106 protein-coding genes, 1 tRNA gene and 1 pseudogene are annotated in these 107,424 nt (G+C 61.0%); 59 read left to right on the top strand and 49 right to left on the bottom strand.

All coding sequences use genetic code 11. The features are described 5' to 3' along the window. Positions 1-395: 395 nt before the first annotated feature. The 3 genes from erpA to clcA all read right to left on the bottom strand — a co-directional run bounded on the left by erpA (position 396) and on the right by clcA (position 3,029). Positions 396-746, bottom strand: coding sequence for an iron-sulfur cluster insertion protein ErpA (gene erpA, locus AACW87_RS02710; RefSeq protein ID WP_043141728.1), 351 nt, complete (start codon positions 744-746; stop codon positions 396-398). A 90-nt stretch (positions 747-836) separates the two neighbouring features. Next, positions 837-1,532 (bottom strand): DUF6776 family protein, encoded by a 696-nt coding sequence (locus AACW87_RS02715; protein WP_103472466.1) that lies wholly within the window; start codon positions 1,530-1,532, stop codon positions 837-839. An 87-nt stretch (positions 1,533-1,619) separates the two neighbouring features. Then, positions 1,620-3,029: a H(+)/Cl(-) exchange transporter ClcA gene (gene clcA, locus AACW87_RS02720; RefSeq protein ID WP_241326483.1), complete on the bottom strand. Its 1,410-nt coding sequence runs from the start codon at positions 3,027-3,029 to the stop codon at positions 1,620-1,622. Positions 3,030-3,270: 241 nt separating this feature from the next. Here clcA and hemL point away from each other — a divergent pair, with 241 nt between their 5' ends. Continuing rightward, positions 3,271-4,557, top strand: coding sequence for a glutamate-1-semialdehyde 2,1-aminomutase (hemL, locus tag AACW87_RS02725; RefSeq protein WP_241326484.1), 1,287 nt, complete (start codon positions 3,271-3,273; stop codon positions 4,555-4,557). Positions 4,558-4,769: 212 nt separating this feature from the next. After that, positions 4,770-5,591, top strand: coding sequence for a hypothetical protein (locus AACW87_RS02730; protein WP_241326550.1), 822 nt, complete (start codon positions 4,770-4,772; stop codon positions 5,589-5,591). An 83-nt stretch (positions 5,592-5,674) separates the two neighbouring features. On the opposite strand, the gene AACW87_RS02735 is transcribed toward AACW87_RS02730, so the two are convergent. Both AACW87_RS02735 and AACW87_RS02740 read right to left on the bottom strand, forming a co-directional pair. Further along, positions 5,675-6,577, bottom strand: coding sequence for a sulfite exporter TauE/SafE family protein (locus tag AACW87_RS02735; protein ID WP_043141717.1), 903 nt, complete (start codon positions 6,575-6,577; stop codon positions 5,675-5,677). Positions 6,578-6,834: 257 nt separating this feature from the next. After that, a complete protein-coding gene (locus tag AACW87_RS02740; RefSeq protein ID WP_241326485.1) occupies positions 6,835-7,548 on the bottom strand; it encodes a phosphatase PAP2 family protein in 714 nt (237 codons plus the stop codon). Between the two features lie 204 nt (positions 7,549-7,752). Between AACW87_RS02740 and AACW87_RS02745 the strand changes: the two genes are divergently transcribed. After that, positions 7,753-8,280 (top strand): DUF2937 family protein, encoded by a 528-nt coding sequence (locus AACW87_RS02745; protein ID WP_241326486.1) that lies wholly within the window; start codon positions 7,753-7,755, stop codon positions 8,278-8,280. 78 nt (positions 8,281-8,358) lie between these two features. Here AACW87_RS02745 and AACW87_RS02750 read toward each other — a convergent pair whose 3' ends face one another. Together AACW87_RS02750 and AACW87_RS02755 are read right to left on the bottom strand one after the other, a co-directional pair. Further along, positions 8,359-9,939, bottom strand: coding sequence for a DUF3369 domain-containing protein (locus AACW87_RS02750; protein ID WP_241280821.1), 1,581 nt, complete (start codon positions 9,937-9,939; stop codon positions 8,359-8,361). 125 nt (positions 9,940-10,064) lie between these two features. Beyond that, complete coding sequence (locus AACW87_RS02755; protein WP_043141706.1) at positions 10,065-10,946, bottom strand: LysR family transcriptional regulator; 882 nt, start codon at positions 10,944-10,946, stop codon at positions 10,065-10,067. 157 nt (positions 10,947-11,103) lie between these two features. On the opposite strand from AACW87_RS02755, the gene AACW87_RS02760 reads away from it, so the two are divergent. Then, positions 11,104-11,517 (top strand): SMR family transporter, encoded by a 414-nt coding sequence (locus AACW87_RS02760; RefSeq protein WP_080741178.1) that lies wholly within the window; start codon positions 11,104-11,106, stop codon positions 11,515-11,517. Beyond that, complete coding sequence (locus AACW87_RS02765; RefSeq protein WP_042869414.1) at positions 11,505-11,825, top strand: SMR family transporter; 321 nt, start codon at positions 11,505-11,507, stop codon at positions 11,823-11,825. Before AACW87_RS02760 ends, AACW87_RS02765 begins: the two co-directional genes overlap by 13 nt. An 81-nt stretch (positions 11,826-11,906) precedes the next feature. On the opposite strand, the gene gloA2 is transcribed toward AACW87_RS02765, so the two are convergent. From gloA2 to hrpB, 3 genes are all read right to left on the bottom strand, one after another. Beyond that, a complete protein-coding gene (gene gloA2, locus AACW87_RS02770) occupies positions 11,907-12,308 on the bottom strand; it encodes an SMU1112c/YaeR family gloxylase I-like metalloprotein (RefSeq protein ID WP_043141703.1) in 402 nt (133 codons plus the stop codon). 45 nt (positions 12,309-12,353) lie between these two features. Further along, the gene (gene mrcB, locus AACW87_RS02775) at positions 12,354-14,669 is read right to left on the bottom strand and encodes a penicillin-binding protein 1B (protein WP_043141702.1); all 2,316 of its coding nucleotides are present in this window, start codon (positions 14,667-14,669) and stop codon (positions 12,354-12,356) included. A gap of 147 nt (positions 14,670-14,816) precedes the next feature. Beyond that, positions 14,817-17,276 carry an ATP-dependent helicase HrpB gene (gene hrpB, locus AACW87_RS02780; protein ID WP_241326487.1) on the bottom strand — a complete coding sequence of 820 codons (2,460 nt, stop codon included), beginning with the start codon at positions 17,274-17,276 and terminating at the stop codon, positions 14,817-14,819. Positions 17,277-17,677: 401 nt separating this feature from the next. Between hrpB and thpR the strand changes: the two genes are divergently transcribed. From thpR to AACW87_RS02830, 10 genes are all read left to right on the top strand, one after another. Then, on the top strand, positions 17,678-18,205 hold the full coding sequence (gene thpR / locus AACW87_RS02785; RefSeq protein WP_241326488.1) for an RNA 2',3'-cyclic phosphodiesterase: 528 nt from the start codon (positions 17,678-17,680) through the stop codon (positions 18,203-18,205). Positions 18,206-18,251: 46 nt separating this feature from the next. After that, the gene (sfsA, locus tag AACW87_RS02790) at positions 18,252-18,995 is read left to right on the top strand and encodes a DNA/RNA nuclease SfsA (RefSeq protein ID WP_241326489.1); all 744 of its coding nucleotides are present in this window, start codon (positions 18,252-18,254) and stop codon (positions 18,993-18,995) included. Between the two features lie 119 nt (positions 18,996-19,114). Further along, the gene (dksA, locus tag AACW87_RS02795) at positions 19,115-19,564 is read left to right on the top strand and encodes an RNA polymerase-binding protein DksA (RefSeq protein ID WP_033137830.1); all 450 of its coding nucleotides are present in this window, start codon (positions 19,115-19,117) and stop codon (positions 19,562-19,564) included. A 113-nt stretch (positions 19,565-19,677) separates the two neighbouring features. Beyond that, positions 19,678-20,613 carry a tRNA glutamyl-Q(34) synthetase GluQRS gene (gene gluQRS, locus AACW87_RS02800; protein ID WP_241326490.1) on the top strand — a complete coding sequence of 312 codons (936 nt, stop codon included), beginning with the start codon at positions 19,678-19,680 and terminating at the stop codon, positions 20,611-20,613. Between the two features lie 134 nt (positions 20,614-20,747). Beyond that, a complete protein-coding gene (gene pcnB, locus AACW87_RS02805; RefSeq protein WP_241326491.1) occupies positions 20,748-22,202 on the top strand; it encodes a polynucleotide adenylyltransferase PcnB in 1,455 nt (484 codons plus the stop codon). Beyond that, positions 22,202-22,708 carry a 2-amino-4-hydroxy-6-hydroxymethyldihydropteridine diphosphokinase gene (folK, locus tag AACW87_RS02810; RefSeq protein WP_043138779.1) on the top strand — a complete coding sequence of 169 codons (507 nt, stop codon included), beginning with the start codon at positions 22,202-22,204 and terminating at the stop codon, positions 22,706-22,708. Before pcnB ends, folK begins: the two co-directional genes overlap by 1 nt. A 63-nt stretch (positions 22,709-22,771) precedes the next feature. Next, positions 22,772-23,566, top strand: coding sequence for a 3-methyl-2-oxobutanoate hydroxymethyltransferase (gene panB, locus AACW87_RS02815; RefSeq protein ID WP_241326492.1), 795 nt, complete (start codon positions 22,772-22,774; stop codon positions 23,564-23,566). A gap of 106 nt (positions 23,567-23,672) precedes the next feature. Then, complete coding sequence (panC, locus tag AACW87_RS02820; protein WP_241326493.1) at positions 23,673-24,530, top strand: pantoate--beta-alanine ligase; 858 nt, start codon at positions 23,673-23,675, stop codon at positions 24,528-24,530. Positions 24,531-24,554: 24 nt separating this feature from the next. Continuing rightward, positions 24,555-24,905: a putative quinol monooxygenase gene (locus tag AACW87_RS02825; RefSeq protein WP_241326494.1), complete on the top strand. Its 351-nt coding sequence runs from the start codon at positions 24,555-24,557 to the stop codon at positions 24,903-24,905. 144 nt (positions 24,906-25,049) lie between these two features. Further along, positions 25,050-26,426: a cation:dicarboxylate symporter family transporter gene (locus AACW87_RS02830; protein WP_241326495.1), complete on the top strand. Its 1,377-nt coding sequence runs from the start codon at positions 25,050-25,052 to the stop codon at positions 26,424-26,426. Positions 26,427-26,510: 84 nt separating this feature from the next. Here the strand turns inward: AACW87_RS02830 and AACW87_RS02835 are convergent, their stop codons facing one another. From AACW87_RS02835 to AACW87_RS02845, 3 genes are all read right to left on the bottom strand, one after another. After that, positions 26,511-27,038: a rhodanese-like domain-containing protein gene (locus AACW87_RS02835; RefSeq protein ID WP_241326496.1), complete on the bottom strand. Its 528-nt coding sequence runs from the start codon at positions 27,036-27,038 to the stop codon at positions 26,511-26,513. Positions 27,039-27,042: 4 nt separating this feature from the next. Next, on the bottom strand, positions 27,043-27,462 hold the full coding sequence (locus tag AACW87_RS02840) for a MauE/DoxX family redox-associated membrane protein (protein ID WP_241326497.1): 420 nt from the start codon (positions 27,460-27,462) through the stop codon (positions 27,043-27,045). A 120-nt stretch (positions 27,463-27,582) separates the two neighbouring features. After that, complete coding sequence (locus AACW87_RS02845; protein ID WP_241326498.1) at positions 27,583-27,990, bottom strand: hypothetical protein; 408 nt, start codon at positions 27,988-27,990, stop codon at positions 27,583-27,585. A 245-nt stretch (positions 27,991-28,235) separates the two neighbouring features. On the opposite strand from AACW87_RS02845, the gene AACW87_RS02850 reads away from it, so the two are divergent. Next, complete coding sequence (locus tag AACW87_RS02850) at positions 28,236-30,338, top strand: hypothetical protein (RefSeq protein WP_241326499.1); 2,103 nt, start codon at positions 28,236-28,238, stop codon at positions 30,336-30,338. Positions 30,339-30,447: 109 nt separating this feature from the next. On the opposite strand, the gene AACW87_RS02855 is transcribed toward AACW87_RS02850, so the two are convergent. The 3 genes from AACW87_RS02855 to hpt all read right to left on the bottom strand — a co-directional run bounded on the left by AACW87_RS02855 (position 30,448) and on the right by hpt (position 32,778). After that, entirely contained in the window at positions 30,448-31,221 is a 774-nt protein-coding gene (locus tag AACW87_RS02855; RefSeq protein ID WP_042869444.1) for an ABC transporter permease, read from the bottom strand. Beyond that, positions 31,218-32,135 (bottom strand): ABC transporter ATP-binding protein, encoded by a 918-nt coding sequence (locus AACW87_RS02860; protein WP_042869446.1) that lies wholly within the window; start codon positions 32,133-32,135, stop codon positions 31,218-31,220. Before AACW87_RS02860 ends, AACW87_RS02855 begins: the two co-directional genes overlap by 4 nt. A 112-nt stretch (positions 32,136-32,247) precedes the next feature. Beyond that, complete coding sequence (gene hpt, locus AACW87_RS02865; protein ID WP_043138763.1) at positions 32,248-32,778, bottom strand: hypoxanthine phosphoribosyltransferase; 531 nt, start codon at positions 32,776-32,778, stop codon at positions 32,248-32,250. A 200-nt stretch (positions 32,779-32,978) separates the two neighbouring features. Between hpt and AACW87_RS02870 the strand changes: the two genes are divergently transcribed. Next, complete coding sequence (locus AACW87_RS02870) at positions 32,979-33,593, top strand: TetR/AcrR family transcriptional regulator (RefSeq protein ID WP_043138760.1); 615 nt, start codon at positions 32,979-32,981, stop codon at positions 33,591-33,593. Positions 33,594-33,713: 120 nt separating this feature from the next. Here AACW87_RS02870 and AACW87_RS02875 read toward each other — a convergent pair whose 3' ends face one another. Both AACW87_RS02875 and mpl read right to left on the bottom strand, forming a co-directional pair. After that, positions 33,714-34,325 carry a flavin prenyltransferase UbiX gene (locus AACW87_RS02875; RefSeq protein WP_098982458.1) on the bottom strand — a complete coding sequence of 204 codons (612 nt, stop codon included), beginning with the start codon at positions 34,323-34,325 and terminating at the stop codon, positions 33,714-33,716. A gap of 46 nt (positions 34,326-34,371) precedes the next feature. Next, positions 34,372-35,742: a UDP-N-acetylmuramate:L-alanyl-gamma-D-glutamyl-meso-diaminopimelate ligase gene (gene mpl, locus AACW87_RS02880; protein ID WP_098982457.1), complete on the bottom strand. Its 1,371-nt coding sequence runs from the start codon at positions 35,740-35,742 to the stop codon at positions 34,372-34,374. Positions 35,743-35,976: 234 nt separating this feature from the next. Here mpl and ppa point away from each other — a divergent pair, with 234 nt between their 5' ends. After that, positions 35,977-36,507, top strand: a complete 531-nt coding sequence (gene ppa / locus AACW87_RS02885; protein WP_042869457.1) for an inorganic diphosphatase — start codon at positions 35,977-35,979, stop codon at positions 36,505-36,507. A 24-nt stretch (positions 36,508-36,531) separates the two neighbouring features. Here ppa and AACW87_RS02890 read toward each other — a convergent pair whose 3' ends face one another. Then, positions 36,532-36,894 (bottom strand): hypothetical protein, encoded by a 363-nt coding sequence (locus AACW87_RS02890; protein ID WP_370464966.1) that lies wholly within the window; start codon positions 36,892-36,894, stop codon positions 36,532-36,534. 124 nt (positions 36,895-37,018) lie between these two features. Here AACW87_RS02890 and AACW87_RS02895 point away from each other — a divergent pair, with 124 nt between their 5' ends. The 15 genes from AACW87_RS02895 to AACW87_RS02965 all read left to right on the top strand — a co-directional run bounded on the left by AACW87_RS02895 (position 37,019) and on the right by AACW87_RS02965 (position 48,684). Next, the gene (locus AACW87_RS02895; protein ID WP_241326500.1) at positions 37,019-37,897 is read left to right on the top strand and encodes a hypothetical protein; all 879 of its coding nucleotides are present in this window, start codon (positions 37,019-37,021) and stop codon (positions 37,895-37,897) included. Between the two features lie 264 nt (positions 37,898-38,161). Beyond that, on the top strand, positions 38,162-38,704 hold the full coding sequence (locus tag AACW87_RS02900; RefSeq protein WP_241326501.1) for a YtfJ family protein: 543 nt from the start codon (positions 38,162-38,164) through the stop codon (positions 38,702-38,704). A 44-nt stretch (positions 38,705-38,748) separates the two neighbouring features. Beyond that, complete coding sequence (locus AACW87_RS02905) at positions 38,749-39,039, top strand: hypothetical protein (RefSeq protein WP_241326502.1); 291 nt, start codon at positions 38,749-38,751, stop codon at positions 39,037-39,039. A 36-nt stretch (positions 39,040-39,075) separates the two neighbouring features. Continuing rightward, on the top strand, positions 39,076-39,666 hold the full coding sequence (locus AACW87_RS02910) for a DUF2796 domain-containing protein (RefSeq protein WP_241326503.1): 591 nt from the start codon (positions 39,076-39,078) through the stop codon (positions 39,664-39,666). Between the two features lie 4 nt (positions 39,667-39,670). Next, positions 39,671-40,360, top strand: coding sequence for an ABC transporter ATP-binding protein (locus tag AACW87_RS02915; RefSeq protein WP_241326504.1), 690 nt, complete (start codon positions 39,671-39,673; stop codon positions 40,358-40,360). 76 nt (positions 40,361-40,436) lie between these two features. Continuing rightward, the gene (locus tag AACW87_RS02920; protein WP_241326505.1) at positions 40,437-41,684 is read left to right on the top strand and encodes an ABC transporter permease; all 1,248 of its coding nucleotides are present in this window, start codon (positions 40,437-40,439) and stop codon (positions 41,682-41,684) included. 25 nt (positions 41,685-41,709) lie between these two features. Further along, entirely contained in the window at positions 41,710-42,189 is a 480-nt protein-coding gene (locus tag AACW87_RS02925) for a DUF3299 domain-containing protein (protein WP_156995175.1), read from the top strand. Between the two features lie 187 nt (positions 42,190-42,376). Then, a complete protein-coding gene (locus AACW87_RS02930; protein ID WP_043138726.1) occupies positions 42,377-43,243 on the top strand; it encodes a TIGR03899 family protein in 867 nt (288 codons plus the stop codon). 273 nt (positions 43,244-43,516) lie between these two features. After that, entirely contained in the window at positions 43,517-45,145 is a 1,629-nt protein-coding gene (locus AACW87_RS02935) for a methyl-accepting chemotaxis protein (RefSeq protein WP_241326506.1), read from the top strand. A gap of 849 nt (positions 45,146-45,994) precedes the next feature. After that, positions 45,995-46,291 carry a hypothetical protein gene (locus AACW87_RS02940; RefSeq protein ID WP_241326507.1) on the top strand — a complete coding sequence of 99 codons (297 nt, stop codon included), beginning with the start codon at positions 45,995-45,997 and terminating at the stop codon, positions 46,289-46,291. Further along, positions 46,288-46,953, top strand: a complete 666-nt coding sequence (locus AACW87_RS02945; RefSeq protein ID WP_241326508.1) for a Shedu immune nuclease family protein — start codon at positions 46,288-46,290, stop codon at positions 46,951-46,953. The genes AACW87_RS02940 and AACW87_RS02945 overlap by 4 nt, the downstream gene beginning before the upstream one ends. Before the next feature lie 115 nt (positions 46,954-47,068). Further along, the gene (locus AACW87_RS02950; RefSeq protein ID WP_241326509.1) at positions 47,069-47,677 is read left to right on the top strand and encodes an ATP-binding protein; all 609 of its coding nucleotides are present in this window, start codon (positions 47,069-47,071) and stop codon (positions 47,675-47,677) included. A 179-nt stretch (positions 47,678-47,856) separates the two neighbouring features. After that, complete coding sequence (locus AACW87_RS02955) at positions 47,857-48,084, top strand: hypothetical protein (RefSeq protein WP_339385726.1); 228 nt, start codon at positions 47,857-47,859, stop codon at positions 48,082-48,084. Beyond that, entirely contained in the window at positions 48,077-48,322 is a 246-nt protein-coding gene (locus tag AACW87_RS02960; protein WP_241326511.1) for a hypothetical protein, read from the top strand. Before AACW87_RS02955 ends, AACW87_RS02960 begins: the two co-directional genes overlap by 8 nt. Further along, a complete protein-coding gene (locus AACW87_RS02965; protein WP_241326512.1) occupies positions 48,322-48,684 on the top strand; it encodes a hypothetical protein in 363 nt (120 codons plus the stop codon). Before AACW87_RS02960 ends, AACW87_RS02965 begins: the two co-directional genes overlap by 1 nt. Positions 48,685-48,866: 182 nt before the next feature. Here the strand turns inward: AACW87_RS02965 and cysC are convergent, their stop codons facing one another. The 4 genes from cysC to cysG all read right to left on the bottom strand — a co-directional run bounded on the left by cysC (position 48,867) and on the right by cysG (position 53,530). Continuing rightward, a complete protein-coding gene (gene cysC, locus AACW87_RS02970; RefSeq protein WP_241326513.1) occupies positions 48,867-49,457 on the bottom strand; it encodes an adenylyl-sulfate kinase in 591 nt (196 codons plus the stop codon). Between the two features lie 183 nt (positions 49,458-49,640). After that, positions 49,641-51,068 carry a sulfate adenylyltransferase subunit CysN gene (cysN, locus tag AACW87_RS02975; RefSeq protein WP_241326514.1) on the bottom strand — a complete coding sequence of 476 codons (1,428 nt, stop codon included), beginning with the start codon at positions 51,066-51,068 and terminating at the stop codon, positions 49,641-49,643. Between the two features lie 10 nt (positions 51,069-51,078). Continuing rightward, a complete protein-coding gene (gene cysD / locus AACW87_RS02980; protein ID WP_042869482.1) occupies positions 51,079-51,987 on the bottom strand; it encodes a sulfate adenylyltransferase subunit CysD in 909 nt (302 codons plus the stop codon). 106 nt (positions 51,988-52,093) lie between these two features. After that, on the bottom strand, positions 52,094-53,530 hold the full coding sequence (gene cysG / locus AACW87_RS02985) for a siroheme synthase CysG (protein WP_241326515.1): 1,437 nt from the start codon (positions 53,528-53,530) through the stop codon (positions 52,094-52,096). Between the two features lie 197 nt (positions 53,531-53,727). On the opposite strand from cysG, the gene AACW87_RS02990 reads away from it, so the two are divergent. Together AACW87_RS02990 and AACW87_RS02995 are read left to right on the top strand one after the other, a co-directional pair. Then, entirely contained in the window at positions 53,728-54,651 is a 924-nt protein-coding gene (locus AACW87_RS02990; protein ID WP_043138703.1) for an SPFH domain-containing protein, read from the top strand. Beyond that, the gene (locus tag AACW87_RS02995) at positions 54,648-55,103 is read left to right on the top strand and encodes an NfeD family protein (protein ID WP_042869488.1); all 456 of its coding nucleotides are present in this window, start codon (positions 54,648-54,650) and stop codon (positions 55,101-55,103) included. Before AACW87_RS02990 ends, AACW87_RS02995 begins: the two co-directional genes overlap by 4 nt. Before the next feature lie 85 nt (positions 55,104-55,188). Here AACW87_RS02995 and AACW87_RS03000 read toward each other — a convergent pair whose 3' ends face one another. Then, on the bottom strand, positions 55,189-55,599 hold the full coding sequence (locus AACW87_RS03000; protein ID WP_241326516.1) for a CBS domain-containing protein: 411 nt from the start codon (positions 55,597-55,599) through the stop codon (positions 55,189-55,191). A gap of 153 nt (positions 55,600-55,752) precedes the next feature. Between AACW87_RS03000 and AACW87_RS03005 the strand changes: the two genes are divergently transcribed. From AACW87_RS03005 to AACW87_RS03015, 3 genes are read left to right on the top strand one after another with little or no spacing between them, the layout of a single operon-like run. Beyond that, the gene (locus tag AACW87_RS03005; protein ID WP_241326517.1) at positions 55,753-57,663 is read left to right on the top strand and encodes an ABC transporter ATP-binding protein; all 1,911 of its coding nucleotides are present in this window, start codon (positions 55,753-55,755) and stop codon (positions 57,661-57,663) included. Next, the gene (locus tag AACW87_RS03010) at positions 57,656-58,117 is read left to right on the top strand and encodes a DUF2390 domain-containing protein (RefSeq protein ID WP_241326518.1); all 462 of its coding nucleotides are present in this window, start codon (positions 57,656-57,658) and stop codon (positions 58,115-58,117) included. Before AACW87_RS03005 ends, AACW87_RS03010 begins: the two co-directional genes overlap by 8 nt. Further along, on the top strand, positions 58,111-58,965 hold the full coding sequence (locus AACW87_RS03015) for a 23S rRNA (adenine(2030)-N(6))-methyltransferase RlmJ (RefSeq protein WP_241326519.1): 855 nt from the start codon (positions 58,111-58,113) through the stop codon (positions 58,963-58,965). The genes AACW87_RS03010 and AACW87_RS03015 overlap by 7 nt, the downstream gene beginning before the upstream one ends. A 104-nt stretch (positions 58,966-59,069) precedes the next feature. On the opposite strand, the pseudogene AACW87_RS03020 reads toward AACW87_RS03015, so the two are convergent. Next, positions 59,070-59,276, bottom strand: a pseudogene (locus AACW87_RS03020) (hypothetical protein). A 183-nt stretch (positions 59,277-59,459) separates the two neighbouring features. Here AACW87_RS03020 and AACW87_RS03025 point away from each other — a divergent pair. From AACW87_RS03025 to AACW87_RS03045, 5 genes are all read left to right on the top strand, one after another. Continuing rightward, a complete protein-coding gene (locus AACW87_RS03025; RefSeq protein ID WP_241326520.1) occupies positions 59,460-59,822 on the top strand; it encodes a DUF2061 domain-containing protein in 363 nt (120 codons plus the stop codon). A gap of 124 nt (positions 59,823-59,946) precedes the next feature. Continuing rightward, positions 59,947-60,546 (top strand): MliC family protein, encoded by a 600-nt coding sequence (locus AACW87_RS03030; RefSeq protein WP_241326521.1) that lies wholly within the window; start codon positions 59,947-59,949, stop codon positions 60,544-60,546. 410 nt (positions 60,547-60,956) lie between these two features. Continuing rightward, a complete protein-coding gene (locus tag AACW87_RS03035; RefSeq protein WP_241326522.1) occupies positions 60,957-61,385 on the top strand; it encodes a VOC family protein in 429 nt (142 codons plus the stop codon). A 258-nt stretch (positions 61,386-61,643) separates the two neighbouring features. Beyond that, positions 61,644-62,219, top strand: coding sequence for a hypothetical protein (locus AACW87_RS03040; protein ID WP_241326523.1), 576 nt, complete (start codon positions 61,644-61,646; stop codon positions 62,217-62,219). Between the two features lie 38 nt (positions 62,220-62,257). Continuing rightward, complete coding sequence (locus AACW87_RS03045; RefSeq protein WP_241326524.1) at positions 62,258-62,860, top strand: hypothetical protein; 603 nt, start codon at positions 62,258-62,260, stop codon at positions 62,858-62,860. Between the two features lie 352 nt (positions 62,861-63,212). Here the strand turns inward: AACW87_RS03045 and putP are convergent, their stop codons facing one another. The 10 genes from putP to AACW87_RS03095 all read right to left on the bottom strand — a co-directional run bounded on the left by putP (position 63,213) and on the right by AACW87_RS03095 (position 73,198). Beyond that, positions 63,213-64,730 carry a sodium/proline symporter PutP gene (gene putP, locus AACW87_RS03050; RefSeq protein ID WP_241326525.1) on the bottom strand — a complete coding sequence of 506 codons (1,518 nt, stop codon included), beginning with the start codon at positions 64,728-64,730 and terminating at the stop codon, positions 63,213-63,215. Between the two features lie 289 nt (positions 64,731-65,019). After that, positions 65,020-65,946 carry a L,D-transpeptidase family protein gene (locus AACW87_RS03055; protein ID WP_146047139.1) on the bottom strand — a complete coding sequence of 309 codons (927 nt, stop codon included), beginning with the start codon at positions 65,944-65,946 and terminating at the stop codon, positions 65,020-65,022. 171 nt (positions 65,947-66,117) lie between these two features. Next, positions 66,118-67,374 carry a mechanosensitive ion channel family protein gene (locus AACW87_RS03060; RefSeq protein ID WP_241280758.1) on the bottom strand — a complete coding sequence of 419 codons (1,257 nt, stop codon included), beginning with the start codon at positions 67,372-67,374 and terminating at the stop codon, positions 66,118-66,120. A gap of 134 nt (positions 67,375-67,508) precedes the next feature. Next, positions 67,509-68,708: an acetate kinase gene (locus AACW87_RS03065; RefSeq protein WP_043138665.1), complete on the bottom strand. Its 1,200-nt coding sequence runs from the start codon at positions 68,706-68,708 to the stop codon at positions 67,509-67,511. Between the two features lie 175 nt (positions 68,709-68,883). Beyond that, positions 68,884-69,354: a YhcH/YjgK/YiaL family protein gene (locus AACW87_RS03070; RefSeq protein WP_241326526.1), complete on the bottom strand. Its 471-nt coding sequence runs from the start codon at positions 69,352-69,354 to the stop codon at positions 68,884-68,886. Positions 69,355-69,657: 303 nt separating this feature from the next. Continuing rightward, positions 69,658-70,764: a 1-acyl-sn-glycerol-3-phosphate acyltransferase gene (locus AACW87_RS03075; RefSeq protein ID WP_043138660.1), complete on the bottom strand. Its 1,107-nt coding sequence runs from the start codon at positions 70,762-70,764 to the stop codon at positions 69,658-69,660. 184 nt (positions 70,765-70,948) lie between these two features. Beyond that, the gene (locus tag AACW87_RS03080; RefSeq protein ID WP_241326527.1) at positions 70,949-71,092 is read right to left on the bottom strand and encodes a hypothetical protein; all 144 of its coding nucleotides are present in this window, start codon (positions 71,090-71,092) and stop codon (positions 70,949-70,951) included. Next, positions 71,079-71,771 (bottom strand): aspartate/glutamate racemase family protein, encoded by a 693-nt coding sequence (locus AACW87_RS03085; RefSeq protein WP_241326528.1) that lies wholly within the window; start codon positions 71,769-71,771, stop codon positions 71,079-71,081. The genes AACW87_RS03080 and AACW87_RS03085 overlap by 14 nt, the downstream gene beginning before the upstream one ends. Before the next feature lie 126 nt (positions 71,772-71,897). Beyond that, positions 71,898-72,488 (bottom strand): LysE family translocator, encoded by a 591-nt coding sequence (locus AACW87_RS03090; RefSeq protein ID WP_241326529.1) that lies wholly within the window; start codon positions 72,486-72,488, stop codon positions 71,898-71,900. 113 nt (positions 72,489-72,601) lie between these two features. Further along, positions 72,602-73,198: a LysE family translocator gene (locus AACW87_RS03095; RefSeq protein ID WP_042865565.1), complete on the bottom strand. Its 597-nt coding sequence runs from the start codon at positions 73,196-73,198 to the stop codon at positions 72,602-72,604. Positions 73,199-73,314: 116 nt separating this feature from the next. Between AACW87_RS03095 and AACW87_RS03100 the strand changes: the two genes are divergently transcribed. The 5 genes from AACW87_RS03100 (at position 73,315) to AACW87_RS03120 (ending at position 79,799) form a co-directional block, all read left to right on the top strand. After that, entirely contained in the window at positions 73,315-74,691 is a 1,377-nt protein-coding gene (locus tag AACW87_RS03100) for an aminotransferase-like domain-containing protein (RefSeq protein WP_241326530.1), read from the top strand. A gap of 53 nt (positions 74,692-74,744) precedes the next feature. Next, the gene (locus AACW87_RS03105; protein ID WP_241326531.1) at positions 74,745-75,209 is read left to right on the top strand and encodes a hypothetical protein; all 465 of its coding nucleotides are present in this window, start codon (positions 74,745-74,747) and stop codon (positions 75,207-75,209) included. A 97-nt stretch (positions 75,210-75,306) separates the two neighbouring features. Then, positions 75,307-77,367 (top strand): hypothetical protein, encoded by a 2,061-nt coding sequence (locus AACW87_RS03110; protein ID WP_241326532.1) that lies wholly within the window; start codon positions 75,307-75,309, stop codon positions 77,365-77,367. Next, positions 77,337-78,062, top strand: a complete 726-nt coding sequence (locus tag AACW87_RS03115) for a DUF3142 domain-containing protein (RefSeq protein WP_241326533.1) — start codon at positions 77,337-77,339, stop codon at positions 78,060-78,062. Before AACW87_RS03110 ends, AACW87_RS03115 begins: the two co-directional genes overlap by 31 nt. Before the next feature lie 111 nt (positions 78,063-78,173). Then, a complete protein-coding gene (locus tag AACW87_RS03120; protein ID WP_241326534.1) occupies positions 78,174-79,799 on the top strand; it encodes a hypothetical protein in 1,626 nt (541 codons plus the stop codon). Between the two features lie 78 nt (positions 79,800-79,877). Here the strand turns inward: AACW87_RS03120 and AACW87_RS03125 are convergent, their stop codons facing one another. Further along, positions 79,878-81,191 carry a sodium-dependent transporter gene (locus tag AACW87_RS03125; protein WP_043557400.1) on the bottom strand — a complete coding sequence of 438 codons (1,314 nt, stop codon included), beginning with the start codon at positions 81,189-81,191 and terminating at the stop codon, positions 79,878-79,880. A gap of 479 nt (positions 81,192-81,670) precedes the next feature. Here AACW87_RS03125 and AACW87_RS03130 point away from each other — a divergent pair, with 479 nt between their 5' ends. Next, positions 81,671-82,387 carry a substrate-binding periplasmic protein gene (locus tag AACW87_RS03130; RefSeq protein ID WP_241326535.1) on the top strand — a complete coding sequence of 239 codons (717 nt, stop codon included), beginning with the start codon at positions 81,671-81,673 and terminating at the stop codon, positions 82,385-82,387. A gap of 207 nt (positions 82,388-82,594) precedes the next feature. Here the strand turns inward: AACW87_RS03130 and AACW87_RS03135 are convergent, their stop codons facing one another. Together AACW87_RS03135 and AACW87_RS03140 are read right to left on the bottom strand one after the other, a co-directional pair. Next, on the bottom strand, positions 82,595-83,908 hold the full coding sequence (locus AACW87_RS03135) for a sodium-dependent transporter (RefSeq protein ID WP_241326536.1): 1,314 nt from the start codon (positions 83,906-83,908) through the stop codon (positions 82,595-82,597). 213 nt (positions 83,909-84,121) lie between these two features. Beyond that, the gene (locus AACW87_RS03140) at positions 84,122-84,961 is read right to left on the bottom strand and encodes an isopenicillin N synthase family dioxygenase (RefSeq protein WP_241326537.1); all 840 of its coding nucleotides are present in this window, start codon (positions 84,959-84,961) and stop codon (positions 84,122-84,124) included. A 205-nt stretch (positions 84,962-85,166) separates the two neighbouring features. Between AACW87_RS03140 and AACW87_RS03145 the strand changes: the two genes are divergently transcribed. Then, positions 85,167-85,730 (top strand): DUF2799 domain-containing protein, encoded by a 564-nt coding sequence (locus tag AACW87_RS03145; protein WP_241326538.1) that lies wholly within the window; start codon positions 85,167-85,169, stop codon positions 85,728-85,730. A 48-nt stretch (positions 85,731-85,778) separates the two neighbouring features. On the opposite strand, the gene AACW87_RS03150 is transcribed toward AACW87_RS03145, so the two are convergent. After that, a complete protein-coding gene (locus AACW87_RS03150) occupies positions 85,779-86,600 on the bottom strand; it encodes a Cof-type HAD-IIB family hydrolase (RefSeq protein WP_043138624.1) in 822 nt (273 codons plus the stop codon). Positions 86,601-86,744: 144 nt separating this feature from the next. After that, positions 86,745-87,977, bottom strand: a complete 1,233-nt coding sequence (locus AACW87_RS03155; RefSeq protein WP_241326539.1) for an MFS transporter — start codon at positions 87,975-87,977, stop codon at positions 86,745-86,747. 283 nt (positions 87,978-88,260) lie between these two features. On the opposite strand from AACW87_RS03155, the gene AACW87_RS03160 reads away from it, so the two are divergent. Both AACW87_RS03160 and AACW87_RS03165 read left to right on the top strand, forming a co-directional pair. Then, positions 88,261-88,884: a helix-turn-helix transcriptional regulator gene (locus AACW87_RS03160; RefSeq protein ID WP_241326540.1), complete on the top strand. Its 624-nt coding sequence runs from the start codon at positions 88,261-88,263 to the stop codon at positions 88,882-88,884. A 308-nt stretch (positions 88,885-89,192) separates the two neighbouring features. Next, complete coding sequence (locus AACW87_RS03165; RefSeq protein WP_005318665.1) at positions 89,193-89,669, top strand: Lrp/AsnC family transcriptional regulator; 477 nt, start codon at positions 89,193-89,195, stop codon at positions 89,667-89,669. A 114-nt stretch (positions 89,670-89,783) separates the two neighbouring features. On the opposite strand, the gene AACW87_RS03170 is transcribed toward AACW87_RS03165, so the two are convergent. The 3 genes from AACW87_RS03170 to AACW87_RS03180 all read right to left on the bottom strand — a co-directional run bounded on the left by AACW87_RS03170 (position 89,784) and on the right by AACW87_RS03180 (position 90,935). Continuing rightward, complete coding sequence (locus AACW87_RS03170; protein ID WP_042865582.1) at positions 89,784-90,101, bottom strand: hypothetical protein; 318 nt, start codon at positions 90,099-90,101, stop codon at positions 89,784-89,786. 145 nt (positions 90,102-90,246) lie between these two features. Next, positions 90,247-90,474 carry a hypothetical protein gene (locus tag AACW87_RS03175; protein WP_103472523.1) on the bottom strand — a complete coding sequence of 76 codons (228 nt, stop codon included), beginning with the start codon at positions 90,472-90,474 and terminating at the stop codon, positions 90,247-90,249. 35 nt (positions 90,475-90,509) lie between these two features. Beyond that, a complete protein-coding gene (locus AACW87_RS03180; RefSeq protein WP_043138611.1) occupies positions 90,510-90,935 on the bottom strand; it encodes a MarR family winged helix-turn-helix transcriptional regulator in 426 nt (141 codons plus the stop codon). Between the two features lie 143 nt (positions 90,936-91,078). Here AACW87_RS03180 and AACW87_RS03185 point away from each other — a divergent pair, with 143 nt between their 5' ends. The 4 genes from AACW87_RS03185 (at position 91,079) to chrA (ending at position 94,423) form a co-directional block, all read left to right on the top strand. Further along, positions 91,079-91,525 (top strand): Ohr family peroxiredoxin, encoded by a 447-nt coding sequence (locus AACW87_RS03185; protein ID WP_241326541.1) that lies wholly within the window; start codon positions 91,079-91,081, stop codon positions 91,523-91,525. An 82-nt stretch (positions 91,526-91,607) separates the two neighbouring features. Continuing rightward, positions 91,608-92,612 (top strand): NADP-dependent oxidoreductase, encoded by a 1,005-nt coding sequence (locus tag AACW87_RS03190; protein WP_241326542.1) that lies wholly within the window; start codon positions 91,608-91,610, stop codon positions 92,610-92,612. A gap of 106 nt (positions 92,613-92,718) precedes the next feature. Beyond that, positions 92,719-93,162, top strand: a complete 444-nt coding sequence (locus tag AACW87_RS03195; protein WP_241326543.1) for a nucleotide triphosphate diphosphatase NUDT15 — start codon at positions 92,719-92,721, stop codon at positions 93,160-93,162. Between the two features lie 118 nt (positions 93,163-93,280). After that, on the top strand, positions 93,281-94,423 hold the full coding sequence (gene chrA / locus AACW87_RS03200; RefSeq protein WP_241326544.1) for a chromate efflux transporter: 1,143 nt from the start codon (positions 93,281-93,283) through the stop codon (positions 94,421-94,423). An 80-nt stretch (positions 94,424-94,503) separates the two neighbouring features. On the opposite strand, the gene msrB is transcribed toward chrA, so the two are convergent. The 4 genes from msrB to malQ all read right to left on the bottom strand — a co-directional run bounded on the left by msrB (position 94,504) and on the right by malQ (position 101,537). After that, positions 94,504-94,890, bottom strand: a complete 387-nt coding sequence (gene msrB / locus AACW87_RS03205) for a peptide-methionine (R)-S-oxide reductase MsrB (RefSeq protein WP_043138599.1) — start codon at positions 94,888-94,890, stop codon at positions 94,504-94,506. 56 nt (positions 94,891-94,946) lie between these two features. Further along, complete coding sequence (gene glgX, locus AACW87_RS03210) at positions 94,947-97,088, bottom strand: glycogen debranching protein GlgX (protein ID WP_241326545.1); 2,142 nt, start codon at positions 97,086-97,088, stop codon at positions 94,947-94,949. Continuing rightward, the gene (glgB, locus tag AACW87_RS03215; protein ID WP_241326546.1) at positions 97,088-99,265 is read right to left on the bottom strand and encodes a 1,4-alpha-glucan branching protein GlgB; all 2,178 of its coding nucleotides are present in this window, start codon (positions 99,263-99,265) and stop codon (positions 97,088-97,090) included. Before glgB ends, glgX begins: the two co-directional genes overlap by 1 nt. A gap of 82 nt (positions 99,266-99,347) precedes the next feature. Next, on the bottom strand, positions 99,348-101,537 hold the full coding sequence (malQ, locus tag AACW87_RS03220; RefSeq protein ID WP_241326547.1) for a 4-alpha-glucanotransferase: 2,190 nt from the start codon (positions 101,535-101,537) through the stop codon (positions 99,348-99,350). A 345-nt stretch (positions 101,538-101,882) separates the two neighbouring features. Here malQ and gap point away from each other — a divergent pair, with 345 nt between their 5' ends. Both gap and AACW87_RS03230 read left to right on the top strand, forming a co-directional pair. After that, on the top strand, positions 101,883-102,878 hold the full coding sequence (gene gap / locus AACW87_RS03225) for a type I glyceraldehyde-3-phosphate dehydrogenase (RefSeq protein WP_043138590.1): 996 nt from the start codon (positions 101,883-101,885) through the stop codon (positions 102,876-102,878). 115 nt (positions 102,879-102,993) lie between these two features. Next, positions 102,994-103,860, top strand: coding sequence for a D-hexose-6-phosphate mutarotase (locus AACW87_RS03230; RefSeq protein ID WP_241326548.1), 867 nt, complete (start codon positions 102,994-102,996; stop codon positions 103,858-103,860). Positions 103,861-103,929: 69 nt separating this feature from the next. Here AACW87_RS03230 and nadA read toward each other — a convergent pair whose 3' ends face one another. Beyond that, positions 103,930-105,003 (bottom strand): quinolinate synthase NadA, encoded by a 1,074-nt coding sequence (gene nadA / locus AACW87_RS03235; RefSeq protein WP_043138584.1) that lies wholly within the window; start codon positions 105,001-105,003, stop codon positions 103,930-103,932. A gap of 141 nt (positions 105,004-105,144) precedes the next feature. Between nadA and AACW87_RS03240 the strand changes: the two genes are divergently transcribed. Further along, positions 105,145-107,250, top strand: coding sequence for a methyl-accepting chemotaxis protein (locus tag AACW87_RS03240; RefSeq protein WP_241326549.1), 2,106 nt, complete (start codon positions 105,145-105,147; stop codon positions 107,248-107,250). Positions 107,251-107,298: 48 nt separating this feature from the next. Here the strand turns inward: AACW87_RS03240 and AACW87_RS03245 are convergent. Beyond that, positions 107,299-107,374, bottom strand: a tRNA-Val gene (locus AACW87_RS03245). Between the last annotated feature and the right edge of the window lie 50 nt (positions 107,375-107,424).

The raw sequence follows: 107,424 nt of genomic DNA on the forward strand, positions 1-107,424 counted from the left end.
TGTTGCTGCGGGAGTGGAATTCTACTCAACCGCCTTCTCGAGTCAAGCCTTATTTTCAAAGGCTTTTTCGAGGCACCGACAGGCTTGTTTGCGTTGCCGCTTGCCCTGTCGATGTGGCGCATTATAGGGAGCTGAATCTTTCTGGCAAGTAAAAACACTGTGTTTTATTGAAGAAGACGTTCAAGTGTTTAATCAACAACCAGATCGCGCAATAAGCATCCACTCATGTGCTTCAAAAGGGTGACCTCCCTCTTTTGCAGGCCAAAAACCCCGCTGTGCCTGACGACGCCTTATAAGGATGCGACGCTTTATATAGGAAGACAGATAGGGATAAAGAGAGGGATAAATAGAAAAGGGCCCTGCCGGGCCCTTTTCTATCGTGCCGTTACGGCACATCAGATGGAGAAACTGGAACCGCAGCCACAGGTTGTGGTGGCATTGGGGTTGGTCACGGTAAAGCGGGAGCCTTCCAGACCTTCGGTGTAGTCCACACTGCCGCCCACCAGGTATTGCAGGCTCATGGGATCGATCACCATGGTGACCCCACTCTTCTCAACCACTGTGTCCCCTTCATTGATTTTCTCATCGAAGGTGAAACCGTACTGGAAACCGGAGCAGCCACCGCCCGTGATGTAGACCCGCAGCTTGAGCTCGGGATTTTCTTCTTCGGTGATCAAGTTCTTCACCTTGTTGGCTGCCGCATCCGTCATCTGGATTGGCAACGGGGCTTCTGCTACTGCACTCATTACTGACCTCACAACCGTTAAATCCACAAACATGGAAACCGCGAAATTATCCAATACCCGACCATTTAGTTCAAGTATTCACCAAGCTTCTTACTGCACCGCAGGTGCCGGCGCGGGCGGAGCAACCACCAATGGTTTAATCACCTCCCCCCATTCGGCCAGCAACTCCTGGGCTGGTTGCCGACCCTCTTTGCCAATAGTGACACGCACCCGGTCCGGTACAAAGCCTTCCGGCAACTGCCAGTTGCCTTCCAGCAGCTGAAAGTAGCGCAAGGCGTAACGCCCCTCGCCCACTTTCATGCCGAGCTCACGGCTGCCGAGGGTGCTGGGCTTGTCACCCAGGCTCCCTTCTACCTTTATCTGCACCTGACCGCGAAACAGTTCGCGCTTCTTGGCTGGCTGGGTCAAGGCCAGCCGATAGTGATAGCGACCGGGAATACTGGTCTCCTGCAGGGTGAGGTTGTCGATCACCACCCCCACCTGCTCACCCGTCGGTCGCATGATACGCTCGAAGAAGGCCAGCTGCCGCTTCTGTTCCTGCACCTGGGCTTCCTGATCCTTGAGCGTCTGCTGCAGTTGTTCGAACGCGGCTCTCTGGGTAGCCAGCAGCGTCTCCTTGATGCCGAGGTCACTCTTGAGCTGGCCAATCGCCTTGCCCTGCCGCTCCAGGGTCTCTTGCTGCACCGTCAACAGGCTGCTCTGGGCCAGTTCCTGTCGATTGCCGACGAAATACCCGATCAGCGCACCCATCAGCAGCACAGCCAACAACTTCACTATCTGGGACATAAGGCCTCTTTTGTTACTGCGCCATACAGCGGCCATGCTCCCTTCACTATACGCGACTCGACCGGATTCGCGCTGACATACAAGGAGTTAACTGGCAATGGCATCGCTGTCTCCCCGCTTTTGACGCACCGCAAGCCGTAAAGTTCGCTCAAGGATCTGCGAATAGATGGGACGCCCACCCAGCCACTGAGCCACCAGGGTTGCCCCGACCGTGGTGATCATCATGGGCAGGATCAGCTGGTAGTTGTCGGTCATCTCGGTGACCAGCACGATGCCCGTGATGGGGGCCCGTACCGTGGCGGCAAACAGCGCCCCCATACCGGCGATGGCAAAGGCGCCCGGTTCTATGCCAAGCTCGGGAAATGCGGCATGAAACAGATGACCGAACACCACGCCAAACAGGGTGCCAAGGGCCAGGGTCGGGGCAAACACGCCACCGGGGGCGCCGGAGCAGAAGCAGATAAGAGTGGCCACCAGCCGCACAGAGAAAATGAGGAACAGGGTCGCCATTGCATACTCACCGCCCATCAGATGGGGGATAAGCTCTGTCCCTCCGCCGGTCACCGAGGGTGCAAACAGCGACAGCACGCCAAAAGTACCGGCGACCAGCATGCCGATGGCCACAAAGCGGTGGCGCTTGTTCTGATGCAGCGCCAGATAAGCATCCTGACAGGCCAGCACCAGCTTGTTGAAGACAAAGCCCAGCACCCCGAAGGTGGCCCCCATGAAGAGGAACAGCCAGAGCGCCTTCAGCGCCGGAGCGTCATAGTGCGGCAGGCTGATCACGGGCGCCTGGCCCTTCATGTTCTGCAGCATCAGGGTTGTCATGATGGCGGAGATCCCCACCGCCTTGATGGCCAGGAAGGAGTAGCGAAACTGGGGGCGCATCTCCTCCATCACGAACAGGATCCCCGCCAGGGGCGCATTGAAGGCGGCGGCCAACCCACCCGCAGCCCCGGCAGCCAGCAGTGCATGGCCGTGCTCCTTCGGCAGCCGGAAGATATCCGCCACCATCTTGCCCAAGTTGCCCCCGATCTGCACCGAGGGCCCCTCCCGTCCCAGCACCATGCCGGAGCTCAGGGTACAGATGCCGCCAAAAAACTTGACCGGCAACACCCGCCACCAGCGCACCGGACGCAGCTCGTCCATGGCCCCTTCGATCTCGGGAATGCCGGAGCCGCCCGCTTCCGGGGCGAAGGTGTGAGTGAGGAAGTAGCCGACAAATCCCAGCAGGGCGCTGAAGCCAAACCCGAGCAGACCGAGCTGCCACCAGGGGCGATCGGCCAGCAAGGCGAGCCGCAGCCCGGCCAGCCAGTGCACGCCCGATTCGAACAGGCCGCACACCAGACCGGCCAGAGTGCCGACCAGGGCTGCCAGCAAGAGTACCAGCAGCGGCATCTTGTCTTGCTGAACAAGCCGCAGCAAGGCAGGGCGTCGCAAGACGGAGCCTGGGGGAGAGGCGAGCGGGTCGGAGGAGGAGAGTTCTTGTTGCACCAACGTATTGCACCATTTGGAAAAACCACATTCGTCTGCAGGCAGACGCGGGGATCATCCGGCATGCCGCCCGGCTGCCCAGCACAGGGCCTTTCTGCTATAGTCGGCCCGTTTCATTTAGCACGGGGCAGGCTTGGGGCCCGGATGACGAGAGCGCAAAGCATACTCCACCGCCCCCTCACTGCCGAGCCGCAATCGGCCGCCTGCGCCTGTGTGACGACCAAAATCCCATTAAGGATGATCCATGTCAAAATCAGATCAGCTGTTTGAACAGGCCCGCCAGACCATTCCGGGTGGCGTCAACTCACCGGTCCGCGCCTTCAATGGGGTCGGCGGTACACCCCGCTTCATCGATCACGCCGATGGTGCCTACCTCTATGACGTGGATGGTCAGGCCTATGTGGATTACATCGGCTCCTGGGGCCCCATGCTGCTGGGGCACAACCACCCGGCCATCAAGGCCGCCGTCATCAAGGCGGTGGAAAAGGGGCTGAGCTACGGCGCACCGACCGAGATCGAAGTGCTGATGGCCGAGAAGGTACGCCAGATAGTGCCCTCCATGGAGCAGGTGCGTATGGTCAACTCCGGCACGGAGGCGACCATGAGCGCCATCCGTCTGGCCCGTGGCTACACAGGTCGCGACAAGATCGTCAAATTCGAAGGCTGCTACCACGGCCACGCCGACTCCCTGCTGGTCAAGGCAGGCTCAGGCGCCCTGACGCTAGGTCAGCCCAACAGCCCGGGCGTGCCGGCCGATTTCGCCAAGCACACCCTGACCTGCGTGTTCAACGATCTGGATTCGGTGCGGGAAGTTTTCAGCCAGTACGGCAGCGAGATCGCCTGCATCATAGTCGAGCCGGTGGCCGGCAACATGAACTGCATCCCGCCGGTGCCCGGCTTCCTGGAAGGGCTACGCGCCATCTGTGACGAGGCCGGCGCCCTGCTGATCCTGGACGAGGTGATGACCGGCTTCCGCGTCTCCCTGCGCGGCGCCCAGGGTTACTACAATATCGACCCTGACCTCACCACTCTCGGCAAGATCATAGGGGCCGGCATGCCGGTCGGCGCCTTCGGCGGCAAGAAGAAGGTGATGCAGTACATAGCCCCGACCGGGCCGGTTTATCAGGCAGGCACCCTCTCCGGCAACCCCGTGGCCATGGCCGCCGGCCTCGCCATGCTGGACCTGCTGCTGGAACCGGGTCTGTATGAGCAACTGAACGCCAAGACAGCCCGGGTGGCCGAGGGGCTGAAAGCCGCCGCCGCCAAGCACGGCATCCCGCTTGCCATCAACTACGTGGGCGGCATGTTCGGCTTCTTCTTCACCGACGAGGCCGAGATCACCCGCTACGAGCAGGTGACCCGTTGCGACATGGAACGTTTCAAGCGCTTCTACCATCTGATGCTGGAGGAAGGTGTCTATCTGGCGCCAAGCGCCTACGAGGCAGGCTTCCTGTCGCTGGCGCACGGTGACAAGGAGATTGAACACACCCTGGCCGCCGCCGAGCGCAGCTTTGCCAAGCTGGCGGGTTAATCCCGACCCGGTTTGATGAGAGGGCCCTTCACGGGCCCTTTTTCATTGCCCCATGACTGGCCCACCCCACGCCCTGTCACGGTTCTGGTGCAATTCCTCAGCGGCCTCCGCCTGTTTGCCACTCTCTGGTGCAACAACTCCTACCATCTTTGTCATAAAGCGGGCCCACTATTTGCACACCATCAGCAGGAGCCCACTTGACCGAGGTGTGTATGGCAGAGATGAGCCCCATCGATGTGCTGCGGCGCTATCAGGAATACGAACCCGAACTGACCCCCTTGTTGCTGGGGCTGCTCACCGCCCCCCTCGACTCGCTCAGGGGTTATCCCTTCATACTGGCCATAGGCCAGAGCCATGAGCCTGCGAGGATCCTGCCCCCCGTGCCGGCGCCGCAATCACAGCTGCGCCTGGTGGTGCAGGGTCATGGCCGGGAGCTGACGCTCTGCCTCAATCAGCTGATCGCCTGGCTGATGGGGGACAGAGAACGCCGCCGGGCCATGCCCTGGTTCAAGGCGGTGTACGTGGTGCTCAGCATGGCGCTGTTCCTAATCGTCGCCACCCTGATCTGGCATGGGCTGGAGCAGCTCTACCTGCTGCTGTGCGGGACGCAGCAGAACCGGCTCGGTGCCTTCAGCGCCATCATATTCCTGACCCTGGCGCTGGCGGTGTTCGATCTGGGCAAGACGATTCTGGAGGAGGAGGTGCTGCTGCATAAGGACATCTTCCGCCACAGCGCCATTCGCCGCACCATCACCCGCTTCATCGCCGCCATCCTGATCGCTGTCTCCATCGAGGGACTCTTGCTGCTGTTCAAGGGATCCCTCGGCCAGAGCGAGCTGCTCTGGCCTGCGGTGGGGGTGATGGGGTGTGCCGTGGGACTGCTGCTGGCACTGGGGCTTTATGTGTTTCTGGGAGCCAAGGCGGAGGCGGCACTGGTGCAGGCTAGCCTGCGACGCCCGCCAGCCGGGGTTGAGGCTGACGCAGCAACGCCCACCAGAAGACGCATCTGGTCCAGGAGATATGGGGGACGATGAAGGCCAGCGGCCACGTCAGCATCACCACCGCCTGAACCAACAAGGTGCGGCAAGCACAGCGCCGAAAAACGGCGCCGTGCAGGCTAGCCAGCGACGCCCGCCAGCCGGGGTTGGGACTGGCGCCGCGCAGCCCGCCAGGAGGCGTACATGGTCCAGGAGGTATAGATGACGATGAAGGCCACCAGCCACTTCAGCATCTCCATGTCCATGGATTTGACCAGCATGGCGGCCAGCACCACGCCAATGGGGCCGAAGATGGCCACCGCCAGCACCGCCTTGGCATCGAAGGCCCCCTTGCGGATGAAGGTGCCCGCCGAAAAGACGCTGAGCACGGCGGTGGAGCCCATCATGATGGGGAAGGCCGCCAGCGGATTCATGCCGAGCAGGTAGACCAGCGTCATGCAGGGGGCAAACAGGCCTATGCCGACGTTCATCAAGACCCCGAAGATGAAGTTGCCGAGCAGGGCAATGCCCAGCTTGTAGCCGGTCAGCCCCATGGCATCGCCACCGAGGGGGAACAGCCCCAGCAGGCCCGCGAAGATGAGCCCGGCCACCACCAACAGGGAGACAGCCATCACCAGCCGTATGGTCTGTCGATCAAACGACGCTACATGGCGTGCCCCCCAGGCCGCCCCCACAGCCGCCGCCACCATCATGCTGATGAGGGTGAGCGGATCCACCTTGACCACACCGATGAAGATGAGGGACTGGGTCACGGTCGGCAACACGCACTGACCGTTGAGGGTGCCGGGCAACAGGCGATCATCGATCAGCTTGAACTGTTTGTAACAGGCCGTCTTCACCGCGAAGCTGCCGACGCCCAGGGTATCGAGAAAATTGGCAACAAACCCGATGGCAGCCACGGGCCAGAACGGGGTGGGTTCCAGCGATCCCTGTCGCCGTTTTTGCCACCAAGCCTGAACCAGCATGAAGATGAAAGCCAGGGCACAGATGATGAATATCAGGCGCAAAAGATTAATTAACATACAGAGTTCTCCAGCAACGGGCGGCGATTCTAAGGCAGTCAAAATAAAAAATCTTGGTCGGGATCAACCATTCACCCCATGCAAACGATTATCTGGAGAAAGTCCTGGCAGGCGCGCTCGAACGGCTCTGCTAATACTTGTCTATGAGGGCCAGCAGGCCTGGGGCCATCGGTGGTAGTCATGGTCATTTCGCGACGACCACAGTCACCGATGGGAAGTAGCCAAAAAGAAGGCCGGCATGCACCGACCTTCTTTTTTTATTGCTGACCGGCCCGTTGTCCGCAATCCGTCTCGTGCAGCCACGGCAAACGGGGCGCGAGCCAGCGGATCAGCGCATCCGACAATCCCGTCAGCAGCAAGAGTGGCAGACAGAGCAGGGTCAGCGACAAGGCCCCCACATAGACGTCCGTCAGCCAGTGGGCGCCGGAGAGGATGCGGGGCGCCGAAAACAGCGGCACCATCAAGAGGGCCATCACTTTGGCCCGGCGCGGCAGATAGCGCAGGGCGAAGCCAGCGAAGATCATCAGAAACAGGGCGTGGTCGCCGGGAAAGCTGTCGCTGGAGGAGTCCTTGGTCGGGATCGCGCTGAGCTGGGTGACACGCAGCGCATCTGGCACCGTCAGAGTCGGACTCGGGCGGCTGACCGGCAGCAGATGGCCAAACTGGTTGATAGCCAAGGCCCCCAACAGCATGACGATCCCCATGGCCACCAGGCGGCGGCGACCGAGCTCATGGGAGCGGAAGAAGCCAGTCGCGAGGATCAGCCCCATGCAGGCCAGCACCGCCAGATCGAACAGGCGATTGTTGGTCACGGCCACCACATCGGCCCACAGCCGAGACTGGCCCAGCCAGCCGTTGACCAGATGGAAGACGGCGAGATCCCACTGATCCCAAAGACCATGGGCAGGCAGGACACTCCAGCTGATGGCGATCAGGCCCCCCACCAGATAACACGGCACAAACTTGTTCATGCAGACGCTCCTCTCCCCAAAAAAGCGCAGTATTTTAGAACATAAAAATCGTGACGTGAATCACATAAATGTAAGCGGGGGTAACAAGACAAGCCGCCGCGATGACCTCAGCTCGGCCCTGTCACGACCAGCCAGAGGGGGTTTCGTGTGCCATCTTGGCCTGAACCCGGCTTGCGGCTAGTATGAGGGCTCTTATTTAGCGAGATGATGAGGAATATGCGCAGCTACCTTCGCATTATGCTGTTTGCCCTGGGTTTGCTGGCGGGCGTTCAGATACCGGGTCTTATCGACCTCTACTACCAGCGGCTGGATGCGCGTCTGCAACAGGCCAACCTCAGCCTGGTGCCGTTTCAGGGCACTGCGGATCAGCACTTCAACGGCGATCTGACCGCGCTGGTCAACCACTATCGTACCAATCCCGACCCCGTGTTTGCACAGGATGCCGCCAGCCTGCAGTACCTGGTGAGCCAGCAGCAGACGCTGTTGCAGGAGAGTGCCTTCAAGGATCGCCCCTGGTATCAGCAGCTGACGCACCTGCTGCTGCGCGCCGATGCCCAGCTCTGGCAAGACACACTGCAAAATTACAGCTACCTGGTGCCGCTCAAGCAATCGGCCATCATCTGTGGCATGTCGATAGGCTTCATCGCCGCCTTGCTGGGGGATCTGCTGTTGAGCCTGCTTCTGTTGCCGTTTCGAAAGCGACAACCGAGAACACGCCATGCCCTGCGCTAGCTGTAACGCATAAACATCGCGACAGCGACAAAAGTAAAGGGGGCCTGATGGCCCCTTTTTACGCTCAGACTGACGCGTTCATACCTCGTAAGGCAGCCGTGACTGCGCCACCAGCCGATCGAGCGCCTGTACCACCTGGGGATCGAACTGGCTGCCCGAGCGGGACTGTATGTATTCCATGGTCTGCGCCAGCGACCAGGGCTCCTTGTAGGGACGCCTGCTGAGCAGGGCATCGAACACATCGACCACAGCCACTATGCGGGCCGACAGCGGGATCGCCTCCCCCGCCAGCTGCTCCGGGTAGCCCTTGCCATCGAAATGCTCGTGATGCCCACGGGCGATCTCGGCCCCCAGCGACAGATAGCTGGTGCCTTCGACCATCTCGCCCGCCTTGTAGAGGATGTTGGCGCCGATGCCCGCATGCTGCTCCATGATGAGCCGTTCATCCGGCTCGAACCGCCCCGGCTTGTGCAGTATGTGGTCAGGGGTGCCGACCTTGCCGACGTCGTGCAGTATGCTGGCCATGCCTATCATGTCGACAAAACCGGGGGTCAGCTCATCGGGGTAGGCCCCCGCCTGTTGCATCTCGGCCACTATGGCATCGGACAGCTTCTGCACCCGCAGCACGTGCTCGCCGGTATCCGAGTCGCGAAACTCCGCCAGTGCGGCCAGCGCCACCACGGTCGCCTCCTGGGCGCGCAACAGCTGGTTGTAGAGATAAAGGTTGTCGTATGCAGCCGAAATCCGCTGACAGAACACATCCAGCAGATCGCATTCGAGGGGATCGAGCGGCTGGGTCGGCGTAAAATTGAGCACAAATTCACGGCCGTTCTGGGCGGCGATATAGAGCGCATCCTGCGGGTGTTCGAAGCGGTTGCGGCGGTTGGCGAGCGCACTCATCACAGAGTCGTGCAGCGCCGGAAAGGCGCTCAATGGCACCTCATCGAGCAGGGATTCATAGTCACCAGTGGCAGCCAGGATCTCCAGCTCCTGGGTGCCCGGTCGGCGTTCGACGCAGATGGCCCCCTCCGTGCCCACATCCAGGATGGCGCTGATCTGTTTGAGCACGCCGGAGGCAAATTCCCGAAGCGAATGAAGGTGATAGAGATCCCCCGCCCCCTCCAGTATCTTGCCGAGCCCCTGCCGGCTCTTGTCGATGGCGCAGAGGGTCTCGTAGGAACGTAACGAGGCGATCACTGTGGTGTAGAGCTTCTGCACCGTCAGTTCCGTCTTGGTCTTGTAGTCGTTGATGTCGTAATCGAGGATCACCCGCTGCTCCGGGGCCTGACCGGGCTGGCCGGTGCGCAGCACTATCCGCACCAGGCTGTTGTGCATCTCGTTGCGGATCTGGTGTACCAGCCGCAGCCCCGCATCTTCCGTCTCCATCACCACATCCAGCAGGATCAGGGCGATGCGCGGGTTGGCCAGCAGCATACGGGCAGCTTCGGCACCACTGTAGGCATTGAGGAGTTCGAGGGGGCGGGATTTGTATTGAATGTTGGAAAGTGCCAGCCGGGTTGCATGATGAATATCCGGTTCATCGTCCACGATCAGTACCTGCCAGGGGTTGATCGCCTTGGTCACCACGACCTCATCATCGTCCAGCTCGATGATGTCGTCATCCAGCCAGATCTCATCCTTGTCTTGGGCACTGCTCATATCGTTCACGCCTCCAGGCGCTGCATGAGTGTATTGACAGTATGTACCATCAGGCAGCGATGGATCACAAGAAGCCGCTGCGTTCAGCCCCTCGTCAACGGCCCTGGAACGCCCGGTTTGCCTGCTTACTCGAAAGGCTCCAGATAGGCCTGAATCGCCTTCTTCAACCACGCCAGCACCTTGCCATGATAGGCGTTTTCCGACAGATAGACGCCATAATCGCGCCATTGCAGGCTGAATTTGTGTTTCAGGGTCAGCAGTTCCCCCTGCCGCAGCTGACTCTGGATCAAGGGGGAAGGGAGCACGGCCCAGCCCAGCCCGTCCAGCACAGCATCCCGCATCAACTCGAAGCTGGAGAGGCCTATGTGCTGGCCGCCGATGGGGAGCAGGCTCTTGACCGAAAATTCATCCACGTAGGAGAGGGTGACCTGGGTATGGCCGGTCAAATCCTGCTGCAACACCCGCTTCAGGCTGGCCAGCGGGTGGCTCGGCGCCACCACCATCAGGGTGCGGATTGGATTGAGCACATCTATGTTGAGACCGCTGCGCTCCTGCTCCTCTGTGATGAGGCCGAAGGCGGCATCGACAAACCCCTCCTCCACCAGGGCGGGCAGCTCGGGGGGCGAGGCCAGCACCAGCGAGATACTGGTGCCTGGAAACTGGCGGCGCAGCGCGCCCAGCAGGTCGCGCCAGACCAGCTCGGGGATGGCATCATCCCGCGCCACCCGCAGCGCCACCTCGGCACCGGAGGCATAGTGCTCGCACTTGAGCTTGAGGCTGTTGGCTGCCTGCAGCAGCCGCTTGCAGTCATCCAGCACCAGCTCGCCGATCTCGGTCAATCGGCTCTGGTTGGCCCCTCGTTCAAAAAGTTCGACGCCAAGCTCAACTTCCAGTGCCGCGATCGCCGTGCTGACCGCACTGCGGCTCTTGCCAAGCCGGCGCGCCGTGTTGGCGATGGAGCCGCTGCTGGCGGACTCGACAAAGAGTTGTATCTGATAAAGCTTCATGACCGGGGCCGATGACGGAGGATCCTATATTCACATTACCTCGCCCCTCCTCGGCAAGGCAAACCTTCAGCGTCTGAATAGTCGACGCTCAGCGATTGCTGCACCCGGTCTCACTGCGGCTATCATCTCCCTCGTCGCAGCCACAGAAGGAAATTTTATGTTATTCAGTCGCATGCTCTTAGCTCGCATGTTTTTGACGGGCGCCATCCTGACCGAGGTGGCCGGCACCTCCAGCATGGCCCTGATCCCGGAGAACGAGGCCGGATGGCTCAACTATCTGCCGATGTGGATCCTCATCTCTTTCTCATATCTGCTGCTGGCCAAAGCCGCCAAAACAATCTCCATTGGTATTGCGTTTGCACTGTGGGAAGGCTTGGGGATCGGCCTGATCACCCTGGTCTCCATCCTGTTTCTGGGTTACGACATAGGTACCCAGGAGCTGATAGGTCTGGTGCTGGCAATAGTGGGTATTGTTATGGTGACAATGGGTGAAACCCACGATGAGCCGGTTGCCCGCCCACGTGGCACGGCCAGCCTCAGCAAGATAAAGGAGGCCACATGCACCCGTTGATTATCGTGCTCGGCGCGGCCCTGCTGGATATAGGCGCCAACATGGCGATCAACCGCTCGGTGGGTTTCCGCTACAAGGGCTGGGGCTTCCTCGGCATCCTGCTGGTGCTGTGCGCCTTTACCCTGCTCTCGGAGGCCGTGAGCACCGGCAAGATCGACCTGGCGGTCGCCTATGCCACCTGGGGTGCCATCGGCATTCTCGGTACCGCGCTCGGGGGTCTGCTGCTGTTTGGCGAGCGCCTCAAGCCCATCGGCTGGGTCGGCATGGTGGTGATGGCCGTCGCGGTGGCACTGCTGACCACGGCTTAACTCTCTTTTGCTCACACAATAAAAAAGCCGCCCGGTTCGCCGGGCGGCTTTTTTGCGAATGGTTACGGGCAACCAAGCGGGTTAACGGGCCGTTTCGTACAGCTCCAGCGGCAGACCATCGGGATCGGCGAAGAAGGTGAAGCGCTTGCCGGTCAGTTCATCCACCCGCACCGGCTCCACCTCGATCTGATGGATCTGCAGATGCCGGATGACGCGGTCGAGCTCGCTGACCCGAAAGGCCAGGTGGCGCAGACCACAGGCCTCCGGCCTAGAGGGGCGCGCGGGCGGTGCCGGGAAGCTGAACAGCTCCAGCTGGCTGCCATCGGGCAGGCCCAGATCCAGCTTCCAGGATTGGCGCGCCTCGCGCAGGGTCTCGGCCAGGATGGGCAGCCCCAGCACCTGGTGATAGAAGTGGCGCGAGCGGTCATAGTCGCTGGCGATGATGGCCACATGATGGATGGCGTCAAACAACGGGAAAGTCATATGCACTCCAGTCAAACGGGCAGCCAGGGCTGCCCGTTTCGTCTATCAGTTGAAGAAGCCGCCGAACCAGTCATCCAGCGCGCTGCGCGGTGAGGAGCTGCCACAGCTCATGGGCTCGGCCAGCCCGGCCAGTTTGGCCGGCACCTGCAGGCTGCCCGGGCAGTCGCTGACCACGCGGGATCCGCTGGCACGGGAGAAGTTGGCCCAGCTCACCCCTTGCGGCATCTTCAGCGCCAGGCTGTTGACGCCGCGCTGGCTCATGTAGCCGCTAAAGAGCTGCAAGGCGCCGCTGGCCCCGGTCAGCCCGGCGGATGTGTTGTCGTCACGACCCACCCAGATGCTGACCAGCTCGTTGTTGTCCAGCCCGGCAAACCAGGAGTCGCGCAGCTCGTTGGTGGTGCCCGTCTTGGCCGCCATGGTGGCGCCAGGGAACTTGGCATTCAATGCGCGGGCCGTGCCCTGGCTCACCGTCTTGGTCATGGCGAACAGGGTCAGCCAGCTGGCCTGCTCGTCGGTGACCCGCTTGGCGGTCTGATCATGCTGATAGAGAGTGCTGCCATCGCTGTTGACCACGGCGCGGATCGCCGACAGCGGCTGGGTCAGCCCCTGGTTGGCGATGGGCAGGTACATCTGGTTCACCTCCATTGGCGACAGGGCCACGGCCCCCAACACCAGCGACGGATAGGGCTGGATCTCCTGCTCGACCCCCAGCTTGTGCAGGGTATCCACCACCTTGTCCAGCCCCACCTGCAGACCCAGATTGACGGTCGGCACGTTGAGCGAGCTGGCCAGCGCATCCATCAGCGGCACGCTCTGGCGGAACTTGCGATCGTAGTTCTGCGGCGTCCAGATCTGGCCATCCTTGCCCCGGATGCGGATCGGCTGATCTTTCAGCGGGGTCGCCAGGGTCAGGCCGTTGGAGAGGCCGGTCAGGTAGACCGCCGGCTTGACCAGGGAACCTATCTGGCGACGGGCATCCAGCGCCCGGTTGAAGCCGGCGTAGCGGGGATCCCGCCCCCCCACCAGCGCAACCACTTCGCCCTTGTGCCAGTCGGAGACCACCATGGCCGCCTCCAGCTTCTTCTTACCGCGCTGTTTCTCGATCAGCGTCAGACCCGATGCCACCGCCTGCTCGGCGGCGTGCTGGGCGATGGGATCCAGGCTGGTGAAGATCTTGAGGCCGGACTGCTTGAGCAGATCCGCGCCGAAACGGCTCTGGATCTCGCGCTTGAGCAGCCCCATGAAGGCCGGGGTACGACCATAGCTCATCTGGCCACGGGTGATGATGCCGAGCGGCTGCTTGCTGGCGAGTTCGTACTCGGCCGGTTGCAGGCTGCCGTGATCCATCAGCAGCTTGAGCACTAGGTCACGCCGGGTCTTGGCCCGCTCGGGGAAGCGCCAGGGATCGTAATAGGAAGGTCCCTTCACCAGCCCCACCAGCAACGCCACCTGATCTATGTCCAGCTCGTTGACCGGAATGCCGAAGTAGAAATAGGAGGCGAGCCCGAAACCGTACACCCCTTGCGAGAAGTTCTGCCCCAGATAGACCTCGTTGAGGTAGGCCTCCAGGATCTCGTCCTTGCTGTAGCGATAGTCGATCAGCACCGCCATGTAGGCTTCCTGCGCCTTGCGCCACAGACTGCGCTCGCGGGTCAGGAAGAAGTTCTTGGCCAGCTGCTGAGTGAGGGTACTGCCCCCCTGCACGGTGCGACCGGCCAGCACGTTGGCCGCCATGGCGCGCAGTATGGCCACCGGCGAGACGCCGCCGTGCTGATAGAAGTCGCGATCTTCGGTGGTGAGCAGAGTCACCAGCAGGCTGTCGGGTACCTCGGCGATGCGCACCAGCAGGCGATCCTCCCGATCCTCGGTATTGAGGCGATCGAGCAGCACAGGGTCCATCTGGGCGTAGCCGAGCTGGCGCTGGTTCTCCAGCGACTGGATCCCCTCCAGCCGCGCGCCGTTGAAGGTGAGGCGCAGGCCGCGGGCACCGTCGGCGCCATCGTGGAAGGCGAACGGGCGGCGAATAAGCTCGATGCGGTTGCCGTTGATCGCATACTCGCCCGGCGTGTGAGGCTGGCGCACCTGCTTGTAGCTCAGCATGTTGAGCTCACGCAGCATCTGGGTCTGGGAGAGGCGCTGGCTGGGGTAGAGCTCCAGCGGACGGCTGTAGACCATCACCGGCAGTTGCCACTTCTCGCCATCGAAGCGCTCGCGCACCTTGGTATCCAGGTAGATGCCAAACACCACCATGAAGGCGGCCACCACCAGGGAGAGCTTGAAGCCAAGCCAGAACAGCTTGCGCCAGATGGTGCGTTTGGGCGCCACCTTCTTGGGTGCGCGCTTGCGTCGTTGCGTTGCCATGAATCCTCTTTGCTATTAGTTATGTCGCCATCGCGGGCGTAGTCATTATCTCATTGGTCTTGGCGAGCGCCGCAGGCTGATTAACCGCGCAGCGCCCTAGTCAAGCGGCCGTGATCCACAGGTTCGCTCAGGCTGCGCCAATCACAGCTAGATGCCCATCTTCTTCTTGGTCACCTTGGTCGGCATCGCCTCCAGCGGGTTATCCGGCCAGTAGTGACGGGGATAACGCCCCTTCATCTCTTTTTTTACCAGCTCGTAGGAACCGGCCCAGAAGGCGGCGAGATCGGCGGTGATCTGCAGCGGCCGCTGGGCCGGCGAGAGCAGCTCCACCACCAGCGCCACCCGGCCGTCGGCCACGCAGGGGGTGGTGCCTTGCCCGAACATCTCCTGAATGCGCACCGGGATCACAGGCGCCTGACCCGGCTGATAGCGAATGCGCACCCGGCTGGCGGTCGGCGCCGTGAAGTGGCTCGGCAGCGCCTCGTCCAGCCGTTTGGGCAGCGGCCAGGGCAGGGATTGACGCAGGATGTCGTTGAGGTTGAGCCGCTTCAGCTGCTCCAGCCGGGTCATGCCGCTCAGGGCAGGCAACAACCACTCTTCCAGCCGGTCCAGCAGGCTTTCGTCGTCCATGGCGGGCCAGCCGTCATCCGGCAACCAGTCACGGGCGCAGCGCAGACGGGCCAGCAGCCCTTCGCTCTGTTCATCCCAGGGCAGCACATGCAACCCCTTGCGGCGGATCCCCTGCAGCAGGCAACGCCCCTTCTGCTCATCGGAGAGCTCGGTCAGCGGCCGCTGGCTTAGCACCAGCTCGCCGATCACCTGCTGGCGCTCGGCCCGCACCCGCTCCTCCCGTTCGTCCCAGTCAAACCACTGGCGCTCGCTCACCAGCTCCGGCAGCTGGCGCGCCAGCTCGTCCAGCTCCACCGGCTCGGCGATGAAGATGCGGCTGCCACGATCGTTTTGCCCCATCTCGATGGCGATCAGGGCCCCTTGTCCCTGGCATGGGTGACCTTCTACCAGATCGCAGCTCACCCCACCACTGAGTTGATAGCGGCTACCGCTGCGCAGCTTGCCGATCCTGTCCGGCCAGGCGAGGGCGCACAGCAGTCCCAGCCACTGCCCCTGGGCCTGACGTTGTGACGCGCCAGACCTGACACCGAGGCGCTCGAACCAGCGGGCAGCCCCCTGCCGCAGGGCGCCAAGCCGGCGGTGAAACAGCACACAGAGGCGTTCAGATCCTCGCAGATCTTCTTCCAGCAGCGCCACCAGGAAAGCGGCATCGGCGACAATCCCTGTCAGACCCTCGGCCTCCAGCGCGCGGGCCCGCAGCAGCATGCGCGCCAGCCGGGGATGAGTGCCGAAGGCCGCCATGGCACGGCCGGCGGGAGTAAGTTGTTGCTCACCTTCGGGCGTCATGGCGCCCAGGCTGACCAGCAGCCGCTGGGCACTGGCCACGGCGGCGGCGGGGGGCATGTCCAGCAGTGGCAGGCTCTCCACCCTGGCGCCCCACTGGGCGGCGTCCAGCAGCAGGCCGGTCAGCTCCTGGGTCAGTATGTCCGGCGGGCTCTGCTCGGCGAGACGCTCCTGCACCTCGCCGCTCCAGAGCCGGTAGCAGACACCGGGGCCGAGCCGGCCGGCGCGGCCCGCCCGCTGGGTGGCGGAAGCCCTGGCGATCTGGCGGGTCTCCAGCCGGGTGACGCCGCTTTTCAGATCAAAGCTGGCGCGCCGCTCCAGCCCGCTGTCGATGACCATGTGTATGCCCTCTATGGTGAGGGAGGTCTCCGCCACATTGGTTGTGAGTACCAGCTTACGGCGGCCCGCAGGCGCCGGCTCGATGGCGGCCTGCTGCGCCGCCATGTCGAGGCGCCCATAGAGCGGTGCGAGGCGCACGTCATCCGGCAGCCGTCCCTCCAGCCACTGGGCAAGCCGCTCTATCTCCCCCTGCCCCGGCAGGAACACCAGGGCGCTGCCGGCGTGACTGGCCAGCGCCTCCAGCACGACGGCGCCGACTTGCGGCTCCAGCCACTGCTGGCGATTGATGGGGCGATAGTGATAGTCGATGGGAAAACCGCGCCCCTCGGAACGGATCACCGGGGCGTCCGGCAACAGGGCCTCCAGCGCCATGCCATCCAGGGTGGCGGACATGATGAGCAGCTTGAGATCGTCCCGCAGCCCCTGCTGGCTCTCGATGGCAAAGGCCAGGGCGGTATCGGCGTGCAGGCTGCGCTCGTGGAACTCATCGAAGATGACGAGCGACACGCCCGCCAGCTCGGGAGCCTGTTGCAGCATCCGGGTCAGCACCCCCTCGGTGACGATCTCGAGTCGGGTCCGGGCACTGGTTCGACTCTCGCCCCTTACCCGCAGGCCGATGCGCTCGCCCACTTGCTCCCCCAGCTGACGAGCCAGAAAGCCGGCTATGTTGCGCGCCGCCAGACGACGGGGCTCCAGCATGATGATGCGACCGGGCAGCCGGTTCTGGCGGACCAGCTCCAGCGGCAGCAGGGTCGACTTGCCCGCGCCTGGCGGCGCCTGCAGGATCACGCTGGCATGGCTGTCGATGGCGGCAAACAGCGCCGGCAACACGGACACTATGGGGAGTTGGGACAAAGCGACGAGCACCTTCTGTGATGACCTTAAAAACGGCGCCCATTCTGCCATAGCATCCGCCACCACCGTGAGCAGATGTCGCCAGCGAGACATAACCGCCACGGCTGCCCTGGCATTCACGGCCATGTCGCCGGGATACGCTGCGGCGAGACATAACCACCACGGCTGCCCTGGCATTCACGGCCATGTCGCCGAGATACGCTGCGGCGAGACATGACCACCACGGCTGCCATAGCATTCACGGCCATGGCACCGAGATACGCTGCGGCGAGACATGACCACCACGGCTACCACAGCATTCACGGCCATGGCGCCGAGATACGCTGCGGCGAGACATGACCACCACGGCTGCCATAGAATGGGGGCCATGTCATGAGCGTAAAAAGGCACACTCCCCAGAAATGGCCAAACTCTTCTTTGCCCTGCCCCTGCACCGGCTCGCCCCCGAGCTGATCGACTGGCGTGACCAGCTCCCCTGGCCGGGCCAGCCGGTCCCCGAAGCCAACCTCCACCTGACGCTGGCCTTTCTGGGTGAAGCCGATCAGGTCACCACTGCCCGCCTGATGGCCGCCGCCGATCGGCAGCACTGTCCGCCGCTGACCATCAGGCTGGATGAGACCGGCTGGTTCAGCCGTGCCAAGGCGGCCTGGGTGGGGCCGGGTGACTGGCCGAACGAGCTGAACGTGCTGGCCAGGGCGCTGCGCCGTCACGGCGAGAAGCTGGGGCTTGGCAACGGCGAGCAGGGCTATCGTCCCCACGTCACCCTGTCGCGCAAGGCGAGCGAGGCGCCCGGCACCTTGCCGGCGCCGGATTTTTTGCTGCATGCGGATCACTTCTGCCTCTATCAATCCATTGCAACCCCGGACGGGGTTCGCTATGAGCCGCTCGCCTGCTGGCCCCTGCGCGCCAGAGAGAAGATGGTGTCGTGACAGTCGCTCGGCCTCGCTTCCTGCCTATAAAAGAGAGAACAGCACCATGATTTTCGATCCCCCCCTGCAATCCGGGCAGCTCATCTCCCGCTACAAGCGCTTCCTGACCGACGTGCTGCTCGACAATGGCGAGCAGCTCACCATCCACTGCGCCAATACCGGCGCCATGACCGGCTGCGCCGAGCCGGGCACCCGGGTCTGGTACTCCACCTCCGACAACCCCAAGCGCAAGCTGCCCCACAGCTGGGAAATCGCCGAGAGCACGGCGGGGCACTTCATCTGCGTCAACACGGCGCGCGCCAACCAGATAGCCCGCGAGCTGATCGAACAGGGGGCGCTGGCCCCGCTCGCCGGTTACGCCAGGCTGCGCACAGAAGTGAAATACGGTGAAGAGAACAGTCGCATCGACCTGCTGCTGGAGGATGACCACAGGCCCTCATGCTACATAGAGGTGAAATCCGTGACCCTGCTCGATGAGCGGGAGCAAGCCGGCATGGGCTACTTTCCCGATGCGGTAACCACCCGTGGCGCCAAGCATTTGCGTGAATTGATGGCCATGAAGGCGGCAGGGCACAGAGCCGTGCTGCTATTTATGGTTTTGCACTCTGGAATAGTGAGAATGCGCCCTGCAGCACACATAGATCCGCACTATAGTCTGCTTATTGAGCAAGCAATTGCGGCAGGGGTTGAAATTTTATGCTATCGACCCCATGTTGGGGTGCAGAGCATGGTGGCCCAAGATTTTATCCCGTTTGAATCTTGTCACCTGCTACCCGAGGGCAGCGAATAAATGTTGGGATGGGTAACATAATTGGTACGGCTTGTTTGCCTACGCGTTACCCTTCTGCTATAGATGTCGCCCTCAATTTATGGATGGCACGGGTAGCGTGCTGAATTAGGAGACAGGGCATGCCAACAGGCGAAAACAGGAAATCTCTGGGCCCCCTGGCCATTGCGGGTGTGGCGCCTTACCAGGAAAAACCGGGTGAGGAGTACATGAATGACCAACAAAAGGCACATTTTCGCAAGATCCTGGGAGCCTGGCGCAACCAACTGATGCAGGAAGTTGACCGCACCGTTGACCACATGAAGGATGAGGCAGCCAACTTTCCGGATCCCGTGGATCGCGCCGCGCAAGAAGAAGAGTTCGCTCTCGAATTGCGTACCCGCGACCGTGAACGCAAGCTGATCAAGAAGATCGAGAAGACCTTGGTGCTGCTTGAAGACGATGACTTCGGTTACTGCGAGCATTGCGGTATCGAGATCGGTATCCGTCGTCTGGAAGCCCGTCCGACAGCCGACCTCTGTGTCGACTGCAAGACACTCGCTGAAATCAAGGAAAAACAGATGGCCGGTTGATACCGACCACTGGCATAACTGAAAAAAGGGAGCTTGCGAGCTCCCTTTTTTATTGAGCTTTTGGTCTGGGCGTCCCAGAATGCAGCCTCAATGAATCGCTTGCCCTGATTGCCATGCCCGTGAATACAGTCCCGTCGCCCCAGACTCGCCCCTATACAGGTCGCTTTGCCCCCTCCCCGTCAGGCCCGCTCCATTTTGGCTCCCTGATTGCGGCGCTCGGCAGTTTCTTGCAGGCCAGGGCGCAACAGGGACGCTGGCTGGTGCGGATCGAAGACATAGATCCGCCGCGGGAGATGGCCGGTGCCGCCCCGCTCATACTGCAGACATTGGCGGCCCATGGCCTGGAGTGGGATGGGGAAGTGATGTACCAGAGCCGGCGTCATGGTCGTTATGACGAGATCATCGGGCAGCTCTATCAGGCTGGCGATCTCTACTGGTGCCGCTGTACCCGGCGCGAGATCATGGCGGGCGGCGGCTTGTACCTCGGCCACTGTCGTGAGCTTGGTCTCGGAGCCGAGGGATGCGCCGCCCGGCTGCGCCAGCACCATCCGGTCTACCATTTCGAGGATGGGTTGCAGGGCCGCATTGCGGTTCCTGCGGCGCTGGCCGAAGAGGACTTCATCATACGCCGCCGGGATGGCCTCTACGCCTATAACCTGGCGGTGGTGGTGGACGACATGGACAGCGGCATCACAGAGATAGTGCGCGGTGCCGATCTGCTGGAGCCCACGGTGCGCCAGGTTGCCCTCTACCAGACGCTGGGGGCCAGCATACCCGCCTGGGTGCACCTGCCACTGGCAGTGCTGGCGGATGGCCACAAGCTGTCGAAGCAGAACCATGCGCCGGCACTGGCGCTGGACGAGGTCAGGCCGGCCCTGTGGCAGGCGCTGCACTTTCTCGGCCAGTGCCCGCCCCCCGAGCTGATGGCGAGCCGCATTGACGAGATCATCGGCTGGGGCATTGCCCACTGGCGGCTCGACCGGGTTCCAGCCAGAGAGAAGATCAGCCTGGGACAGGGAACGCCGGGCTTTGCATTGGGTCAGGCCTGAGCGCGCTGACATGGACAACACAGTTTTTTGGTTAGCCAAGCCTGAACTTTTTGAATGAACCACATCGTTTTTCATTTGGTCAGGCCTGAGCTATGATAGGCCGCTATTTTTTGGCCTCCCGTCAATTTGAAGTCATGAAGAGGTGTACCATTTTTTCCCAGATCGCAAACTTTTGCCGCAAGGTGCTCGGCAAGGAAGACGGCGAGCAGTCGGTGAAGTCTCCCATCCCGGCCCACGTAACCGGGCAACGCCGTACCTTAAGCCGTGACCAGCACCCCATCTCGCGCAAAGAGATCAGCGAGAATGCGCTCAAGGTGCTCTATCGCCTGAACAAGGGTGGCTATGATGCCTACCTGGTCGGCGGGGGTGTCCGGGATCTGCTGCTCGGGAAGACGCCAAAGGATTTCGACATCGCTACCAACGCGACGCCGGAGCAGATCAAGGCGCTGTTCAGCAACTGCCGCCTGATCGGCCGCCGCTTCCGCCTGGCCCACATCGTCTTTGGTCGTGACGTGATCGAAGTGGCCACCTTCAGGGGTCACCACCATCAGGTCAATACCAGCAAGCATGTGTCGGCCCAGTCTGATGAAGGCATGCTGCTGCGCGACAACGTCTACGGCACCATAGAAGAGGATGCCGAGCGTCGCGATTTCACCGTCAACGCCCTCTATTACAGTGCCAGGGATTTCACCCTGCACGATTTCGAGGGTGGCATCGAGGACCTCGCCCAGCGCAAGCTGGAGCTGATCGGCGACCCCGAGACCCGCTATCGCGAGGATCCGGTGCGCATGCTGCGCGCCGTGCGTTTCGCCGCCAAGCTGGACATGACCATAAGCCCGCGCAGCGCCGCCCCCATCAAGGAGCTGGCATCCCTGCTGCAGGACATCCCCGCCGCCCGCCTGTTTGAGGAGACCCTCAAGCTGTTCCTGGCTGGCGATGGCCTGGCGACCTACAAGCTGATGCGCGAATACGGGCTGTTCCAGCCGCTGTTCCCGCAGGTGGCCGCCCTGTTCACGCCCCACGGTACCTCGCCGTTCGAGCAGTTCATCGAACTGGCGCTGCTCGATACCGACACCCGGGTGCGGGCAGACAAGCGAGTCACCCCGGCCTTCCTCTACGCCACCCTGCTGTGGGGCTGTGTCGAAGCCCGCGCCCGCGTGCTGGAAAACGAGAGCGGCCTGCCCTGGCACGACGCCTTCATGCTGGCCATCAACGAGGTGCTGGACAACCAGGTGCGGATCATCGCCGTACCGCGCAGGTTCACCACGGATGTGCGCGACATCTGGGCCCTGCAACAGCGACTGACCCGCCGTCAGGGTCGTCACCCCGAGCGGGCCATGGAGCACCCGAAATTCCGCGCCGCCTACGACTTCCTGTTGCTGCGCAACCGGGTCGAGCGCGGCCTCGGCGAGCTCGCCAGCTGGTGGGAACGCTACGTGGAGTCCAATCCGGACGTGCGCCCGCAACTGCAACGGGAAGCGACCCGGGGCGGTGAACGCGCACCTGCGACCGACGAAAAGCGCAGCGGTAACAGCAACAGCCGCAACCGTCGTCGCCCCCGTCGTCGCAAGCCGAAAGCGGCCGAGTAATGACCGAGGTCTTCGTTGCCATCGGCTCCAATCTGGCTGACCCGCTCGGCCAGGCCCGCCGCGCAGTGGTCGCACTGGCGGCGCTGCCGGAGTCCGAGTTGCAACAGGCCTCCTCGTTTTACAGCAGTCGCCCCATGGGCCCTGCGGATCAGCCGGACTACGTCAATGCCGTGGTGCGGCTGAACACCCGGCTCGGCCCCCTGGCCTTGCTGGATCAACTGCAAAAAATCGAGCTGGAACAGGGACGTGTGCGCAAGGATGAACGTTGGGGCCCCAGAACCCTGGATCTCGATCTGCTGCTCTATGGCGATCGGATCATCAGGCATGAGCGCCTCGTCGTTCCCCATTACGGCATGAAGGAGCGGGAGTTCGTGCTGCTGCCCCTTGCCGAGATTGCGCCCGCTCTGGTGCTGCCCTGCGGCACCCCGCTCGCACAACTGGTTGCCCGCTGCCCGCACAATGATCTTGCCATCATTGCCCCCGTGGCAGCACTTGGGGAACCCTGATGAGCAGAGCCATCGACGCCCTTGTGATCCTCACGGACACACGCGGCGAGTAGGAGCAACGTTATGAGCAAGATCACCACCGCCAGCCTGCTGAAGATGAAGCAGGAAGGGCAACGCATCACCGCCATCACCGCCTATGATGCCAGCTTCGCCAAGCTGTTCGACGACGAGGGCGCCCACGTGCTGCTCATCGGCGATTCGCTGGGCATGGTGTTGCAGGGGGGCCAGGACACGCTGGCGGTCAACATGGATGAGATGGTCTATCACACCCGTTGTGTGGTGCGCGGCACCACCAATGCGCTGGTGGTGACCGACATGCCGTTCATGAGCTATGCCACCCCGGATCAGACCTACCAGAACGCCGCCCGGCTGATGGCCGCCGGTGCCCGCATGGTGAAGATGGAAGGGGGCGACTGGCTGTGTGACAGCATTCGCCACCTGACTCGCAATGGCGTGCCTGTCTGTGGCCACCTCGGCCTCACCCCGCAATCCGTCCATGTGTTTGGCGGCTTCAAGGTGCAGGGGCGCGACGAGTTCCAGGCCCAGGAGATCTACCGCCAGGCGCTCTGCCTGCAGGAAGCCGGCATCCAGATGCTGGTGCTCGAGTGCGTGCCGGTCGCCCTGGCCGAGCGCATCACCAAGGCACTGCGCATCCCGGTGATCGGCATAGGTGCCGGTCCCGCCACCGATGGCCAGATCCTGGTGATGCACGATGCCTTCGGCATCACCTCGGGTTACGTGCCCAAGTTCACCAAGAACTTCCTGGCCGAAACTGGCGACATGCATGCCGCCATCCGGCTCTATGTGCAGCAGGTGAGCGAGGGCACCTTCCCCGGCCCCGAACACTGCTTCAACTGATCCGGCGGTATGGATGAGAGCGGGGGCACAGGCCCCCGTTTCGCCATCCCTTTCCCGCCGATGCAACCCGTTTCCTCTGTTTGATATTTCCGAAGGTAAACTGCCGATGTTGGTCGTTAACAATCCTGCCGCTCTGCGTGAACAGATCGGCCAATGGCGCCGTGAAGGGCGTGCCATCGCATTCGTGCCCACCATGGGCAACCTGCATCAGGGGCACCTGACCCTGGTGAAAGAGGCGCACAGCCACGCCGAGAAGGTGGTGGTCAGCATCTTCGTCAACCCCATGCAGTTCGACAAGGCAGCGGATCTCGTCAACTATCCGCGCACCCTGGAGCAGGATTGCGCCGCGCTGGAGAGCGCCGGCGTGGATCTGGTGTTCACCCCGACCCCGGAGATCATGTATCCGCAGGGGCTGGCCAGCCAGACCTTCGTCGAGGTGCCGGGTCTCTCCGGTCTGCTGGAAGGGGCGCTGCGTCCTGGCCACTTCCGCGGTGTCAGCACCGTCGTCACCAAGCTGTTCAACCTGGTGCAGCCTGACGTGGCCTGCTTCGGCCAGAAGGATTACCAGCAGCTGGCACTCATTCGCAAGATGGTGGCCGACATGGCCATGCCCATCGAGATCGTCGGCGTGCCCACGGTGCGGGCCGAGGACGGGCTGGCACTGTCGTCGCGCAACGGCTATCTGACCGCTGCCGAGCGGGCGCTGGCCCCCGAGCTGGCACGCACCATGAACTGGATCGCCGGAGAGATTGAAGCGGGGGATCACCACCTGCCCTCCCTGGTGGCGCAGGCCAGCCAGCGCCTCGACAACGCCGGTTTTCGCACCGATGCCATCGACATCGTCGATGCCGTGACCCTGGAATCCGCCACCGAGCAAAGCCAGCAACTGGTGATCCTGATGGCGGCCTATCTCGGCAAGGCCCGCCTCATCGACAACCGCGTGGTCACGCTTCAGCAAGCCTGAATCAGCCACAACCAGGAGAGTCTCATGTCCAAGAAGGTTTATTGCATCGCCCAGTTCCTGCCCAAGCCCGGTCAGGAGCAGGCCCTGTTTCAGGTGCTGCAGGCCCTCGAGCCCAATACCCTGCGCGAAGATGGCTGTCTGCAGTATCGGGTGACCCGCCACATCGCCAGTCCGTTTGCCGAAGGGGAGAGCTTCCCCATCGTCTTCAACGAGATCTGGCAAGATATGGCCAGCTTCGAGGCCCACTGCCAGCGCGCGGAAATCAAAACCTTCTTCGAACGTTACTGCCTGGCCGATGAGGGGCTGGCCGCCAAGTGGAACGTCTGTGTCTATAGCGACGAACCCGAGCAGTACGACGCCCCCGTAAAGAAGTAATTCCCCTGATTGCCAGCGGACGCCCCTTCGGGCGTCCGCTGCTTTTTCACGCCCGCGATCCGGCGTTTTTCCTTGCGACCCTGCTCGCACCCTCTGCTCTCTCTGTCCACAATCGGCCCTGACGGCCGCTACAGGTGTTTATTTATGTTTACCTTGTTTGCTTCCTTGCTCTTCTGTCTGCTCTGTTTCGCCCTGACCCGGCTGCCCGCCGGGGTGCCGCTGTCGCGCAAGGTGCTCGCCGGTCTGGTGCTGGGGGGACTGTTTGGCCTCGGTCTGCAACTGGGCTGGGGCGCCGATGATGCCGGTGTCCAGCAGACCCTGGAGTGGGTCAATATCGTCGGAGGCGGCTATGTCAGCCTGCTCAAGGTGGTGATGATGCCGCTGGTGTTCACCTCCATTCTCTCCGCCATCAACAAGCTGGAACAGGCCCAGTCTCTCGGCAAGATCAGCGCCCTGCTGATTGGCACCATGCTGACCCTGGTGATGATTGCCGGTCTGGTGGGGATGACCATCACCCACCTGAGCGGCCTCACCGCCGAGGGGTTGCTGAGCCACGGCAGCGACAGCGCCGCCCTGCAACAGAGCATGAGCACCATCGACAGCGCCCAGACCCTGCCCGCCCTGCTGCTCTCGCTGGTCCCCACCAACTTTGCCGCCGACATGGCGGGTAGCCGCACCCTCTCTGTGATCGGGGTAGTGATCTTCACCGTGCTGGCCGGAGTTGCCCTGCTGCAGATGAAGGCGGAACACCCGCAGGCCGGTGCCCGCGCCGCCGTGGCCATAGATACCCTGCAGTTGTGGGTGATGAAGATGGTGCGGGTGGTGATTGCGCTCACCCCTTATGGCGTGATGGCGCTCATCGCCCGGGTGGTGGCCCACTATCCCCTGAGCGAGATCCTCAATCTGCTCGGCTTTATTCTGGTCTGCTACGTCGCCATTCTCGCGATGTTTGCGGTGCACATGGTGATCCTGCTGCTGATCGGCCAGAACCCGCTGCACTATCTGCGGGAAGTGTGGGGCCTGCTCACCTTCGCCTTTATCTCCCGCAGCAGCGCCGCCTCCATCCCCCTCAGCATCGAGACCCAGCAGCGCCTTGGCGTGCCCAGCAGCATAGCCAACTTTGCCGCATCGTTTGGTGCCAATCTGGGTCAGAATGGCTGTGCCGGCATCTATCCGGCCATGATGGTGGCAATGATTGCCCCCATGCTCGGCATCAATCCGTTTGATCCCCTGTTCTTGCTGACCCTGCTGCCGGTGATTGCGCTCGGCTCCATCGGGGTGGCGGGCGTCGGCGGTGGTGGCACCTTCGCCGCGCTGATCGTGCTCTCCACCCTCAACTTCCCCATCGCGCTGGTGGGGGTGATGATCGCCATAGAGCCGCTGGTGGACATGGGCCGTACCGCCCTCAACGTCAATGGCTCCATCATGGCGGCTATGATCACCAAGCGCTTGCTGGGCAAACAACAGCTGGCCAAAGTGGAGACGGTGCAGACGCTGGAACAGCCGCAGGCCGCCAGCTAACCCTGTACACCACGCCATATGAGAGAAGCCCGCAATGGCGGGCTTCTACGTTTCAGCGGTTCTGCCCCTGTTGGCAGGGCGCGTTTACTCGGCCGTGACGGGGTAACCGGCGCCTTTCCAGGCGAAGATACCGCCCGGCACCCGATAGACCTGCTGATAGCCCTGGGTCACGGCCCAGGCGGCGGCGTTGTGGCTGCGGCCGCACTTGACGAAACCGCAGTAAATCACCACGGGGCGGGTCTTGTCGTCCCCCAGCAGCGCCTGGAACTGTTCAGGCGTACCGCTCCCCTCCACGATCTGGCTCCAGTTGTCGCCTGACTTGGCCTCTTTCACGAAGACGAAGTTCTTGGCCCCAGGGATGTGCTCCTTCTTGAAGGCGTCCTCATAGGGCATGGTGTCGATGATCACCAGCTCCTCCCCCTTGTCCATCCGGGTCTTCAGCTCGGCCACGGTCAACAGCTGATAACCCCCCTGCTGGACCTCCTGGGCAAGCTGCACCGCCGCCTGCTCCAGCTTGGTCTCCTGCTCGAACTGATTGTCACCGCAGCCACTCAGGGCAAAGCTCGCGGCGATCAGCGAGGCAACCAGGGTATGGGATCGCAATCTCATCATGTCACTACTCCTTGCTAACGATTGAAACGGGGCGGGAGCGTCGCAGCAGGGCGCCCGCGAGCGTCAGTAGCAGCAGATCCCGCACTATGGCTTCCGGCAGCGAGCCGAGATCGGCACGGCCCAGACAGCCACAAGCGATGTCGAGCCCGATGGCGACGCCATAGCCCAACACGGGAATAAACAGGGCCAGCAGCGCCATCACCAGCCAGAGCCCCCAGCGCCGGTTGGCGATCACCGCCAGTCCCGCGCAGAGCTCAAGCGCGATCAGCCCCCAGGCAACCGCCGGGATCAGCGACGACCAGACCAGGCCGAAGGCACCGATCTGCTCGACGAACAACGCCGGGGATGCCAGCTTGAAAGCCGCCGAGGCCACGAAGAATCCCCCAAGGGCCAGGTTGGCCAGCATGCGCAAATACGCGGGCATGGGCTACCTCTTTATAGAGAGAGCTAGATTCTAACCCTTCCCGACTGAGCCGCAATAGCTAACCCCATGGTGGGAAAGATAAATCTCATCGCCGGATACCAAGGGCCAGTAAAACGGGATTTACACCCTGATGGTTGAAGAGGGGATTTGCGGAGATATCTGGTTATCACTCTGTGGCCTGTCATGTTGATGCGCCAGCAGTTCGGCAGCCAAATCGATAGCCTGCTCCAGCAGCTCCAGCAGATTCTCGACCGTCAGGTGATCTAGCCACTCGCGGGTCCAGATCAGAGTCTCACCCTGTTCAGTCTGATCCAGTAAAAATACGGGCTCGTCACTGAGGTGCGTGAGCAGGGGCGCATTTGGCATGGCGTGGCCCGGCAGCAGCAGATAGATCACTAGATGGGACTCATCTTCCGCCAGGGTCAACACCAGCTCATCGTTGATGGCCAGGGTGGTAGCGGTTTGTCCCGTGATGGGTGCAGGTAAGCCGAGCTGGTTGTAGAGGGCAGAGATTAGTGCGTGATACATGTGTGAACCTCAAACTGGGAGAGAATGACACCCTATGTGGCAGGCCTGCAGTTGCTTATCAGTCATCGTCCTTTTTTTTTAGTCAGGGGTCGGCAAGGGATACCCAGTTGCTGAAGTTGTGAGCTAACTGACATCTTCTACGGGTTTGTCCGAATCCTAAAAAAGCGGGACCATCGCTGACAGGGCAATGGGAGAATGGCGCGTACACTGGGGGTCTTCCCCCTCTTGTCAGCAGGATCCTCGTCATGAAAATTGCTTCTCAGGATATCAATGCCACCCAGCATCAGCCGCTAGCGTCTGGCTCAACACCTCCGGCTACAACCCAACTTGGCAGCGCCAGACTGCGCTTGCTGGATACCGGCAACCGGGAGTTCGAGGATGGGATCCGTCGTGGGGCTGGTCATGTGCAGAGCCCTGAACTCAAGGCGGTCAAACAGGCGGTACGACACTATCAATCCCAGCAACCCCCTTCACTGGCAGGGCTGGAAAAGATTGAGCAGGCGCTGAAGTTCTGGATCGACTCCGGAAAAAACCGCTCTCGTCAGCAGGATCCTGTGCTGCAGAGGCTGGTGGATGACATTGCGACCCGTCGCCAGGCTATGAGTCAGGGAGGGAGAACGCTCTCTTTTCAGTTGGGATGGGTCTGTGATCCACAAGGGCGGGTCAACCAACCTATCGAGAGCAACCAACAGATCCGCCAGTGGGCCAGTGAGCTGGCCCGTTTGCAAAAAGAGGGGGCCAACGACTTGTTCCTGCAGGAGCTGCAGGGTGGGCTTGATCTGATGTTCGGGGTAAGCGAGGGAATGACGGCACGACGGCTGGAACGGGCGCCGACCCGGGAGGAGGTGGCCGACAGCCACGAATGGAAGGTGTTCTGTGGCGCGCTGCGCCAGGCGCTGCCAACGTTGGGAGAACTCAAACCTCAAGCCACCGCTGAGGAGAACGGCCGCGACATCCTGCTGACTCACAGCCAACTGCTGGAGATGAGCCACCTCAAGGAGGTACTGGCGCTCAGCCTGACCCAAAAAGTGAGCCAACAGGGGGAAATAGGCCTGCTCAGAACCGAGCTGCTGACTGCGCTGGTTGACGGACTGGATGAGCCCTATCTGGCCAGGACAGAGCAGGAGTCTGCCCTCTGGCTGGGTGAACAGAAGTCTGGAAAGCGCTATCAAACCGGGGTGCGGGCCGAGCTCAAGAGCCCGCAGACAACAACCAGTCAGGAGCTAAAACCCGGCCAGCCAGTCAACCAGAAAGCGTTCAGCGGGATGGGACTGGTCAGTGCCAGTGCGCTGGTAGAGGCCTTCGCCAAGATCGAGATCGGCAAGTGGGAGGGAAACCGCGAGACCCCGATCGGCGAGTTCTCCGCCAAAGCAACCCTGAGCCAGGAGAACAAGGCTAGTACCAAGGCTGAGCTGGTGATCGGCAAAGCGGAGGGATCGCTGGCCTTCAATCCCCCCCCCAAGATCCTGAGCGAGACTGAAGGCGAGCGCTATAAACCTGGCCCCCATGATCTGAGCCTGCTACGCATCGGTGCCAGCGCCGAGCTGGTGAGCAAACTTGGGCTATCGGTGGAGGGGAGCTGGACGATCGGCAACCTGCTCAATGCCAAGCTGGCGGGGTCTGCCGAGGTGGGGGTCAATGCCAAGCTGGAAGCTGGGGCTGCAGTGATCATGACCCCGGCGGGGCCCATGGCCAGCGTGACCGCCAGTGCATCAGCCTTTGCGGGGTTGAAAGCGGAGGGGAGTGCCCAGCTCAACCTGCTCAAGAGCCAATATGCCGATGCTTATAGCCTCTCGGCCAAGGTGCGTGCCTCTGCCAATCTGGGGATTGGTGCATCAGCCGGAGCCACCGCAGCCATAGGCCCTGCGGGTGCCAAGTTTCATACAACCCTCGGCGTAACACTGGGAGTCGGCTCCGATATTGGTTGGGAAGGAGGCGTCAACGCCATGGCTACCAAGGCCTATGCGCTGGAGCTGGCGGCCCGCGCCGTGACCAACTTTGACCAGAGCAAGGGGCAGTATCTCGATGGACTGGCGATGGCTGCAGGTACCGAGAGTCGTCTCAATGAGCTGACGCAGCGGATCGACGATCGTCTTGCTACCCTTGGTGCCGCGCTGGATGAGTTGCAACTGGCAGCCAGTGAGAATCGGATACGTCTGCAGGATAGCGTGACAGACCCCGATGTCGAAATCGGTCGCAGTGCCATGACTCAGGCCATAGATGATGTCTTCGGTCAGGATCGAACGGATGAACATGGCATCGTCACCGTCCCCGAGCGGGCGATAGAGCGTAACGACAAGCTGGAGCTCACAGCGCGTTTGCTGAAAGATCACCACATCAGAGTCTGATCTGCTGGCAAATAAAATAGATAAGGGCCCACTGATGGACCCTTATCTTATTGCTTGCAGTGAGTGCAGGGCAGCAGCGACAAATCTCAACTGAGCCTGACCAAACAATTCAGTGCCGCAGCCCGGTGCCGCGGGAGATGAGCCACCAGGCCAGTCCGTAGAGGGCCACGATGAAGCCAATGATGATGAGGTAGGCGGTGCCGAGCGGCACGTCCGAGATGCCGAGGAAGCCGTAACGGAACGCGTTCACCATGTAGATGATGGGGTTCACCTGGGAGACCCCCTGCCAGAAGGGGGGCAGCAGGCTGATGGAGTAGAAGACCCCGCCCAGGTAGGTGAGTGGCGTCAGCACGAAGGTGGGAATGATGCTGATGTCGTCGAAGGTCTTGGCAAACACGGCGTTGATGAGGCCGCCCAGCGAGAAGAGGATGGCGGTCAGCAGCACGGTGAAGCAGACGCTGAACAGGTGGTGGATCTGCAGCGGCACGAAGAACAGCGACACCAGGGTGACGATGAGGCCGACGCAGAGGCCGCGCGCCACGCCACCGCCCACGTAACCGGCGATGATGACGTAGTTGGGCACAGGCGCCACCAGCAGCTCCTCCACGTTGCGCTGGAACTTGGCACTGAAGAAGGAGGAGGCGACGTTGGAGTAGGAGTTGGTGATCACCGACATCATGATGAGGCCGGGCACGATGAACTCCATGTAGCTGAAGCCCCCCATGTCACCGATGCGCGAACCTATCAGGTTGCCGAAGATGACAAAATAGAGGCTCATGGTGATGGCGGGCGGCACCAGGGTCTGGATCCAGATCCGGGTGAAGCGGCTCACTTCCTTGGCCAGAATGCTCTTGAAGGCGATGTAATAAGTGGTCAGATTCATGCTTTTCTCCCCTCCTCGACCAGGCTGACGAACAGCTCTTCCAGTCGATTGGCCTTGTTGCGCATGCTCAGTACCTGCACCTGCTGGCCCGACAGCTGCTCGAACAGGCTGTTGAGGGACTGGCTCTTGTCCAGATCCACCTCCAGGGTGCGCTCGTCCTGCATGCGGCCGTTGAACTCGGGCACGTTCGGCACGGCGGAGCCCGGTGCCAGATCCAGCATGAAGGTCTCGCGGCTCAGCTTGCCGAGCAGCTTCTTCATGCTGGTGTTTTCAATCAGCCGACCCTTGTCGATGATGCCTATGTTGCGGCACAGCATCTCGGCCTCTTCCAGATAGTGAGTGGTGAGTATGATGGTGACCCCCTGCTCGTTGAGCTCCTTGAGGAAGGTCCACATGGAGCGGCGGATCTCGATATCCACCCCGGCGGTCGGTTCGTCCAGGATCAGCAGTCTGGGCTCGTGCATCAGGGCACGGGCTATCATCAGCCGGCGCTTCATGCCGCCGGAGAGGGTGCGGGCTGGCATGTCGCGCTTGTCCCACAGATCGAGCTGGCGCAGGTACTTCTCGGCGCGGATCTTGGCTTCGGCCCTGGGCACGCCGTAGAAACCGGCCTGATGGATGACGATCTGGCTCACCTTCTCGAACTGGCTGAAGTTGAACTCCTGCGGCACTAGGCCGAGCTGGGCCTTGGCCTGCTCCAGCTGGTTGTCTATGTCGTAGCCGAACACCTTCACCTTGCCGGCGCTCTTGTTCACCAACGAGCTGATGATGCCTATGGTGGTGGACTTGCCTGCCCCATTGGGGCCGAGCAGGGCGAAGAAATCCCCCTGCTTGACGGTCAGATCTATGCCTTTAAGGGCTTCTACGCCCCCCTGATAGGTCTTTTTCAGGCCGCTGATTTCCAGTGCGTTCATTGCAACCCCTGTGATGGCGGATCCCATCTCGATACAGAAAAGGCGGCCGGGGCCGCCTTGCAGACAAAAAATGGCGCTCGGCCACCTCGCCCGTGATATTCCTGGACCTTGCTTACTCTTGCGGTACTACCTTGCCGATGAACGGCAGGTTGCGGTACTTCTGGGCGTAGTCGATACCACAACCCACCACGAATTCGTCCGGAATGGAGAAACCGATCCAGTCCACCGGCACCTGCACCTCGCGGCGGGACGGTTTATCCAGCAGGGTGCAGATGGCGAGGGATTTAGGCTCGCGCAGTGACAGGATTTCACGCACCTTGTTGAGGGTGTAGCCGGTGTCGATGATGTCCTCGACGATCAGCACGTCCTTGCCCTTGATGTCGTCATCCAGATCTTTGAGGATGCGAACGTCACGGGTACTGCGCATGCCGGAGCCATAGCTGGAGGCGGTCATAAAATCCAGGGTGACGGGCAGCGGGGTCTGGCGGCACAGGTCGGCCAGGAAGACGCAGGAGCCACGCAGCAGGCCAATCATGACCACTTCGTCAGAACCCTGATAACGGGCGGTGATCTCTTCACCCAATTTGGCGATCCGGGCGGCCACGTCGGCCTCGGAGATCATCACCTCGACGGTGTGTTTCATCACTTACTCCCTCATGGCCAAAGGGGATTTGGCCGTTCATTAACGTCAAAACCGAGGATTCTACCATCCAAGCCGAGAGGCGTCAGGCATACGTGATGCTTTTATCGGCTTATTTTAATTGATAGAGTTAGCAGGCCCTCGGGCATTATCGGTGACAATACTATAAACACCATAATCAATAACTATTAGATGAAAAAACTATGGAACCACGCGCAGAAATAAGACGTCGAACCCGGCTTTCTCCGGAAGCTCGTCGCAATCAATTGATGGAATGTGCCATCGAGGTGTTCTCCCGTCGCGGCATAGGCCGTGCGGGTCACGCCGAGATAGCAGAACAGGCCAAAGTCTCGGTAGCTACCGTGTTCAACTATTTCAACACCCGCGAAGAGCTGGTGGATGAAGTGTTGGCCGAGATCGAACGTTTCGTTCACCAGATGCTGGAACAGGCCTATACCGGCCAGGGTCCGATCAACGACAGCATTCGCCGTCACGTGAAGCTGTTTGTCGATGCCGCCTACGATCAACCCGACCACGCCAGCATCTGGCTGGAGTGGAGTTCATCGGTGCGGGAAGAGGTCTGGCCCCGTTATGCCAAGCTGCTGGACAAGGCATTGGAGCGCATCGCGCCCCATTTGCAACGCGCCATGGATGCCGGTGAGATCCGGAGTGTGCTGTCCGCCCAGGACCTGGCCCGCTCCCTGACCGGTTTTGGTTACGTCATGATGCAGATGATCAATCAGCCACAACGCCCGTCCCGGGAAGATGTGACCGATTTTCTGTTCAAGTACGTAACGGCCCCCATCCAGGCCGCATAACCCGCCTCGTGAATGACAAGCGGCGCCGGACTGTTCAGGTCGGCGCCGCTTTTGTTTGTCCGTTTGCGGCCGGTTCAGCCTCTGTCGCGAGAGACAGCCAGCAGGGTGATGCACCACAGGTCAGGAATTGGCGTAACCCCAGCGGCTGGTCAGCGCGTGCTCGACCCCGAGGTGATCCAGGATCCGCGCCACCATGAAGTCCACCAGATCCGCGATGCTTTTCGGCTCATGATAGAAACCGGGCGCGGCCGGCATTATGGTCACGCCAAGTCTCGCCAGTTTCAGCATGTTCTCCAGATGGATGGCGGAGAAGGGGCTCTCGCGGGGCACCAGGATCAGCTGGCCGCGCTCCTTGATCACCACATCCGCCGCCCGCTCCAGCAGGTTGTCGGAGGCGCCGTTGGCGATGGCCGACACGGTTCCCATGGAGCAGGGGCAAACCACCATCTGTTTCGGCGCCGCCGACCCCGAGGCCACCGGCGAGAACCACTCCTCCTTGCCGCAGGCCACTATCTGACCCTCTTTGGCGCCGTACTGGCGACAGAGATAGGCGGATAGCTCCCTGGGTGAGCCCGGCCACTCCTGCTGCTGCTCTGTCTTGAGCACCACACGGGCGGCGGAGGAGGCCAGCAGATAGACCCGATAGTCCGCCTGCACCAGACACTCAAGCAGGCGCAGGGCGTAAGGGGCGCCGGAGGCGCCGGTCAGCGCCAGGGTGACGTGTTTATTCATGCGGGCCTCTGTGAACCTGAAAACCAAAGCGGACTCATCAAGGGCGTCATAGTTGACCGTGATAATCCTTGAGGCGAGCGATCAACTTGTCATGAATGCCGCCGAAGCCGCCGTTGCTCATGATCAGAATATGATCGCCATCGCGACACTCGGCCACCAGCCGGTTGATCAGGGTCTCCAGATCGTTGAACACCTTGGCCGGTCGGCTCATGTGAGCCGTCACCTCGCCGAGATCCCAGCCGATATTGGGCGGCTGGAAGAAGAACACCTCGTCGGCACCATCGAAGCAGCCGGCCAGCTCTTCCTTGTGCACACCCAGCTTCATGGTATTGGAGCGCGGCTCCAGCACCGCCAGGATGCGGGCCTTGCCCACCTTGGCACGCAGACCGCCGAGGGTGGTCTCGATGGCGGTCGGGTGGTGGGCAAAGTCGTCATAGATGCTGATGCCTGCCACCTCACCCTTGAGCTCCATCCGCCGCTTGGGGGACTTGAACTGGCAGAGGGCGGCTATGCCGTGCTCCACCATGACACCGGCGTGACGGGCGGCGGCGATGGCCATCAGGCCGTTGTTGACGTTGTGCTCGCCGATGCACTCCCAGTGCACCTCGCCCTGCTTCTGCCCATCCAGCCACACCTCGAAGGCGGAACCGTCGTCGGCCAGCTTGACCGCCTTCCACTTGGCATCGTCCTGACCCACCAGCTCCACCTCGCTCCAGCAGCCCATCTTGCGCACCGCGGTGAGGTTGTCATCGGCTTGCGGGAACAGCACCCGGCCGTTGCTCGGCACGGTGCGCATCAGGTGGTGGAACTGGCGCTGGATGGCGGCCAGATCAGGGAATATGTCCGCGTGATCGAATTCCAGGTTGTTCATCACCAGGGTACGCGGATGGTAGTGGACGAACTTGGAACGCTTGTCGAAGAAGGCGCAGTCATACTCGTCCGCTTCGATGACGAAGAAGGGGGCAGAGCCAAGACGGGCGGAAACCGGGAAGTTGCCCGGCACGCCACCGATGAGGAAACCCGGCTCCAGCTTGGCGTATTCGAGCACCCAGGCCAGCATGCTGGCGGTGGTGGTCTTGCCATGGGTGCCTGCCACGGCCAGCACCCAGCGATCCTGCAGCACATGCTCCAGCAGCCACTGGGGGCCTGAGATATAGGGCAGATTGCGGTCCAGCACATATTCCACGCAGGGATTGCCACGACTCATGGCATTGCCGACCACCACCAGATCCGGCGCCGGATCGAGCTGGGACGGGTCATAGCCCTCGGTCAGCTCTATGCCCTGTTGCTCGAGCTGGGTACTCATGGGGGGATAGACGTTGGCATCCGAGCCTGTGACTCGATAACCAAGCTGTTTTGCCAACACCGCCAGACCACCCATGAAGGTGCCGCAGATCCCGAGGATGTGAATGTGCATACCGCTGCCTTTTCCAGTAAAGGGAGTGCGCATTCTAGGGTCTGTTGAGGTTGGGTCGCAAGCCGCGGGCGTGACGAGACGTCAATCGACCCAGACAAGCGGGCCGCCATTTGACCGACCCGGGCAGCACGGCATCAGCCAGGGCGGTCACAGTGCCCTTGAAATATGGTCATTTGACGCGACATCGCTATAATATCGGCCTGCAAACTTGACTCCAACACTGAAGGAAACGTCATGAGCCTGAACCTGGTACCGGCTGGCAAGAGCCTGCCCGACGACATCTACGTCATCATCGAAATCCCGCAGAATGCCGACCCGATCAAATACGAAGTCGACAAGGACAGCGGTGCCATCTTCGTTGATCGCTTCATGTCGACCCCTATGTTCTACCCGTGCAACTACGGTTACGTGAACGCCACCCTGTCTCTGGATGGTGATCCGGTCGACGTTCTGGTTCCGACTCCCTACCCGCTGCTGGCCGGCTCCGTCATTCGCTGCCGCCCGGTCGGCGTGCTGAAGATGACCGACGAATCTGGCGAAGATGCCAAGATCGTGGCCGTGCCGCACTCCAAGCTGACCAAGCAGTACGACCACATCAAGGATGTGAACGATCTGCCCGAGCTGCTGCGCGCCCAGATCCAGCACTTCTTCGAGCGCTACAAAGAGCTGGAAGCGGGCAAGTGGGTCAAGGTGGAAGGTTGGGGCGACAAGGCTGCTGCCGAAGCCGAGATCGTTACCTCTGCCGAGCGTTACGCTGCCAAGTAAGCGTACCCTCGCAAAAAAGGCGCCTCAGGGCGCCTTTTCTATTGGCTGTTGCGGGCGCTGACCCGGCGTCACACCACTGGGATCCCCCTGGATATAGATGTCACGGCCATCCTGCCGATAGGGCCGGTAATAGTCGCCACCGCAGCGATAACCCCCGCCCTGCTCACTCATCAGCTCGCAGTTGACCGGCAACACCTCCAGCCACTTGATGGCCTGCTGGAAACGCAGCCACTCCTGCCATTCATGCTCCCGCGCCAGCTTGTCCCGCAGGGCAAAGGTATCCGCGCTGGACATCCCCTTGTTGACGATCACCTGGCCCGCCGCCGCAGGCAAGGCGGCCAACAGCAACAACAGCAGTGGAATTCGCTTCATGACGGTTTCCTGTATGACTTATTTCCAGAATTAAATTTAAAGTCTTATCAGACTGTTACCCAGATCATCAAAACTAAGCTCATCCAAATCCGGCTGGCTCACCTAGTTGTTTATTATCACCCCGAGCAGGATGCACATCATGAAACTGGCACAAGGTCTGTTGTTGAGTCTAGTGTTCGCATCCACGGTCGGCGCCAACGAAGTCAACCTGAGCTGGCAGTGGCAGTCTGCCGACGGCCAGCAGAAGCACCTGCAACTGAATGCAGACGAGCGCATCATGTCCGCCAGCCGCCACCAGATGACCCAGCTCGACGCCTCTCTCAACTATCCGCTGGAGACACTCTACTCCTACATAAGCCCGCGCCTTTACAACAGCATCAACCTGATCAACCAGACCAGTCCCGAAACCGCCACCAAGTTTCGCAATCTGGAACAAGCCTTCACCCTGCACGACGACAGCATGGAGTCGACCCTGTTCTGGCAGGCCTACCAGCAATATCAGGAAGATGCCTTCTACCAGATGCGGGTGGTGCCCTGCGTTCATCCAGCCAATCGCAAGCTGCCCTGTGTGCGCCCCAACTACTCCCAGCTGTTCTACCAGTTCAAGGGCGACCTCAGGCCCCTGGCGCAGCAGTTTTCCGCCAAGGATCTGGCCACCAGCGTCGGCCTGCTGCAGGAGTGGCTGAGCGCAATCCCCACGCCTCCCGAGCAGATGGATCACTTCGCCCCGCCCCTGCAGGCCTTGCAGGATAACAAGGCCGACAGCGACGAGAAGGCACTGCTGATGGCAAGCCTCTTGGCCGAGCTGGCACCGCAATACATGCTCAGCATCATATACCCCAACATCAGCATCGGCAGCGTCTCGCCAGCCTGGCTGGCCATCACGGCCGACAGCGGCCTGAAGGGCGATACCCTGATGATCGGCAATCAGCGCCACGTCTTGCTGACCGGCTCGCCCCTGCTGGCCCAGCAGATGACCATGGCCAAGATCCCGCTGATCAGCGAACCCTTGTATTGAGCCACGCCCGCCATGCCAGTTGAACCGCAACCGGTTCAACTGAAGCTCACTCCTCAAACCAGTTGATAACTAATTGATTTTTATCGACTGCGTGCCATCCTAGCCGCCTTTGCCAGCCGCTATCTGCGCTGGCGGGCGGCCCGCTCGGCTCATTCGCTAGCTTATTTAACACTTTTTAAACAGATCCGATCAGTTTAGGATGAGTTCTGCCCCATTCCCTCAAGTGAAAAATCGTTATAACATAACAAAAGGAGTGTCATCAGGATGAAACATCTCGTACTTACTCTGGCGCTACTGCCAACACTGGTCATGGCTCACAACATCAAGGAGTCTGCCCAGGTGCCGCTGGTCAACATCAGCGACAAGGGTGAGCTGGTACTGCAAGAGAAAGCGGTCAGCTACCACCCCTGGCAAAGCAAGGTACTGACTGGCAAAGTCTTTTTGATCCAGCACATCGCGGGTCGCTCCAGTGCCAAGGAGCTGAACGCCCCCATGATCGAGGCGATCAAGGCGGCCAAGCTGCCCCACGACAAGTACCAGACGGTCACCATCATCAACAGCAATGACGCCATCTGGGGTACCTCCGGTTTTGTGAAGAGCAGTGCCGAAGACAGCAAGAAAGAGTTCCCCTGGTCCGCCATGGTGCTGGATGCCAAGGGCATGGCCCGCAATGCCTGGGATCTCGCGCCGGAAAGCTCGGCCATCATACTGCTGGATAAAGAGGGCAAGGTGCTGTTTGCCAAAGATGGCCAGCTCGATGCCAACAACATTGCTACCGTGATGGGGCTCATCCAGTCCCATCTCTGAATCAGAGAGAAGGGGCGCTGATGGCGCCCCTTTCATAAGGGTCTATGGGTCGTTTCAAGCTGAAAATCTGGTTGTTGCTGCTGGGCTGGTTGTGGTTGCAACCGGCGCTGGCACAACACCCGCTGGAAGCCGACCTGCCCGGTCATAGCCACACTTGCGTCCTCTGCGCCCTCCATCTCGATGGCAAGCTGGCACTGACGCCCAACTTGCCCATCCCAGTCCCGCATGCGGTCATCGGCAAGCTAGCTGATATCGCCTTGCCCACCACCGATTCCACCTTTTCAGGCCAGTGCCGCATTCGTGCCCCGCCTCACTTTCATTGCTTCTCCCACTGAACATTTCTCTTATCAATTGTTTCAAAAGGATTAACGATGAAAGCAGTCACACTGTTACTGGCGGCAGCCGCCTTTGGCGTGCAAGCAAATCACGACGAGCATGAGAGTCACGGCCACGGTGCCCACGAGCACGGCCACGGCCACCTCAACCTGGTGCTCGATGGCAACCAGTTGATGCTCGAGCTGCAGGCTCCCGCCGCCGATCTGGTGGGCTTCGAGCACGCCGCCAAGAGCGACGAGGAGAAGGCGCAATACGCCAAGGCCATGGCTCAGCTCAAGCAAGCCGATACCCTGTTTCGCTTCGACCCGGCGGCCGGCTGCAAGCTGACCCAGCAGGAACTCAATGCGGCCAAGGAAGATCATGATCACGACCATGACCATGACCATGACCATGACCATGAAAAGGCTGGCAGCAGTCATGATGACCACCACCATGATGATGCGGGTCACGCCGATGTGGGTGCCATGTACACCTACACCTGTGAGGCTCCGACCAAGCTGACCGGACTGGAAGCCACCCTGTTCAGCGTCTATCCGAGCCTGGAAAAGCTGAGCGTGCAGGGCATACTGCCCACCGGCCAGACTGCGGCCGAGCTGACCCCATCCGCCAACAAGCTGAGCTGGTAACACCATGAAAAAAGCCGTGGTTGAGATCCGCGATCTGGCCTTCGCCTGGCCGGATCACCAGCCTGTACTCGATCTGCCAGCCCTCACCATCGGCGCGGGGGAGCGGGTGTTCATCAAGGGGCCATCGGGCTCCGGCAAGTCGACCCTGCTTGGTTTGCTTGCCGGGATCCAGACCGCCAACCACGGCACCCTGGACGTGCTGGGCCAGCCATTGGCCCGGCTCTCCGGCCGTGCCCGTGACCACTTCCGGGCGGCCAATCTGGGTTATATCTTCCAGCAGTTCAATCTGCTGCCATTTTTATCCGTGTTGGACAATGTCACCGCCGCCCTCACCTTCTCGCCCGAGAAACGGGCTCGTCTGCAGGGAAGTCCCGAGCAGGAGGCGCGCCGCCTGCTGGCGGAGCTGCAACTGCCGGCCGAGGCGCTGCACAGACCCGTCCACGCCCTCAGCATAGGCCAGCAGCAGCGGGTGGCCGCCGCGCGGGCGCTGATCGGCTCGCCACCGCTGGTGATCGCCGATGAACCCACCTCGGCCCTGGATACCGACAACCGGGCCGCCTTCATCAAGCTGTTGTTCGAGGAGTGCGACAAGCAGGGGTCGACCCTCATCTTCGTCAGTCACGATCCCTATCTCGAGCCGCTCTTTCCGCGAGTGGAGAATCTGCAACTGCTCAACCGGAGGGCCATATGCTGAATCCCAATAGCTGTGCCATCTACCCGACCAGACCCGCACCAAAGGGTGCATCCCAGCCACAACACCGGAGGCCGGTATGCTGAAGCTCGCCCTGCAAAGTCTCTGGGCCCGTCGCCTCACCGCAGGGCTGACCCTCTTGGCGGTGGCCATCAGCGTCACCCTGCTGCTCGGGGTGGAGCGGGTGCGCACCCAGGCCCGCGAGAGTTTCTCCAATACCGTCTCGGGCACGGACCTTATCGTCGGCGCCCGCTCCGGCCAGGTGAACCTGCTGCTCTACTCGGTATTTCGCATCGGCAACCCCACCAACAACGTGGGCTGGGAGGCCTATCAGGCCATCAAGACCAAACCCGGCGTCGCCTGGACCATACCCCTCTCCCTCGGTGATTCTCACAAGGGCTTTCGGGTGCTCGGCACCAATGGCGACTACTTCACCCATCTGAAGTACGGCCAGCAGCAGGCGCTGCAACTGCGGGAGGGGCGGCCGTTCGACACGCCGTTCGAGGCGGTACTCGGCGCCCAGGTGGCCGAGAGGCTCGGCTACAAGCTGGAGCAGTCCATCGTCATCGCCCACGGCGCAGGCAACACCTCCTTCAGCCAGCACGACAACCTGCCGTTCAAGGTGGTGGGGATACTGGCACCGACCGGCACCCCCATCGATCGCACCATCCACGTGCCGCTGGCCGGGATAGAGGCGATCCACCTGGGCTGGGACACGGGCAGGCACAGCAAGAACGTGACCGCCGAACAGGCGCTGGCGCAGGATCTGACCCCCAAAACCATCACCGCCTTCATGGTGGGTCTCAGCAATCGAATATTGGCGTTCCAACTGCAGCGCAGCGTCAACACCTATCGGGGCGAGCCGCTGATGGCCATACTGCCGGGGGCCGCCCTGCAGGAGCTGTGGAGCCTGATGAGCGTGGCTGAAACCGCGCTCTCTGTGATCGCCGGTTTCGTGGTGGTGGCGGGCCTCATCGGCATGCTGACCACCTTGCTGGCGGGGCTCAACGAGCGGCGCCGCGAGCTGGCCATCCTGCGCTCCCTGGGGGCAGGCCCCGCCCACCTGTTCCTGTTGCTGGCGCTGGAGGCGATGGCCCTCACCACCGCAGGCATAGCCCTCGGGGTGGCCGTGCTCTATCTGGGACAGGGGCTTGCCACCCCCTGGCTGCTCAGCCACTATGGCCTGCAATTGAGCCTGGGGCTGCCGAGCGCCTACGAATGGCAGTTGCTGGGGCTGGTATGGCTGGCGGGCATGGTGATCGGCCTGCTGCCCGCGGCCAGAGCCTACCGCTACAGCCTGAGTGATGGCATGAGCATTCGCGTCTAGCCCGCATAAAAAGAGAGAAGGACAGATGATGAAGTGGAAAATTGTGGTGCTGCTGGCCAGCCTGCTGGCGCTGCCGGCCCTGGCCGCCGATTACAAGACCATCGACTGGGACGTGCTGATCCCGCAAGGGGAGCGGCTGTTGCCACCGCCCCAGGTGAGCCACGATGGCGATTTCTCCTCGGTGCCGCAGCCGGTAGGCGGGGTTAATCAGAAGCTGGACAACCAAGACGTGCGGATCCCGGGGTTCGTGGTACCGCTGGAGGGGGATGCCAAGAAGATCACCGCCTTCCTGCTGGTGCCCTACTTCGGCGCCTGCATCCATGTGCCGCCGCCCCCCACCAACCAGGTGGTCTATGTGAGCTACCCCAAGGGCGCCCCCGTGGATGATCTCTGGGATGCCATCTGGGTGAAGGGCAAGATGCGCACCATCAGTTCCAGCCATGAGATGGCCACCGCCTCCTACTCCATGGAGGCGGTCGAGGTCAGCGTCTACGAAGAGGAATAAATCAGGCATCATGATGCGCGCCGGCCTCCCTGGGCCGAGCTAAGCATCCAGCAACAGTGGCCTTCGAACGAAGGCCATTTTTTATCCCCTTGCCGGCCGAAACCGGGACCAGCCCCTGCTTGAGGGATTGCCCGCCATCCCGGTTGGAGTAACATTCAAGGCTAGACCTTGCGATCACGGAGCCAGCATGGCTGACCTGCCCCCGCCCAAGAAAGAGAGTTCCATCCTGAGCAGCCAGGAGCAAACCCTGCGCCTGGCCCGCAGCCGCGGCATAGACGGCATGCTCACCCGCAACAGCGACAGCACCTTCGAACAGCGCGCCACCTTTCGCCATCTGGCGGATCAGGCCGCGCGCCAGCGCAATCTGGAAGCCATCATGGTGATGGCCTCCCGCCACTGCGAGGAGACGGCCGCCGGCGGCGAGATGGACAGCGACTGGCTGACCCGCTTCCTGCAACTGGCGGAAGACATCAGCATGGTCCCCATGCAGCAGCTGTGGGGCCGCATCTTCGCCATCGAGATCGCCACCCCAGGCCGTTTCTCCATCCGCGCCCTCACCACCCTCAAGGAGATGACCCAGCGCGAGGCCCAGCTGTTCCAGCGGATCTGCGCCCTCGCCTGCCACTATTCGGGCAGCGATGAGCAGCGCCTGCTGCTGGGGCTGCACAAGGGCGCCAGCCTGCTCAGCCGCGCCAAGGTGACCCGGCTTGGTCTGGGCAAATACCGATTGCCCTACAATGCCCTGTTGCAGTTGTTCGAGCTCGGCCTGCTGCACAAGGGAGAGCTGGAATCCGGCCCGCTGCCCGCCGACGGGGTCGAGCTGGCATTCGGCGACCAGCGCTGGCGCCTGCATCGCAAGCAGACCAATATCACCCTGCTCTACTACCGGCTGACCCCGGTGGGCAACGAGCTCGCCCAGCTGTTGCAGGAGCCGCCGCTGGAGGAGTACCTGCAGGATCTGAAAACCGTGCTGGTGCAGGGGCTGCAGATAGAGACCATGATGCAGCCTCCCGAGTCCGAGCTGGAGAGAGTGCCGCCGACTGCCGCCGTCTGAACCCCGGGGCCCCTGTTGGCCCCCTTTCTCTTCTCCCTTGTGGCACGCCAGCCGCACCATATTGCGAAATGCCGCCCTGCTCATTGCCAAATCGATTCTCGAAATGCGAATCGATCTCCTTGCCCACCCCCTCCTGATCCGGATTTGCCGCAAAATCTGACCATTTTGGTCGGATAAACACACTACTAACAAAATCATCATCACCCATGGCGCCATGGTGCATAACTTGCACTGCCCATACATCTTTCCCATCACCGCGTGCAGGACCACACAATGAGAGTCAACCAACCCGTTACCCAGCGTGAGCGTCTCTACCCGGAGCACCAGAGTCTTATTTCCACCACTGACCTGGAAAGCCGCATCACCTATGCCAACGAGGAGTTCTGCAACATAGCGGGGTTCAGCCTGGACGAGCTGCAAGGTGAGCATCACAACCTGGTGCGCCATCCGGACATGCCCAAGCAGGCCTTCGCCGATCTCTGGCATCACATCAAGGACGGCAAGAGCTGGATGGGGCCGGTGAAGAACCGCTGCAAGAATGGCGATCACTACTGGGTCAGCGCCTTCGTCACTCCCATCAAGGATGCCAGCGGCAAGGTGGTGGAATACCAGTCCGTGCGCACGGCCCCCAGCGAGGAGATCAAGCAGCGGGCCGAGCGCATCTATGCCGACCTGCGCAATGACAAGACTCCCCTGGCCCTCAGGCTGCCGACCTTCTCCCACACGCAGGCAGTCACGCTCTGCCTGCTGCTGAGTCTGGCGGCCATGGTCGCGCTGGGGTACGAGCAGGCTGCGGGCTGGCCGTTGGCACTGGCGGCCATACCGCTGCTGCTGGCAGCCATGATCACCCATGCCCTGGCCCGTCGCCTCGGCAAGCTCGACAAAATGGCCCGCAGCCGCTTCGACAACCCGCTGATGCAACTGCTCTACACCAACAAGGTCGACAACCTGGCTGCCATCGAGCTCGCCATGTTGATGAACCGGGCCGAGTTCAATGCCGTGCTGGCTCGCACCCAGCAGACCTGCGCCCAGATCTTGCGTGCCGCAGAAGGGGATCTGCACAACGCCGAGTCCATCACCAGCAACCTGCAACAACAGCAGGCCGAGACCAACCTGGTCGCCACCGCCATCACCCAGATGTCAGAGTCGATCAGAGAGGTCTCTCACAGCTCCACCGCCGCCTCCGGCCTGCTGGACGAGACTTCCGAGTTGTTCAAGGAGGGCAACCGCAGCGTGCTGGACACCATAGGCGCGGTCGAGGGGATGCACGACGAGATCACCACCTCCAAGACGGTGATCCACACCCTGGCGGGGCAGTGCCGGGATATAGACGGCATTCTCGATGTCATCAACAGCATCGCCAACCAGACCAATCTGCTGGCCCTCAACGCGGCCATAGAGGCGGCCCGGGCCGGCGAGGCGGGCCGTGGCTTCTCTGTGGTGGCCGACGAGATCCGCTCGCTGGCCATCAAGACCCAGTCCTCCACCGGCGAGATCCAGAAGATGATCAGCCTGTTGCAGGCCAGTGCGGGCAATGCGGAGCAGGCGATGGAGAAAGGGGGGCAACTCTCGGCCAGCTGCCAGCAGAAGGCCTCAGCCACCGGCACCATATTGCAGCAGATCAACAGCATGCTGCAGCAGGTCTCCTCCGGCAGTGGCCAGATAGCCCAGGCGGTACAGGAGCAGTCCCAGGTCACGGCCGACATCAATCGCAACGTGCTCAGCATCAAGACCCTGGCCGATGACTCAAGCCAGGGCAGCCAGCATGCCGTGCACGGCATCATCCAGCTGGTACGGCAGCTGAGCGAGCTGGATCGGCTGGTGTGCCAGTTCCAGCAACAGCCCGCCCCCCGTCAACTCAGCGAGCAACTCGCCAACGGACGGGTTGTACTCGCCCGCTGACGCCTGCCGTGCGCTAACAACAAGATGGGCCCCTGTCGTCACCGGCAGCGGGCCCATTTATATCTTGTGGAAAATGCGGACCTGACCGGATTGGTACGCCCATACCATCACTGACCCAGCCTTGATGCCCTCACCATGGCGTCTGCGCTGCGCCACTCTCAACAGGGTGACGACCCCTGAGTTCATTTCCCCGCCCAAATGCGCTGCGAGCGTTGAGAAAGCAAGGGCATTGAGATACCTCCACCGCCCGACCACCACCCCATGGCAGCTCAATTTATTGATCTTGCCCGAGAAATCACCCACTCCCCCTTCCCTAACCGGCTCCGTTCGGTAACATGGCCATCAGATCCCCTCTTGTCGGAGCAGCCATGAACCAGACCGGAGCCACACCACAGGGAAAGCGCAGCAAGCTGGAGGCTGGAATTCAGGGGCGGTAGCGTGGTTTTTGTAGGTTGGCGCAGAGCGTAGAGAAACCCAACAGACGAGCATGTTCACCTCAACCAGAGCGGGATAAACACGGATTGGAGCGTTCGGTAAAACTGATGTGCAGATACGTTTCGCGGTAAACGTTGGGCTTCACTTCGTTCAGCTCCAACCTACGATTTTTAGCCCAACATACGAGATGTTTTTTCATACCGTAGTAACAGTGGCATAAAAAGAAGAAGTCAAGCGAATACGCCCAGCACGAGAAGGAAGCTGATAACATCATGATTTAATGATTATTTTTACTTAGCGGCAGTGAATATGTTACGGAGTTATATGGAATGCTTTGCTAACGGATTAGTGCCGCCTTCCATCTAATCACTGTTACAAGTCTTCAGCAGGCAGCAGGGAACAATGAGTTGAAATATGCAAATTAATGATAGGCCGATTGAACTTTCACGAAGAGCGGAAGTTACACTAGATCGACTTCCGGAATCTGATAGGAAAAAAGTCCTCCGTAGCATCGAAAAAGTTCTAGCTCTTGGTCTGGAGCCACCCTATGCGGCCAAGCTAAAAGGTATGGAAAATACCTTTGTAATCCGTGCCGGGTTGGACTTAAGAATAATTTTTCAAGTAACTAGCGAGTTCGTTAGAATATCGGATATCGCTAGACATGACAAATTAGAGCAGTTGGTAAAAAAAAATATGCAGGGGGATTTATGAAGTCCTTTGTGCCGCATATTTTTGATTTTGATCAGTGTAAGAAGGAAGTTCGAGAACTGGAAGAATTGCTTTCAAGTAGTGCCGAGCTTTCTGAGAAGAATGATTTGTCACCATTCTTCAAAGCTCGAATAAATCTCGTTTCTCTAATCGGGCACTTGCATCCTGGAATAACAAAAACTGATAGATATGCACATGAGTATGACGTGTTCGGCGATTTCGCAAGCGACTTTACCGTAGGTGATTCCCGTAGAGACGCTTATTGCTTTATTGAGCTTGAGGATGCCAGAAAAAATAGTATTTTCAAAAATACAGGTCGTGCCACTAGTGATTGGTCAGAAAGATTTGAACATGGGTACAGCCAAATAATCGATTGGAGCTACAAGATTGATGACACAAAGAACTCTAAAGCATTCGCAGATCGATTCAACTCGATGGAAATTGACCTCTTTAGTATTCTAATAGTAGGAAGATGTCAGTTTTTAGATGCGTCCGAAAAAAGGCGGTTACGTTGGAGAGAAAGAAATGTAGTTGTCGGATCGATGAGAGTTCTCTGTTTGACTTATGACGAACTACTTGTAGAGCTTAAAGAGTGTCTTGGGTTGCCTGCTTTAGCTATTGAGGCAGAGAGCCGGATAGATACAATTAATTTAGACAACTTGTAACAAGCGGTTGCAGCGGATTTGCTCTGCTCACCGCTGAACCGAGCGTTATGCCTCAAATTGACAATGCTTGTGCAAGGAGAAATAAATATTGAGTAGCTTCACTAAGTTGTACTGTATGGATGCAAAGATCGAACGGCTATACAAATACTGCAAGGCTTTTTTGGATGCTGACGCAAGTCAAGTATCGAAGTTTTCACAGCTGTCGATATATCCGACGTTTTTATTTGATGGATACCCTGGCACAGGGAAAAGCTCGGTTGCAAGCATTGTTCATGAAAAGCTCAAGCGTGAGTATAATATTGACATTAAAAGGTTAAATGTTGACGAACTAATATCTCATAATTTTGGAGAGTCCTCCTCCAATTTGAGGGATTACTTTAAGTCGATAAATAAGGAAATAGAACAAAACAATTCATACTGCTTTATCGTAATGGATGAGGTGGACTCATTCACAATAAGTAGGTATCAAAATGACAACGAAAGCATAAAAAGAATATTACTTACCTTTAACACGATTATTGATGAGTTGGTGCGTAGCAATCAGATCTACAGACACATAATTATCGCCACCACCAATGTTAAAGATAACATTGACACCTCGATTCTTAGGAGATTTTTCTTTGACGAAGACTTTAATATAGAGCTTGATAAATCATCTTTCAATGAACTTTTCAGAGAGCTGTCCGAGTTGACAGGGCTTTATCTTGAAGAAAAATTAATTTAGGAAGTATTCGATGACTATATTAAAAGAAAGCACACCTTGGGCGAGATAAAATCAATCTTCTCAAAAGCTTACATGAAAAATTTAATTTCAGAGGGCAAGGAAGGATTGAGCAAAAATCATTTTTTAGATCACAAAACGTTTTATGAAATTACTCAGAGACAGAAACAAGGAGGTTAGCTTTGTGCACTGATGAAGATAAGATGATAAAAAAACTTGAGGAACACAGAGATACAATTAAACTTGTGGTAGAAATTGCTAGGCTACATGATATACCTGTCACTCCATCTATAAATAATGATTGCAGAGGAGACTTTGAATATCCTCCGGATAGAAAAAAAGATTTAATTAGTGCATTAGACAAGTACTTAGGCAAGTATAAATACACTAAGGATGGTAATGATGAGTAAATCCTTCGGAGAAGTAAAGACGAGGAAGAATATATTTCCGTCTCAAGCACAAGATATCGTAGACAAAGGAAGTGTTGGTATATTAATAATACAAGCAATCGCATCCCATAAGACGAAGGCGATTCTTGATAAGGGTGGGGTGACTTTGTATGAGGGCGTGGAGCCTGGTGAAGTTGAGCACATAAGAGAGACTGTCGCTAAGGAATTAGAGTTAAAAGAAAAAAAGGAGACTGAATAATGTTAGAGTTAACATTTTTTGATACAACGAGCGAACCTAAGATTATTCGTGTTTCCGAACATTGTTACGAGAGATTGGCAAAAATCGGATTTTCGAAAAAGGTAGCGTATGAAAGTAACGATCTTACAATAGAGGGAGAGGACTATAGCGTTCTTTCCGTAGAACTAACCGAAGATAATCGGAAGATCCTACTCGCTCTCATTGAAGATGAAAGGCAAGAAGAGCTGGAGAAAATATTTTGTCAAATTGACGATAATCTAACCATCAAAGAAATTAGAGAAAATCTTTCTTATGTGAAAGAGTTGACCGAAATTTATAAAGCCTTAAAAGCAGAAGATAATATTTACTTCTCCTATGAATAGATAAGGCATAACAAGTCAAATCACCCGGACGCAGCGAAGCTGCGCCGGTGTTTGAGGCGTTATGTGATATTGGAGTTTCGTGAATGAAAGAAGCTGCCAACTCATCAGCGCCTGTGGTGGCCAACTGACCGGTTACCCAGATAACAATCCAGCTCCCTTTATCAAATGGCGCAACTCAACAACTACAAATAATTCCCCTGCCTTAGCGCAGTCAGCAACTCATCCACCAGCACCTCCACCGGCTTGCCGGCGTTGAGCAGATGGATTTCCGGCTGTTCGGGGGCCTCGTAGGCGGAGTCGATGCCGGTAAAGTTGCGGATCTCCCCCGCCCGTGCCTTCTTGTAGAGCCCTTTGGGGTCGCGCTCCTCACAGACAGCGAGCGGCGCATCGACAAACACTTCGATAAACTCGTCCGGCCCCAGGAGGTTTCGCACCAGCTCCCGCTCGGCACGGAACGGCGAGATAAAGGCGGTGAGCACGATAAGTCCCGCATCCACCATGAGTTTTGCCACCTCGCCGACCCGGCGGATATTCTCCTGGCGGGCCGCGTCATCGAAGCCGAGATCGCCGCACAGGCCGTGGCGCACATTGTCCCCATCCAGCAGATAGGTGTGCTTGCCCTCGGCGGCCAGCGCCTGCTCCAGCGCCCCCGCCAGGGTGGATTTTCCCGCCCCCGACAGCCCGGTGAACCAGATCACCAACGGTTTCTGTCCCTTCAATTCGGCCCGGCTCCGTTTGTCGACGGCATGCTGGTGCCACACGATATTACTCATCCTAACTCCTCGATCACTCAGGCTCATCAACATGGGGAAGGAACCAGCGAGCCCCCCACCCTCTCCCTGAGGGAGAGGGAATATTAACCCCCTTCTCCCTCTCTTTTTAGCCAGCGGGAGCAGGGTTGGGGATGAGGGGAAGCGCTTCATCGCGCCCTCTCCCGAGGGAAAGGGCGCTTGGCTCTATTGCTTGCCGCTGTCGTTGCCGATGGCCAGCGCCTGCCAGTGCGGGAAGTGTTTGCGCACCAGGGCGTTGAGCTCTATCTCGAACTCGCTGTACTGCCCCTTAGCCACCTTGGCCGCCAGGCCTTCCACTATCATGCCGGCGCCCACGGTGACGTTGCTCAACCGATCTATCAGGATAAAGCTGCCGGTGTCGCGGATCTCCCGGTATGGGTCGAACGCCACCGGATCGGTCAGGCTCAGCTCGCACAGGCCTATCTCGTTGAGCTTGAGCTCGGAGGCCGCCAGCTCGTCCAGCTTGTTGATCTCGATGCGGTGGCGGATGGCCTCCACCTGACCACGGGTCTTCTTGGTGGCCAGCTTGATGTCATAGACCCGGCCCGGCTGCAGGGACTCCTCCCCCATCCAGACGATATGGGCCAGCACGTTCTGGGTCACCTGGGGTTGCCTTGCGGCATCCACCAGCAGATCGCCGCGACTAATATCGATTTCATCGGCAAAGGTCACAGTGATGGCCTGACCCGGCAGGGCATACTCCAGATCCCCGTCGAAGGTGACGATGCGGGTCACTGTGCTCTCTTTGCCGGACGGCAGCACAGCCAGCTTGTCGCCGACCCGCAGTATACCGGCCGCGAGCGTGCCCGCGAAGCCGCGAAAATCCAGGTTGGGGCGGTTCACGTACTGCACCGGCAGGCGTACCGGATGACGCTCCAGCTCGCGCTCCACCTCGGCATTTTCCAGCAGGGAGAGCAGGGTTTCGCCCTGATACCAGGCCAGCTTGTCGCTCGGGTTGACCACGTTGTCGCCGTCCAGCGCCGAGACAGGCACTATCTGGATGTTGTCAACGCTGAGCTTCTTGGCGAACTCGCGATAATCGGCACTGATGCGCTCGAACACCTCCTGGCTGAACTCCACCAGATCCATCTTGTTGACCGCCACCACGAACTGCTTGATGCCGAGCAGGCTGGCGATAAAGCTGTGGCGACGGGTCTGATCCAGCACCCCCTTGCGGGCATCGATCAATATGATGGCGAGATCGCAGGTGGAGGCGCCGGTGGCCATGTTGCGGGTGTACTGCTCGTGGCCCGGGGTATCCGAGATGATGAATTTGCGCTTGGCGGTAGAAAAATAGCGGTAGGCCACGTCTATGGTGATGCCCTGCTCGCGCTCGGCCTGCAGGCCGTCCACCAGCAGCGCCAGATCCAGCTTCTCGCCCGTGGTGCCAAGCTTCTGGCTGTCGGACTCCAGCGCCTTGAGCTGATCTTCATAGATCTGCTGGGAGTCGTGCAGCAATCGGCCTATGAGAGTGCTCTTGCCGTCGTCCACGCTGCCGCAGGTGAGAAAGCGCAGCAGGCTCTTGTGTTGCTGGGCGTGCAGGTAGGCTTCAATGCCCTGTTCGCTGATGGCGGTCTGAATATGGTTGTTCATTTGCGATTCCTTAGAAATATCCCTGACGCTTCTTCTGCTCCATGGAGCCTGCCTGATCGTGGTCAATCAGCCGCCCTTGCCGCTCGCTCGAGGTGGTGAGCAGCATCTCTTCGATGATCTCCGGCAGCGTGGTGGCATCGGACTCGATGGCCCCGGTCAACGGGTAGCAACCCAGGGTGCGGAAGCGCACCAACTCCTGCTTCACTTCATCTTCAGGGCCTATGGGCATGCGCTCGTCATCCACCATGATCTTGATGCCATTGCGCTCAACGACAGGGCGCACCGCCGCGAAGTAGAGGGGCACTATGTCGATGTTCTCGAGATAGATGTATTGCCAGATGTCGAGCTCGGTCCAGTTGGAGAGCGGGAACACCCGTATGCTCTCCCCCTTGTTGACCTGGCTGTTGTAGACGCGCCACAGCTCGGGGCGCTGGTTCTTTGGATCCCAGCGGTGGGACTTGTCGCGGAAGGAGTAGACCCGCTCCTTGGCGCGGGACTTCTCCTCGTCGCGGCGGGCACCACCGAAGGCGGCATCGAAGCCGTGCTGATTGAGCGCCTGCTTGAGCCCTTCGGTCTTCATGATGTCGGTGTGCTTGCCGCTGCCGTGCACGAAGGGGTTGATCCCCATGGCGAGGCCATCCGGGTTCTTGTGGACGATGAGATCCAGCCCGTACTTTTTGGCGGTCTCATCGCGGAATTTGATCATCTCCTTGAACTTCCAGTCGGTGTCGACGTGGAGCAAGGGGAAGGGGATCTTGCCCGGATAGAAGGCCTTGCGGGCCAGGTGCAACATGACGGAGGAGTCCTTGCCGATGGAGTACATCATCACCGGGTTTTCAAATTCGGCAGCCACCTCGCGGATGATGTGGATGCTCTCGGCCTCCAGCTGCTGCAGATGTGTCAGTCTTTCACGGTCCATGTCGGGGTCCTCGGTTCATTGCTAACGCGCCTGGTCAGGGTGCGGTGTTGGTTCAGATCGGTGCCGCTGTCGCCGCACCGTCAAATCGGTTCTTTGCTCTGCAGACTCACGCCAGGTGCACCAGCTTGAGATCACTGCCATTCAGGTCGCCGGAGCGACCCGCCTCATCGCCACGCGTTTCACCAAACCAGGCCAGCCGGTCGCGCAGGGCAACCACCTCGCCGATGACGATGAGCGACGGGCTCACTGCCTGCTCGGCCAGCACGGCCAGGTCAGCCAGGGTGCCGGTCAGCACGCGCTGACGGGCCGTGGTGCCCCGCTCTATGATGGCGATGGGGGTTTGGCTGCTGCGGCCATGGCTCACCAGCTGCTGCTGAATGTGCTCGGAGCGCATCAGCCCCATGTAGACGACCAGGGTCTGGTTGGTGGTGGCGAGCTGCTGCCAGTCGGGCTCCTTGCCCTCCTGCTGGCAGTGGCCGGTAATAAAAACGGCGCTCTGGGCATGGTCGCGGTGGGTGAGCGGAATGCCGGCATAGGCGGTGGCACCGGCGGCGGCCGTGATGCCAGGAACGACCGAGAAGGGGATCCCCTCTGCCGCCAGCACCTCCAGCTCCTCACCGCCACGGCCGAACATGAAGGGATCGCCCCCCTTGAGCCGCACCACACGGTTGCCTGCACGGGCATGCTCCACCAGCAGACGATTGGTCTCCTCCTGGGGCACGCTGTGGGCACCGGCCTTCTTGCCGACCGAGACCAGTGTCGCATCGCGGCGCACCAGCTCCAGGATCTCCGGGGAGACCAGCTGGTCATAGAGCACCACTTCCGCCTGCTGAATTTGTTGCAGCGCCTTGAGGGTCAGAAGGCCAGGATCGCCGGGCCCCGCCCCCACCAGCGCCACCTCGCCGACCTCGGTCTGGGCCTTGTCGAGCCCTTCGTTCAGCCAAGTCTCGGCGCTCTGCCAATCCTGCTTTTCAATCAGGCTGCCGAGGCTGTTGGAGGCGAAGGCCCGCTCCCAGAAGCGGCGACGGTCGGAAATGGATGAGAGCACCCGCTTGGCCTTGTCGCGCACCCGGCCGGAGAGTTCGGCCAGACCGCCGAGATGGCGGGGCAGCAGACTCTCGAGCCGCTCGCGCAACAGGCGCACCAGCACGGGGGCCTTGCCACCGCTGGAGACGGCGACCATCAGGGGGGAGCGATCTATGATGGAGGGAAAGATGAAGCTGGAGCGCTTGGGGTCATCCACCACATTGACGAACAGACCCAGCTGGTTGGCGCTCTGATAGACGAGGGCGTTGACCTCGAGATCGTCGGTGGCGGCCACCACCAGGATCTGGCCGGTCAGATGAGCCGGGCTGAAACGCTCGACCAGATGGGTGAAACGGCCGGCAAATTCGGCGAATTCGGGTTCAAGTTCCGGGGAGACCAGGGTCAGCCTAGCGCCCGCTGCCAGCAGCAGGCGCGCCTTGCGCAGGGCCACCTCGCCCCCGCCGACCAACAAGACGGGGCGGCCTTCCAACCTGGCAAACATAGGTAAATAATCCATTTCGGCCCATCCCTTGGAACACGACTAATATGGGGCGACTATAGGCAGGGCTGCTTATCCCTCAAAATAATAAAAAATGCTTTTTAATGCGTTTTAGTAATTAGCAAAGCCGTATGATGACAAAGGCGAGCGAACATCCTTGTGGTGCTCGGCGCCAAGCCATAGGCTAGTGAAAGTGTTTCATAAGGAGCTTAATAATGAATGAGTCATTGATTGTGCTGGGGATCTTCGTGTTCCTGGTGATCATCACCCTGAGTGCCGGGATCAAGATAGTGCCGCAGGGCTACAACTGGACAGTGGAGCGCTTCGGCCGCTACACCCGCACCCTCTCCCCCGGTCTCAACCTGCTGATCCCCTATGTGGACAGGGTCGGCCACAAGATCATCATGATGGAGCAGGTGCTGGATATCCCGGCGCAGGAGGTGATCTCCCGCGACAACGCCAACGTCACCATAGACGCCATCAGCTTCGTGCAGGTGGTCGATGCCCGCAAGGGGGCCTATGAGGTCAACGATCTCCCCAGCGCCATCCGCAATCTCACCATGACCAACATGCGGACAGTGCTCGGCGCCATGGAGCTGGACGAGATGCTCTCCCAGCGCGACACCATCAACGAGAAGCTGCTGCGCACCATGGATGCGGCCACCGCCCCTTGGGGCATCAAGGTGACCCGGATCGAGATCAAGGATGTACGCCCGCCGCTGGCGCTGGTGGAAGCCATGAACGCCCAGATGAAGGCCGAGCGCCAGAAACGGGCCGAGGTGCTGGAAGCCGAAGGGGTACGCCAGTCCAAGATACTGAAAGCCGAAGGCGAGAAGCAGTCCCAGATCCTCAAGGCCGAGGGTGAGCGTCAGGCCGCCTTCCTCGCCGCCGAAGCGCGGGAGCGGGCCGCCGAGGCGGAAGCCAAGGCAACTCATATGGTCTCAAAAGCTATAGCGGAAGGGGATATGCAGGCCATCAACTACTTCGTGGCCCAGAAATACACGGAGGCGCTGGCCCGCATAGGTGAAGGCCCCAACAGCAAGATCATCATGATGCCGCTGGAAGCGGGCAGCCTGATTGGCTCGGTCGCCGGCATGGCCGAGCTGTTCAACAAGGACGGCAAGAGTAGCAAGTCATGACAGCCCTGTTCGAGGGGCTGACCCACTGGCACTGGCTGGGGCTTGGCTTCGTGCTGCTGGCCATCGAAGTGATGAGTTCGGTGGGTTTCCTGCTCTGGACCGGCATAGCCGCGCTGGAAGTCGGCTTGATCCTGCTGCTGTGGCCCTTCGGCTGGCAGGCGCAGCTGCTGCTGTTTGCGGTGCAATCCCTGCTCACCACCTGGGCCTGGTGGCGCTGGCAGCACCGGCAGGACAGCTCGGGTCAGGATGCGGCGGCCCCCATCAATGAGCGGATGCAGAGCTATCTGGGCCGTGAGTTGACCCTGCTGGATGATGTGGTGCAGGGAACAAGCCGGGTGCATCTGGATGACACCGTCTGGACGGTGCGCAGCCCAGTGCCGCTCACCGCGGGCAGTCGGGTCAAGGTGGTGGGGGCGGACTCCCATATCCTGCTGGTGGAACCCTTGCCCTGAGGCGAGCGAGTGTCATCACGCACATCCGATAAAAAGGGCTCCACGGAGCCCTTTTTCGTTGCCTTGCCGACCTGCGCCGGCGTGCCTAGAAGGCGTCGCTGTCGAGGGCGGTGCGCAGCAGATCCTTCCAGCTGATGATGCCGACCAGGGCACCATTTTCCAGCACCGGCAGGCAGGAGACGTTCTTCTCCAGCATGATTTTCACGCCGTCGCGCACCGGCAGCTGGGGAGCTATGGTGACGGGGTGGCGACTCATGATCTGGTGGGCGCGCCGATTGAGGGTCTCGGTATCTCGGCTCATCTCGGCCTCGGAGTCGAGGTAAGGGCTGATGGCGCGGAACAGATCCCGATCCGAGATGACCCCCACCAGCTCCTCTTCCTCCAGCACCAGCAGGTGACGAAAGTGAGCCTGCTCGAAGATATCCTTGATGACAGTGAGCCTGTCGTCCATGGAAACTGTGGCGACCCGGGTCGTCATTATGTCCCTGATAAGCATGCTAACCTCCCCAACCCTGGCTGATTTCTCTGTTATGGCATGTTTTTGCCCCCCCAGCCAGTGGGAGCCCCCCACCTCAAGTGCAAATCTGCGCCATTTCACGTAAGATCCGCGCCAGTTTTTCTCCTCCATTTGAGCAAGCAGACCCCATCCATGATAGTTGCCAGTCAAATCGAACTGATCCGCGGCGGCCGCAAGCTGCTGGACAACGCCTCCGCCACCATACACCCGGGCCATAAGGTGGGCCTGGTGGGTAAAAACGGCTGTGGCAAGTCCACCTTTTTTGCACTGGTACGGGGCGAGCTGGCCATCGACAGCGGCAGCTTCAGCCTGCCCGCCGGCTGGCAGATCGCCGGCGTCGCCCAGGAGACGCCGGCCCTTGACTGCTCCGCGCTGGAGTACGTGATCGACGGCGACAAGGAGTTCCGCTCGCTGGAGGCCCAGCTGGCCCAGGCCGAGCTGGATGACAACGGCATCCTGGTGGCCGAGCTGCACGGCAGGCTCGACACCATAGGCGCCTACAGCATCCGCGCCCGCGCCGCCGAGCTGCTGCACGGTCTGGGTTTCAGCGACGATCAGCTCGCGTCACCCGTCAGGAGTTTCTCCGGTGGCTGGCGCATGCGCCTCAACCTGGCCCAGGCGCTGCTCTGCCGCTCCGATCTGCTGCTGCTCGATGAACCGACCAACCACCTGGATCTCGATGCCGTCATCTGGCTGGAGAAGTGGCTCAAGGGCTATCAGGGCACGCTGGTGCTGATTTCTCACGACCGCGACTTCCTCGATTCGGTCATCAGCCGCATCATCCATATCGAGAACGGCAAGCTGAACGAATACACAGGCGGCTACTCCGACTTCGAACTGCAGCGCGCCGAACAGCTGGCCCAGCAGCAGTCCATGTACGAGAAGCAGCAGCGGGAGGTGTCCCACATGCAGGCCTATGTGGACCGCTTCCGCTACAAGGCCTCCAAGGCCCGCCAGGCCCAGAGTCGCCTGAAAGCCATGGAGCGGATGGAGAAACTCCTGCCCGCCCACGCCGACTCCGAGTTCAGCTTCGAGTTTCGCGAGCCGTCGGCCCTGCCGACTCCGCTCATCGCCATGGAGAACCTCAGCGCCGGTTACGGCGACAAGGTGATCCTGGAGAAGATAAAGATGAACCTGGTGCCGGGTTCGCGCATCGGTCTGCTCGGTCGCAACGGCGCCGGCAAGTCCACCTTCATCAAGATGCTGTCGGGCTCCAATCCCCCCTTGTCGGGCAAGCTGGAGGTGAGCGCCGGGGTCAGCATAGGCTACTTCGCCCAGCATCAGCTGGAGACACTGCGCCTCGATGATACCCCGCTCGACCATCTGGCCCGCCTCGCGCCGGACAAGTCCGAGCAGGAGCTGCGCAACTATCTGGGCAGCTTCGGCTTCCACGGTGACAAGGCGCTCGACAAGGTAGCCCCCTTCTCCGGCGGCGAGAAGGCGCGGCTGGTGCTGGCCCTGGTCACCTGGCAAAAACCGAACCTGCTGCTGCTGGATGAACCGACCAACCACCTGGATCTGGAGATGCGCCACGCCCTGACCATGGCGCTGCAAGGCTTCGAGGGCGCCATGGTGGTGGTCTCTCACGACCGGCACCTGCTGCGCACCACCACGGATGACTTCTATCTGGTGCACGGTGGCCGGGTCGAAGCCTTCGACGGCGATCTGGACGACTACCACAAGTGGCTCGGCGAGCAGGAAAAAGAGGCCAACGCCAAGCCAAGCGACGGCATCATCTCCGCCAACTCGGCGCTGGCGCGCAAGGATCAGAAGCGGCGCGAGGCGGAGTTCCGGCAAGCGACCCGCCCCCTGCGCCAGAAGCTGGAGAAGCTCGAAGCCAGCATGGAGAAACTGCAGACCCGGCTGGCCGCGGTGGAAGAACAGCTGGCCGATCCCGCCATCTACGAAGAGAGCGCCAAGAACAAGCTCTCCGAACTGCTCAAGTCCCAGGGCCCCATCAAGGAGGAGCTGGAAGGGGTGGAGCTGGAGTGGATGAGCCTCTCAGAGGAGCTGGAAACCATGGAGCAGGCCTTCTTTGCGTGACGAACAGCTGATGGCGGCCGAGCGGGTCGCTGTGCACGAACTGCCGACGCCGCTGGGCTTCTGGCACTGGAGTGGCAAGGTCTATGGCGAGCGCAGCCAGGACTGGCTGACCGTGCAGGCGCAGGGCGGCAACGTCAATCTGGCGCTCTTGCTGCACCGGCTGGATCAGACCGATATCCAGGTCGACCTGATCGATCTGCAACCTGCGCTGGTGCAGACCGAAGCGGTACTGACCCCCTGGCGTACCCTGCGCCAGAGCGCCAAGTCGCGGCTGGATGAGGAAGAGTATCAGGCCATGCTGGCCCACGAGCTGGAGCTGGAACGGCTGCAGCAGGGCGTCCTGCTGCAGACGCTGCGCAGCCTCACCCTGTTTCGGGGCAAGAGCCACAATTTGTTGAACTATCTATCGTTACTGGGGGCTCAGCAGGGCCCCCTCAGAGATCTAATATGCTGAGTTATCGCCACGCCTTTCACGCCGGCAACCACGCCGACGTGCTGAAACATACCGTTCAGGCCCTGATCATCGAGTCCCTCAAGAAGAAGGAGAAACCCTTCATAGTGCTGGACACCCATGCCGGCGGCGGTCTCTACGACCTGCGCGGCGACTGGTCCCAGAAGAAGGCGGAATACGCCGACGGCATAGGCCGGCTGTGGGATGAGCGGGCCCAGTGGTCTACCATGGCCCCCTATCTCGGCGTCATCGAAGAGATGAATCAGAACGGCGAGCTGCACTACTACCCCGGCTCCCCCGAGCTGTCACGCCGCCTCGCCCGCGAGCAGGACAAGCTGGCGCTGATGGAGCTGCACAACAACGAGGTGGAAGACCTGCGCGCCAACATGGGCTACGACCCTCGCGTCGCCGTCCACCACCGTGATGGTTTCGAGGGGTTGGTAGCCCTGCTGCCACCGACCCCGCGCCGCGGACTGGTACTGATCGACCCACCCTATGAGCTCAAAGAAGATTACTTCGCCGTGGTCGATACCCTGAAAAAGGCGCAGAAGCGCTGGGCGACCGGCATCTATGCGCTCTGGTATCCCATCCTGGGTCAGGAGGCGGATAAATCCCGCGACATGCTGCGCGCCATCAAGCGGGAGAACTTCGGTAACGTCCTGGTGGCCGAGCTGGAAGTGGCCGGTCAGACCGCCGATTGGGGCATGAACGGCTCAGGCATGCTGATAGTGAGCCCCCCCTGGATGCTGGCCGAGCAGATTGAAGCCTTCTTGAAACCCTTGTGCGCCAAACTGGCCCAGGGCGCCGGTGCCCAGTACAAGGTCGAGTGGCTCAACAAGGCCGAGGATTAATCCCCGCGCCCACGCAGCAACCGAGCTTAAAAACAAAAAGCCCCATCATGGGGCTTTTTCTATTGGTGCGGTGGCCTGTGTTTGTGCGACAACCGGTGCAGCCCTTATGCGCGGGCGGGCAGATCCTGTTTCAGCGCCAATATCAGCAAGGCCAATATGGCAAAGGGCGGTGCCAGGCAAAGCAGCACGCACAGGAAGGTGATGAGCACGGGATGCCGACTCTTGCGACGGGCCAGTCGCTAGGCAAGGACGCCGACGATGATCATCAGCAGCAAGATGAACTGCCCAAACAGGGTCGAGTTGATCGTCATGAAATCTCCTTTTTCATGGCAAAAGCCATGTCTAGCGGTGTGACGGCCTTAGGCAAGGCCTCATCATGGTGGCAGATCCATCCCCCTTGATAGGTTCTCCCTATCCAATCATTAGATGAGAATAATTTTCATTTGATGTCATTCTGGCGGATACTGCTGTCATCACCAGAGGGAGCCACCATCATGAAAAAGACCATCAGCTTTGCCGCCCTGCACTTCATCGTGGCCTTTACCCTGGCTTACCTGCTGACCGGTGAGCTGCTCACCGCCAGCCTGATCGCCCTGATAGAGCCCGCAGTCAACACGGTCGCCTTCTACTTCCACGACCTCGGCTGGCACAAATTCAAGCCCAACCACAGCCTGCAGGCCAAGACCAGCAGCTTCGCCCTGGTGCACTTCTCGGTGGCCTTCGGTGTCGCCTTCCTGCTGAGCAGTGAGCTGCTCACCGGCGGTGTCATGGCCATGCTGGAACCCGCCGTCAATACCGTCGTCTTCTTCTTCCATGAGCGACTGTGGCGTACCCGCCAGCGCCTGGCGCTGGCCTAAGTCCGGGCCTGCACCGGATCCGCTCTGCCAACCGGGGTCACCAAGTGTGAAAAAGCGCTCGGCGGCCCCGTCTCATTGTGCTCTAGTAGCCGGGTATCCCACTCTTTTTGCTGGAGTCTTTCCGATGAACAAGCTGCTGCTCGGCCCCCTTCTCTTTGCCCCTCTGCTGACCTATTCCGCCACCCCTTCCTTTGATTGTGCCAAGGCAGCCGGCGCGACCGAAACCCTGATCTGCAAGGATGCCGCGCTGGCGGCACTGGATAACGAGCTGGCCGCTCTCTATCCCAAGGCGCTCGCCAACCTCTCCCCCGAACAGCTCAAAACCGAGAAGGCCATGCAGCGCGGCTGGATCAAGGGTCGCAACGACTGCTGGAAGGCCAAGGATCTGCGCCAATGCGTGGAGGAGAGCTACCAGCAGCGGATCACCGAGTTGCAGATAAAAGGCGGTCAGCTGACGGTACCGACGCCGGTCGACTACCAGTGCGGCAAAAACGTCACCCTCTCCACCTACTTCTATAACGATGCCAAGCTGCCCGCCGCCGTGATCAACCTGAGCGAAGGGGATAGCCAGCAACAGGTGCTCGCCTATGAAACCCCCAGCGCCAGCGGCGCCCGTTATGAAGGCCAGAACCTCAGCCTCTTCACCAAGGGAGACGAGGCCAGCCTGGAGCGTTACGACCAGCCGACACTTAGCTGTACCGAGATCCCGACCAAGGGCAACTGACCGCCATACGGGGGCCGCCAGCAAGCGGCCCCCTTGCCGACCACAATCGCGCCCCCGCTATGCCAGAGAGTGGCCAGCCATCCAGAGTCACTCGCTAGCGCAGCCTTTCGAAAATGCCTCCCACAGCTCCCCGCCATCTATCGACAAAGCCGCCTGATTTATTAATTTGTTGATCCTGCCCAGAAATCTTCCATCTCGTCCTTCCCCTCCACACCACGCCAGCTAACATACCCGATTGGCAACAAACGCCTCGTCGGAGTCACCCATGAGCCCTGCCAACCCTCACCTCTTGGTCAAAAGCAGCACACTGGAAGCTGAAATCCAGTGCGGTAGCCATGCTATGGGCTTGCCAATCCCTTCTGGTCACACCAAGCGCTGACTCATCCACAACATGCAAAGCAAGGTGGTGTATGGAAACACAAACACTGCATCGCGGTCGGCTGTTCGACCATATCCAGCTGGTGGTGAAAGACTTGGCCGCCAGCCAGCGCTTTTACACCGCCATCCTGGCCACCCTCGATATTCCCATGGGTGGCACGGGTGATGGCTACTTCTGGGCAGACGAGCTGTTTGTCACCTCGGTCGATAGCCCGGCTGCGCTCGGCGTACTGACCGGTCGCCATCATCTCGCCTTTCAGGCACAGGACAGGGCCATGGTGGATCGTTTCTATCAGGCCGCGCTGGCCCACGGCGGCCAGGATAACGGCGCCCCCGGCGAGCGCAATTATCACCCCGGCTACTACGCCGCCTTTATGCTCGATCCAGACGGCAATAATATCGAAGCTGTTTATCACGGTGAGGCAAAGCGCAGTGCTGGATCGGTGGAGATTCGGTTTTAGCAAGAAGGAAGAACATCTATGATTAGAAGGCCTGTTTATTGTGAATACCCTAATGAAATTATTTCTCTTCTTTGTGCACGAACGTAATGTCAGAATCAAAGATGAGATAACACAAATGTACTTATATAACAGAGAGCCACTAATTTATTAATACTAAAAAATTAATAATCACAAAGAAATAATAAGTACACTAAAGACCATGCTATTGTATTGGTATCGATTTCAATCTAGTCACTATCAACTAAAAAAAGTGAGAGCATGAGTAAAGAATCCACTATTGGTTTATGGGTAAGCATAATTGCAGGTGTTTTTGGTGTTTTTTGGAGTGTTTATATTTATTGGGAACCACTGGATGATAAGTTGACAAATTCAAGAGATTTCTTAGGGATTTGGCAGACAGAGTATAGCTATAAAATCACTAATGGCACTACAACTGTTCGAGGGACAACAGAGTATTTCAAAAGTGGGATGTATAACTTTACAGGAGTTATTATAAACTCGATGAGCAATCACCTGGGTACTGTGAAGGTTATGTATGATGTTGATGGGGCAGGGACGTGGAAAAATGACGCAAATAACCTCTACATTACATTGGCTGACTCAAAGTCTTACCCTCGTCACCTAGAAGTCGATGGTAAGCAGATTGACCTTAATGAACATATTTTTAGGGAGATAGTTCCAAAGCTTGAGTCATTTTTACCAAAAAATACTTCAGAGCAATATCTCATCGTAGAGAAAAATTCTAAAAAAATCACTTTCGAACTTGATGATCCATTTGGTAAAAATTTTCCCATGGTTATATGGAAAGTGGATAAGAAGTATCAGAGGCAATAGCTTAACTAAATACGGTTCAAAGGTGGGCATGAAATTAGATGAAAAACAGCAACTTTAAAGATATTATCGTTAATAACTCAGAGGTAGTTCTCGACTATATATTAGAAGATGGTCTTTTAAAAGATATACCAATAATTAACAATTTAGTTAGTCTTTATAATATTCAGACAACCATTAGCGATAAGATCTTTTATAGAAAGATAGTCAGCTTTTACGAGGCTTTTTCTAGTGTAAATCGGGCGCATTTTGTTAAGTGGAATAGTTGGGCTCTAGAAAACACTGAGTCTTCTGAAAAAATTGCAAGTACTCTTGTACTACACATTGACTCTCAGCATGAGCTTATTAAATGTAAGATTATTGGTCACATATTCAGAAAATTAGTGGAAGAAAAAATAACTTTTAATGACTTCGAGGCTTACCTTTATGTTATTTCAATGTGTTCCGTTAGTGATTTAAAGAAACATTGTGTAGAGGGTGGTGATCTGTCATCTTCTACGGCAGCATCTTTATCTCAAAGATTGCAGTTTGTCGGCTTTTACTGTTTTACTCCAGAATCACTGAGCCACAATGACAAACTCGAGTACGAAATTACTAATAGTGGTTGTGACTTCATAGCGTTAATGGAAGGGTTTAGTTGGTGAAAACCAAATTCCAATACATGGCTCAAGAAAACGGTCAACGGTAATCGAGAACTCAGGTGGTCCCGCGGGCTACTTTGCGCCGCAACCCCTCCAATGGCAACTGGTCCATGCCAACCTGCCAAAGATATTGCGCCTCAGTGAGCAGTCAAATTAACCACCGGCACGCCTAGCAGCGCTCCGCCTGCCCGTCAGCATCATACACAGCATCTGCAGCGTTGGATCGCCGCGCAAGGGTAGGCAGAGCCCCTTGCCGACTGGCCTGTTCTGCACGCCAGCAGTGCAGGCAATGCCCGTCTGAGCGCCATAAAAAAGCCCCGCATTGCGGGGCTTTTTGTTATCGGCAGTAGCCGACTCAGTTGACGGCAACCGGCTGACCCAGCGCATCCGGCGAGGTCTGGAACTCGCGCTCGGCGTCGTCGAAGCGATCCAGCATGGCTTTGGAGGGGGCCTTGTCCAGCAGGCTGAACACCAGGATCGCCAGAGCGGAGAAGAGGAAGCCCGGGATGATTTCATACAGCCCCAGCCAGCCGAACTGCTTCCAGACGATGACGGTCAGGGCGCCGACCAGCATGCCCGCCAGGGCGCCGTTGCGGGTCATGCGCGACCAGAGCACGGAGAGCAGCACCACGGGGCCGAAGGCGGCACCAAAGCCGGCCCAGGCGTAGCTCACCAGCCCCAGCACCCTGTTCTCCGGGTTCATGGCAACACCGATGGCGATGAGCGCAATCACCAGCACCATCATGCGACCAACCCACACCAGCTCTTTCTGGGAGGCGTTCTTGCGCAGGAAGGGCTTGTAGAGATCTTCCGTGATGGCGCTGGAGCAGACCAGCAGCTGGCAGCTCAGGGTACTCATCACGGCCGCCAGTATGGCGGAGAGCAGCACGCCGGCAATCCAGGGGTTGAACAGGATCTTGGACAGCTCGATGAAGACCCGCTCCGGGTTGCCGGTGACGCCGGCGGCCTGTTCGGTGAAGGTGGAGAAGTAGGCCAGGCCGAAGAAGCCGATGGCCACGGCGCCGCCGAGACAGAGCACCATCCAGGTCATGCTGATGCGGCGGGCATTGGCCATGGAGTGGTGGGAATCCGCCGCCATGAAGCGCGCCAGTATGTGAGGCTGGCCGAAGTAGCCCAGGCCCCAGGCCATCAGCGAGATGATGGCGATGAAGTCCAGGTTCTTGAACATGTCGAGGTTGCTGGCGTTCTGCGCCGCCACCTGCACCATGGCGGTGTCTATGCCGCCCACCGCTATGATGACGAACACAGGGGTGAGGATCAGGGCGAAGATCATCAGGGTGGCCTGCACCGTATCGGTCCAGCTCACCGCGAGGAAGCCACCGAAGAAGGTGTAGGTGATGGTGGCCGCGGCACCGACCCAGAGGGCGGTGTCATAGCTCATGCCGAAGGTGCTCTCGAACAGGCGGGCACCGGCCACCACGCCGGAGGCGCAGTAGATGGTGAAGAACAGCAGGATCACCAGGGCGGAGAGGATGCGCAGCACCCGGCTCTTGTCCTCGAAGCGGTAGGTGAAGTAGTCCGGCAGGGTCAGGGCGTTGCGGTTCTTCTCGGTGTGAACCCGCAGCCGACCGGCGACCCAGCGCCAGTTGAGATAGGCCCCCAGGGTGAGGCCGATGGCGATCCAGCTCTCGGAGATGCCGCCGATGAAGACGGCGCCCGGCAGGCCCATCAAGAGCCAGCCGCTCATGTCGGAGGCCCCGGCGGAGAGGGCGGTCACCCAGCTCCCCATGCGGCGGCCGCCGAGTATGTAGTCATCAAAGTTGCGGGTGGCGCGATAGGCGATAAAGCCGATCAGCACCATCCCGAGGATATACACCAGAAAGGTGATAAGCATGGGTGTACTGGCTGTCATTCAAAACTCCGTTATGTGACGTGTGTACCCGTTCTGACGACGGGCTCTTCCTTAAAAAACCGCCCTAGCTTAATCAGCAGATCCCATGACCTCAACCACTTTTAACAAATAAAAAACACAATATAAACGTTTCATCTTTAACTAACGAACCACTCAAGGAGCAATCAGCCGGATTTTATCCTGACGCAGCAACCGCTTATCGGGTCGCCTTCCCCCCTGACCCGGCCCGGCATGGCGGTAAAAAAAAGCCCCGGCCAGTGGCCGGGGCTAGAGACGATTGGCGCCAGGATCAGCGATTGATCGCGATCGGCATGCCGCTGCGCTGTTCCAGCGCCTGCTTGACCAACTGGGAATCGCTGTCGGCATGGGCGATGAAACGGGTCACGGCCGGGGTCATCGGCAGCGGCGCCGGCAGGCTGGAGTTGAACTCCTCCTGGCTGCGGGACAGCGGCTGATGCACTTCCAGATAACGGCGACCATCCGGCTCGACCGAGGCCTTGATCGGCTGGTTCACGAACTGCACGCGGGTGCCGACCGGTATCTTCTTGAACAGGTATTCGATGTCTTCGTTGCGCAGACGCACGCAACCGTGGCTCACCCGCAGACCTATGCCGAACTGGGCATTGGTGCCGTGGATGGCGTACATCTTGCCGATGTAGAGCGCAAACAGCCCCATGGGGTTGTCCGGGCCGGCGGGCCAGACTGCCGGCAGGCTCTCACCACGGGCGGCATACTCGGCATGCATCTTGGCGGTCGGGGTCCAGGTCGGGCCCGCCTTCTTGCGCTGCACGCTGGTCACCCAGTTTTCCGGGGTGTCGGTGCCGAGCTGGCCGATGCCGATGGGCAGCACTTCCACCACCTTCTTGCCTTTCGGGTAGTAGTAGAGGCGCATCTCGGCCACGTTCAGCACTAGCCCCTCGCGCGGGGCATCCGGCAGTATCAGCTGATGCGGCACTATGAGCTTCTCGCCGGCCTGCAGCAGCAGGGGATCCGCCTTGGGGTTGGCCTCGAGCATGTTGGTCAGACCCAGCTGGAATTTGGCGGCCGCGGCTTCCAGCGGCTGGCCATTTTCCTCTGCCGGCACCACGTATTCCAGATTTTCACCCACCAGACGGCTGTTGGCCGCAGGCAGGGCATATTCAACAGCAAGCACTGGCGCGGCGGCCAAGACGAGGCTGCAGCACAGAGCGGCCGCAGTATTGTGAAGGAGCTTCATAACTTTCCTGTAATGGATGACGTGGTTCAAGACTCTGGGCTGACCCGGGATCGGCTGGGCGGTCCGGGGGCGGAGAGAAGGCCGCCATTTTTCTCCTCTCTTGGCCAAAATTCAACAAGCAAATGGGGCGGCAACGCAGGATTTTATGCCCCTGCGCGCCGCCGGGCGGTTTTAGCCGTTGCTGACGGATCCCCGTTGCCAGGTGCGCATATCGTAACCTGTGGGAGATTGGTGCAACCGCAGATGAAATTGCTCAATGATGGCAAAGATATGGTCGAAAATATCGGCCTGGATCCCTTCGTAATCGGCCCAGGCGGTGGTCGCTGTGAAGCAGTAAATCTCCAGCGGCAAACCGTCAGTAGTCGGCGCCAGCTGGCGCACCATCAGCGTCATGTCCTTGCGAATGCCGGGATGGGCCCGCAGGTAGGCGTCCAGATAGGCGCGCAGGGTACCCAGATTGGTGAGGTGACGCCCGTTGATGGGGCAGCTCAAGGCATCGCTGAGCTGCTGGTTGTAGACGCTCAGCTCCTGCTCCTTGCGGCTCAGATAGGGCGCCAGCAGCTGGGCCTGCTTGAGCTGCAACTGCTCCTCCGCGCTCAGAAAGCGCACGCTGGTCATGTCGATGCTGACGCTGCGCTTGATGCGGCGACCGCCGGATTCGGTCATCCCTTGCCAGTTCTTGAAGGAGTCGGAGATGAGGGCATAGGTGGGAATGGTGGTGATGGTCTTGTCCCAGTTCGACACCTTGACGGTGGTGAGGCCTATGTCGGTCACCTCGCCGTCGGCGCCGTACTTGTCCATCTGCAGCCAGTCGCCGACGCTCAGCATGCGGTTGGCTGAGAGCTGGATCCCCGCCACCAGGCCGAGGATGGGATCCTTGAACACCAACATCAGCACGGCTGTCATGGCCCCCAGGCCGCTGAACAGGAACAGCGGTGACTTGCCGAGCAGCAGGGAGATCATCAGGATGCCGACCAGTATGCTGCCCACCAGCTTCACCCCCTGGAAGATGCCGCGCAGGGGCAGATCCCGCCCGAGCCGGGTGTAGCGGCTCACCGACAGCATGCAGTCGAGCAGGGCGAACAGCGCCAGCAGCAGGAACAGCAGGATCCAGAACTGGGCCAGCATCTCGATCCACTGCAGGCTCTCGGATTTGCGCGGCAACCAGATCTCGGCCTGACCGAGCAGCACGGCCCCCTGCAACACGAAGGCGAGCCGGTAGAACAGGCGCTGTTGCAGCTGAGGCGGCAGCCACACCTGCTTGGTCTTGCCGAGGATGCCAACCAGCCGCACCAGCAGCACCCGGTGCAACAGCATGTGCAGCACCAGCGAAGTAAGGACGATAAAGCCCAGGGCGATCACCAGTGCCATCAGGCTGCTGACTTCGATCCCCATGCCGGTCAGCCAGTGAAAAAACATCTCCTTCATCCCTACCTCCAATGCGTGAAACAGTCGTCAGGGTACGTATCTGCCACCCCATGTCAAATGACAAGCCGCTCAACCAGGGGCCGGAAACGACAACGCCCGGCACAGGCCGGGCGTTGATTCAGGGCGAGGTGGCGTTAGCCGACCAGGCTCAGGGCATCGCGGGCGATGACCAGCTCTTCGTTGGTGGGCATCACCAGCGCCAGGCGGCTGCCTTCGGCCGTGATGGGACCCTCGCCACCGAGCACGGCGGCATTGTTCGCTTCTTTATCTACCTTGAAGCCGAACAGGGCCAGACGATCCAGCACCATCTCGCGCACCATGGCGGCGTTTTCACCGATACCGCCGGTGAACACCAGAGCGTCCAGACGACCCTCCATGGCGGCGGCATAGGCACCGACATACTTGGCCACCCGGTAGGTGAACACATCCAGCGCACGCTTGGCGCCGGCGTCGGTCGCATAGTTGGTGGTGACATAGCGGCAGTCACTGCTCACCTCGGTCAGGCCCAGCAGACCGGACTCACGGGTGAGGGTGTGGTTGATCTCGTCCACGCTGTAACCGAGCTGGTCGTGCATGAAGAAGACCACCGCGGGGTCTATGTCGCCGCAACGGGTGCCCATCGCCAGCCCTTCCAGCGGGGTCAGCCCCATGGAGGTGTCGACGGACTCGCCGTTCTTGATGGCGCAGACGGAGGCACCGTTGCCCAGGTGGCAGTTGATGATGTTGAGCTCGGCCAGCGGCTTGCCCAGCGCCTTGGCGGCTTCTTCCGCGATGAAGCGGTGGGAGGTGCCGTGGGCGCCGTAACGACGGATGCCGTTCTCTTTGTAGAGCTTGTAGGGCAGCGCGTAGAGATAGGCTTCCTGCGGCAGGGTCTGGTGGAAGGCGGTGTCGAACACGGCCACGTTCTTCTCGACCAGGGCCGGGAAGACCTTGAGCGCGGCACGGATGCCGATAAGGTGCGCCGGGTTGTGCAGGGGAGCGAACGGAATGGCGGCTTCGATGCCGGCGATCACGCCATCATCGATGCGAACGGAGCGGGAGAACTGCTCGCCACCGTGCACGATGCGATGGCCGATGGCCACCAGCTGCTCGGCCAGAGAGGGATCCTGGGGCAGGATGTGACCCACTATATGGTCGAGGGCAGCCTGGTGTGCGGCGCCCGCTCCCAGCATGGCTTCACCCTTGACCCCGTGGAGTTTCCATTTGATACGTGCATCATCCAGATTGAAGCATTCGGCCAGGCCGGACAGCATGTCCTCACCTGTTTCGGCGTCCATTACGGCAAATTTCAGGGAAGAGCTACCGCAGTTAAGGATCAATACCAACTTGCTCATGTTCTACATCTTCCTGTGCTTCGGCTTTATGCCGACAGTGTCGTGTCATCCAGAAGTGGATGGGATTCCCCTGCCGGGGGCTTATGGTCGCAGGAAAGTGCGCCCAATTTTTCAATACGTTAAGTGCAAATCCAGATGATTCAGTGCACTCATCTCAGCTCGGCTGGGCCGGCGGTTACAAGCCGGCCAACAGATCCCTGTGCACCTTGACCACCAGCTTCTTCACCTGAGCCGGCTGGTTGGGGGTACAGAGAGGGCGATGCAGTTCTCCCGGCCAGAAGATGGCGAAGTCGCCGGGCTGCAACGCCAGATAACTGGTCTGTTCGTCGTCGACGAACCAGAGATCGGGATGGGGATGATCGGCGCCCTCATTGCCATAAGCATGAGGCCCGACCCCTATCCACTCTTCACCACGCAGCAGCAGCTGGATATCCAGATACTGCTGATGGAACTCGCCACGGCGATCTGCGGTCGGCTCGGTCAGCTCTTCGCTCACCAGACAGAACAGCGTGAGGCCGTCGATCTCGCGCTTGCCGAGCGGCGCATTCAGCCACTGTTCCACGCTCTTCACCACCTCGGCCATGATGCTATCCAGCGGGGCGGGCAGCGGCGTGCGCTGCAGGGTATTCAGACTGCCGGTGATCATGGCGAGCGGATCCTTAGGTGTATTCAGGCGACATCTTTGCCGCAAAATGAAAAAGGACCCTGTTCAGGTCCTTGTGTCACACCGTCTGCAATCCGTGCAGACAGGAGTAGAGCATTTGCTCGTGCCGAGCGTGATGAGGTCACTGTTACACACTCATCCGCAGCTTGCCAAGAGGCGCAAGCGTATTCGCCCAGTGATCGTACCAGCTGAAACAATATTATTCACTACTCCATCGCCGCCGACTTTGACCAGACGCAAAAACGGGAGCATCTGCTCCCGTTTTTTTCACACAACCGGTGTCATTCAAGCCTTGCGGGCGTTTTCCACCGGCTTGGCATACATGGCGCGCCAGATGGCTTTGTGCTCTTGTGGCACCTCTGACTGACGAGTCAGGAAGGCCGCCTGCTCTATGGTATTGGCCTTGCCGGACACATCTGCGGCCAGGTAGTTGCCCGGGAAGAGGCGATAGTTGCCCCAGATCGCCTTGTCGATCAGCGCGGCCAGTTCGTCCGGATCGCTGAAGCCTTCGGTGATGGGGGCGCCGAAGGAGACGTGTACCCGCCCCTTCTGGCCGACGATGCCGGCGACTATGCTCTCGATGTCCTCGAACTCGCCCTTCTCGTAGCTGCCGTTGACCGACTTCTCGTACAGCTCGCGCGCCTTGGCCTTGTCGGTGGGATCCAGCTCGTAGCTGATGCTGACCGGCACTATGTTGAGGCTGCGCATGTAGTCGACGAAGTCGATTTTCTGCTTCTTGCCGTCCACGTAGAACATCTTGAGGATGGCCGGATCCGTCTTGTCATCGCCATTCTTGGCGCGCCCTTCCTTCTGAGCGATCCAGATGGAGTGACCCTCGTGCACCGACTGGCCTATGTAGGCAGACAGCTCGCCGAGCATTTTCATCATCTCCCGCGGCCCCTTGGCGGAGCGCTTGACGATGAAGCTCTTGTTGAGCTTCATCAGCTCGGTGGCGCAGGGTTTGCGCAGCAGGTTGTCACCGATGGCGATGCGCACCGTATCGAAGCCGTGGGTATGCAGTCCCCAGTTGACGAACGCCGGATCCATGGCGATGTCCCTGTGGTTGGAGACAAACAGGTAGCCCTGCTCCTTCTTCAGATGCTCGATCCCCGAGAAGGTCACCCCCTTGGTGGAGGTGGCGATCATGCGGGACATGTAACGGGTCACGCCCATCTGCACCTGATGGATGGTGGTCACCTTGGACCACTTGTAGCGCAGGAACTGGCGGATCAGCGGGCGTATGGCCCAGCCCAGCCAGCTCATCAGGGAGCCGAAACGATACTTGGCGATGGCGCCGACGAATTCATCATCCCGGATCAGCCGTTCTATGGCTGCCGGCACTTCTTCATCGCGGTAGGGGCGAATGTCCGCGAATCTATCTACTTCTGTCACAGTGTCTGCCTTGCATGTAAGGAGTCGCGGCCAGCGCGCGCTGGCCGGGAAATTCAGGGCGCAATTTTACACGCTTTTATGCCAAGGGGTATGCGATGTGCGTAGATAGTGAGATCTGACCAGTGAAATGAACAAATGGCCCCGTTCGGGCCATCTTTTTACTCTTCCACCGTGAACGAGATCATCATGCCGGTGTCCTCGTGCTCCAGCAGGGCTGCGCAAGGCTCACCGCTGCCTCGGCGTGGATGGCGGTGGTGTCGTAGAGCGGCACCGCGGCCTCGGCATCCCCCACCATCTGACTCACCCGCTTGCCCTCAGGCCAGCGCAAGGCTCACCGCCGCCTCGGCGTGAATGGCGGTGGTGTCGTAGAGCGGCACTGCGGCCTCGGCATCCCCCACCAGCAACGCAATCTCGGTACAGCCCAGGATCACCGCCTGGGCACCCGCCTCGGCCAGCCCGGCTATGATGGCCAGGTACTCGGCCCGCGATGCGTCGCGAATGTCGCCAAGGCACAGCTCGTCATAGATGATGCTGTGCACCCGCTCCCGCTGCGCCTCGCCAGGCACCAGCACCTCCAGCCCGAACTTGTCCTGCAGCCGCCCCTTGTAGAAATCCTGCTCCATGGTGAAGCGGGTACCGAGCAGCCCGACCCTATCTATACCGTCAGCTTGCAGCTGACGGGCGGTGGCATCGGCGATATGGAGCAGCGGAATGTCGATGGCGGCCTCAATCTCGGGCGCCACCTTGTGCATGGTGTTGGTGCCGATCAGCAGAAAATCGGCGCCACCGGCCTGGATGGCCCGCGCTTCTGCCGCCAGCAGGCGGGCGGTGGCGGGCCAGTCGCCAGCGTGTTGCAGTCGCTCTATCTCGGCAAAGTCGACGCTGCTCAGCAGCACCCGCGCCGAGTGCAGGCCGCCGAGCCGCGCCCGCACGCCCCGGTTGAGCGCCTGATAGTAGCTGACGGTGGACTCCCAGCTCATGCCACCCAGCAGACCGATACATTTCATGGGACCTCCTTGTACAAACCAAGCAGAGGACGGCGCGCGTCACGCCGCACCGCCAAAGGAATAAAAAAGGCCCCGCAGGGCCAACAAGACAGCCGGTAAAGGCCCGGGCTCAAGGTCAGGCCCGGACTAAATCCAGATCATCAGCACGCAGGCCGCCGTGGCGATCCCCATGCCCAGATTGAAACGACGCCAGCCACGGGCGGTGCGTATGATGCGGCGCACCTGGGCACCGAACAGCACCCAGAAGGCCCCGGCATAGAGGCCGGTCACGAAGAAGATGCCGAGCACCCAGACGGCGGAAGGCCAGTAGGCCTCTCCCGCCAGGGTGAAGCCGCTGATGGCGGAGAGCGCCATCATCCAGGCCTTGGGGTTGAGCAGTTGCAGCATGGCGCCCTGATGGGCCGGGATGAGCGGCCGGTTGCCCTCGGCCGGGCCGCTGGCGGTCGCCACCTTCCAGGCCAGCCAGAGCAGGTAGGCCGAGCCAATCAGCTTGAGACCGTCGTGCAGCAGCGGCACCTTTTCAAACATGACGCCAAGTCCCAACGCCGTGGCCAGGATCATCAGGTTGATCCCCCCGACTACCCCCACCAGCAGGGGAAGGGTGCGGCGAAAGCCCTGCGCCGCCCCGGCACTGGTGAGCAGCATGTTGTTGGGGCCCGGCGTACCGCAGGTGATGAGGGCAAAGCCCGCCAGGGGAAACAACCAGTTCAGATCCATCTCAACCTCTTGGTGATACAAACGCCGGCTCGGCGGCAAGCCTTCTAATATGCAGAGCCAGCCCCGCGGCGACAAGTCAGAAATGGCTCTTTCTTGCTGGCCGCCAGCGCGGCTCAATACCAGAGCATGACCACACAGAGCGCCGTCAGCACACCGAGGGAGCCGTTGAGGCGCCGCCAGCCCCGATCCGTGCTGATCCAGTTGCTCAGCTGATGGCCGAACAAGACCCAGACAAAGCAGACCGGCAGGGCCACCAGCACAAACATGGTCATCACGGCGAGCTGGCTCGGCCAGTAGCTGGCCCCGGTCAGGCTGAACAAACTGATGGCTGAGATGCCCATCATCCAGGCCTTGGGATTGAGAAACTGGAAGCCCAGCCCTTCCAGCAGGGTCAGCGGACGGGCGCGTCTGGCCGGATCACCGGGGGCACCGGCCACGGCGATGCGCCATGCCAGCAGCAACAGATAGAGGCTGCCGAAGATCTGCAGCCCCAGCCGCAGCAGGGGCCAGCGCTCGAACAGAGGATAGAGCCCCAGCGCCAGCACAAGTTGCAGCACGGGTTGACCCACAGCCACGCCCATCAGGTGCGGCAGGGTACGGCGCACCCCGAAGTTGGCGCCGGAGGCGGTCAGCATGAGGTTGTTGGGGCCCGGCGTGCCACAGGTGAGCACGGCGAAGCCAAACAGGGTGGCATACCATTCTATCGTCATCATTGACTCCTGAACTGCACACATTGTATCGATACAATGTGCCATTCTTGATTGTTATTGGGTGTAAATTCACGCTATATTGCGAACAAATTTGGATCAATGGATTTATTGTCACCATGACAATCTGGACCCCAGACCTGACCCCCTTCGACGGCCCCCTCTATCTCAAGCTGGTGAAGGCCATAGAGCAGGCCATTCACGATGGCTCCCTGCCACCGCTGACCCGGCTGCCTACCCACAGGGCGCTGGCGGATCGGCTGGGGGTCACCGTCGGCACAGTCACCCGCGCCTATGGCGAGGCGGAGCGACGCGGCCTGCTGGCCGCCAAGGTGGGACACGGTACCTGGGTCAAGGGCGCGGGCATGGATCCGGCCAACGAGTGGGTGATCCGCAAGGAGGAGGGGCACCGCATCGAGTTGTGGCAGAACCTGCCGGTGCAGCTGGACAGGGCCGCCATCATACGTCCCATGCTGGGGGAGCTGGCCGACGGGGATCTCAATGCCCTGCTCGGCTACGACAAGGAGGCGGGCCAACCCGGCCAGCGTCAGCTCTTCATCGACTGGCTGGCCGAGCAGGGGGTGCACGGCAGCGAGGAACGCCTGCTGTTCAGCCACGGCGCCCAGCACGGCATCATGCTCTCCCTGCTGGCCACCGGCTGCGTGGGGGAGACCATTTTGTGCGAAGGGCTCAGCTACCCCGGCATGCTGGGCAATGCCCGCCAGCTGAAGAATCAGGTGGTGGGACTGGCGATGGATGAAGAGGGGTTGCTCCCCGCCGCGCTGGAGGCCGCCTGCCGCACGCGGCGAGCCAAGCTGCTCTACCTCACCCCCACGCTGCAAAACCCCACCACCGCCATCATGAGCCAGGCACGGCGCGAGGCCGTCGTCGCCATCGCCCGCCGCCACGATCTGCTGATCATCGAGGATGACGTCAACGGCCTGCTGCCCAGTATCCCGGTGGCGCCCCTGATCAACCTGGCGCCGGAGCGGGTCATCTATCTCGGCAGCCTGGCCAAGATCGCCTGCGGCGGCCTGCGGGTCGGCTTCGTGCTGGCGCCGCCCGCCCTGCACAACGCCTTCGCCCAGGCGATGCGACTGTCGAGCTGGATGGTGAGCCCGCTCTTGATCGAGCTGGCCTGCAAGCTGGTGAGCCAGCGCCAGATCATGCCATTGGTCGAGCAGCAGCGGCAGATCCTGGCACGTCGCGGCGAGCTGCTGCGCCACCTGCTGCCGGGAGCCCGCTGGCAGGCGGGATCCATGCACGCCTGGCTGCCGCTGCCGGAGCCCTGGCGCAGCCAGGCGTTCGCCGAGGCGGCCAACGCCCTTGACGTCGGGGTGGCGAGCGGGGAACACTTCGCCGCCGGCCAGTTCGCCGCGCCGCAAGGGGTACGGCTGAGCCTGAGCCAACCGGCCACGGATGCCCGCGTTGCCGAGGGGCTGGAGCGGCTGGCGCAGCTGCTGCGGGGCTCACCGCCTCCCAATCCCCTGCTATAGTCAGCCACTGTTTGGCCCAATACGCCCAGATCCGCGCGCTCGAAGGAGAACCCATGCACCCGACCCGCGTCTCATTCCTGCTCCTCACCCTGCTGCTGGAGGGCTGCGCCTCGCCCGGTTATCAACAGCTGGGCGCCGCGCTGACCGGGCTGGAAGGGGAGCTGCAACGGCTGGAGGAGGAGCTGGCTGCCATGAACGGCCTCCATTACCAGAAGGCGATAGACGCGCCGCTCAGCCTGCGCCGCGCGCTGGCCACCCCAACCCAGACGCAAGAGGGCCTGCAGCCGGTGCAGCGCCAGCTGCAGGATGGGCCGCTGCTCAATTACCACTACCGGCTGCCGGATGGCATGACGACCCTGCCCATCGACAACCCTTGCCTGCGTTACGAATTCGAGCTGCGCCACCTGGGTCGCCTCGGCCAGCTTGCCCTCAGCTGGCAGGGCCGCGACGGCCAGGGTTCCCGCCTGATCCGCCAGAACGACTGCCCCTTCTCCGCCAAAGGCCCGGGTCTGCAGTAGGCTAGGCGCCTGCCCCTATGGCCAGTTGAAAGGGCTGGCCACATCTTGTAGCTTGCCCCCATCCCGTTCCCCCTGCCCCTGGCCGGAGATCTCCCCCATGAAACTGACCCCCCTGTGGCTGGTGCTGTGCAGCCTGCCCGTGCTGGCCTGCGGCCCGGATGGCTGCGAAACGCCGCTCACCCTGCAACTGACCGCCGCCCAGTGCCATCTGAACGGGCTGCCGTTTCTCTCCCCAGATAACGACACCCGCACCAATCTGGCCCTGCTGCTGGCCGATGAGCAGGCCTTCTCACTGCCCGACGGGGCCCTGCCCCTGCCCTTCACGGTCGATGCGCTGATAAGACCGGCCGTCGGCGACACTGGGCCCGCCGGGCCGGATCCCCTGCTGGCACTGGCCGCCGGTCTCGGCATCGAGGAGAGCACCACCCAGGCAGCTCTGGAGCGTGCCGCCGGCTGGAGCGAAGGGCGCTGCATCAGCAACAATCCCGTCTCGGCCGAAGCCTTCCTGCAGGCATTGGCGCAGACGCCGGCACTCACCGCCAGCGATCGCAGCCAGCTGGCAAGTCAGCGGCTGGCCATGCTGGGTCAGTGCGGTCAGCCGCAGGATGCGGATCAGGGCACGGCTCAAGACCAAAGCAAGCCAGCGTCGCTGTCGCCCGCCGCCCAGGGTTTCGCCGACTACCTGACCGCCAGCCGGCACTTCTATCAGGGGGAGTTTGCGCAGGCCGACGCCCTGTTTGCCGCCCTCGCCGGGCAGGACCAGCCCTGGCTGAAGGAGACGGCCGATTACATGCGGATCCGGGTCGCCCTCAACCTGTCCCAGCAAAGCGCCTTCGACGACTGGGGTACTCTGGATCGCAACCAGATTGACAAGGCCGCCGTACAACGCAGCGAGCAGCTCATCGGCGACTACCGCGCCCGCTATCCAAAGGGGCGCTATCTGGATTCCGCCACCGGGCTGCTGCGTCGGCTGGCCTGGTTCAAGGGAGACAAGGAGCTGCTGGCGAGTCACTATCTGCAGGCGAGCCAACGGCAAAGCGCGCCGGATCTGGTCAACGAGATCGATCTCAAGCTGCTGATGCAGCCCGGCTTCACCGGCTCGGCGGCCATGCCCATGCTGACCCTGGTGCAGGATCTGCGCCGGCTGCGGATCCATGACAGCTGGGATGAGTGGCAGCCGCTGCAAGCCGCCGAGCTGACGCAGCAGACCTCCCAGTTTGCCAGCAACCCGGCCTGGCTCGCCTATCTGCAGCAGGCCGAGCGTTACTACCTCGCCAAGGACTATGACGCCGTGGTGGCGGCCGCCCCCGCGCTCGGCGCAGGCCCTCTGGATAACCTGGCCTTCAGTCAGCAGGTGTTGAAGGGGATGGCGCTGGCGGCCCGGCAAGCGTGGCCCGCCGCCGAACAACAGTGGCGCGCCCTACTCGCCAACCAGCCGACCTCCTTGCAGGATCAGCTGTTGCAGCTGGCCCTGGCCATGACGCTGGAACGGGCCGGTCAGCTGGAGCAGATCTTCGCCAAGGAGAGCCCCATCAGGAGCGATCACTACCGCATTCCGCTGCTGGAATATGTGGCGCCCGCACCTCTGCTGCGCCGCATGGCCCGGGATGAACAGGCCTCCGACACCCTGCGCCAGCGCGCCAGCCATACCCTGAGCTACAAGCAGCTGACCCATGGCGACTACCGGGGCTTCCTGCAGGATCTGGCGGGCCGCCCCGCCACGGCGCCGTTCGACTGGCAAGGCAGCCAGGGTTACCAGTGCCCGGCACTGACCTCGGTGGTCACCACCCTGGCCGACAATCCCAGGTCGCCCAAGGCGCTCAACTGCCTGGGCGAGTTCTTCCTGGCACAGGGGCTGGACTGGGATCCCCTGCTGTCACGCCCCGGGGCCGATACCCTGGCGGGCAGTCCGGATCTGTTTGCCGGCAAGCGGAGCAGCCGCCTCGACTGGTATCAGAGGGTCATTGCCAATCCCAAGGCCGCCAGGGAAGAGAAGGCCTACGCCCTCTATCGCGCCATCAACTGCTACGCCCCGAGCGGCAGCAACGGCTGTGGCAGTCAGCAGGTGTCCGTCAACCAGCGCAAGGCCTGGTTCAACACCCTCAAGCAGCAACACGGGACCAGCCAGTGGGCAAAGCAGCTCAAATATTACTGGTGATGCTGGCCCTGCTCGCCACGGATGCCGGGGCAGCCGTCGAGGCGAGCCAGTATCGGCAGTTCTGGCTGTGGGCCGGGGTCAGACCCCAGCCGGTGCTGCAACAGGCCGAGCGGCTCTATCTGCATCAGGGCGAGATAGGCCCCCTGGACTCGGCCCTGCCCCTGCGTTTTCAGGGGCAGGGCATAGCGCCGAGCAAGCTGCCCGTCGGCGAGCTGTGGCTCGCCTATCGGGTGGAGCGGCTCGACTGGGATGCCAAGCTGCTGCAGAACCTCGAAAACCAGCTGGCAGCCTGGCAGCGAAAGGGCAATGAGGTACGCGGCATCCAGATAGATTTCGATGCCCGCACCCACCGGCTGGACGATTATGGCCAGTTCCTGCGCCAGCTGCGACGCCAGCTGCCCGCCCGCTACGCCATCAGCATCACTGGCCTGCTGGACTGGACCCGTACCGGCGACATAGGGGAGCTGAACGCACTGGCCGGGGTGATCGACGAGATGGTGGTACAGACTTATCGGGGTCGCAGGACGGAACCCGGCTACGCCCGCTATCTGCAGGCACTGCACCGGCTGACCCTGCCGTTCAAGCTGGGACTGGCCCAGGGGGGAGAGTGGGATCCCGCCTGGGAAACGAGATTGGCGCAGACCCCCGCCTATGGGGGGGTTGTGGTCTTTCTCATCAATCCTCCGCTATCTTGACCGGAGGAGGGATTGACCCGGGCTCGTGGCTGGGCGATAACATTAGCTCTTTTTGAATCCGGTTGCGTGCCATACTTCCTCGTACTGTGATCCCGCAAAGGAGTGCCAAGGATGCAGATCCTGTTGATCGAAGACGATGCCATGCTCAGCTCTGCCCTCTCCAAGGGGCTGAATGAGCACGGTATTGCGCCATCCCAACTGATCCACTGCAAAGAGCTCACCACCCTGCCCACCCTGCTGCGCCAGCAGTCGTTCGATGCCGTCATCTGCCGCCAGTATCGCCATCAGGCTCGCGAAGGGATCCGCCTGCTGCAGGAGGCGCACTATCTGGGCTTGCTCGAACCGGGCTGCGTGCTGTTGTTGCTGGATGAGGATCATGATCTGCTCCAGTATCCCCCCTCGGATCTCTACTTCCCGCTGCACCTGCCCATGCCGTTCACCGCAGAGCAGCTGACGCTCTGCCTGCGCGATCTGGTGCTGCTGACCGGGCTGACCCGCCCCCTGCCCGCCCCGATGAAGCTGAGGGAGTGGCATATCGGCTGCGCCCTGTGTGAAGACCTGCTCTATCAGCAACAGAAACACAGGGAGCTGGGCCCGCTGCTGGACAGGGTCAAGGGCTACATGTTGCTGCAGCAGCAGGACCACTTCCACGCCACCCAGCACTATGCCATGTGCACCACGGAACACGACGCCTGGTGGCCGCGCAAGGGCCTGATCCACTCACTGCTGGGATTGAACAAGCTGGACAGCGCGCGCAAGGATCTGGCCCGCAATCAGGAGCGGCTGCCACCCAGCATACAGCTGGAGCTGATGCTGGCCTGCCTGCTGCACGAGTCACAGTGGGAATCTGCCTGGGAGGTGCTCAACCAGTTGCTGCACAAGCAACCCTGGCAGCCCGAGTGGCGCCAGGCCGCCATCCTCTTGGCCCTGCTGCTCAAAGACGAAGGGAAGGCGCTCGAACAGGCCAACGCCCTCAGCCTGCGCTTCTTTTCCGAACACAAGTTCCGGATATCCATCGAGAATTTCATTCTGAACGCCAGTCTGGCGGTGATCTGGCACTACCCCACGGCGGCCCGGATCAGCGCGTTGCAGCAGGAGTATCAGTACCTCAGTCAGGCCGTGACCCTGCGCGCCCATGAGGATGCCTTGCTGCAGGCCCTGATGCTGAGCCTGGATTACCGCTTCGACGAGGCCCTGGTGCTGCTGGCAAGACACCCGCCGGAGGCGGCGCGGGACACACACCTCAACCAGCTGCTCGGTTTTGCCGTCAGCCAGTTCTGCGGCCTGCCCCACCATGCCCAGCGCTACCTGACGCAGCTCAGCCAGTATCAGGCCAGGGTGGCACCATCCCCCCTGCTCCAGCAGCTGTTCAAGCAGGTGGTCACAGATCAGATGCAACAGCTGGAGCGCCGTGAACAGCGGCTGACCTATCTGCGCCAGGAGCGGCAGAGAGCGACAGTGGCCGCCCAGCATCAGCTCGCCGTACAGTACGCTCTGACCCTGCAGGAGGAGTTTCCGGCGCTGCCCGGCGATGCCTGGCAACTGCTGGAGTTGCTGCAACTGTGCTGGCCCGCCGGCATGCCGGCCCCCAAGGTGGCGCTGCTGGTCGACCGGCTGGAGCGGCGCCTGACCCACAGCGCCTCCTTCATGGAGCACCATGCGGCGGCGTACCAGAAGACGCTGCTGCACATCAGGTCACACCTGAACCCCAGATTGCCCACCACGCCCCCCAACTGAGCCCGGCACAGGTCGGGCTTTGCTATCAAAGCCCAGCACAGCCGGGCCTTGCTAGCAGGCACCCAGGCAGAGCCCGGCTTACAACAAACCCCGCACCAGGATACCGGCGATCAGCAGCGGCGCCACCAGACGCCAGCACCAGAGCAGGCCGAAGCGCAGCAGCGGGGAGAGGCCGGCGGGCAATATGCTGTCTCCCAGTCGCCAGCCCAGCAGCAGGGTCAGCACCAGGCCGAACAGCGGCATCATGAGGTTGGAGGTGAGGTAGTCGAGCAGATCGAAAATCGTCTTGCCAAACAGGGTCAGCTCGCTCCAGGGACCGAACGACAGGCTGACCGGGATGCCGGAGGCCATGATCAGTAGAGTCAGCACCCGGCAGGCGCCACGGCGGGACCAGCCCCACTCCTCGGTGGTGAAGCGCACCAGATGCTCCAGCATGGAGATGGAGGAGGAGAGCGCCGCCACCAGCAGCAACAGGAAGAACACCACTCCCAGCCCCTGACCAAACGGCAGATGGCTGAACACGGCGGGCATGGTCATGAAGGTGAGCCCTGGCCCGGCGGTCGGATCAATACCCGTGGACGCCAGCGCCGGGAAGATCATCAGCCCCGCCAGCACAGAGATGAGGCTCGCCAGCGTCACCACCCAGACCCCGGAGCGCAGCACACCCTCGCTGCTCGGCAGGTAGGCGCCATAGGTGGTGTGCACCCCCAGGCCGATGGAGAGGGAGAAGAAGGCCAGCCCCAGCGCATCCAGCACACTCTGGCCGGTCAGCATGGAGAAGTCCGGCAGCAGCAATTGACGCACCCCGGCCATGGAGCCGGGCATGGAGAGCCCCACCGCCACCAGCAGCAACATCATGATGAAGAGGGCCGGCATCATCCAGCGCAGCGCCCGCTCCACTCCCTTCTGAATGCCGCCCTGCACGAACCACCAGGTCAGTCCGGCGAACACCAGATGGGTCAGCACGGGCCACCAGGGGTCACTGACATAGCCGTTGAACAGAGCGGTCAGCGCCGAACCCTCGCTCAGGTTGAGCTTGCCCGCCACAGCCAGCGCCGCATAACCGACGGTCCAGCCCCCCACCACGCTGTAGAAGCTGTAGATGAAGAAGCCGCACAGTATTCCCATGTAGCCCATCCAGCGCCAGTTAGGCCCAACCAGCTTGTTGAAGGCGCCGAGTACCCCGCGCTGGCTGCGGCTGCCGAGCAGGGTCTCCCCCACCAGCACGGCCACCCCCAGGGTGAAGCTGAACAACAGGAACACCAGCAGGAAGGCGCCGCCGCCATTGGTGGCCGTCACATAGGGAAACTTCCAGATAGCGCCGAGGCCGATGGCCGTGCCGGCCGCCGCCAACACATGACCGAGACGGGAAGACCACTGAACCTGGCTCATACAACCTCCGGGGAAGACAACATCGAATCGATACTCCATGGCTGACAACACAATACGTAACAACAAAAAAGGCCGCCTGGTGGCGACCTTTGCAATGAACATTCAGACAAACTGCGCGTGCAAGGTCACCTCTCTTGCGAGCTAAAAAATCGGCCGGACAGCGCGAAAATCGGTGACATGGATGGAGTGACCTGAACGCCAAAAAGGAGTCACAGCCTAAACCATGGAAAGAAAAATTGACACATAGTTGATAAAAATTTTTCAATCTGGCTGAAAAATCCGCGCAGCCCGCTCTCCATGCAGGAAAAATGCGCACCGCGCCTCGCTCGGCCAATCCATTGAACGATAATAGTCTTAGCCTTTGTAGGCACATTAGCCGCCGAAACAGGGGGCAACACGCCCCTCCCCCGCGTTGCGGGCAGGCCAGTGCCCCTGATCAGCATGGATGCACAGACGTGACGCACCGGACAGGATACCGCATGAAATGGACGCTTCTCCCCTTGCTACTGCTGGGCAGCCTGACCCTGTCGGCGCAACCCGCCCTGACCCTGCTCAGCCATGAGCTGCCCCCCTTCACCCAGTCCCGTGATGGCCAGCTCGGCGGGCTGGCCGTTCGGCTGGTGCGGGAAGCCCAGCAGGAGATGGGGGTCAACTACCCCATCAAGCTCTATCCCTTGAAGCGGGCGCTGGCCCTGACCCGGGCCGAGCCGGGTTTTGCCATGTTCGTGGTGCTGCGCACGCCCCAGCGGGAAGCCCAGTTCAAGTGGGTGGGGCCGCTGTTTCTGAACCGGGTGCTGATCTATCAGGCCAGGGGCAGCCAGCCGCTGACCGACCTGGCCCAGCTGCGCCAGCTGGAGCGGGTCGGCGTCCTGCTCGGCAGTGCCGATGACGAGCGGCTGACCCATGAGGGCTATGCCAATCTGGTGCGTTACAAGACGGTCGAGGAGGCCGTCGAGCGGCTGGTGCTCGGCAAGATAGATGCCTTCCCGATGGGCGATCTGATCATGAGCGCCACCCTGGACCAGATGGGCTTATCCCCGCGCAGCGTGGTGAGCTCAGAAGTGCTGCTGCACGAGTCCTGGCTCTACATCGCCTTCTCCAAAAGCGAGGATGACGCCGTGATCGCCCGCTGGCAGGCCGCCATCGACAAGGTCAAAGCCCGATATGGACAGGCGCAGCCGCCCACCCAACCCTGAATCCTTTACACCAGCCCCCGCACCAGGCCCCACTGATCCGCAGCGGTGCCAGCCAGCGATCGCCAACCCTAGTTACACCAATCCCCACACCAGGCCCCCACTGATCCGCAGCGGTGCCAGCCAGCGATCGCCAACCCTAGTTACACCAATCCCCGCACCAGGCCCCACTGATACGCAGCCGCACCAGCCAGCGCCCGCCAACCCTAGTTACACCAGCCCACGCACCAGGATGCCGCCGATCAGCAAGGGCGCCAGCCAGCGCCAGCAGCCCATCACCAGGGTACGCCAGTGCTGTGCCAATCCACGGGGCAGCGCCTGCTGACCCAGTTTCCAGCCCAGCAACAGGGTGAGCGCCAGCCCGAACATGGGCATCATCAGGTTGGAGGTGACAAAATCCAGCAGCTCGAAGATGTTCTTGCCAAACAGAGTCACATTCGCCCAGGGGCCGAACGACAGGCTGACGGGAATGCCGTTCACCATCACCAGCAGAGTAATGAGGCTGCAGGCCGCGCGGCGTGACCAGCCCAGACTCTCGCAGATAAAGCACTGCAGATGCTCCAGCAGCGAGATGGCCGAGGAGAGCGCAGCCACCACCAGCAGGGAGAAGAAGATCACCGCCAGCCCCTGGCCGAACGGCAACTGCTGGAATACGGCCGGCATGGTCATGAAGGTGAGGCCCGGTCCCGCGGCGGGATCTATGCCGGTCGCTGCCAGCACGGGGAATATCATCAAGCCCGCCAGCACGGCGATCAGGCTAGCCAGCAGCACCACCCAGAGGCTGGAGCGGCCGACCCCGTCGCTGGAAGGCAGGTAGGCGCCATAGGTGGTGTGAATGCCGAGACCGATGGAGAGGGAGAAGAAGGCCAGCCCCATGGCATCGAGCACCCCGGACATGCCGAGCTTGCTGAAGTCCGGCATCAGGAAGTGGCGCACCCCGGCCATGGCGTTGGGCAGGGTAAGGCCGAAGGCCACCAGCAGCAGTATCATGATGAACAGGGCCGGCATCATCCAGCGCAGGGTACGCTCCACTCCCTGCTGCACGCCGCCCTGCACGAACCACCAGGTGAGGGCGGCAAACAGCAGGTGGGTCAGCACGGGCCAGAGCGGATCGCCGACATAGTCGTTGAAACGGGCGGTCAGCGCGGCGCCATCCCCATGTTGCAGGCTACCCGCCAGCGCCATGCCGGTATAACCCAGGGTCCAGCCCCCCACCACACTGTAGAAGCTGAAGATGAGCAGGCTGCAGAGCAGCCCCATGGCCCCGACCCAGCGCCAGCGCTTGCCCATCAGGGCGCTAAACGCCCCCACCACACCACGGCGGCTCAGGCTGCCGAGCAGCGTCTCTCCCATCAGCACGGCCACCCCCAGGGTGAAGCTGAACAGCAAGAACACCAGCAGGAAGGCACCGCCACCGTTGGCGGCCGTCACATAGGGAAACTTCCAGATAGCGCCGAGACCGACGGCGGAGCCTGCGGCGGCCAGGATATAACCGAGCCGGGATGACCATTGGGACTGCTTCATAAGAACTCCAATACAGGTGCCCACCACCTGGGCCCGAAATGGCGCTCAGAGTACGGTCAGGGCCACGCAATCACAACGCCGCTTATCTGGCTAAAAAACGATTTATTGGCATCATTGCCTAATTAAATTCAATTTTACGCGCTATCGTGCCAACAAATAAAAACCGGAGCGTTTTTGCTCCGGTTCAGGCTGTCATGGGTGCGCGTTTTGGGACTAGATAACCCCCAGCTCCCGCAGCCGCTCCATCAGGTAGCTGTGGGCGGTGTGACGCTCGGAGAGCACCACGTCCGGCCGCGGGTGAAGGAACAGCGGCAAGGAGATGCGGGACTTGCTGGCGCTGCCGCCGGTCGGGTTGATGACGCGGTGGGTGGTGGAGGGGTAGTAGCCGCGAGAGGCCTCCTGCAGCATGTCACCTATGTTGATGATCAGGGTGCCAAAATCGCACGGCACGTCCATCCACTCCCCGTCGGATCCCTTCACCTGCAGGCCCGGCTCGTTGGCGGCGGGCAGTATGGTCAGCAGGTTGATGTCTTCATGGGCGGCGGCGCGGATGGCACCCGGCGCCTCTGTGCCGTCGAACGGCGGATAGTGCAGCACCCGCAGCAGGGTCTTCTGGCTCTCTTCGATCATGGAGGAGAGCGGGCAGCTGTAGTGGGCGGCGATGTCGGCCGGGGTGTATTGCTCCACCCAGCCCAGCAGCTCGGCGGCGAGATCGTTGGCGAGGCGATAGTACTCCATCGCCTGCGCCTTCAGCTCTTCCGGCATCTGGCCCCAGGGGTAAATATGGAAGTACTCCTTGATGTCCTTCTGGCTGTGACCCTTGGCCACCTCGGACACCGACGGCGGGAAGTAGCCATCCTGGGTCTCGCGGTTGAACAGGAAATCCTGCTTCTGTTCGCTCATGAAGAAGCGATACCAGTTGTCATAGATGGACTGCACCAGCTCTTTCGGGATGGGGTGGTGGGTCAGCACGCCAAAGCCGGTGGTACGCAGGGATTCGGTGAAGCGCTGCGCCGCATCGGGCGAGCGGTAATCGACGGTCAGGACTTTCATTATTTTTGTTACGCGCCAGTTAAAAGATGGCGCAGTTTACCTCGCCCATGACCACAAGGAAAGTGAGCAGCCCCTCCCGCCCCGGCCCCTCGCCAATAGTGACAAAAACGTCAGAAAACGGCGCCAGCCAAGACCCGCGCTCATCCCTTGTCCTGACCCGGCATCCTCACTAGAATGCCCCCATCATCCATGCTGGAGCCCGTTTATGTCCCCCAAGATCCTGTTGCTGACCCTGCCTTTTCTGCTCGCCGGTTGCAGCTCGCTGTCGGAAGAGGAGTGCCGCGCCATGAGCTGGTACAACCTGGGCTATCAGGATGGAGAACAGGGCAAGACACGTCAGGCGACCCGTGACTATGTGTCGGCCTGTGGCGAATACGGCCTCAAGGTGGATGAAGCCGAGTGGAAGCGGGGCTATGCCAAGGGGCTGGAGCTCTACTGCATTCCCGAGCTCGCCTACAGCAAGGGCAAGTCAGGCGCCGAGTACCTGGGGGTCTGCCCCAACGATGCCAGCTTCCTCACCCAGTACGATCGCGGTCGCCAGGAATATCTGGTGGAGAAACAGCTCAGCGACCTCAGGAGCGACATGGAGCGGACAGAGCGCGACATCGAGACACTGGAGCGGCAGATCCGCAATGAGAACGACAGCAAGCAGCGCGACTACTACCGGGCCCAGCGCGAGCGCGCCATCCGCCATTACGAGGGGCTGCGCCGCGACTATAACCGGATCCGTTTCCCGGACCGGGTGATCCAGTTCTCCTTCGGCAATTAATGCAAGCGGGCTCGGCCGCGGTTCGCCGCGCCGGGCCCGGCTTGACCTCTACGACGGCAGCACCCAGCGCTGCAACGCCAGCGCTATGCCGTCTTCGTTGTGATCGGCGGTCACCAGGTCGGCATGAGCCTGGACATGGGTGGCGGCATTGCCCATGGCGACCGCCAGCCCTACCTGTTCGAACATGCTGATGTCGTTGTTGTTGTCACCAAACGCCACCACGTTTTCCATCGCTATCCCCTCGCTCTGGGCCCAGCGGGCCAGCCGGTTGCCCTTGCTGCAACCGGGTTGCACCAGCTCCACCGCATAGGGCGCCGCCCAGTCACGGGTAAAGGGCATGGCCTCGACCACCTCCCCCATGAACTGATGCAGGCGGGCGGGATCCTGGTTGAACAGCTCCAGCTTCCAGATCGGATTCTTCAGCCAGCTCGCCAGATCGTCCGCAGGCAGCAGAGATATCTTGAGATGATCCGGCTGATTGGCCGACCAGTGGCGCATCCGGGTGATGTGATCCTCACAGCCGATATAGCCGATCCCTTCGCTCAGGTGGAACAGGGCGCCCATCTGCTGCGCCTCGACCTGGGCCAACAGCTCGGTGAGCGGGGCCACCGCCAGCGGATCTCCCGCCAGGATCCGCTCCTGCACCGGATCATAGAGGTAGGCACCGTTGCTGCAGATGATGGGGGTGTCGAGGGCTAGCTCGTGATGGAAGGGACGGGCCGTCATGAAGTGGCGCCCCGTCACCAGCAGCACCTTGATGCCGTGGGCCCGCGCCTGGGCCAGCGCGGCCCGGGTGGCGGACGAAATCTTGTGATCCCGGGTCAGCAGGGTACCGTCCATATCTAACGCAATAGCCTGGTAACTACTCATATCACCTCCAACATCGGACACGAATACAAAGAGCCATACCGTCCCAAACCCGCCGGCAGGATGCAAGCCCTGCGACAGGAGATGCGGCCAATCTGTGATCTGTCCACGGCCCAGGGCAAGCCTTTTCCCTGCTCTGATCGCCACTCAAGCAGGCTCGGCACAACTCGCCAGGCGCCGATCGGCCCGCTTGCGCAGGCCATAGAAGCCGACGGCACAGAGCAGGCCAGAGAGCGCGGCCAGGTAGAAGGGCCACTCTGTGCCCGCCAGCAGCACCAGACTGCCCACCAGCACGGCCAGGATCTCGCTGCCCACCGCCAGGCCTCGGTAGATCCCCATCGCCTGCCCCTGCTGCTCGGCATGGCTGCGGTTGGAGACCGCCACCGAGGTCGCCAGCTCCCCCAGGCTCATGCCGATGCCAGCGGGGATGAAGGTGAGTGCCAGACCCCACCAGTGGCCCGGCAGCACGAACATCAGCATGCCCGCCGCCATCACCAGATGACCGACTATCCCCAAGCTGCTGCCCCGCCAGTGGCGGGCGAGACGGGATCCCAGCCAGGATCCCAGCATCATGGGCACGCTCACCAGCACGGCCGCCTGCGCCAGCTGGACCGGACCCCAGGCCAGCCGCTCCACCAGCCAGACGTTGAAGTAGGTGAAATAGAGCTGCACGGCCCCGTAGCTGAACAGGGTCAGCACGAAGTAGGGCAGCAGGGCCGGTTGCAGCAACAGCTGACGGGAGGAGAACGCAGGCGCCTGCTGCTGGCTGGCAACCGGCGCCTGATTGGGCAACAGCCAGAGCACCAGCAGCAGGTTGACCAGGGTCATGACCACCGCCAGCCAGGCGGCCAGGCTGTAATCCCCCGATACCACGGCGGCATAACCGCCGATCATGGGGCCCAGCACCCAACCCAGATTCATGCCTATGTTGATCCAGGCGAAACTGCGCGCCTTGGTCTTGGTGGTGCTCATGTCCGCCGCCATGGCCTGCACTATGGCGATGTCGCCATTGAAGAAACCCTCCACCACCCGGCTCAGCAACAGCAGTGGCAGGGATCGCCAGGCGATCCCCAGCGCCATCATGGCATAACCGGCCAGCACGCCGACCAGACAGACCGTCAGTATCGGCTTGCGGCCGTGGCGGTCCGAGAGTCGCCCCAGCCAGGGGGCACCCACCAGTTGAAACAGCGGATAGAGCCCCATAATGACACCCAGCCACACCTTGCGACTCCAGTCCGACGCCTGTGGCGTCAACATGCCCTGCGCCGGATCCAGCATCAGCGGCGCCAGCACGGGCGAAGGCAGGCTGAACCCCGCCACCGCCAGTGTCACCGTCATCACCAATACCCAGAGGGTCGCCCGTCCCTTGATCCCATCCATGTCAGCCCCATTAAATAAAGTTATTGGTTTATTTATACTGAGCAAGGTGCATTATTAAGTAAAGTGAATTATTGATTTAAAGGAGACCGCTATCCATAATGAGCCCATGAACGCCAGTCGTGACAAGCTCCCGCGCCTGCTCGAGATGCGATGGCTCCCCGGATCCAACACCTGTCGATAGCGAGAGCCACCGAATGAACGCCAGCACCGACAAGATACCGTTTCTGCTCGAGATGCTATGGATCCCCCGGATCCACCGCCTGCCGATAACGAGAGCCGCCAAATGAACGCCAGCACCGACAAGATACTGTTTCTGCTCAAGAGCCACGGGCCCCAGAGCGCCGCCGCGCTGGGAGAGCAGTTGCAGATGACCTCCATGGGCGCCCGTCAGCATCTGATTGCGCTGGAGGCCGACGGCTGGGTGGGTTTCAGCGATGAAGCCCGCGGCCGCGGCCGTCCCGTGCGCCTGTGGCACCTGACAGATCAGGCCTGGCAGCGCTTCCCCGATACCCACAGCGAGCTGACGCTGCAGCTTATCGACAATATCCAGCAGTTGTTTGGCGAGGTCGGCATGGAGCGGCTGATCCAGCAACGGGAGCAGCAACAGCTGGGCCGTTATCAGACACAGCTGACCCAGCCGGCGCTGGCTGACAGGCTGACCGCCCTGAAAGAGCAGCGCACGCGAGAGGGCTATATGGCGGACATGCGCCAGGAGGAGGACGGCAGCTGGCTGTTGTGGGAGAGTCACTGCCCCATCTGCGCCGCGGCGCGGGCCTGCCGGGGATTTTGTCGCAGCGAGCTGGAGATGTTTCGCCAGTTGCTGGCGCCGGCCGGGGTGGAGCGGGAGCAATACCTGCTGGACGGGGATCACCGCTGTCTCTACCGCATCACGCCGCCGAATCCTTGATCGCCGAATGCCAGAAACAACAAAGCAGGCGCCGGGATGCCTGCTTTGTTGCCTTCGGGGAGGGGATGCTCTCGTTCCAGCCCGTCGTTTCCCGATAAGGTCGGACGGCTGATGGGGTTCTTGACCCGGTAAGGTCCTTCACCACAGAGACCGGGTTGGGTTTCTGTCTTGCCACCGGAAGATGCAACCATAGTATCCCTGCCGGCGCGGTGAGTGGTTGCGAAGTAGTATGTCTTTTCAGTTGTTTTTGCAATAGTTCACCCTTAATCTAGGAAAAGTGAATTAGTAATTGCAACGAGGAACGGAGAATGCTGAAACTTGATCGCATAGACAGGCATATTCTGGAGTTGATGCAGGAAAATGGCCGCATCAGCAACCTGGAGCTGGCCGAGCTGGTCGGGCTCTCCCCTTCCCCCTGCTCCCGCCGGGTCAAGGCGCTGGAGGATGCCGGTCTCATCGATACCCACGTCACCCTGCTCAACGCCCGCCAGCTGGGGCTCACCCTCACCGCCTACATTCATATCTCCATGGACAGACACACCCCCGAGCGGTTCGAGAATTTCGACAAGGCCATCAAGGAGCTGCCAGAGGTGCTGGAATGCGACCTCATCACCGGCAACGACGCCGACTACCAGCTCAAGGTGGTGGTGCGGGACATGGAACACTACCAGCACTTCCTGCTGGACAAGCTGACCCACATTCCGGGGGTGACCGGGGTGCGTTCCAGCTTCGTGCTGCGCCGCATCAAGCACAAGACGGCGCTGCCGCTCAATCATCTGGGGTAGGGTCTGATGGCAGAGCGGCACGCCCTCTCTGCCATCACGACAAAACCGATAACAACAAAAAGAGGAGGCCTGGGCCTCCTCTTTTTCATTTTTGCTTGCTCGATGGCGCGTCTGTCAGACCGCAACCTGACTGACATCCTGCACCTGCAAGAGCCAGCCGGCCTGCTCCTGCTGGGGCTCGCCGCTGACCCGCAGCCGCTCGCCGGTTGGCACCCACTGCCCCTGGGGCAGGGCGACCAGCAGGCTCTCGCTGCCGTTGTCGAACAGCCAGCGATCTTCGCCCAGCGACTCGATCAGATAACCTTCCATCTCCACTCTGGACTCGGCTTGCCAGGATGGCGCAACGGAATCACGGCTCTCGATGAAATCCCCCTGAACACCAAAACTGGCCAGCCCCCACAGAATGGAGAGCCCGACCAAGGATGTTTGCATCTTGTCTCTCCTCTTTTGGAACTGTGGGGCCAGTATGGGAAGAGAAAACTGAGTGCACCATGAACAAGGTGGCAAAGTGCAGGCGAGATCGCGAAAAAAACCGGCCAACTGGCCGGTTGTGTCATTTTATGGCGTCTGGATCACACTATTTGGCGGCTTCCTCTGCCATCCGCTCGGCTCTTGGCTTATTCGTCCACATGGCAACACCGCGATGATCCGCGCAGATCCCCTCTTCGACCACGGCCCTGACCCGGGTACCGTCCTTGCAGATCGCCTGCCAGGCATCGGCATCGTCGATGGCCATCGAAGGGGCATGGGAACCGGTACTACAGGCGGTCAGCAACAGGGCAAACAGGGGCAACAAGATTTTCATGGGGTGGATCCTCAGGCTGTATGGGTCGGCTGCACTCAGCGCCCCAGTTGCGCCGAGATGCGATCGCAGAGCTGCTTGAGCTGGGCCAGTTCAGCATCGGCCAGATCCACCTGATTGCGCAAGTTGTCCGCCAGACAGCACTCCTTGACCTCCTGCTGCAGCTGGCGCCCCGCCTCGGTCAAGCCGATGCATTTTTGCCGCTCATCCTCGCTGGAGACGGTGCGGGTCAGCCAGCCCTTGCTCTCCAGCCGCTTGACGATGGGGGTCAGGGTCCCCGCATCCAGCCCTGTCTCCTGCCCTATCTCCTTGAGACTGACCTCGTCCCGCGCCCACAGCGACAGCATCACCAGATACTGGGTATAGGTGAGATCCAGCTTGTCCAGCAGCGGCCGGTAGGCCCGCATCACGGCATTGGAGGCGCTGTAGAGGGCAAAACAGACCTGCTTTTTCAATTCACTCATGGGGGCACCTCACTGACGACTGGGGCCAGTATACCTCAGGAAAATTGGGGGGCGAATAATTTGCACACAAAACAGTTGTCAGCCTCAGCTTTCGGGATTAGTCTGAATTTAGCTTGCACACAAAACAAATCAGAGGCCCCGACATGAAGACACTCTATCGCACTCAAGCCATCGCCCAGGCTGGCCGCAACGGTGAGGTTCACACCCTGGACAACAGCCTGCAGCTGGCACTGGCCCTGCCGACCGCCCTCGGCGGCAACGGCAAGGGCAACAACCCGGAGCAGCTGCTGGCCGCCGGTTATGCCGCCTGCTTCTCCAACGCGCTGATCCACGTGGCCCAAAAACTCGGCACGCCCCTCTCCAGCGCCCCCGTCACCGCCGGGGTCGAATTGCTGGCGCAGGCCGATGGTCGCTTCAACTTCGCCATCACGCTGGACGTGGCGCTCGCCGCAGCGCAGCCTGAGCAGGCGGCGCAGGCCGAGCAGATAGTGCGGCTGGCCCACCAGACCTGCCCCTTCTCCAACGCCATGCGGGGCAATGTCGTCACCCGGTTGCTGCTCAACGGCGCCCCGCTGGATGAGACAGCGTGAACGAGTTCAGCCTCAACCCCATGGGACCTGCCCTGATGGCCACTCACGGGTTGCCAAACACCATAGAACTGGAGAAAAAACCATGAATCAGCTCAGCCATCAGATCCAGCTGCTGCGTCGCCCGGTCGGCCTGCCCAGTCTGGCCGATTTCACCCTGGTCGAGGTCGCCCTGCCCGAGTTGCAGGAAGGGGAGGTGCGGGTCACCAACCAGTGGCTGTCGGTGGATCCCTACATGCGCGGTCGCATGAGCGACGCCAAGAGCTATGTGCCCCCCTTCACCCTGAACGGCCCGCTCGATGGCGGCGCCATCGGCGTGGTGGAGGCCTCGCGCCACCCGGACTTTGCGGTGGGCGACCGGGTGAGCAGCATGCTGGGCTGGCGCGACAGCTTTGTCGCCAATGGTGCCCAGCTGACCCGCCTGCCCGACACCCGCTTGCCACCCCAACTCTTTCTCGGCGCCCTCGGCATGCCGGGCATGACCGCCTGGACCGGGCTCAACCGCATCGCCAAGCTGCAGGCCGGTGAAACCGTGCTGGTATCGGCCGCCTCCGGCGCCGTCGGCTCCATGGTGGTGCAGCTCGCCAAGCGAGCGGGGGCCCGCGTCATCGGCTCCACCGGCTCGGCCGACAAGGTCGCCTACCTCAAGAGCTTGGGAGCCGACGAGGTGATCAACTATCGCGAAATTCAGGATCTCGATGCCGAGCTGGCGCGGCTCGCCCCGGAAGGGATCCATGTCTACTTCGAGAACGTGGGGGGCGCCATGCTGGACGCAGCCCTCAACAACATGGCGGTGCACGGTCGCATCGTGATGTGCGGCCTCATCGAGCAGTACAACAGCAAGGGCGAGGCGAGCGGCCCGCGCAACCTATCCCAGATGATCCGCAAGCGCCTCACCATGCAGGGGCTCATCGTATTCGAACACTGGCAGCACTACGGCGAGTTTCTGGCCGAGGTGACTCCCGCCTTCGACGCCGGAGCACTGCAGGCCGAGGAGACCGTCTATCAGGGGCTGGCCAGCATGCCGCAGGCCTTCATCGGGCTGTTCGAGGGGCGCAACACCGGCAAGATGCTGGTCAAGCTGGCGTGATCAGCAGCCCTGGCGCCTGACGCCGCAGACTGCTTGCATGACGGGCCCATCCGCCCTAAGGTGGGCCCGTTTTTTATGGTCTGTCTCGTCTTTGCAAGGAGCTCATATGTCTACTCCCTATCCCCGCGTCGGTGTCGGCGTCATCTTGACCAACCGTCAGGGCCAGGTGCTGCTTGGCAAGCGCAAGGGCAGCCATGCCCCCTACTGGTCCATCGCCGGCGGCCATCTGGAACTGGGAGAGAGCTTCGAGTCGGCGGCGATCCGCGAAGTGGCCGAGGAAACGGGTTTTCGGATCAGCAATCCCAGCGTCATCGCCGTCACCAACAACCTGGAAACCTGGCGCGAGAGCGGGCTGCACTACATCTCTGTCACCCTGCTGGCCCAGGTAGAAGGAGAGCCGCAACTGCTGGAGCCGGAGAAGTGTGAAGGCTGGATCTGGTGCGATCCCCGCGACCTGCCAGAGCCTCACTTCGATGCCAGTCGCCAATCGATAGCCTGCTGGCTGGCCGGTCGTTGCTATCTGCCACAACCAGGCCAGCCGACGAAGTGATCATTGCCTGCCGGCTGGCAAGGCGCGGCTACCTGCCAGTAGCCCCCTGATTTGTCATAAAAAAGTCACCGCTTTGTCATATCATCGGGGTCGATGATGACAACGAGGGAGTGCGGACGTGGGGCAAGTATTCATTCAATTTCTGTGGTTGGGCTGTGTCAGCTTCGGCGGACCCGCCGCCCATATCGGCTATTTCCAGCGCGCCTTCGTCGAGCGGCTGGGCTGGCTGACCCAGGCCGAATTTGCCCAGTTGCTGGCGCTGTGCCAGTTGCTGCCGGGACCCGCCTCCAGCCAGCTCGGCTTCGCCATCGGCCGCCAGCGGGCCGGACTCGGTGGGGCACTGGCCGCCTTTATCGGCTTCACCCTGCCCTCCTTCCTGCTGTTGCTGGCCGCCGCCATAGGGGTGGGGCAACTCACGGCCAACGTCTGGCTCGATGCCGCCCTGCACGGCCTCAAGCTGCTGGCCCTGGTGGTGGTCGCGGATGCGGTGCTTACCATGAGCCGCCAGTTCTGCAAGACGGCGCTAGCCCAGGGGATCATGGTGGCGACCGCCGCCGCGCTCTGGTGGCAACCCGGTCTGCTGACCCAGCTCGTCATACTGGCGGGGGTCGCCCTGCTCTGTGCTCGCGTCGAGGCGCCGCAAGTACTAGGCCCACAACCCTCAATGCCTCTGCGCCAACCCCACTGGCCCACCCTGCTGCTGTTTGCCCTGTTGTTTGTCGGCCTGCCGCTGCTGGCCACCGACACCGCCAGCCAGCTGGTTGCCGACTTCTACCGGGCGGGCAGCCTGGTGTTTGGCGGCGGCCACGTGGTGCTGCCCCTGCTGGCTGAGAGTGTGGGCCACAGCCTCAACCAGCAGCAGTTTCTGACCGGCTACAGCCTGGCCCAGCTGGTGCCCGGCCCCATGTTTACCCTGGCCAGCTATCTCGGCGCTCAACTGCTGCCGGCCACACCGCTGGCGGGAGCCCTGCTGGCGACCCTGGCACTATTCCTGCCCGGCTTTCTGCTGTTGTGGGCTCTGGGGCCCTGCTGGCAGAGTTGGCTGGCTCGCCCCCGGCTGGCAGGGGCCGTGACCGGCATCAACGCCGCCGTGGTGGGTCTGCTGCTGGCCGCGCTCTACCAGCCGGTCTGGCAGAGCGCGGTACAGGTGCCGACCGATCTGGCGCTGGCCGCCGCCGGCTTCTATCTGTTGCGCGTCATCAGGCTACCCATACTGGCGCTCGCCGGACTGCTGGTGGGGGCCGCCATGCTGCTGGCCTGAGCCAGATGCCGGGCCAGGCGCCATAAAAAACGGCGCCCCTGTTGGCAGGGGCGCCGTTTTTTCATGTTCAAGCTGGTTGCTCAGGCCTCGGGATCGAAATCCAGACTCAGGCTGTTGACGCAGTAACGCTGACCTGTCTCGGTCGGCCCGTCGGGAAAGACGTGACCCAGGTGGGAGCCGCACTGGCTGCAGGTGATCTCCACCCGTTTCATGCCGTGACTGCCATCTTCGGTGTAGGTCACTGTGCCCTCGATGGCCCGATCGAACGAAGGCCAGCCGCAGCCGGAGTCAAACTTGGCCTCTGAGTGAAACAGCACGCTCTTGCAGCAGACGCAGAGATAGTCGCCACTCTTGCGGTTGTGGAGCAGGGCGCCGCTGTAAGGCTGCTCGGTGCCTTTCTCCCAGCAGACACGAAACTGTTCCGCACTCAGCTTGTTGCGCCACTGCTCAGGATTCTTGTTGCTCATATCGACTCCTTGCCATTTATCACGGCGCCCAGCATACCCAGTCAGGCCGCTTTGCTCTACCCCGCCAGCGGGAACTGTGATCCGGTTGGCAACACGACGGCAACATCCGGCATGGCGACCACCCCCTCTTCGGCCAGCGCCACCGCCGTCAGGGCGACCCGCTCCAGCAACTTGAGGGAGTGGGCCCGGCCAACCGCCACCTGACGCTTGATGTCATCGGGCAGGAACGGCAGGCCGTCGTTGGTGGCCGTGTCTATGGTCTGGATCCACTCCAGCCCCTCCCCCGGCGGTGGCAGGCGGAACTGGATGTCGTAGTCGCTGGCGTTGAACAGCACGTACCAGCGCTCCCCCTCGCACAGCTGCATGCCGATATCCATGGCAAACGCCTGCCCCATGGGCGCGTGCCAATCCTGATCGGTGAGCTGATGACCATCCGGGTGATACCAGTTGACCTGATGGCAGCTGGTGGGCGCCCCGTTCCAGCTGTCATCGCTCAGCTGCAGATTGGCGAAGACGGTCGATTCCGCCCGCAGCGCCATCATCTGCTGGGTGAAGGCGAGCAGCCGCTCGTCTTCCGGTCGCCACTGCCAGTTGACCCAGCTTATCTGGTTGTCCTGACAGTAGGCGTTGTTGTTGCCGAGCTGGCTGCGGCCCATCTCGTCCCCGGCCAGGAAGTGCGGCGTGCCCTGAGAGAGCAGCAGGGTGGCGATCAGGTTGCGCTTCTGCTGCTGGCGCAGGTTGTTGACCCGTGGATCCAGCGTCGGCCCCTCCACCCCGTGGTTGTTGGAGAGGTTGTTGCCGTGGCCGTCCCGGTTGTCCTCGCCGTTGGCCTGGTTGTGGCGCTGGTTGTAGGAGACCAGGTCCTCCAGGGTGAAGCCGTCGTGATAGCAGAGGTAGTTGACGCTGGTGTGGGGCGCACGCCAGTTCTTGGGGAAGAGATCCCGCGACCCCACCAGCCGGGTGGCAAAATCCCCCATCTTGCCGGCATCACCGCGCCAGAAGGCGCGTACCGTGTCGCGATAGCGGTCGTTGATCTCCAGCCACTGGCTCGGGAACTGGCCGAGCCGATAGCCGAATGGTCCTATGTCCCAAGGCTCGGCGATGAGTTTCACTCGCGCCAGCACGGGATCCGCCATCATGGCCTTGAAGAAGGCCCCCATGGGATCGAACTCGCCCGCCTCCCGCGCCAGGGTCACCGCCAGATCGAAGCGGAAACCGTCCACCTGCATCTCGGTCACCCAGTAGCGCAGCGCATCCAGCACCAGCCGCAGGCTGTTGGGGTGATCCAGGTTGACGCTGTTGCCACAGCCGGTGACGTTGGCGTGACGACCGTAGTCGGGGCCGTGGGCACCCGCCTCGAAGGCGTAGTAACCCGCGTTGTCGAACCCCTTGAACGACAGCATGGGGCCGTCAAAACCAGATTCGGCTGTGTGGTTGTAGACCACGTCCAGTATCACCTCGAGCCCGGCCCTGTGCAGCTCGCGCACCATGGTCTTGAACTCGGTCACCGCCTCCCCCGCACCGTAGCGTGGCTCGGGGGCGAAGAAGGCGATGGGGTTGTAGCCCCAGTAGTTGGTGAGCCCCAGCTGCTCCAGCCTGGGCTCGGACATGAAGGCCGCCACCGGCATCAGCTGCACCGAGGTGATGCCGAGGGACTTCAGATGCTCGAGGATGAGCGGGTGACAGATGCCCAGGTAGGTGCCGCGCAGCTCGCTCGGCACCCCCTGATGCTGGCGGGTGAAGCCCTTGACGTGGGTTTCATAGATGACGGTGCGCTCTGACGGGATGTCGGGCTTGCCTATCCCCTGCCAGTCGAAGGCATCATCAACCACCACGGACTTGGCCACCATGGCCGCACTGTCCCCCTCATACAGCTTGTCGTCCCAATGGGTCGCCCGGCTGAGCGCCCTGGCATAGGGGTCGATCAGCAGCTTCTGCGGATCGAACAGCATCCCCTCCTGGGGCGTGCCATGCACCCGATAGCCGTAACGCTGACCGGCCTTGACGCCGCGCACATGGCCGAAGCGATATTGGCCACGGCGGCCGGGCAGCACCAGCCGGGCCAGCTCCTGTTCCTGCTCGTCGAACAGGCAGAGCTCCACCTTGTCCGATTGCGGGGCCCAGACGCAGAAGTGACAACCCGTCTCATCGAGCAGGGCACCCAGCGGGTGGTCCTGCCCCTTTTCCATTGCAAACATCAAGACTCCTGTTTGATGAACAAGGTCGCGAGCGGCGGCAGATCCAGCACTATGCTGTGCCCCATCCCCTGCCAGGGAGTCGGCTCGGCGACGAAGACCAGACCCACATCATAGTTGCTGCCCCAGTAATGCTCGCTGTCGGTATTGAGCACCACGCGATAGCGGCCGGCGGCCGGCACGCCGAGTCGATAGGCGAGGCGCGGCACCGGGGTGAAGTTGCAGGCAACCATGACAGGGTGGGCGCCCTGCTTGTCGGCCCGCAGCCAGGCAAAGACGCTGTTGTCGGCATCGTTGTGATCCAGCCAGCGGAAGCCGGTCTGATCATAATCGGCCTGATACAAGGCAGGCTCATGACGGTAGAGGTGGTTGAGATCGCGGATCAACCGCTGCTGGCCACCGTGCTTGGGGTACTGCAGCAGATGCCAGGGCAGTTGGGCGTCGTGATTCCACTCGTTGCTCTGGGCTATCTCTGTGCCCATGAAGTTGAGCTTCTTGCCCGGATGGGCATACATGAAGCCCATGTAGGCGCGCAGGTTGGCCGATTGCTGCCACTCGTCGCCGGGCATCTTGTAGAGCATGGAGTGCTTGCCGTGCACCACCTCGTCGTGGGAGAGCGACAAAATGAAGTTCTCGTCATAGTGGTACACCATGGAGAAGGTCATGTCGTTGTGGTGATAACGGCGGTGAATAGGCTCTTTCTGCATGTAGGTGAGGGTGTCGTGCATCCAGCCCATATTCCACTTGAAGCCAAAGCCGAGGCCACCGAGGAAGGTGGGGCGAGAGACACCGGCAAAGGCGGTGGACTCTTCGGCTATGGTCATGGCGTGGGGGTACTTGCCGTACACCTCTTCGTTGGTCCACTTCAGCAGGCTTATCGCCTCGTAGTTGTGGTTGCCACCGTCGACGTTCGGCACCCACTCGCCGGCGTTGCGCGAGTAATCCAGATAGAGCATGGAGGCGACCGCATCCACCCGCAGGCCGTCGATATGGAACTTGTCGAGCCAGAACAGGGCGCTCGCCACCAGGAACTGGCGCACCGTATTGCGGCCGAAGTCATAGATGTAGGAGTTCCAGTCCGGGTGCCAGCCACGGCGCGGATCCTCGTACTCATAGAGCGGCGTGCCGTCGAAACGGGCCAGGCCGTGGGCATCGGACGGGAAGTGGGCCGGCACCCAGTCCAGGATCACGCCTATGCCGGCCTGGTGGCACTGGTCGATGAAATATTTAAAGTCGTCGGCGCTGCCGTAACGACTGGTGGGAGAGAACATGCCCACCGGCTGATAACCCCAGGAGCCGCTGAACGGGTGCTCCGAGACCGGCAGCAACTCTATGTGGGTGTACTCCATCTCCTTGATGTAGGACACCAGATCCACCGCCAGCTCGCGCCAGCTCAGGCTGTCACCGTTGGGGTGGCGCTTCCAGGAGCCGACGTGCAGCTCGTAGATGGAGAGCGGCTGATCCCGCTTGTCATTCTGCTGACTGGCAATCCAGGCGGCATCCTGCCACTGGTACTGCTCGTGGTCATACACCACGGAGGCGAACGACGGATACTGCTCGCAATAGAAACCGACCGGGTCGCTCTTGTGGGGCAGTCGATGTCCGGCCGGATCTTTCAGTTCAAACTTGTAGCGATCCCCGGCCTTGAGGCCCGGCACGAACAGCACCCAGTGACCGCACTGGCTGCGCTGCATGGGGTGACGACGGCCATCCCAGAAGTTGAAATCGCCGATCAGGCTCACTGCGGTGGCGCTCGGCGCATAGACGGCAAAGCGCACCCCTTCCACCCGCACGCCAAGGTGCTCCACGCTGCGCAGTTGCGCGCCGAGCGTGTGGTAGATGTTTTCAGGCTGGGAGGTCAGTTCTGCCAGACCGGCCCAACCCGCATCCTGAAACTGGTAGGGGTCGACAAACTCGGCGTTGGCATCGGGATAGTCGGCAAGCAACTGGTAGGGAAAGGGATTCTTGCGGCGGGTGAAAACAGTTTCAAAAAGGCCCGATTCATCGGAGGGCGCCAGGGTGGCAACGATTTTGCCCGACTTGAGATCCCTGACACGCACCTCAAGGGCATCCGGCAACCAGGCGGTCAGTTTGAGGCCAGGCCCATCCGGGTTGGCCTGCAGGCCTAAATGAGAGAAGGGATCGGCACAGCGGGCAGCAACCAAACGTTCAACGAGCATCGAGATTTCCTTTCATAGCTGAGCATCCGCTCCGGCCAGGGCCGAAGCGGATGTAAGTGAGTCACGTTTTGTCGGCAGTGGCTCAACGACTGGCCTCATCACGGGCCTGGCTCATCTTGCCTGCCAGCGCCTTGAGCGCTTCATTGGCAAAAATATCCTCCAGATCGGTGGACAGCTTGCGACGCCAGTTGGGGTATTCATAACTGGTGCCCGGCACGTTGACCGGCTTGTCCATCTCCAGCCAGTCTTCCAGCTGGGTGCTGAACAGGGCACAACTGCCGCGGGACATATGCAGTTGCAGCCCATGGTTGAGCTCGGTGTTCATGCCGACCCAGTTCACGTCATGACTGACGCTGTCAGAGATGACCCCATGAGCGTGCAGGCTGTCGAGGATCCGCTGTTTTGCCTGGTGGCGATCAGCATACAGGGTCTTGAGCACGTCTTCATCCGGATACAATCCCAGCTCGCGGCCCAGCGCCAGATCGTCGCAATGCCAGAAGCCCTTGAGGGTCGGCATGTCGTGAGTGGTCAGGGCCGACATCGCCTGCTCGGTGTAGTGAGCGGGAGAGATGAAGCCGCCGTCGGCCTTGGAGCGCTCGAAGAAGAACACCTTGTAGGAGTGGACGCCGTTCTCTTTCAGGGTCACGTCTATCCCTTCCGGCACAGTTCCCAGATCTTCACCGATCAGCAGGCACTGATTGCGGTGGGATTCGAGCGCCAGGATCCCCAGCAGATCGTTGACCGGATAATAGATGTAGGCCCCCTTGGCGGCTGACTCTCCGGGCGGCACCCACCACAGGCGCAGCAAGGCCATCACGTGGTCGATGCGCAGCGCGCCGCAGGAGCGCATGTTGGCGCGGAACAGATCCACCATGGGCTGGTAAGCCGCTTCAAACAGCTGGTTCGGGTTCATGGGGGGCAGACCCCAGTTCTGGCCGAGCGGGCCCAGAATATCGGGCGGCGCACCGACCGAGGCTTTCGGGCAGTAGAGATCCCGGTTGGCCCAGATCTCGGTGGAGCCTTCGGAGACACCGACCGCCAGATCCCGGTAGATCCCCATCACCATGCCGGCAGCCTTGGCGCGGGCATCGGCTTGCGCCAGCTGCTCATCGGCCAGGAACTGCAGGTAGAGATAGAAGTTCACGTCATGCTGGTGCGCGGCGACCCAGGTGGCCACCTCGGGGTTGTGGTAATCGCGGTACGCATCGGGCCATACCGGCCAGCCCCAGGCGTTTTCGCCCTTGCCATAGAAATGGGCCTGCAGGGCATCGAAGGCCGCCTGCTGTTGCAGACTGTCGCCACCGGCCGCCACGAAGGCATCGAAGCCGGCCTGGCGCTCGGCGCCGAAGCTGGCCTGGTCGAACACCTGACGCAGCATGCCGATCTTGGTCTCGATGACGCCGGTGTAATCCACGTTGCTCTTGGCGCGCAGCTCGTTCAGGTGCTGCTGGAACGCCGGATTGGCGACCTCCGCCTTGAGCCGATCGTTGGCCAGAAACTCGGGCACGACCTCCACGTTGATGTAGGCCACATTGAGCCAGCGACGGGAAGAGGGGCTGTAAGGGCTGGCACTCTCGGGGTTGGCCGGATAGAGGGCATGAATGGGGTTCAGGCCGACGAAGTGGGCCCCCCAGGCGGCCGCTTTCTCGACCAGCTGGCCAAGATCGCTGAAATCGCCCATGCCCCAGTTGTGGCGGCTGCGCAGGCAGTAGAGCTGCACGCTCGGGCCCCATACCTTGCGGCCTTCGGCAATCGGCGCCTGCTTGTAACAGGATTTGGGCGCGACTATGAGACGCATGCTGGCGAGCGGCTCGTCGTTGCCCTCCTCCAGCAGGGTCAGCTGGTGATAACCCAGCTCGGGCTGCACCGCCAGCGCCACGCGATAGGCCTGGCACTCCATCTCTTCGAACTCGGCGACACCGACCAGCTCACCCTCGATGGGGGTGAGCTGGTCGGACAACACAGTCCCCTGTTCCAGCACGAGCTGCCAGGTGAGGGCGTCATTGACGAAATCGATGGGCAGACGGACTTCGAGGGTGATGGGCTCACCGCTGCGGACCACCATCACGGGATCCAGCGCGCGCAACCAGTGCTGGCGATGCTCCTGCTCCAGCTGCTGCGTCAGGGCGACCTCGTCATCGACGCGATAACCCATGGCGCCCAGCATGGCGGCCTTGCTCTCTTCGGATACCTGGGCCGGGTGGCCCCAGGCATCAACATACTCGCTGGCGATGCCTTTGGCGGCAGCCAGCTGTTCAATCAGGGTGGTCATAGTTTGAGAATTCCCGCTGTGGATTCTATCTATACTATTTTGATTAATTTTTATGGGTGGTACTTGAACAGTGGCTTTTCGGCCATGCTAAACCGCGCACATTTTTACACATCTGTCTGGCTGGTTGTGTGACAGAACAGGCACTATTGTTGATCTCCGTGACGCGAACCAGCCGATGACATTTTCGACAAAAGTTGGTAGTCAGTTACATAAACCGAAAATAAATTTCACAGTTTTTCATGATATAGCGCAATTTCAGACAGATTGTTGGTTGACTCACGGGGGAGTTCTAGTAAATTTACAAACGGAATTTTCTTTGACTACTGAACAGTTAGGTAACCAAATATGACTATCAAAGTAGGTATTAACGGTTTTGGCCGCATCGGCCGTTTCGTCTTCCGTCTGGCCGCTGAGCGTGCTGACATCGAAGTGGTTGGTATCAACGACCTGATCGACGTTGACTACATGGCTTACATGCTGAAGTACGACTCCACTCACGGCCGCTTCAAGGGCACCGTTGAAGTCAAAGACGGCAACCTGGTTGTCAACGGCAAAACCGTACGTGTTACCGCTGAGCGTGACCCGGCCAACCTGAAGTGGGATGCCATCGGTGTTGACGTTGTTGCCGAAGCCACCGGTCTGTTCCTGGACGACGCGACTGCTCGCAAGCACATCGCTGCCGGCGCCAAGAAAGTGGTTCTGACTGGCCCGTCCAAAGACGCTACCCCTATGTTCGTCATGGGTGTTAACGACGCTACCTATGCTGGCCAGGACATCGTTTCCAACGCTTCCTGCACCACCAACTGCCTGGCCCCGATCGCCAAGGTTCTGAACGATACCTTCGGTATCGAATCCGGCCTGATGACCACTGTCCACGCTACCACTGCTACCCAGAAGACCGTTGATGGTCCGTCTGCCAAAGACTGGCGCGGTGGCCGCGGTGCGGCTCAGAACATCATCCCGTCCTCTACCGGTGCTGCCAAGGCTGTTGGCGTTGTTATCCCGGAACTGAACGGCAAACTGACCGGTATGGCTTTCCGCGTACCGACTCCGGACGTGTCTGTTGTTGACCTGACCGTCAACCTGAAGAAAGCCGCTACCTACGCTGAAATCTGTGCAGCCATGAAAGCAGCCTCCGAAGGCTCCATGAAGGGCGTGCTGGGCTACACCGAAGATCAAGTGGTTTCCACTGACTTCCTGGGCGAGCGTCAGACTTCCGTGTTCGATGCCAAAGCCGGTATCGCACTGAACGACAAGTTCGTTAAAGTTGTATCCTGGTACGACAACGAAATGGGCTACTCCAGCAAAGTTCTGGACCTGATCGCTCACATCTCCAAGTAATTTGGGATGCGCAATCAAGTAGCTTGAAAAAGGCGGCCATGGGCCGCCTTTTTGTATTCTGGATCGTGGATTTTCCGACCCTATCTTCTGAATGTGCGCGAGCACAGGAGTCCTCATGCAACCGACACGCTCTCTGACTGCCCACTGTACCCTCAGCCACAATGCGGCTGGCCAGCCCCTGCTCTCCATCGACAATGGCGATGCCAAGGCGGAGATCAGTCTGTTTGGCGCCCACGTGCTGCGCTACCAGCGCCACGGCGAACCCGCCTCGATCTGGCTCAGCGACAAGGCCGTGCTGGATGGCAGCAAGCCCATCCGCGGCGGCATTCCCGTCTGCTGGCCCTGGTTCGGCCCGGCCCCCGCCCGTGTCGGCAGCGGCAAACCGTCCCATGGCTTCGCCCGCACCAGCCTCTGGACCCTGGACGGCGTCTCCGATCACGGCGATGGCACGCTCGTCCATCTGTCTCTGCGTGACAACGAGGCGACCCGCACCCTCTGGCCTCACCCCTTCGAGCTGGAACTGGATGTGCTGGTCGGCAAGGAGCTCTCGCTGGTGCTGACGACCCGCAACACGGGCAAGGCCCCCATCGCCTACAGCGCCGCCCTGCACACCTATCTGCAGATTAGCGCCCCGGAAGCCGTCAGCGTGACCGGACTGGGCGAGCCTTATGCCGACAAGCTGACCGGCCAGGATGCGCAGCAGCAGGGCGCTCTGACGCTCACAGCGGCCATTGATCGGGTCTACCACCAACCCGAGGCCATGATCCGGGTTCAGGATGGCGATCGCACCACTCAGGTGGTCAGCGGCAACCACGACAGTATCGTGGTCTGGACCCCCTGGCTGGAAGGCGCCACCGCCATGGCCGACATGAGCGACGACGGCTACCGCACCATGCTCTGCGTCGAGGCGGCCATCACGGCCGAGGCCGGTATCGTCATAGCGCCGGATGAAGAGCACAGTCTCTCTACCGTGATCCTCTGATCTGCACGGCACCCATAACGAAAGAGGGCACCCAACGGGTGCCCTCTTCACATCTCACGCCCCAATGGATCAGGCATTGCCCTGAGTCTTGAGCCTGAGCTCGGCGGCAAAGTCCAGCATGCGATCCAGCGGGATCAGCGCCTTCACCCGCAGGGCTTCATCCACCAGGATCTCGTGACGCTCGGCGCCATCGGTCAACGCCTCCTTGATCGCCACCAGACCGTTCATCGCCATCCAGGGACAGTGGGCGCAGCTGCGGCAGGTGGCGCCATCGCCACCGGTCGGTGCCTCGACCATCTCCTTGTCCGGACAAGCCTGCTGCATCTTGTAGAAGATGCCGCGATCGGTCGCCACTATCAGCTTCTGCTGGGGCAGCTCTTTCGCCGCCTTGATCAGCTGACTGGTGGAACCCACCGCATCGGCCAGTTCGATGACGGAAGCCGGGGATTCCGGGTGCACCAACACGGCCGCATCCGGGTTCTGCTCCTTGAGTTCGCGCAGGGCACGGGCCTTGAACTCGTCATGGACGATGCAGTGGCCCTGCCAGCGCAGCATCTGGGCTCCCGTCTTCTTCTCGATATAGGCACCCAGGTGCCTGTCCGGGCCCCAGATGATCTTGTGACCCTGGCTGTCGAGGTGCTCGACTATCTCAAGCGCAATGCTGGAGGTCACCACCCAGTCTGCCCGCGCCTTCACCGCCGCCGAGGTATTGGCGTAGACCACCACTATGTGGTCGGGGTGGGCATCGCAGAAGGCCGAGAATTTATCGATGGGGCAGCCCAGATCGAGGGAACACTCGGCCTCCAGGGTTGGCATCAGCACCCGTTTGTGAGGGCTCAGGATCTTGGAGGTCTCCCCCATGAAGCGCACCCCCGCCACTATCAGGGTCTGGGCGGCATGATCCCGACCGAAACGGGCCATCTCGAGGGAGTCACCGACGAAACCACCGGTGGCCTCGGCCAGCGCCTGGATCTCGGGATCCGTGTAGTAGTGCGCAACCAGCACGGCCTGACGCGCTTCAAGCAGTGCCTTGATGTCTGCGATCAGGGTCGTTTTCTGCTCGGCGGTCAGCGGGGCCGGTTTGACCGGGAACGGGTAGTCCATCTCGACCACCGGAGGGATATTGCTCAGTGCATTGCTCATTGCGACTGTTCCATCAAGGCTCGGAAAGGCAAAAATTATAACCAGAAGCTGGCCACAAACCCATCAACAAATCGGGTGGTACGCAAGTGTCCGAATATACTCAAGTAATTCGTTGTCATTCTTGCCAAAAGGAGTTGTCGAATGAAACAACGCTCGCTCAAAACCAAGCTGCTGCTGCTCACCATGGGACTCTTCCTGTTCAGCGGCATCGCCATGACGCTGATACAATCCTCCTCCCTGCAGTCCCTGCGCAGCAACATAATGAGCCAGACCCGTCAGGCGCTGGAACAGGAGGTCTCCCGCACCCTGCAGTTCCAGGCCGAGCGCTACGCGGTGCAGATAGCCGCCTTGCTGCAGCAGTCCTATCAGGTGCCGCTGGGAATAGCCGCCCAGCTTGAGGGCAGCATGGCCCAGCCGGATCGCATCCTCTCCCGCCCCCAGGTCGAGACCCTGCTGGGCAGCCGCTTGCAGCAGGCGAGCGGCATCAGCTCCATCTATGCCCAGTTTGAGCCCAATAGCTACGATGGCCAGGATGCCGCCTGGCCGTCCGGCGCATCCCACTCTGTCCCCAGCAAGGGCAGCCTGGAGATCTACTTCGTTCGCGATCAGGGCGGGAAAGTGTCGCAACAGCAGGTTGATGCCGCGGCCAGTGACGCCAAATACGATACCTCGGTCAATGAATTCGGCATTCGCAACAGCGAGTGGTACCTGTGTGGTCGCGATACCCGCCGCCCCTGCCTGATGGAACCCTACCTCTACGAAATCAGCCCGGGCAACAAGGTGTTGATGACCAGCCTGACGGTGCCCATCCTCAAGGAGGGCAAGCTCGTCGGGATCACGGGTGTCGATATGAATCTGCCCATCTTCCAGCAACTGGCAGAAAGCCTGGGCAAAAGCCTGTATGACAACCAGGCCGACGTGACCCTGGTCAGCAAGCTGGGGCTCATCGTCGGCAGCAACCGTTACGCCGACAAGCTGGGCCGCCCGTTGACGGAGGCAGGGCTGACCGCGCCAACCGGACAAGCGCAGGATACCGACACCGACTTCATCTTGCAGCAACCGGTGCGGATCGAGGCGGCCGATACCCAGTGGTGGCTGATGATCAAGGTGCCCAAGGCGCTGGCACTGAGCCAGGCCAACACCATCAGCAACCAGCTGGGCGACCTGCTGCAAGCCGCCCAGCAGCAACAGCTGATTGCCGTCACCATCATCACCCTGCTGGCGCTAGGGCTGCTCATCTGGTTTATCCAGACCATCACGGCCCCGCTGTCGCTCATCAGCCGCCACGTCGCCCACCTTTCCAGCAACGAGGGGGACCTGACCCAGCAGATGCAGGTAGACACTCATCAGGAGCTGATCGAACTGGCCGGCCAGCTCAACGCCTTTCTTGGCAAGCTGCGCGGCATGGTGCAGGGCAGCAAGCAGATTGGACAGCAAGTGCGCCAGCAGGCACAGGGAATGAAGCAGACGGCCGATACCATGCGCACCAGCCTGGATGAACAGAGCATAGAGCTGGAGAGCGTGGTCAGCGCCATGCATCAGATGAGCACCACAGCGGTCAGTGTGGCGGGTTATGCGGAGCAGGCGGCCCAGGAGTCGGAGGCCGCCACCCATCACATCAACACGGCCCAGCAGACCCTGAGCCGCGCTCGCACCGAGATCCATACCCTGGTCGAGGACATGCACCAGGCCGACAAGGCGGTGGCCCAGGTGGCCCAGCGCAGCACCAATATCAGCCGCATCCTGGATGTGATCAGGGCCATCGCCGAGCAGACCAACCTGCTGGCGCTCAATGCAGCGATAGAGGCGGCGCGGGCGGGAGACATGGGACGAGGCTTTGCGGTGGTGGCAGACGAAGTACGGGCGCTCGCCACCAAGACCCGCGAGTCCACCGACGAGATAGGCCAGCTCATCGGCAGCCTGCAAACCGAGGTGAGCAGCAGCCAGCAATTGATGAGCACAGGCATCACCCGCTCTGCCAGTACGGTCGAGGGTACGGAGCAGGCCTTCGAGGCGCTCAACCGGGTGGTCGCCCAGATCCAGCAGATCCACGATCACATCAGCCAGGTCGCCACGGCGGCCGAGCAGCAGAGTGCCGTCAGCGATACCATCAACCAGAACCTGATGCGCATCGGTGATGCCGCCACCACCCTGGGACAGGAGGCCAGTGCCAGCCATCGCCTGAGCGAGGAGCTGGAGCAGGCCTCGGGCGCCCTGGCAACCCAGCTGGATCGGTTGAGAACCTGATGAGAAACAGCCATAAAAAAAGCCCGCATCGTTGCGGGCTTTTCGATCTGGTGGTCGTTACTGGGATCGAACCAGTGACCCCCTCCTTGTAAGGGAGGTGCTCTCCCAGCTGAGCTAAACGACCTGGGATTCTTGAAATGATGGTGGGTCGTGCTGGATTCGAACCAGCGACCA

Source organism: Aeromonas sp. MR7, from assembly GCF_963899385.1.
GTDB lineage: Bacteria > Pseudomonadota > Gammaproteobacteria > Enterobacterales > Aeromonadaceae > Aeromonas > Aeromonas bestiarum.

Excerpts from the sequence above, each read along its gene's own strand:
- AACW87_RS02910 (WP_241326503.1), top strand. The coding sequence starts at position 39,076 with ATGAAAGCAGTCACACTGTTACTGGCGGCAGCCGCCTTTGGCGTGCAA.
- AACW87_RS02760 (WP_080741178.1), top strand. The coding sequence starts at position 11,104 with ATGTTATTCAGTCGCATGCTCTTAGCTCGCATGTTTTTGACGGGCGCC.
- panB (WP_241326492.1), top strand. The coding sequence starts at position 22,772 with ATGAGCAAGATCACCACCGCCAGCCTGCTGAAGATGAAGCAGGAAGGG.
- erpA (WP_043141728.1), bottom strand. The coding sequence starts at position 746 with ATGAGTGCAGTAGCAGAAGCCCCGTTGCCAATCCAGATGACGGATGCG.
- malQ (WP_241326547.1), bottom strand. The coding sequence starts at position 101,537 with ATGACCACCCTGATTGAACAGCTGGCTGCCGCCAAAGGCATCGCCAGC.
- gloA2 (WP_043141703.1), bottom strand. The coding sequence starts at position 12,308 with ATGACTTTCCCGTTGTTTGACGCCATCCATCATGTGGCCATCATCGCC.
- mpl (WP_098982457.1), bottom strand. The coding sequence starts at position 35,742 with ATGCACATTCACATCCTCGGGATCTGCGGCACCTTCATGGGTGGTCTG.
- AACW87_RS02735 (WP_043141717.1), bottom strand. The coding sequence starts at position 6,577 with ATGTTAATTAATCTTTTGCGCCTGATATTCATCATCTGTGCCCTGGCT.
- AACW87_RS03190 (WP_241326542.1), top strand. The coding sequence starts at position 91,608 with ATGAATCAGCTCAGCCATCAGATCCAGCTGCTGCGTCGCCCGGTCGGC.
- AACW87_RS03105 (WP_241326531.1), top strand. The coding sequence starts at position 74,745 with ATGCACCCGACCCGCGTCTCATTCCTGCTCCTCACCCTGCTGCTGGAG.
- putP (WP_241326525.1), bottom strand. The coding sequence starts at position 64,730 with ATGACAGCCAGTACACCCATGCTTATCACCTTTCTGGTGTATATCCTC.
- AACW87_RS02990 (WP_043138703.1), top strand. The coding sequence starts at position 53,728 with ATGAATGAGTCATTGATTGTGCTGGGGATCTTCGTGTTCCTGGTGATC.
- AACW87_RS03130 (WP_241326535.1), top strand. The coding sequence starts at position 81,671 with ATGAAATGGACGCTTCTCCCCTTGCTACTGCTGGGCAGCCTGACCCTG.
- thpR (WP_241326488.1), top strand. The coding sequence starts at position 17,678 with ATGGCCAAACTCTTCTTTGCCCTGCCCCTGCACCGGCTCGCCCCCGAG.
- AACW87_RS03085 (WP_241326528.1), bottom strand. The coding sequence starts at position 71,771 with ATGAAATGTATCGGTCTGCTGGGTGGCATGAGCTGGGAGTCCACCGTC.
- AACW87_RS03060 (WP_241280758.1), bottom strand. The coding sequence starts at position 67,374 with ATGAAGGAGATGTTTTTTCACTGGCTGACCGGCATGGGGATCGAAGTC.
- AACW87_RS02875 (WP_098982458.1), bottom strand. The coding sequence starts at position 34,325 with ATGAATAAACACGTCACCCTGGCGCTGACCGGCGCCTCCGGCGCCCCT.
- AACW87_RS03065 (WP_043138665.1), bottom strand. The coding sequence starts at position 68,708 with ATGAGCAAGTTGGTATTGATCCTTAACTGCGGTAGCTCTTCCCTGAAA.
- AACW87_RS02845 (WP_241326498.1), bottom strand. The coding sequence starts at position 27,990 with ATGTATCACGCACTAATCTCTGCCCTCTACAACCAGCTCGGCTTACCT.
- AACW87_RS02840 (WP_241326497.1), bottom strand. The coding sequence starts at position 27,462 with ATGCCCGCGTATTTGCGCATGCTGGCCAACCTGGCCCTTGGGGGATTC.
- AACW87_RS03175 (WP_103472523.1), bottom strand. The coding sequence starts at position 90,474 with ATGAAAATCTTGTTGCCCCTGTTTGCCCTGTTGCTGACCGCCTGTAGT.
- panC (WP_241326493.1), top strand. The coding sequence starts at position 23,673 with ATGTTGGTCGTTAACAATCCTGCCGCTCTGCGTGAACAGATCGGCCAA.
- AACW87_RS02965 (WP_241326512.1), top strand. The coding sequence starts at position 48,322 with ATGTTAGAGTTAACATTTTTTGATACAACGAGCGAACCTAAGATTATT.
- AACW87_RS03040 (WP_241326523.1), top strand. The coding sequence starts at position 61,644 with ATGAGTAAAGAATCCACTATTGGTTTATGGGTAAGCATAATTGCAGGT.
- AACW87_RS03140 (WP_241326537.1), bottom strand. The coding sequence starts at position 84,961 with ATGAAAGTCCTGACCGTCGATTACCGCTCGCCCGATGCGGCGCAGCGC.
- AACW87_RS03185 (WP_241326541.1), top strand. The coding sequence starts at position 91,079 with ATGAAGACACTCTATCGCACTCAAGCCATCGCCCAGGCTGGCCGCAAC.
- mrcB (WP_043141702.1), bottom strand. The coding sequence starts at position 14,669 with ATGGCAACGCAACGACGCAAGCGCGCACCCAAGAAGGTGGCGCCCAAA.
- glgB (WP_241326546.1), bottom strand. The coding sequence starts at position 99,265 with ATGCTCGTTGAACGTTTGGTTGCTGCCCGCTGTGCCGATCCCTTCTCT.
- cysC (WP_241326513.1), bottom strand. The coding sequence starts at position 49,457 with ATGAGTAATATCGTGTGGCACCAGCATGCCGTCGACAAACGGAGCCGG.
- glgX (WP_241326545.1), bottom strand. The coding sequence starts at position 97,088 with ATGTTTGCAATGGAAAAGGGGCAGGACCACCCGCTGGGTGCCCTGCTC.
- AACW87_RS03055 (WP_146047139.1), bottom strand. The coding sequence starts at position 65,946 with ATGAAGCTCCTTCACAATACTGCGGCCGCTCTGTGCTGCAGCCTCGTC.
- AACW87_RS03230 (WP_241326548.1), top strand. The coding sequence starts at position 102,994 with ATGCAACCGACACGCTCTCTGACTGCCCACTGTACCCTCAGCCACAAT.
- AACW87_RS03000 (WP_241326516.1), bottom strand. The coding sequence starts at position 55,599 with ATGCTTATCAGGGACATAATGACGACCCGGGTCGCCACAGTTTCCATG.
- AACW87_RS02765 (WP_042869414.1), top strand. The coding sequence starts at position 11,505 with ATGCACCCGTTGATTATCGTGCTCGGCGCGGCCCTGCTGGATATAGGC.
- AACW87_RS02920 (WP_241326505.1), top strand. The coding sequence starts at position 40,437 with ATGCTGAAGCTCGCCCTGCAAAGTCTCTGGGCCCGTCGCCTCACCGCA.
- AACW87_RS03120 (WP_241326534.1), top strand. The coding sequence starts at position 78,174 with ATGCAGATCCTGTTGATCGAAGACGATGCCATGCTCAGCTCTGCCCTC.
- AACW87_RS03165 (WP_005318665.1), top strand. The coding sequence starts at position 89,193 with ATGCTGAAACTTGATCGCATAGACAGGCATATTCTGGAGTTGATGCAG.
- AACW87_RS02905 (WP_241326502.1), top strand. The coding sequence starts at position 38,749 with ATGGGTCGTTTCAAGCTGAAAATCTGGTTGTTGCTGCTGGGCTGGTTG.
- AACW87_RS02940 (WP_241326507.1), top strand. The coding sequence starts at position 45,995 with ATGCAAATTAATGATAGGCCGATTGAACTTTCACGAAGAGCGGAAGTT.
- AACW87_RS02995 (WP_042869488.1), top strand. The coding sequence starts at position 54,648 with ATGACAGCCCTGTTCGAGGGGCTGACCCACTGGCACTGGCTGGGGCTT.
- AACW87_RS03005 (WP_241326517.1), top strand. The coding sequence starts at position 55,753 with ATGATAGTTGCCAGTCAAATCGAACTGATCCGCGGCGGCCGCAAGCTG.
- ppa (WP_042869457.1), top strand. The coding sequence starts at position 35,977 with ATGAGCCTGAACCTGGTACCGGCTGGCAAGAGCCTGCCCGACGACATC.
- AACW87_RS02745 (WP_241326486.1), top strand. The coding sequence starts at position 7,753 with ATGATGAGGAATATGCGCAGCTACCTTCGCATTATGCTGTTTGCCCTG.
- AACW87_RS03180 (WP_043138611.1), bottom strand. The coding sequence starts at position 90,935 with ATGAGTGAATTGAAAAAGCAGGTCTGTTTTGCCCTCTACAGCGCCTCC.
- AACW87_RS03100 (WP_241326530.1), top strand. The coding sequence starts at position 73,315 with ATGACAATCTGGACCCCAGACCTGACCCCCTTCGACGGCCCCCTCTAT.
- nadA (WP_043138584.1), bottom strand. The coding sequence starts at position 105,003 with ATGAGCAATGCACTGAGCAATATCCCTCCGGTGGTCGAGATGGACTAC.
- AACW87_RS03170 (WP_042865582.1), bottom strand. The coding sequence starts at position 90,101 with ATGCAAACATCCTTGGTCGGGCTCTCCATTCTGTGGGGGCTGGCCAGT.
- hemL (WP_241326484.1), top strand. The coding sequence starts at position 3,271 with ATGTCAAAATCAGATCAGCTGTTTGAACAGGCCCGCCAGACCATTCCG.
- AACW87_RS02715 (WP_103472466.1), bottom strand. The coding sequence starts at position 1,532 with ATGTCCCAGATAGTGAAGTTGTTGGCTGTGCTGCTGATGGGTGCGCTG.
- AACW87_RS02945 (WP_241326508.1), top strand. The coding sequence starts at position 46,288 with ATGAAGTCCTTTGTGCCGCATATTTTTGATTTTGATCAGTGTAAGAAG.
- AACW87_RS03150 (WP_043138624.1), bottom strand. The coding sequence starts at position 86,600 with ATGAGTAGTTACCAGGCTATTGCGTTAGATATGGACGGTACCCTGCTG.
- AACW87_RS02830 (WP_241326495.1), top strand. The coding sequence starts at position 25,050 with ATGTTTACCTTGTTTGCTTCCTTGCTCTTCTGTCTGCTCTGTTTCGCC.
- AACW87_RS02935 (WP_241326506.1), top strand. The coding sequence starts at position 43,517 with ATGAGAGTCAACCAACCCGTTACCCAGCGTGAGCGTCTCTACCCGGAG.
- AACW87_RS02825 (WP_241326494.1), top strand. The coding sequence starts at position 24,555 with ATGTCCAAGAAGGTTTATTGCATCGCCCAGTTCCTGCCCAAGCCCGGT.
- AACW87_RS03125 (WP_043557400.1), bottom strand. The coding sequence starts at position 81,191 with ATGAGCCAGGTTCAGTGGTCTTCCCGTCTCGGTCATGTGTTGGCGGCG.
- AACW87_RS02915 (WP_241326504.1), top strand. The coding sequence starts at position 39,671 with ATGAAAAAAGCCGTGGTTGAGATCCGCGATCTGGCCTTCGCCTGGCCG.
- AACW87_RS02730 (WP_241326550.1), top strand. The coding sequence starts at position 4,770 with ATGGCAGAGATGAGCCCCATCGATGTGCTGCGGCGCTATCAGGAATAC.
- AACW87_RS03090 (WP_241326529.1), bottom strand. The coding sequence starts at position 72,488 with ATGGATCTGAACTGGTTGTTTCCCCTGGCGGGCTTTGCCCTCATCACC.
- AACW87_RS03135 (WP_241326536.1), bottom strand. The coding sequence starts at position 83,908 with ATGAAGCAGTCCCAATGGTCATCCCGGCTCGGTTATATCCTGGCCGCC.
- cysN (WP_241326514.1), bottom strand. The coding sequence starts at position 51,068 with ATGAACAACCATATTCAGACCGCCATCAGCGAACAGGGCATTGAAGCC.
- AACW87_RS02850 (WP_241326499.1), top strand. The coding sequence starts at position 28,236 with ATGAAAATTGCTTCTCAGGATATCAATGCCACCCAGCATCAGCCGCTA.
- AACW87_RS02895 (WP_241326500.1), top strand. The coding sequence starts at position 37,019 with ATGAAACTGGCACAAGGTCTGTTGTTGAGTCTAGTGTTCGCATCCACG.
- sfsA (WP_241326489.1), top strand. The coding sequence starts at position 18,252 with ATGATTTTCGATCCCCCCCTGCAATCCGGGCAGCTCATCTCCCGCTAC.
- AACW87_RS03095 (WP_042865565.1), bottom strand. The coding sequence starts at position 73,198 with ATGACGATAGAATGGTATGCCACCCTGTTTGGCTTCGCCGTGCTCACC.
- AACW87_RS02740 (WP_241326485.1), bottom strand. The coding sequence starts at position 7,548 with ATGAACAAGTTTGTGCCGTGTTATCTGGTGGGGGGCCTGATCGCCATC.
- AACW87_RS02860 (WP_042869446.1), bottom strand. The coding sequence starts at position 32,135 with ATGAACGCACTGGAAATCAGCGGCCTGAAAAAGACCTATCAGGGGGGC.
- dksA (WP_033137830.1), top strand. The coding sequence starts at position 19,115 with ATGCCAACAGGCGAAAACAGGAAATCTCTGGGCCCCCTGGCCATTGCG.
- hpt (WP_043138763.1), bottom strand. The coding sequence starts at position 32,778 with ATGAAACACACCGTCGAGGTGATGATCTCCGAGGCCGACGTGGCCGCC.
- AACW87_RS03110 (WP_241326532.1), top strand. The coding sequence starts at position 75,307 with ATGAAACTGACCCCCCTGTGGCTGGTGCTGTGCAGCCTGCCCGTGCTG.
- AACW87_RS02755 (WP_043141706.1), bottom strand. The coding sequence starts at position 10,946 with ATGAAGCTTTATCAGATACAACTCTTTGTCGAGTCCGCCAGCAGCGGC.
- gap (WP_043138590.1), top strand. The coding sequence starts at position 101,883 with ATGACTATCAAAGTAGGTATTAACGGTTTTGGCCGCATCGGCCGTTTC.
- AACW87_RS02855 (WP_042869444.1), bottom strand. The coding sequence starts at position 31,221 with ATGAATCTGACCACTTATTACATCGCCTTCAAGAGCATTCTGGCCAAG.
- cysD (WP_042869482.1), bottom strand. The coding sequence starts at position 51,987 with ATGGACCGTGAAAGACTGACACATCTGCAGCAGCTGGAGGCCGAGAGC.
- AACW87_RS02870 (WP_043138760.1), top strand. The coding sequence starts at position 32,979 with ATGGAACCACGCGCAGAAATAAGACGTCGAACCCGGCTTTCTCCGGAA.
- AACW87_RS02835 (WP_241326496.1), bottom strand. The coding sequence starts at position 27,038 with ATGATGAGATTGCGATCCCATACCCTGGTTGCCTCGCTGATCGCCGCG.
- AACW87_RS03195 (WP_241326543.1), top strand. The coding sequence starts at position 92,719 with ATGTCTACTCCCTATCCCCGCGTCGGTGTCGGCGTCATCTTGACCAAC.
- AACW87_RS02930 (WP_043138726.1), top strand. The coding sequence starts at position 42,377 with ATGGCTGACCTGCCCCCGCCCAAGAAAGAGAGTTCCATCCTGAGCAGC.
- AACW87_RS03035 (WP_241326522.1), top strand. The coding sequence starts at position 60,957 with ATGGAAACACAAACACTGCATCGCGGTCGGCTGTTCGACCATATCCAG.
- AACW87_RS03155 (WP_241326539.1), bottom strand. The coding sequence starts at position 87,977 with ATGGATGGGATCAAGGGACGGGCGACCCTCTGGGTATTGGTGATGACG.
- AACW87_RS03145 (WP_241326538.1), top strand. The coding sequence starts at position 85,167 with ATGTCCCCCAAGATCCTGTTGCTGACCCTGCCTTTTCTGCTCGCCGGT.
- AACW87_RS02950 (WP_241326509.1), top strand. The coding sequence starts at position 47,069 with ATGGATGCAAAGATCGAACGGCTATACAAATACTGCAAGGCTTTTTTG.
- AACW87_RS03240 (WP_241326549.1), top strand. The coding sequence starts at position 105,145 with ATGAAACAACGCTCGCTCAAAACCAAGCTGCTGCTGCTCACCATGGGA.
- folK (WP_043138779.1), top strand. The coding sequence starts at position 22,202 with ATGACCGAGGTCTTCGTTGCCATCGGCTCCAATCTGGCTGACCCGCTC.
- AACW87_RS02925 (WP_156995175.1), top strand. The coding sequence starts at position 41,710 with ATGATGAAGTGGAAAATTGTGGTGCTGCTGGCCAGCCTGCTGGCGCTG.
- pcnB (WP_241326491.1), top strand. The coding sequence starts at position 20,748 with ATGAAGAGGTGTACCATTTTTTCCCAGATCGCAAACTTTTGCCGCAAG.
- cysG (WP_241326515.1), bottom strand. The coding sequence starts at position 53,530 with ATGGATTATTTACCTATGTTTGCCAGGTTGGAAGGCCGCCCCGTCTTG.
- AACW87_RS03030 (WP_241326521.1), top strand. The coding sequence starts at position 59,947 with ATGAACAAGCTGCTGCTCGGCCCCCTTCTCTTTGCCCCTCTGCTGACC.
- AACW87_RS03070 (WP_241326526.1), bottom strand. The coding sequence starts at position 69,354 with ATGATCACCGGCAGTCTGAATACCCTGCAGCGCACGCCGCTGCCCGCC.
- AACW87_RS03160 (WP_241326540.1), top strand. The coding sequence starts at position 88,261 with ATGAACGCCAGCACCGACAAGATACTGTTTCTGCTCAAGAGCCACGGG.
- AACW87_RS03015 (WP_241326519.1), top strand. The coding sequence starts at position 58,111 with ATGCTGAGTTATCGCCACGCCTTTCACGCCGGCAACCACGCCGACGTG.
- AACW87_RS02750 (WP_241280821.1), bottom strand. The coding sequence starts at position 9,939 with ATGAGCAGTGCCCAAGACAAGGATGAGATCTGGCTGGATGACGACATC.
- AACW87_RS03025 (WP_241326520.1), top strand. The coding sequence starts at position 59,460 with ATGAAAAAGACCATCAGCTTTGCCGCCCTGCACTTCATCGTGGCCTTT.
- AACW87_RS02960 (WP_241326511.1), top strand. The coding sequence starts at position 48,077 with ATGAGTAAATCCTTCGGAGAAGTAAAGACGAGGAAGAATATATTTCCG.
- msrB (WP_043138599.1), bottom strand. The coding sequence starts at position 94,890 with ATGAGCAACAAGAATCCTGAGCAGTGGCGCAACAAGCTGAGTGCGGAA.
- gluQRS (WP_241326490.1), top strand. The coding sequence starts at position 19,678 with ATGCCCGTGAATACAGTCCCGTCGCCCCAGACTCGCCCCTATACAGGT.
- AACW87_RS03045 (WP_241326524.1), top strand. The coding sequence starts at position 62,258 with ATGAAAAACAGCAACTTTAAAGATATTATCGTTAATAACTCAGAGGTA.
- AACW87_RS02900 (WP_241326501.1), top strand. The coding sequence starts at position 38,162 with ATGAAACATCTCGTACTTACTCTGGCGCTACTGCCAACACTGGTCATG.